Origin of the sequence: Pseudovibrio sp. Ad5, from assembly GCF_001623095.1 — a bacterium.
Lineage (GTDB): Bacteria > Pseudomonadota > Alphaproteobacteria > Rhizobiales > Stappiaceae > Pseudovibrio.
Window position 1 is genome coordinate 1 of the sequence record NZ_LMCH01000014.1, and the last position, 115,343, is coordinate 115,343.

At 51.8% G+C, this 115,343-nt stretch carries 108 protein-coding genes and 2 tRNA genes (1 of these 110 running past the window's edge); 52 read left to right on the forward strand and 58 right to left on the reverse strand.

The genetic code is table 11. From position 1 onward, the window contains the following. Both PsAD5_RS08210 and PsAD5_RS28740 read left to right on the forward strand, forming a co-directional pair. On the forward strand, nucleotides 1–494 hold a 494-nt coding region (locus tag PsAD5_RS08210; protein WP_193778144.1), incomplete at its 5' end, for an IS110 family transposase. A gap of 717 nt (nucleotides 495–1,211) precedes the next feature. After that, nucleotides 1,212–1,421, forward strand: a complete 210-nt coding sequence (locus PsAD5_RS28740; RefSeq protein ID WP_342585838.1) for a GNAT family N-acetyltransferase — start codon at nucleotides 1,212–1,214, stop codon at nucleotides 1,419–1,421. A gap of 99 nt (nucleotides 1,422–1,520) precedes the next feature. Here PsAD5_RS28740 and PsAD5_RS08220 read toward each other — a convergent pair whose 3' ends face one another. Then, entirely contained in the window at nucleotides 1,521–2,858 is a 1,338-nt protein-coding gene (locus tag PsAD5_RS08220; protein WP_063291750.1) for a serine hydroxymethyltransferase, read from the reverse strand. A gap of 98 nt (nucleotides 2,859–2,956) precedes the next feature. On the opposite strand from PsAD5_RS08220, the gene PsAD5_RS08225 reads away from it, so the two are divergent. The 5 genes from PsAD5_RS08225 (at nucleotide 2,957) to PsAD5_RS08245 (ending at nucleotide 10,294) form a co-directional block, all read left to right on the forward strand. Beyond that, nucleotides 2,957–3,835 (forward strand): LysR family transcriptional regulator, encoded by an 879-nt coding sequence (locus PsAD5_RS08225; protein WP_063291751.1) that lies wholly within the window; start codon nucleotides 2,957–2,959, stop codon nucleotides 3,833–3,835. Between the two features lie 270 nt (nucleotides 3,836–4,105). Beyond that, nucleotides 4,106–6,331: a heavy metal translocating P-type ATPase gene (locus PsAD5_RS08230; protein WP_063291752.1), complete on the forward strand. Its 2,226-nt coding sequence runs from the start codon at nucleotides 4,106–4,108 to the stop codon at nucleotides 6,329–6,331. Nucleotides 6,332–6,666: 335 nt separating this feature from the next. Beyond that, nucleotides 6,667–7,650: a TRAP transporter substrate-binding protein gene (locus PsAD5_RS08235; RefSeq protein WP_063291753.1), complete on the forward strand. Its 984-nt coding sequence runs from the start codon at nucleotides 6,667–6,669 to the stop codon at nucleotides 7,648–7,650. Nucleotides 7,651–7,796: 146 nt separating this feature from the next. Beyond that, nucleotides 7,797–8,543, forward strand: coding sequence for an FCD domain-containing protein (locus PsAD5_RS08240; RefSeq protein WP_057461877.1), 747 nt, complete (start codon nucleotides 7,797–7,799; stop codon nucleotides 8,541–8,543). Nucleotides 8,544–8,740: 197 nt separating this feature from the next. Further along, nucleotides 8,741–10,294 carry a CYTH and CHAD domain-containing protein gene (locus PsAD5_RS08245; RefSeq protein ID WP_063291754.1) on the forward strand — a complete coding sequence of 518 codons (1,554 nt, stop codon included), beginning with the start codon at nucleotides 8,741–8,743 and terminating at the stop codon, nucleotides 10,292–10,294. Nucleotides 10,295–10,302: 8 nt separating this feature from the next. On the opposite strand, the gene phnF is transcribed toward PsAD5_RS08245, so the two are convergent. Next, nucleotides 10,303–11,055, reverse strand: coding sequence for a phosphonate metabolism transcriptional regulator PhnF (gene phnF, locus PsAD5_RS08250; protein ID WP_063291829.1), 753 nt, complete (start codon nucleotides 11,053–11,055; stop codon nucleotides 10,303–10,305). A 184-nt stretch (nucleotides 11,056–11,239) separates the two neighbouring features. Between phnF and phnG the strand changes: the two genes are divergently transcribed. The 10 genes from phnG to phnN are packed head-to-tail and all read left to right on the forward strand — an operon-like array spanning nucleotide 11,240 to nucleotide 19,113. After that, entirely contained in the window at nucleotides 11,240–11,710 is a 471-nt protein-coding gene (gene phnG, locus PsAD5_RS08255; protein WP_063291830.1) for a phosphonate C-P lyase system protein PhnG, read from the forward strand. A 1-nt stretch (nucleotide 11,711) separates the two neighbouring features. Beyond that, nucleotides 11,712–12,344, forward strand: coding sequence for a phosphonate C-P lyase system protein PhnH (phnH, locus tag PsAD5_RS08260; protein WP_063291755.1), 633 nt, complete (start codon nucleotides 11,712–11,714; stop codon nucleotides 12,342–12,344). A 3-nt stretch (nucleotides 12,345–12,347) separates the two neighbouring features. Continuing rightward, nucleotides 12,348–13,463 carry a carbon-phosphorus lyase complex subunit PhnI gene (locus PsAD5_RS08265; RefSeq protein ID WP_063291756.1) on the forward strand — a complete coding sequence of 372 codons (1,116 nt, stop codon included), beginning with the start codon at nucleotides 12,348–12,350 and terminating at the stop codon, nucleotides 13,461–13,463. Further along, complete coding sequence (locus PsAD5_RS08270; RefSeq protein WP_063291757.1) at nucleotides 13,460–14,371, forward strand: alpha-D-ribose 1-methylphosphonate 5-phosphate C-P-lyase PhnJ; 912 nt, start codon at nucleotides 13,460–13,462, stop codon at nucleotides 14,369–14,371. The genes PsAD5_RS08265 and PsAD5_RS08270 overlap by 4 nt, the downstream gene beginning before the upstream one ends. Continuing rightward, the gene (gene phnK / locus PsAD5_RS08275) at nucleotides 14,371–15,168 is read left to right on the forward strand and encodes a phosphonate C-P lyase system protein PhnK (protein ID WP_063291758.1); all 798 of its coding nucleotides are present in this window, start codon (nucleotides 14,371–14,373) and stop codon (nucleotides 15,166–15,168) included. Before PsAD5_RS08270 ends, phnK begins: the two co-directional genes overlap by 1 nt. A 10-nt stretch (nucleotides 15,169–15,178) precedes the next feature. Then, complete coding sequence (gene phnL / locus PsAD5_RS08280; protein WP_063291759.1) at nucleotides 15,179–15,889, forward strand: phosphonate C-P lyase system protein PhnL; 711 nt, start codon at nucleotides 15,179–15,181, stop codon at nucleotides 15,887–15,889. A gap of 32 nt (nucleotides 15,890–15,921) precedes the next feature. Next, nucleotides 15,922–16,545, forward strand: coding sequence for a DapH/DapD/GlmU-related protein (locus tag PsAD5_RS08285; protein WP_063291760.1), 624 nt, complete (start codon nucleotides 15,922–15,924; stop codon nucleotides 16,543–16,545). Nucleotides 16,546–16,603: 58 nt separating this feature from the next. Then, the gene (locus tag PsAD5_RS08290) at nucleotides 16,604–17,302 is read left to right on the forward strand and encodes a DUF1045 domain-containing protein (protein ID WP_063291761.1); all 699 of its coding nucleotides are present in this window, start codon (nucleotides 16,604–16,606) and stop codon (nucleotides 17,300–17,302) included. A gap of 41 nt (nucleotides 17,303–17,343) precedes the next feature. After that, nucleotides 17,344–18,492 carry an alpha-D-ribose 1-methylphosphonate 5-triphosphate diphosphatase gene (locus PsAD5_RS08295; protein ID WP_063291762.1) on the forward strand — a complete coding sequence of 383 codons (1,149 nt, stop codon included), beginning with the start codon at nucleotides 17,344–17,346 and terminating at the stop codon, nucleotides 18,490–18,492. A gap of 27 nt (nucleotides 18,493–18,519) precedes the next feature. Next, nucleotides 18,520–19,113: a phosphonate metabolism protein/1,5-bisphosphokinase (PRPP-forming) PhnN gene (phnN, locus tag PsAD5_RS08300; RefSeq protein ID WP_063291763.1), complete on the forward strand. Its 594-nt coding sequence runs from the start codon at nucleotides 18,520–18,522 to the stop codon at nucleotides 19,111–19,113. On the opposite strand, the gene PsAD5_RS08305 is transcribed toward phnN, so the two are convergent. Next, a complete protein-coding gene (locus tag PsAD5_RS08305; RefSeq protein ID WP_208982059.1) occupies nucleotides 19,103–19,795 on the reverse strand; it encodes a TetR/AcrR family transcriptional regulator in 693 nt (230 codons plus the stop codon). The genes phnN and PsAD5_RS08305 overlap by 11 nt on opposite strands. 100 nt (nucleotides 19,796–19,895) lie before the next feature. Between PsAD5_RS08305 and PsAD5_RS08310 the strand changes: the two genes are divergently transcribed. Beyond that, entirely contained in the window at nucleotides 19,896–20,360 is a 465-nt protein-coding gene (locus PsAD5_RS08310; RefSeq protein WP_082827038.1) for a (2Fe-2S)-binding protein, read from the forward strand. Nucleotides 20,361–20,362: 2 nt separating this feature from the next. Then, complete coding sequence (locus PsAD5_RS08315) at nucleotides 20,363–22,645, forward strand: xanthine dehydrogenase family protein molybdopterin-binding subunit (RefSeq protein ID WP_063291765.1); 2,283 nt, start codon at nucleotides 20,363–20,365, stop codon at nucleotides 22,643–22,645. Nucleotides 22,646–22,754: 109 nt separating this feature from the next. Here PsAD5_RS08315 and PsAD5_RS08320 read toward each other — a convergent pair whose 3' ends face one another. Then, nucleotides 22,755–25,739: an AsmA family protein gene (locus tag PsAD5_RS08320; protein ID WP_063291766.1), complete on the reverse strand. Its 2,985-nt coding sequence runs from the start codon at nucleotides 25,737–25,739 to the stop codon at nucleotides 22,755–22,757. 366 nt (nucleotides 25,740–26,105) lie between these two features. On the opposite strand from PsAD5_RS08320, the gene PsAD5_RS08325 reads away from it, so the two are divergent. Next, a complete protein-coding gene (locus PsAD5_RS08325) occupies nucleotides 26,106–26,585 on the forward strand; it encodes a tellurite resistance TerB family protein (RefSeq protein WP_063290330.1) in 480 nt (159 codons plus the stop codon). Between the two features lie 15 nt (nucleotides 26,586–26,600). Beyond that, nucleotides 26,601–27,350: a glutamine amidotransferase gene (locus tag PsAD5_RS08330; RefSeq protein ID WP_063291767.1), complete on the forward strand. Its 750-nt coding sequence runs from the start codon at nucleotides 26,601–26,603 to the stop codon at nucleotides 27,348–27,350. A gap of 50 nt (nucleotides 27,351–27,400) precedes the next feature. Here the strand turns inward: PsAD5_RS08330 and PsAD5_RS08335 are convergent, their stop codons facing one another. From PsAD5_RS08335 to PsAD5_RS08345, 3 genes are all read right to left on the reverse strand, one after another. Then, nucleotides 27,401–28,006: an acetate uptake transporter gene (locus tag PsAD5_RS08335; protein WP_063290331.1), complete on the reverse strand. Its 606-nt coding sequence runs from the start codon at nucleotides 28,004–28,006 to the stop codon at nucleotides 27,401–27,403. Between the two features lie 300 nt (nucleotides 28,007–28,306). Continuing rightward, entirely contained in the window at nucleotides 28,307–31,753 is a 3,447-nt protein-coding gene (pyc, locus tag PsAD5_RS08340; RefSeq protein WP_063291768.1) for a pyruvate carboxylase, read from the reverse strand. 341 nt (nucleotides 31,754–32,094) lie between these two features. Next, entirely contained in the window at nucleotides 32,095–32,814 is a 720-nt protein-coding gene (locus PsAD5_RS08345) for a LuxR family transcriptional regulator (RefSeq protein WP_057461895.1), read from the reverse strand. Between the two features lie 959 nt (nucleotides 32,815–33,773). On the opposite strand from PsAD5_RS08345, the gene PsAD5_RS08350 reads away from it, so the two are divergent. From PsAD5_RS08350 to PsAD5_RS08370, 5 genes are all read left to right on the forward strand, one after another. Next, nucleotides 33,774–36,719, forward strand: a complete 2,946-nt coding sequence (locus PsAD5_RS08350; protein WP_063291769.1) for a helicase-related protein — start codon at nucleotides 33,774–33,776, stop codon at nucleotides 36,717–36,719. Between the two features lie 22 nt (nucleotides 36,720–36,741). Further along, nucleotides 36,742–37,143 carry an RNA-binding S4 domain-containing protein gene (locus PsAD5_RS08355; RefSeq protein WP_063290334.1) on the forward strand — a complete coding sequence of 134 codons (402 nt, stop codon included), beginning with the start codon at nucleotides 36,742–36,744 and terminating at the stop codon, nucleotides 37,141–37,143. Between the two features lie 186 nt (nucleotides 37,144–37,329). Continuing rightward, nucleotides 37,330–37,668, forward strand: a complete 339-nt coding sequence (gene fdxA / locus PsAD5_RS08360) for a ferredoxin FdxA (RefSeq protein ID WP_057461898.1) — start codon at nucleotides 37,330–37,332, stop codon at nucleotides 37,666–37,668. A 412-nt stretch (nucleotides 37,669–38,080) separates the two neighbouring features. Beyond that, a complete protein-coding gene (locus PsAD5_RS08365) occupies nucleotides 38,081–38,665 on the forward strand; it encodes a CarD family transcriptional regulator (RefSeq protein ID WP_057461899.1) in 585 nt (194 codons plus the stop codon). A 121-nt stretch (nucleotides 38,666–38,786) separates the two neighbouring features. Next, a complete protein-coding gene (locus PsAD5_RS08370; RefSeq protein WP_063291770.1) occupies nucleotides 38,787–39,656 on the forward strand; it encodes an RNA polymerase factor sigma-32 in 870 nt (289 codons plus the stop codon). A gap of 25 nt (nucleotides 39,657–39,681) precedes the next feature. On the opposite strand, the gene PsAD5_RS08375 is transcribed toward PsAD5_RS08370, so the two are convergent. Then, entirely contained in the window at nucleotides 39,682–41,088 is a 1,407-nt protein-coding gene (locus tag PsAD5_RS08375) for a M48 family metalloprotease (RefSeq protein WP_082827061.1), read from the reverse strand. 84 nt (nucleotides 41,089–41,172) lie between these two features. After that, a complete protein-coding gene (locus tag PsAD5_RS08380) occupies nucleotides 41,173–41,925 on the reverse strand; it encodes a thermonuclease family protein (protein WP_063291772.1) in 753 nt (250 codons plus the stop codon). 261 nt (nucleotides 41,926–42,186) lie between these two features. On the opposite strand from PsAD5_RS08380, the gene PsAD5_RS08385 reads away from it, so the two are divergent. The 3 genes from PsAD5_RS08385 to PsAD5_RS08395 all read left to right on the forward strand — a co-directional run bounded on the left by PsAD5_RS08385 (nucleotide 42,187) and on the right by PsAD5_RS08395 (nucleotide 45,288). After that, nucleotides 42,187–42,263: transfer RNA gene (locus tag PsAD5_RS08385), tRNA-Arg, on the forward strand. 201 nt (nucleotides 42,264–42,464) lie between these two features. Beyond that, nucleotides 42,465–43,301, forward strand: a complete 837-nt coding sequence (locus PsAD5_RS08390; protein WP_063291773.1) for an RDD family protein — start codon at nucleotides 42,465–42,467, stop codon at nucleotides 43,299–43,301. 832 nt (nucleotides 43,302–44,133) lie between these two features. Further along, nucleotides 44,134–45,288, forward strand: coding sequence for an alpha-hydroxy acid oxidase (locus tag PsAD5_RS08395; RefSeq protein ID WP_063291774.1), 1,155 nt, complete (start codon nucleotides 44,134–44,136; stop codon nucleotides 45,286–45,288). A 117-nt stretch (nucleotides 45,289–45,405) separates the two neighbouring features. Here the strand turns inward: PsAD5_RS08395 and PsAD5_RS08400 are convergent, their stop codons facing one another. From PsAD5_RS08400 to hemC, 7 genes are all read right to left on the reverse strand, one after another. Continuing rightward, nucleotides 45,406–46,410 (reverse strand): Gfo/Idh/MocA family protein, encoded by a 1,005-nt coding sequence (locus tag PsAD5_RS08400; protein ID WP_063290339.1) that lies wholly within the window; start codon nucleotides 46,408–46,410, stop codon nucleotides 45,406–45,408. A gap of 32 nt (nucleotides 46,411–46,442) precedes the next feature. After that, nucleotides 46,443–47,642, reverse strand: a complete 1,200-nt coding sequence (locus PsAD5_RS08405) for an AGE family epimerase/isomerase (RefSeq protein ID WP_063291775.1) — start codon at nucleotides 47,640–47,642, stop codon at nucleotides 46,443–46,445. 193 nt (nucleotides 47,643–47,835) lie between these two features. Beyond that, nucleotides 47,836–47,911: transfer RNA gene (locus tag PsAD5_RS08410), tRNA-Thr, on the reverse strand. A 262-nt stretch (nucleotides 47,912–48,173) separates the two neighbouring features. Further along, the gene (locus PsAD5_RS08415; protein ID WP_063291776.1) at nucleotides 48,174–49,982 is read right to left on the reverse strand and encodes a heme biosynthesis HemY N-terminal domain-containing protein; all 1,809 of its coding nucleotides are present in this window, start codon (nucleotides 49,980–49,982) and stop codon (nucleotides 48,174–48,176) included. Nucleotides 49,983–50,003: 21 nt separating this feature from the next. Next, on the reverse strand, nucleotides 50,004–51,917 hold the full coding sequence (locus PsAD5_RS08420) for a COG4223 family protein (protein WP_063291777.1): 1,914 nt from the start codon (nucleotides 51,915–51,917) through the stop codon (nucleotides 50,004–50,006). Between the two features lie 202 nt (nucleotides 51,918–52,119). Beyond that, on the reverse strand, nucleotides 52,120–52,830 hold the full coding sequence (locus PsAD5_RS08425) for a uroporphyrinogen-III synthase (RefSeq protein WP_063291778.1): 711 nt from the start codon (nucleotides 52,828–52,830) through the stop codon (nucleotides 52,120–52,122). Continuing rightward, nucleotides 52,830–53,753 (reverse strand): hydroxymethylbilane synthase, encoded by a 924-nt coding sequence (gene hemC, locus PsAD5_RS08430; protein ID WP_063291779.1) that lies wholly within the window; start codon nucleotides 53,751–53,753, stop codon nucleotides 52,830–52,832. The genes PsAD5_RS08425 and hemC overlap by 1 nt, the downstream gene beginning before the upstream one ends. A gap of 127 nt (nucleotides 53,754–53,880) precedes the next feature. Here hemC and tsaD point away from each other — a divergent pair, with 127 nt between their 5' ends. From tsaD to PsAD5_RS08460, 6 genes are all read left to right on the forward strand, one after another. Beyond that, nucleotides 53,881–54,993 (forward strand): tRNA (adenosine(37)-N6)-threonylcarbamoyltransferase complex transferase subunit TsaD, encoded by a 1,113-nt coding sequence (gene tsaD, locus PsAD5_RS08435; RefSeq protein WP_057461922.1) that lies wholly within the window; start codon nucleotides 53,881–53,883, stop codon nucleotides 54,991–54,993. 640 nt (nucleotides 54,994–55,633) lie between these two features. Beyond that, nucleotides 55,634–56,116, forward strand: a complete 483-nt coding sequence (locus PsAD5_RS08440) for an NUDIX hydrolase (protein WP_244271790.1) — start codon at nucleotides 55,634–55,636, stop codon at nucleotides 56,114–56,116. Between the two features lie 10 nt (nucleotides 56,117–56,126). Continuing rightward, nucleotides 56,127–57,137, forward strand: coding sequence for an NAD(P)H-dependent glycerol-3-phosphate dehydrogenase (locus PsAD5_RS08445; RefSeq protein ID WP_063291780.1), 1,011 nt, complete (start codon nucleotides 56,127–56,129; stop codon nucleotides 57,135–57,137). 85 nt (nucleotides 57,138–57,222) lie between these two features. Next, the gene (locus tag PsAD5_RS08450) at nucleotides 57,223–57,513 is read left to right on the forward strand and encodes a YciI family protein (protein WP_057461912.1); all 291 of its coding nucleotides are present in this window, start codon (nucleotides 57,223–57,225) and stop codon (nucleotides 57,511–57,513) included. An 83-nt stretch (nucleotides 57,514–57,596) separates the two neighbouring features. Beyond that, nucleotides 57,597–58,025: an EVE domain-containing protein gene (locus PsAD5_RS08455; RefSeq protein WP_057461924.1), complete on the forward strand. Its 429-nt coding sequence runs from the start codon at nucleotides 57,597–57,599 to the stop codon at nucleotides 58,023–58,025. A gap of 7 nt (nucleotides 58,026–58,032) precedes the next feature. Further along, nucleotides 58,033–58,686 carry a class I SAM-dependent methyltransferase gene (locus PsAD5_RS08460; protein ID WP_063291781.1) on the forward strand — a complete coding sequence of 218 codons (654 nt, stop codon included), beginning with the start codon at nucleotides 58,033–58,035 and terminating at the stop codon, nucleotides 58,684–58,686. A 15-nt stretch (nucleotides 58,687–58,701) separates the two neighbouring features. Here PsAD5_RS08460 and PsAD5_RS08465 read toward each other — a convergent pair whose 3' ends face one another. Further along, nucleotides 58,702–59,067, reverse strand: coding sequence for a hypothetical protein (locus PsAD5_RS08465; RefSeq protein ID WP_063290347.1), 366 nt, complete (start codon nucleotides 59,065–59,067; stop codon nucleotides 58,702–58,704). A gap of 239 nt (nucleotides 59,068–59,306) precedes the next feature. Between PsAD5_RS08465 and PsAD5_RS08470 the strand changes: the two genes are divergently transcribed. Further along, entirely contained in the window at nucleotides 59,307–60,479 is a 1,173-nt protein-coding gene (locus PsAD5_RS08470) for a M20 aminoacylase family protein (protein WP_063290348.1), read from the forward strand. 74 nt (nucleotides 60,480–60,553) lie between these two features. Then, the gene (locus PsAD5_RS08475) at nucleotides 60,554–61,504 is read left to right on the forward strand and encodes a threonine/serine dehydratase (protein WP_063290349.1); all 951 of its coding nucleotides are present in this window, start codon (nucleotides 60,554–60,556) and stop codon (nucleotides 61,502–61,504) included. A 45-nt stretch (nucleotides 61,505–61,549) separates the two neighbouring features. Here PsAD5_RS08475 and PsAD5_RS08480 read toward each other — a convergent pair whose 3' ends face one another. The 8 genes from PsAD5_RS08480 to PsAD5_RS08510 form a co-directional block, all read right to left on the reverse strand. Then, complete coding sequence (locus PsAD5_RS08480; RefSeq protein WP_063290350.1) at nucleotides 61,550–62,281, reverse strand: amino acid ABC transporter ATP-binding protein; 732 nt, start codon at nucleotides 62,279–62,281, stop codon at nucleotides 61,550–61,552. Then, nucleotides 62,278–62,952, reverse strand: a complete 675-nt coding sequence (locus PsAD5_RS08485; RefSeq protein WP_057465115.1) for an amino acid ABC transporter permease — start codon at nucleotides 62,950–62,952, stop codon at nucleotides 62,278–62,280. The genes PsAD5_RS08480 and PsAD5_RS08485 overlap by 4 nt, the downstream gene beginning before the upstream one ends. A gap of 128 nt (nucleotides 62,953–63,080) precedes the next feature. Then, complete coding sequence (locus PsAD5_RS08490) at nucleotides 63,081–63,827, reverse strand: amino acid ABC transporter substrate-binding protein (protein ID WP_057465114.1); 747 nt, start codon at nucleotides 63,825–63,827, stop codon at nucleotides 63,081–63,083. A gap of 371 nt (nucleotides 63,828–64,198) precedes the next feature. After that, nucleotides 64,199–64,891 (reverse strand): TenA family protein, encoded by a 693-nt coding sequence (locus tag PsAD5_RS08495; RefSeq protein ID WP_063290351.1) that lies wholly within the window; start codon nucleotides 64,889–64,891, stop codon nucleotides 64,199–64,201. Nucleotides 64,892–65,166: 275 nt separating this feature from the next. Next, complete coding sequence (locus PsAD5_RS08500) at nucleotides 65,167–65,616, reverse strand: GNAT family N-acetyltransferase (RefSeq protein ID WP_208988545.1); 450 nt, start codon at nucleotides 65,614–65,616, stop codon at nucleotides 65,167–65,169. Nucleotides 65,617–66,295: 679 nt separating this feature from the next. Continuing rightward, nucleotides 66,296–67,333 (reverse strand): aspartate-semialdehyde dehydrogenase, encoded by a 1,038-nt coding sequence (locus PsAD5_RS08505; protein ID WP_063291782.1) that lies wholly within the window; start codon nucleotides 67,331–67,333, stop codon nucleotides 66,296–66,298. A 96-nt stretch (nucleotides 67,334–67,429) separates the two neighbouring features. Continuing rightward, entirely contained in the window at nucleotides 67,430–67,564 is a 135-nt protein-coding gene (locus PsAD5_RS28660) for a hypothetical protein (protein ID WP_275078115.1), read from the reverse strand. Between the two features lie 160 nt (nucleotides 67,565–67,724). Beyond that, nucleotides 67,725–68,492 carry a 2-phosphosulfolactate phosphatase gene (locus PsAD5_RS08510; RefSeq protein ID WP_063291783.1) on the reverse strand — a complete coding sequence of 256 codons (768 nt, stop codon included), beginning with the start codon at nucleotides 68,490–68,492 and terminating at the stop codon, nucleotides 67,725–67,727. Between the two features lie 119 nt (nucleotides 68,493–68,611). Between PsAD5_RS08510 and PsAD5_RS08515 the strand changes: the two genes are divergently transcribed. After that, a complete protein-coding gene (locus PsAD5_RS08515; protein WP_208988547.1) occupies nucleotides 68,612–69,109 on the forward strand; it encodes a hypothetical protein in 498 nt (165 codons plus the stop codon). A 70-nt stretch (nucleotides 69,110–69,179) separates the two neighbouring features. Further along, nucleotides 69,180–69,689: a GNAT family N-acetyltransferase gene (locus tag PsAD5_RS08520; protein WP_063291785.1), complete on the forward strand. Its 510-nt coding sequence runs from the start codon at nucleotides 69,180–69,182 to the stop codon at nucleotides 69,687–69,689. Nucleotides 69,690–69,707: 18 nt separating this feature from the next. On the opposite strand, the gene PsAD5_RS08525 is transcribed toward PsAD5_RS08520, so the two are convergent. Both PsAD5_RS08525 and PsAD5_RS08530 read right to left on the reverse strand, forming a co-directional pair. After that, nucleotides 69,708–70,202: a hypothetical protein gene (locus PsAD5_RS08525; RefSeq protein ID WP_063291786.1), complete on the reverse strand. Its 495-nt coding sequence runs from the start codon at nucleotides 70,200–70,202 to the stop codon at nucleotides 69,708–69,710. A 73-nt stretch (nucleotides 70,203–70,275) separates the two neighbouring features. After that, nucleotides 70,276–70,692, reverse strand: coding sequence for a hypothetical protein (locus PsAD5_RS08530; RefSeq protein ID WP_063290359.1), 417 nt, complete (start codon nucleotides 70,690–70,692; stop codon nucleotides 70,276–70,278). A gap of 217 nt (nucleotides 70,693–70,909) precedes the next feature. Here PsAD5_RS08530 and PsAD5_RS08535 point away from each other — a divergent pair, with 217 nt between their 5' ends. Further along, nucleotides 70,910–72,034 (forward strand): linear amide C-N hydrolase, encoded by a 1,125-nt coding sequence (locus PsAD5_RS08535; protein WP_063291787.1) that lies wholly within the window; start codon nucleotides 70,910–70,912, stop codon nucleotides 72,032–72,034. 62 nt (nucleotides 72,035–72,096) lie between these two features. Here the strand turns inward: PsAD5_RS08535 and leuB are convergent, their stop codons facing one another. Continuing rightward, nucleotides 72,097–73,218 (reverse strand): 3-isopropylmalate dehydrogenase, encoded by a 1,122-nt coding sequence (leuB, locus tag PsAD5_RS08540; protein WP_063291788.1) that lies wholly within the window; start codon nucleotides 73,216–73,218, stop codon nucleotides 72,097–72,099. Between the two features lie 189 nt (nucleotides 73,219–73,407). On the opposite strand from leuB, the gene PsAD5_RS08545 reads away from it, so the two are divergent. Then, on the forward strand, nucleotides 73,408–74,331 hold the full coding sequence (locus PsAD5_RS08545) for an NAD-dependent epimerase/dehydratase family protein (RefSeq protein WP_082830687.1): 924 nt from the start codon (nucleotides 73,408–73,410) through the stop codon (nucleotides 74,329–74,331). Between the two features lie 12 nt (nucleotides 74,332–74,343). On the opposite strand, the gene PsAD5_RS08550 is transcribed toward PsAD5_RS08545, so the two are convergent. After that, nucleotides 74,344–74,739, reverse strand: coding sequence for a VOC family protein (locus PsAD5_RS08550; RefSeq protein WP_057465103.1), 396 nt, complete (start codon nucleotides 74,737–74,739; stop codon nucleotides 74,344–74,346). A gap of 305 nt (nucleotides 74,740–75,044) precedes the next feature. Here PsAD5_RS08550 and PsAD5_RS08555 point away from each other — a divergent pair, with 305 nt between their 5' ends. The 3 genes from PsAD5_RS08555 (at nucleotide 75,045) to PsAD5_RS08565 (ending at nucleotide 78,919) form a co-directional block, all read left to right on the forward strand. Beyond that, nucleotides 75,045–76,424, forward strand: a complete 1,380-nt coding sequence (locus PsAD5_RS08555) for an MATE family efflux transporter (protein WP_063291789.1) — start codon at nucleotides 75,045–75,047, stop codon at nucleotides 76,422–76,424. A gap of 201 nt (nucleotides 76,425–76,625) precedes the next feature. Beyond that, nucleotides 76,626–77,105, forward strand: coding sequence for a CesT family type III secretion system chaperone (locus PsAD5_RS08560; RefSeq protein ID WP_063291790.1), 480 nt, complete (start codon nucleotides 76,626–76,628; stop codon nucleotides 77,103–77,105). After that, the gene (locus PsAD5_RS08565) at nucleotides 77,102–78,919 is read left to right on the forward strand and encodes a hypothetical protein (RefSeq protein ID WP_063291791.1); all 1,818 of its coding nucleotides are present in this window, start codon (nucleotides 77,102–77,104) and stop codon (nucleotides 78,917–78,919) included. The genes PsAD5_RS08560 and PsAD5_RS08565 overlap by 4 nt, the downstream gene beginning before the upstream one ends. 47 nt (nucleotides 78,920–78,966) lie before the next feature. Here PsAD5_RS08565 and PsAD5_RS08570 read toward each other — a convergent pair whose 3' ends face one another. After that, a complete protein-coding gene (locus tag PsAD5_RS08570) occupies nucleotides 78,967–79,857 on the reverse strand; it encodes a DMT family transporter (RefSeq protein WP_063290365.1) in 891 nt (296 codons plus the stop codon). An 82-nt stretch (nucleotides 79,858–79,939) separates the two neighbouring features. Between PsAD5_RS08570 and PsAD5_RS08575 the strand changes: the two genes are divergently transcribed. The 4 genes from PsAD5_RS08575 (at nucleotide 79,940) to PsAD5_RS08590 (ending at nucleotide 83,602) form a co-directional block, all read left to right on the forward strand. Continuing rightward, nucleotides 79,940–80,281: a winged helix-turn-helix transcriptional regulator gene (locus PsAD5_RS08575; protein WP_063291792.1), complete on the forward strand. Its 342-nt coding sequence runs from the start codon at nucleotides 79,940–79,942 to the stop codon at nucleotides 80,279–80,281. Beyond that, the gene (locus PsAD5_RS08580) at nucleotides 80,278–80,613 is read left to right on the forward strand and encodes a VOC family protein (protein ID WP_063291793.1); all 336 of its coding nucleotides are present in this window, start codon (nucleotides 80,278–80,280) and stop codon (nucleotides 80,611–80,613) included. Before PsAD5_RS08575 ends, PsAD5_RS08580 begins: the two co-directional genes overlap by 4 nt. A gap of 119 nt (nucleotides 80,614–80,732) precedes the next feature. After that, nucleotides 80,733–82,163: an amino acid permease gene (locus tag PsAD5_RS08585; protein WP_063291794.1), complete on the forward strand. Its 1,431-nt coding sequence runs from the start codon at nucleotides 80,733–80,735 to the stop codon at nucleotides 82,161–82,163. Beyond that, the gene (locus tag PsAD5_RS08590; protein ID WP_063291795.1) at nucleotides 82,163–83,602 is read left to right on the forward strand and encodes an APC family permease; all 1,440 of its coding nucleotides are present in this window, start codon (nucleotides 82,163–82,165) and stop codon (nucleotides 83,600–83,602) included. The genes PsAD5_RS08585 and PsAD5_RS08590 overlap by 1 nt, the downstream gene beginning before the upstream one ends. A 63-nt stretch (nucleotides 83,603–83,665) precedes the next feature. Here the strand turns inward: PsAD5_RS08590 and PsAD5_RS08595 are convergent, their stop codons facing one another. The 3 genes from PsAD5_RS08595 to PsAD5_RS08605 all read right to left on the reverse strand — a co-directional run bounded on the left by PsAD5_RS08595 (nucleotide 83,666) and on the right by PsAD5_RS08605 (nucleotide 85,188). Next, nucleotides 83,666–84,343, reverse strand: a complete 678-nt coding sequence (locus PsAD5_RS08595; protein WP_063290370.1) for a carbonic anhydrase — start codon at nucleotides 84,341–84,343, stop codon at nucleotides 83,666–83,668. Nucleotides 84,344–84,503: 160 nt separating this feature from the next. After that, nucleotides 84,504–84,887, reverse strand: a complete 384-nt coding sequence (locus PsAD5_RS08600) for a RidA family protein (RefSeq protein ID WP_063291796.1) — start codon at nucleotides 84,885–84,887, stop codon at nucleotides 84,504–84,506. A gap of 109 nt (nucleotides 84,888–84,996) precedes the next feature. Further along, nucleotides 84,997–85,188, reverse strand: a complete 192-nt coding sequence (locus tag PsAD5_RS08605; protein WP_057460807.1) for a hypothetical protein — start codon at nucleotides 85,186–85,188, stop codon at nucleotides 84,997–84,999. A gap of 532 nt (nucleotides 85,189–85,720) precedes the next feature. Here PsAD5_RS08605 and PsAD5_RS08610 point away from each other — a divergent pair. Beyond that, nucleotides 85,721–86,803 (forward strand): MaoC family dehydratase, encoded by a 1,083-nt coding sequence (locus PsAD5_RS08610; RefSeq protein WP_063291797.1) that lies wholly within the window; start codon nucleotides 85,721–85,723, stop codon nucleotides 86,801–86,803. A 141-nt stretch (nucleotides 86,804–86,944) separates the two neighbouring features. On the opposite strand, the gene PsAD5_RS08615 is transcribed toward PsAD5_RS08610, so the two are convergent. The 14 genes from PsAD5_RS08615 to PsAD5_RS08680 all read right to left on the reverse strand — a co-directional run bounded on the left by PsAD5_RS08615 (nucleotide 86,945) and on the right by PsAD5_RS08680 (nucleotide 104,169). Continuing rightward, nucleotides 86,945–88,324, reverse strand: coding sequence for a methyl-accepting chemotaxis protein (locus PsAD5_RS08615; RefSeq protein ID WP_063291798.1), 1,380 nt, complete (start codon nucleotides 88,322–88,324; stop codon nucleotides 86,945–86,947). Between the two features lie 347 nt (nucleotides 88,325–88,671). Next, nucleotides 88,672–90,318 (reverse strand): U32 family peptidase C-terminal domain-containing protein, encoded by a 1,647-nt coding sequence (locus PsAD5_RS08620; RefSeq protein WP_057460812.1) that lies wholly within the window; start codon nucleotides 90,316–90,318, stop codon nucleotides 88,672–88,674. Nucleotides 90,319–90,650: 332 nt separating this feature from the next. After that, nucleotides 90,651–91,583: a LysR substrate-binding domain-containing protein gene (locus PsAD5_RS08625; protein WP_063291799.1), complete on the reverse strand. Its 933-nt coding sequence runs from the start codon at nucleotides 91,581–91,583 to the stop codon at nucleotides 90,651–90,653. A gap of 346 nt (nucleotides 91,584–91,929) precedes the next feature. After that, complete coding sequence (locus PsAD5_RS08630; protein WP_063291800.1) at nucleotides 91,930–93,114, reverse strand: citrate/2-methylcitrate synthase; 1,185 nt, start codon at nucleotides 93,112–93,114, stop codon at nucleotides 91,930–91,932. Nucleotides 93,115–93,196: 82 nt separating this feature from the next. Continuing rightward, nucleotides 93,197–94,210: a DctP family TRAP transporter solute-binding subunit gene (locus PsAD5_RS08635; protein ID WP_063291801.1), complete on the reverse strand. Its 1,014-nt coding sequence runs from the start codon at nucleotides 94,208–94,210 to the stop codon at nucleotides 93,197–93,199. Between the two features lie 152 nt (nucleotides 94,211–94,362). Continuing rightward, nucleotides 94,363–95,763 (reverse strand): TRAP transporter large permease, encoded by a 1,401-nt coding sequence (locus PsAD5_RS08640; protein ID WP_063291802.1) that lies wholly within the window; start codon nucleotides 95,761–95,763, stop codon nucleotides 94,363–94,365. A 5-nt stretch (nucleotides 95,764–95,768) separates the two neighbouring features. Next, nucleotides 95,769–96,401, reverse strand: a complete 633-nt coding sequence (locus tag PsAD5_RS08645) for a TRAP transporter small permease (RefSeq protein WP_063290431.1) — start codon at nucleotides 96,399–96,401, stop codon at nucleotides 95,769–95,771. A gap of 121 nt (nucleotides 96,402–96,522) precedes the next feature. Continuing rightward, on the reverse strand, nucleotides 96,523–97,524 hold the full coding sequence (locus PsAD5_RS08650; RefSeq protein ID WP_063290380.1) for a DctP family TRAP transporter solute-binding subunit: 1,002 nt from the start codon (nucleotides 97,522–97,524) through the stop codon (nucleotides 96,523–96,525). A 179-nt stretch (nucleotides 97,525–97,703) separates the two neighbouring features. Next, nucleotides 97,704–99,071 (reverse strand): sigma-54-dependent transcriptional regulator, encoded by a 1,368-nt coding sequence (locus tag PsAD5_RS08655; RefSeq protein WP_063291803.1) that lies wholly within the window; start codon nucleotides 99,069–99,071, stop codon nucleotides 97,704–97,706. Between the two features lies 1 nt (nucleotide 99,072). Next, a complete protein-coding gene (locus PsAD5_RS08660) occupies nucleotides 99,073–100,902 on the reverse strand; it encodes a sensor histidine kinase (protein WP_063291804.1) in 1,830 nt (609 codons plus the stop codon). Between the two features lie 88 nt (nucleotides 100,903–100,990). Next, nucleotides 100,991–102,058, reverse strand: a complete 1,068-nt coding sequence (gene modC, locus PsAD5_RS08665) for a molybdenum ABC transporter ATP-binding protein (RefSeq protein WP_063291805.1) — start codon at nucleotides 102,056–102,058, stop codon at nucleotides 100,991–100,993. Then, nucleotides 102,051–102,755, reverse strand: coding sequence for a molybdate ABC transporter permease subunit (gene modB / locus PsAD5_RS08670; RefSeq protein WP_063291806.1), 705 nt, complete (start codon nucleotides 102,753–102,755; stop codon nucleotides 102,051–102,053). The genes modC and modB overlap by 8 nt, the downstream gene beginning before the upstream one ends. Further along, entirely contained in the window at nucleotides 102,752–103,537 is a 786-nt protein-coding gene (modA, locus tag PsAD5_RS08675) for a molybdate ABC transporter substrate-binding protein (protein ID WP_063291807.1), read from the reverse strand. The genes modB and modA overlap by 4 nt, the downstream gene beginning before the upstream one ends. Nucleotides 103,538–103,704: 167 nt before the next feature. Beyond that, nucleotides 103,705–104,169, reverse strand: coding sequence for an SRPBCC family protein (locus tag PsAD5_RS08680; protein ID WP_208982062.1), 465 nt, complete (start codon nucleotides 104,167–104,169; stop codon nucleotides 103,705–103,707). A 104-nt stretch (nucleotides 104,170–104,273) separates the two neighbouring features. On the opposite strand from PsAD5_RS08680, the gene PsAD5_RS08685 reads away from it, so the two are divergent. Next, complete coding sequence (locus PsAD5_RS08685) at nucleotides 104,274–104,960, forward strand: helix-turn-helix transcriptional regulator (RefSeq protein ID WP_063291809.1); 687 nt, start codon at nucleotides 104,274–104,276, stop codon at nucleotides 104,958–104,960. A gap of 7 nt (nucleotides 104,961–104,967) precedes the next feature. Here the strand turns inward: PsAD5_RS08685 and PsAD5_RS08690 are convergent, their stop codons facing one another. Beyond that, on the reverse strand, nucleotides 104,968–105,864 hold the full coding sequence (locus PsAD5_RS08690; protein WP_063291810.1) for an NAD(P)/FAD-dependent oxidoreductase: 897 nt from the start codon (nucleotides 105,862–105,864) through the stop codon (nucleotides 104,968–104,970). A gap of 168 nt (nucleotides 105,865–106,032) precedes the next feature. Then, nucleotides 106,033–106,521 carry a RidA family protein gene (locus tag PsAD5_RS08695; protein WP_063291831.1) on the reverse strand — a complete coding sequence of 163 codons (489 nt, stop codon included), beginning with the start codon at nucleotides 106,519–106,521 and terminating at the stop codon, nucleotides 106,033–106,035. Nucleotides 106,522–106,665: 144 nt separating this feature from the next. On the opposite strand from PsAD5_RS08695, the gene PsAD5_RS08700 reads away from it, so the two are divergent. Beyond that, a complete protein-coding gene (locus tag PsAD5_RS08700; RefSeq protein ID WP_084405928.1) occupies nucleotides 106,666–107,352 on the forward strand; it encodes a helix-turn-helix transcriptional regulator in 687 nt (228 codons plus the stop codon). A 171-nt stretch (nucleotides 107,353–107,523) separates the two neighbouring features. Here the strand turns inward: PsAD5_RS08700 and PsAD5_RS08705 are convergent, their stop codons facing one another. The 5 genes from PsAD5_RS08705 to PsAD5_RS08725 all read right to left on the reverse strand — a co-directional run bounded on the left by PsAD5_RS08705 (nucleotide 107,524) and on the right by PsAD5_RS08725 (nucleotide 111,650). Then, a complete protein-coding gene (locus PsAD5_RS08705) occupies nucleotides 107,524–107,967 on the reverse strand; it encodes a hypothetical protein (RefSeq protein WP_063291811.1) in 444 nt (147 codons plus the stop codon). 51 nt (nucleotides 107,968–108,018) lie between these two features. Further along, entirely contained in the window at nucleotides 108,019–109,629 is a 1,611-nt protein-coding gene (locus PsAD5_RS08710; RefSeq protein WP_063291812.1) for a GMC family oxidoreductase, read from the reverse strand. Nucleotides 109,630–109,712: 83 nt separating this feature from the next. Next, a complete protein-coding gene (locus tag PsAD5_RS08715) occupies nucleotides 109,713–110,180 on the reverse strand; it encodes a DUF1203 domain-containing protein (RefSeq protein WP_063291813.1) in 468 nt (155 codons plus the stop codon). An 85-nt stretch (nucleotides 110,181–110,265) separates the two neighbouring features. Next, the gene (locus PsAD5_RS08720; protein WP_063291814.1) at nucleotides 110,266–111,048 is read right to left on the reverse strand and encodes a tellurite resistance TerB family protein; all 783 of its coding nucleotides are present in this window, start codon (nucleotides 111,046–111,048) and stop codon (nucleotides 110,266–110,268) included. Between the two features lie 137 nt (nucleotides 111,049–111,185). Then, entirely contained in the window at nucleotides 111,186–111,650 is a 465-nt protein-coding gene (locus PsAD5_RS08725; RefSeq protein WP_063291815.1) for an Lrp/AsnC family transcriptional regulator, read from the reverse strand. Nucleotides 111,651–111,883: 233 nt separating this feature from the next. Here PsAD5_RS08725 and hppD point away from each other — a divergent pair, with 233 nt between their 5' ends. Beyond that, nucleotides 111,884–112,996: a 4-hydroxyphenylpyruvate dioxygenase gene (gene hppD, locus PsAD5_RS08730; protein ID WP_063291816.1), complete on the forward strand. Its 1,113-nt coding sequence runs from the start codon at nucleotides 111,884–111,886 to the stop codon at nucleotides 112,994–112,996. Nucleotides 112,997–113,071: 75 nt separating this feature from the next. Here the strand turns inward: hppD and PsAD5_RS08735 are convergent, their stop codons facing one another. The 4 genes from PsAD5_RS08735 to PsAD5_RS08745 all read right to left on the reverse strand — a co-directional run. After that, a complete protein-coding gene (locus PsAD5_RS08735; RefSeq protein WP_063291817.1) occupies nucleotides 113,072–113,485 on the reverse strand; it encodes a hypothetical protein in 414 nt (137 codons plus the stop codon). Nucleotides 113,486–113,554: 69 nt separating this feature from the next. Continuing rightward, nucleotides 113,555–114,151 carry a hypothetical protein gene (locus tag PsAD5_RS08740; RefSeq protein WP_063291818.1) on the reverse strand — a complete coding sequence of 199 codons (597 nt, stop codon included), beginning with the start codon at nucleotides 114,149–114,151 and terminating at the stop codon, nucleotides 113,555–113,557. A 30-nt stretch (nucleotides 114,152–114,181) separates the two neighbouring features. After that, on the reverse strand, nucleotides 114,182–114,319 hold the full coding sequence (locus PsAD5_RS28010) for a hypothetical protein (protein WP_193757803.1): 138 nt from the start codon (nucleotides 114,317–114,319) through the stop codon (nucleotides 114,182–114,184). Nucleotides 114,320–114,534: 215 nt separating this feature from the next. After that, on the reverse strand, nucleotides 114,535–115,343 hold the 3' portion of the coding sequence (locus PsAD5_RS08745) for an SLC13 family permease (protein ID WP_063291819.1). Its footprint extends 460 nt past the window's final position; 809 of the gene's 1,269 nt are visible here — the last part of the coding sequence; its start codon lies off the right edge, out of view; it ends in the stop codon at nucleotides 114,535–114,537.

Below are 115,343 nucleotides of genomic sequence, written 5' to 3' on the forward strand. Positions count from 1 at the left end.
GGCTGTGGCTAGACGAACGCATCGATGCGACCAGTACCGAGATCGAACAGATCAGCAAATATGACGTTGGCTGCCAACTGCTGATGAGTATCCCCGGCATCGGACCCATCATCTCCACCGCGCTGGTGGCCGCCATCGGTAACGGATCTGCTTTTGAACGCGGACGAGACCTTGGCGCTTGGTTGGGCCTGGTCCCCCGGCAGTACAGCACAGGAGACAAGCCCATCCTCGGCAAAATATCGAAAACCGGAAATCGCTATTTACGCATGTTGTTGGTGCAAGCGGCACACGTTTTGATGATGCGACCGAAACTTTGGCAGAACTTGAGCTTCGGAGACTGGCTGGAACGGGCATCCAAGCGAATGCATAAGAATAAACTGGCCGTCGCCCTGGCCAATAAGCTGGCAAGGATCGCCTGGAGCGTATTGTATAATTGCACGGAGTTTGACAACCATACAGCTGATATGGAGGCGATCCAACCAGAACCTCCTTAAAGTTCGCGACAGAGCATAAGCATGGAACGGAAGAAAGAACGCACTCAAAGTCAGAGGGCCATAATGGTTCTAAGTAACCTGTCCGGTAATTAGACTGTAGGTACGTGCGTATTACCATCAAGGCCACGGCCCGCGTGCCGATAAACAGGTCGGATACATAGTAGCGACTTCAAGGTTCCAAGTAAAAACTCTCTTGCGAAATGCAGGCGGTCCATACATATGGCCCGCACGACTTGAAAGCACTCATCTTCAGCTTGCTGCCAATATTTGATCTTCATAAGATGTAAGAGCGGTTGCATTCCAAATGGGGATATTGAAATGAGCAAAATACGAAGAGCTGGTCCCCATGATTTGGAAGGACTCTACCGTATTTCGGTTCAAACAGGCCATTTGGGTGATGATGCCAGCCACTTGTATGCCGATCATCGAATGATGGGGCACATATATTCAGCCCCCTACCTAAAGTACTCACCTCAATTCGCTTACGTGATTGAGAGTCAAAACCAAGTCGTAGGTTATTGTGTAGGCACACATAATACCGTTGAATTTGAGGAGGTCCTAGAATCTCAATGGTGGCCGAGCTTAAGACGAAGGTACCCAAAACCTGACCAAGGAATGCGATCAGCTTGGACAGCGGAAGAACGCAGATGCCAGATGATACATCTTCCGGAGAGAACACCAGAACAGATTTCTACATGCTTTCCTGCACATCTACACATGAACCTTCTCCCAGTTATTCAAGGACAAGGCATGGGTGCCCTTCTTCTTAAGGAATGGATGCGAGACGCGAAACGACATGGGGTAACAGCTGTACATGTTGGTGCGAATGCAAAGAACGCTAGAGCCATTCGCTTTTGGCAGAAGTATGGGTTTAGCGAGCTTGATGCTCCAGCTTCAAGAACAGTCTGGATGGGTCGCGTTGTGTGATGTCCCTGATGCCCACCGCCTAAATCTAAGCAACTAAGAAGAACACAACCCAGTAAACGCGACCTCATCATTGAACGCTTTGTTATGCCGTAACAGCTGTTAGGCTGACACCGGCTCTTCGGCTATCACATAATGCAGTTTCTTGAACTGCTGACGCCATGCAGAAATCTGAGGCAGATACTGCGCGGGCTGGTCCGAGCGCAAAGCAGCTGCAATCAATCGCGCCATCTCATTCGCATGGCTGGTACCAATACCCCAGCGCACCAGCTCAGGCGCCCCGATACGCAGCCCGTTCATGTCTCCCTCAACCTCAGCAATCGGCAAACCAATGCCACAGGCAAGGAACCCAGCCTTGCGGAGTTTCTTGGAAGCCGCCTGCCCTCCGCCAAACGAAGCTGCTTCAACAGCAAACTGATGTGACTGCGTAAAGCCCTGCGCCTTGGCAAACACGGGAATGCCCTGCGCATCGAGCGCCTGCGCCAGTGCTTTTGAAAGGGCAATCATCTCAGCAGCATACGCTTGCCCATAGTCCCGCCAATCCAGCATGGTCACCGCCAGCGCAGCAGACTTCGCCGCATCAAAGTTGGCAGTCATCCCCGGAAACGCGATGGCATCCATCCGCTCGATTAACTCAGCATCATTGGAGACAATCAGACCGCCCGCAGGCCCGCCAAGGCTCTTGTAGGTGCTCATGGTCATAAAATGAGCACCCTCTTCCAACGGATTCGCCCAGGCTCTGCCAGCAATGATCCCGCATTGATGCGCCGCATCAAACATCACCTTCGCACCCACCTCATCGGCGATCTCACGAATAGCGCGCACAGGATGCTCAAACAGGTTGAGGCTGGAACCCACAGTAATCAGCTTCGGCTTTTCCGCTTTAGCAAGCTCACGAAGCCCCTCCACATCAATGGTATAACCATCCGCATTCACCGGAGCAGGCACAGTGCGCAAACCATAAAGCCCGGCACAGCCTGCAATGTGGTGGGTCACATGCCCGCCAATGGAAGCAGGCGGCGCGATGATCGTATCACCCGGCTGACAGGTCGCCATAAACCCATAAAGATTAGCGACGGCTCCAGACGGTACACGGATCTCCGCATACTGCGCATCAAACACTTCCGCGCTCAACTCAGCCGCAATCACCTCAATCTCTTCAATAGCTTCCAGCCCCATCTCATACTTATCACCGGGGTAGCCAAGAGACGGACGAGAACCAATGCCAGAGGCTAGAAACGCCTCAGCCCTTGGGTTCATCACATTCGTTGCCGGGTTTAGATTGAAGCACTGCTCCTCATGAATTTCCCTGTTTTGAGCAGCCAGCGCATCCAGTCGCCCCAGAAGAGCCGCAGAACTCTGTGCTTGCGTACGCTGCGCAACCTCCTGCACCAGTGCTTCACAGTGAGCTGGAACCCAATTTCGTTTCGCTAAAACCATCACAACCTCCCAATTGTTGAGAGGAGTGTGCGGACAGAACGCTTGAGAGCGCAAACCAGAATATGTAATTATTGGCCTAGAAAAACTAAGGCTAAGCCATGTCAGTCTCTCCCTCCCGCCCCAAAGGGCCACCTCTCAACGCCCTTCGTGCATTCGAAGCCGCCGCCCGCCTCGGCGGTTTTGCCAATGCAGCAGAAGAACTGAGCGTCACCGCAGGCGCTGTCTCCCAGCACATCAAAGCATTGGAGGAATGGGTCGGCGCAGACCTGTTCGAGCGCCGCTCTCAAGGCGTCCACCTGACAGAGCTGGGACAGGACATCGCCCCGCACTTCTCTAAGGCCTTCGATGAACTGGGCAACGCGGTCCGGCAATTACGAGCCAAAACCAGCCGCAAAACCATTCACATTGCTGCCCTGCCAAGCGTCGCCCAACTCTGGCTCTCTCCGCGTCTACCGAAGATCAGAGCAGCCCTGCCAGATACCAACATCTCTGTCATCGCACTGGAAACGCCGCCCAATCTGGACCGCGAGATCTACGACCTCTCCATCTTCATCGGTAAACCCAAAGGCACGGCTCAAGAACGTATCATCGCAGAGGACCTCATCACCCCGGTCTGCTCACCAGCAACAGCAAAGGGCCTGAAAGAACCACAGGATCTTGAGACAGAAACCTTCCTCCACGATGTGATCTGGGCAGAGGACTGGCAGGTCTGGGCCAGCAAAAACGCACCAACTCTGAATGGTTTAAGCGACGGCCCAAACTATTCCCTCTATGCCATCGCAATGGAAGAAGCGAAAAACGGTGCAGGCATCCTCTTGGGTCACAAAGCCCTTGTCGAACCGTCTCTCAAGAAAGGTGACCTCAAAGCCCCTTTCACCCAATGGCAACCAACCGGAAAATCCCTCATCCTGGAATGCGCCAGCCTGCCAACCCCATCAAAAGAGATCACACAGATCATCTCTTTGCTGCTGGCATAGCCATTGAGCAGACACCGCTCGTTCCCATTACGTGACTATCCACAGAGCGCCTTTCCGTACCGAAGGGCCAAGGAGCGGTCAAACTTCGCAAAACCCTATGTGTTCCCTGCAAAAATGATCAGGCTGTGGTCTCGGCTTCGATCAGGATCACAACACGACTACATCACATCGGAGAGCTTGCGTATTTACCCTCTCTACAACCACTTGACCCGCCCTCACCAATGGTAATAAGTCCTGAGGGTCTGAACTCGGCAACCGAAGATAGCTCTGATGAACGCACCCTCAGCCTCTGCAGCCCAAACCGTCAAACTCGACATCACCGGAATGACATGTGCAGGTTGCGCATCTCGCTTGGAAAAGACTCTCCAGGCAACCGAAGGTGTGGTCAAAGCCACGGTCAATTTCGCACTTGAAATGGCAGAGGTGGAACACCTGCCTCAGGTCGCCGCAAATGATCTGGTGGATGTGGTCTCGACAGCTGGTTTTGAGGCCAGGGAGCGCCGGGACGAGGCAGAGGCAGCAAAGAAGGCTTTTGAGGAGCGCGAAGCACATAGCGACGCAGAAGAACGCAAAACCTTTCAACTTTTCGCGCTATCAACGCTCCTTGCGATTCCATTAGTCATTCCAATGGTTTTGATGGCGTTTGGCGTGCAATTCGAGCTCTCTGGCGTACTGCAGTTTGCATTAGCAACGCCAATCCAACTTTTCGTCGGTGCGCGATTCTACAAGGGTGCGTTTGCAGCGCTGCGTCATGGCGGCGCCAACATGGATGTCCTCGTCTCGCTCGGCACATCCGCCGCTTATCTGTACAGCGTTTATAACGTCTTCTTCGCCACACAGGCGCAGGCAACAGACCTCTATTTTGAAGCATCCGCCGTCATTCTCACCCTCATTCTGATGGGTAAGTATCTGGAAATACGGGCGAAACGCTCCACCTCAGCAGCAGTTCGCTCTCTGATCGCCCTGCGACCAACCACGGCCAACAAGATCGTCGGCGACAAGATTATCCCCGTTGGCATCTCAGATCTGCGCCTCGGCGATTACATAGTTATCAAACCGGGCGAGTGCGTTCCAACCGATGGCTTGATTGAAGAGGGTGAAAGCGAGCTGGATGAATCTATGCTCACCGGAGAGAACCTCCCCGTGCACAAAAACAAGGGTGATCAGGTAACTGGTGGAACAATCAACGGAGCAGGTGCAATTTTTGTCCGCACCACCGCCCTTGGTGAATCAACACGCTTAGCTCAGATTATCCGCCTTGTTGAAGGCGCACAGGCTTCCAAGGCACCGCTACAAAAATTAGTCGACAAAGTCGCAGCTATTTTTGTTCCCGTTATTGTGCTGATCGCCCTCGCAACCTTCGCTGGCTGGATGCTTTACTCCGGCGACGTCACAACAGCCGTCAGCGCATCCGTCGCCGTCCTCGTCATCGCCTGCCCTTGCGCACTGGGACTTGCTACCCCGACAGCACTTGTCGCAGGCACTGGCGCAGCCGCGAAGGCTGGCATACTTATCCGCGACATCGAAGCGCTGGAACGCGCCCACAAAGTCGATACGATCCTCTTTGACAAAACCGGCACGCTGACCGTCGGCAAGCCAGTTCTGACGGATGCTCAGGCCTTTGACCGCAATGACGACCGCCTGCTGACAATCGCAGCCAGCATCCAGCTGGGCAGCGAACACCCACTCGCCAGCGCACTTATCCGCGCAGCAGAAGAGCGCAACCTCAGGCTCACCCGCCCACGCTCCATCAAGGCTATCCCCGGCAAGGGCCTGATTGCAGAGCTCACTGGACAGCAGGTCTCCATCGGCAACGCAGCCCTGATGAAAGACCTGAATGTCGCCCCATCCATGATGGGTGATGGTCTTGTAAAGACTTACGAATCCTCAGGTAAAACCGCAGTTACAGTCGCTCTGGGTGACCGTGCAATCGGTGTTCTGGCCTTTGTTGATCAGGCACGGGACTCCGCCCGTGAAGCTGTAGAATCCCTTAAGAAACAAGGCATTCGCACAGTCATGATCACCGGCGACACGGAACTCGCCGCCAAAAACATCGCAGATCAGGTCGGCGTTGACGAATTTCAGGCACGCGTTCAGCCAGAAGGCAAGAACGAAGTCGTAAATGACTTGAAAGAACAAGGCTATAGAGTTGCAATGGTCGGCGACGGCATCAACGATGCCCCTGCTCTCGCAGCTGCAGACCTCGGCATTGCAATGGGCTCCGGCGCAGATGTTGCATTGGAAACCGCAGGCGTCACACTCATGCGTTCTGAGCCAAAGATGATCCCGGCAGCACTGGACATCTCCAAAGCAACCCTCAGAAAAATCAGACAAAATCTGTTCTGGGCCTTCATCTACAACATCATCGGCATTCCGCTGGCAGCGCTGGGATTGCTCTCCCCTGTCATTGCAGGAGCCGCCATGGCCATGAGTTCCGTCTCCGTGGTTACCAACGCCATGTTGCTGCGGCGCTGGAAACCGAAGAACATGAACTGACATCATCAATCCAGCCCCTGAAAGACAAACTCAGGGGCTTTTTTGCATCTTCTCGCCCTTCGGTTGACCAATACCGTTCTTTCTTAGAAGAACTCCGACCAATCATAAGAGCGCTAACTAGAAGAATAATGCTTCATCACATCTATCAGGCTGATGCAGTAGAAATAATTCAGTTAGACGGAAAACAAATAAGCTCTTCATAAGGTCAACCAATATATAAAATGGTTTGACAACTCCTCGAATCCATCCAATTCTTTCTATTACATATCGCAGCCTCAGCATTCTATAGTTTCATCTCACGAATACATTCGCTGCGATCATCCGGGGGGAAGCATATGTTTACGAGAAAGATTGCCAAAGCCACAGTTCTGTGCGCAGCTCTGCTTGCAACAACTTCATTCGGCTACGCGAAGACATTGAAACTCAGTCACAATCAGGGACCAGAGCACCCTCTGCACATTTCCATGCAGCACATGGCAGATAAAGTTGCAGAAGCCACCGACGACTCTCTCAAAATCCGCATCTACGGCAATGGCGCACTGGGAACACAAAGAGAATCCATGGAGTTAGTGCAAGAAGGCACCCTCGCAATGGCCAAAACCAACGCCAGCGAACTGGAAGCCTTTGAAGAGTCATACTCAGCGCTGAACCTGCCTTACATCTTCGTAGATGAGAACCATTATTTCGATGTTCTCAGCGGCCCAATCGGCGACGACATCCTTGCAGCATCAGCAGACAAAGGTTTTATTGGTCTGACCTTTTACGTGGAAGGTGCCCGCTCCTTCTACGCCAACAAGGAAATCCATTCACCAGCTGATCTCAAAGGCATGAAAATCCGCGTCCAACCATCCCCCTCAGCAATCCGCATGGTAGAACTGCTCGGCGGCAGCCCAACGCCAATATCCTGGGGCGAATTGTACAGCGCACTTCAGCAGGGCGTGGTCGATGGTGCAGAGAATAACCCGCTGGCGCTGACCACAGCCCGTCATGGTGAAGTCTCCAAGGTTTATTCCGATGACGGCCACACAATGATCCCGTCTATCGTTGTCATTTCAACCACGGTCTGGAATTCGTTAAACACAGACGAACAAACAGCAATTCGTGATGCTGCCAAGTCCTCTATGCACCTCCACCGTGCCCAGTGGAATGAGATGACAAAGAAACACATCGAGCAGGCAAAATCCGAGCTTAATGTGAAGTTCATTGAGGTGGATAAAGCACCATTCATCGAAGCTGTTTTGCCAATGCATGCAGAAGCTGCGGAAAAATCTGAGAGAGTTGGCTCCTTGATCACACGCATCAAAGCATTGACCCAATAAGCCTTCTAATGGAATAAGAAAGGCCAGAGTAACAAGGCAAATCTCTGGCCTTTTGTCTCGCTTGCAAATCTGCTTTATTTAGTATCTTAAGCGTGCAGCAATCATGAAAATCCGCCAAACCGCGCAGGCATGGGAGAATAAGCGAAATGGATGGTCAGCGTCGCCGCTATCAGGAAGTAGCTGAAGTCTTGCGCAAAGAGTTAGGCAACGGAACGTTCAAGGTTGGAGATCGCCTGCGCCCAGAGCGCCAGATTGCTGAAGAAATGAACGTCAGCCGCTCGCTTCTGCGCGAAGCTATGATCATGCTTGAGATCGAAGGCTTGATTGATGTGCGCAAAGGATCAGGCACTTACGTTGTACGCCTGCCGGATGCGGAGCAAGTTACTCCCACTTCAAATCTGGAAGACATCGGCCCGTTTGAGCTCCTTCAGGCACGCCAGCTTATGGAAAGCAACATCGCAGCCTTCGCAGCCTCCATGGTCACCAAAGCCGACATCCTGCGCATGCGCGATGCTTTGGAGCGTGAGCGCGAAGACCTTGCAAAAGGCTCCGGCGGATATGAGGCGGACGAGGAATTCCACCTGCTCATAGCAGAAGCCACCCAGAACTCAGTACTGGTCGATATGGTCAGAAACCTCTGGCAACAGCGCACCCGTTCCAGAATGTGGGATAAGCTGCACGAACGCATCTTCGACAACACATACCGCGAAGAGTGGCTCAACGACCATCAGGATATCCTCGACGCTCTGAAGCGAAGAGACCCGCAAGCAGCAAAACAAGCGATGTGGCAACACCTTGAGAACGTCAAGAAACGCCTGATGGATTTATCAGACGTAGACGATCCAGCCTTTGATGCATACCTGTTCCAGCAGGATCCGCTAACGCCCGCATAACCCACCAACGGGCATTAATAGAGCACAATTCATAGTACCGTTGCCAAATGGGGATTATATCTTTGATAAATTCCCATAGACGTTTTGCACCCTTTACAGGCGGATGCGTTCGCGAGATGTTTACTACGTAAAATCAACAAGAGTGGGATGGAACAAGCTTCCACTTCGCACGCTGTGCATAGGGTGGCCCGGCAATCATGCACGAGATTGAGCTTAAGCTTTCTGTAGACGAAACAACTCTGGAGCAACTGGCCAAAGCAAAACCACCAAAAGGCTTTGCGGTCAGTGAGCAATCCGTGAAACGTCTCCGTTCCGTGTATTACGACACGCCGGACCACACACTCAAAAAAGCCCGTATCTCGCTGCGCACGCGCCACAACGGCACCAACTGGCTACAAACCATCAAGCAAGGCGGCGGCATGCAGTCCGGGCTCTCCAAACGGATTGAGCTGGAATTGCCCATAGCCGGAATTGAGCCAGACTTCCATGTGATTTCTGATAATGAAATCAAGCAGAAGCTCTTATCTCTGCTTGAGGGCAAGCAATGGGGAATCCTGTTCGAGACCGCCATCACGCGCACTTTGACCTACTATACAGATAAAGCAGGTGCGAAGATTGAAGTGGCTCTGGATTCCGGCATAGCCAAAACAGCCACTAAAGAGCATCCGATCCATGAAGTAGAGCTGGAGCTGATGGAAGGCCCGGTCGAAAGCCTGTACAAACTGGCAGGCGCACTCATGAAAGATCGACCAATTCTGTTTTCCAGCAGCAACAAGGCAGGCATTGGCTATCGATTAGCAAGTGGTGAACCACCTGAGCTGCCCTCAGAAGCACTTCACTCCAACTACATAGAGTTGGAACCAGGAGACAACGCAGGCTCAGCCTTCCAAAAAATCCTAAGCGAATGCCTCAACCAGATTGTTGCCAACCGTTCTTGCGTCCTTCAGCAAAACATCTCTGAAGGCCCACATCAACTACGTGTCGGACTGCGTAGATTACGAAGTGCGTTCAATATCTACAAAGCAGCTTTCCCGGGCAACGAAACCATCGCAGCGCTGGATATCTCCGCGAAGCAACTGGCAACAACTGCAGGAAATCAAAGAGATATCGATGTGCTGGTGGAAGATATCATCACACCGGTTATCCCGTTACTGCCAGACACGCACTCAGTCGAACCGCTCTTTGAAGCCATTCAACTAGCACATGTGGAAGCTCAGGTTGAACTGAGACAGGAGCTGATCGATCCAAAGCTCAACGGCTTCCTACTCCAACTGGGAGAACTCGCACACAGCTCAGCTTGGAAAGAGAACCTGGGACTAAGCGAGTTCAGGAAACTGGACCTACCAATTCAAACCTTCGCCCAAAATGCACTATCCAAGCGCTGGAAGGCCTGCGAAAAACGGTCGGAGAACCTGCAAGATCTTACCATCGAGCAGCGCCACGACCTCCGCAAATCGCTCAAAAAAATGCGTTATACGGTTGAGTTCTTCCGCTCTCTCTATGAGCCAGAAGATCTGCGTATCTTCCTTAAGTGTCTGAAACGACTTCAAAATACCTTCGGCTACCTCAACGATGTAGCCATGGCCGACCGTCTGGTCGCAATGAAGCTTCCGCAATCCTTGCAAAACAACGAAGTTTCAACGGTTATCGGTTTCGTCGCAGGTTGGCATCAGGCCAGAGCAGACAATGCATGGCTGGAAGCGCAGGAACGTTGGAACGCCGCCGTAGAAGCACCCAAGTACTGGCTCTAAACAAAAGCCTAGTCATTTCTGACGGTTAGGTGCATCCGGTCAGCAGCCACATAGGCACGACCAATTTGTATAGGCGCCCCACTCGCAATCACATTGATAGATTCCATCACGAGCACAGGCGATCCCTCGGAGATCTTAAGCAACTCCGCATTATGCGCACTACAAAGCGCTGCTGTAATCCGGGTTTCCTGACGCCGATAATCACCGAAACCATACTTCTCCATGATCTTGGTGATCGAGTTGGTCTCATTCAAATCTGAAGGCAGATTGGGAAAGCGAGACACTTCAAACCAGCGCGTTCCTGCGATAATTGGCGTGCCATCTGCGTAACTCACAGACTCGCATTTAAACAGTGCAGTGCCCGGTTCAATCTCCAACAGTTCGGATGTGTAAGCATCTGCAATCACTTCAGTCGTGCGGAAGATATCCCCATAAACCTCCTGCGCCTGACCCGACAAGTTCTCCGAAAAGCGCGTGCGCGGACCGATGGGATAGACCAGCGGAGCCTTGGCAACAAAGGTTCCCCGCCCCTGATCTGAACGTAAAAAACCCTCTTCGATCAGCGTGGAGATCGCACGCCGTACAGTATGGCGATTAACCTCAAAGCTATGTGCAAGCTCTTGTTCTGTCGGGATTTTCTCCCCCTCAGAAACCTCAGCTCGCGAAAGCTCAGAGCGCAGCACTTCAGCAATCTGCTTCCACATGGCAACGCCCGCACGTCGCTCAACAGGAGAGAAATCAAATTTCATCGCATTCGTCATGCCTTCGTCATGAAACAACACTAATCAGTTGGCGAGCAAAATATTTGTCTATATAACTAGACAACATTAGTTCTAGCTTAGCAACCGAATTCAGACGCGCGGATCCAATCTTTCGACAAACCCGTAAGGCGTCACCACACAATGCCAGAGAACCAGCGTGTTCCTGAAAGTTAAAGGGGCTGAAATGACGGCAAGTTCGCTCAAAGAGCAATCACCGGAAATTGCAGCTAGGCAGAATGCCATGGGCATTCTGGCAAAGGCCTCAGCGCAAGACCTTGCAAAAGCTTGGAAAAACCTCGGTTTAGAGCCGAGTTATACCGTTATCCGCCCAGCAGAAGTCGGGCTCGTGATGGTCCGTGGCCGCGCGGGTGGCACCGGCGCTCCCTTCAACATGTGCGAAGCAACCGTCACTCGCTGCGTCATAGCTTTAGACGACGGGACCACCGGTTTCGGTCAAGCCCTTGGCCGCGAAAAACAAAAAGTTCTGCTGGCAGCTCTGATTGACGCTCTTTGGCAACAACCAGAACACCGGGATCTCGTTAAGACAAAGGTTCTTCAGCCATTGGCCGCCGCTCAAGAACAAGCAGAAAACGAAACACGCGCTGAAGTCGCAGCCACCAAAGTTGATTTCTTCACCATGGTTCGGGGAGAATAATATGAGCACGCAAACAGCCTCCTCAATCTTCGCCAAGGCGCCTGCTCCGGGTCTGGCTGATCCAGTCCACGACGCCCAGTCCGTCTTCCGCTCCGCCATGAACGCACTGGCTCAACCGGGCACTGTGCAACAGCTGGGCAATCTCACACTCAGCCCTCCTGCTCCACTGTCTGTAGCCGCAATAGCACTCGTGCTGACACTTTGCGATTATGACACACCGCTCTGGCTGGATCCTGCACTGGCAACCAATGAAACCGTCAAGAATTACATCCGCTTCCACACGGCAGCACCTTTCGTTGAAAGCCCTGCAGAAGCCGCTTTTGCACTGGTCTCGGATGCAAAACTGCTCCCTGCGATTGCAAGCTTTGCTGCTGGCAATGCGGAATATCCAGACCGCTCAACCACGATCGTTTTGATGGTCGATGAGCTCACCGAAGACGACGGTATCACGCTGAAAGGTCCGGGCATCAAAACTGAGAAACAGTTCAGCATTGCTCCCGCACCAGCAATGTTCTGGCAGCAGATGCAAGACAACAGCACACTCTACCCACTCGGCATCGACATCATTTTTGCTGGAACCAATCAGGTCGCAGGCCTGCCTCGCTCCACTAAAATCACCGGTTTGGAGGCTTAACTCATGTATGTTGCTGTGAAAGGTGGCGAGAAAGCCATCCGAAACGCTCACAAGCTCATGGCACGGGATCGCCGCGGCGATACCAACGTGCCATCCCTGAGCCTCAAGCAAATCTCTGAGCAGCTTTACCTCGCTGTCTCCCGCGTGATGGCAGAAGGTTCTCTGTATGATGCAGAACTGGCAGCACTCGGCATCAAGCAATCTCGCGGCGATCTCATAGAAGCTGCCTTCCTGATGCGCGCTTACAGAACAACCCTGCCACGCTTTGGGTACTCCAAGCCAATCGACACCGCTAAGATGCTGATCCGTCGCCGTATTTCCGCAACTTACAAGGACCTTCCAGGCGGACAGCTACTCGGTCCAACCTTCGATTACACCCAGCGCCTGCTCGATTTCAAACTGGCGACAGATGGCGAAGCTCCAGTACCAGAAGTGCAGGAGTTCGAGAAGGAAGAGGTCGTCCCACGCGTGACAGACCTCCTCAATGATGAAGGCCTGATTGAGCCGGATGAGCCAATCGCACCGGATGCTCCAGTTGGCGACATCACCCGCGAACCTCTCACTTTCCCAGCAGATCGTGATCTGCGCTTGCAGAATCTGGCACGTGGCGACGAAGGCTTTCTGCTGGCACTTGGTTACTCCACCCAGCGTGGTTTTGGCAGAACCCATCCCTTTGCAGGAGAAATCCGTCTTGGAGAGGTCGAAGTTGACTTCTTCATGGAAGAGCTCGGCTTCGAAGTTCCTCTTGGCACCATGACAGTCACCGAATGTCAGATGATCAACCAGTTCCAGGGCTCCGCATCCGCACCACCACAATTCACTCGCGGCTACGGTTTGGTTCCCGGACAGGGCGAGCGCAAGGTCATGGCAATGGCGCTCGTAGATCGCTCTTTGCGGGCTGAAGAGTTGGGGGAAGAAATCGACTCCCCGACGCAAGATCAGGAGTTCGTCCTGTCTCACTCCGACAACGTGCAGGCCACCGGCTTCGTTGAGCACCTCAAACTGCCCCACTACGTCGACTTCCAGTCAGAACTGGAGCTCATCCGCAAGGTGCGCAGAGAGTGGCAAGAAAAACGCGAAGCAGCTGAACAGGAACTCGTAGCGGAGGCAGCACAATGACCGAGCGCGTTGAAACACAAGGCATCTCCGGCGAGCACTACAACTTCGCTTATCTGGATGAGCAAACCAAACGCATGATCCGCCGCGCGATCCTCAAAGGCATTGCGGTCCCCGGCTATCAGGTTCCCTTCGCCGCCCGCGAAATGCCAATGCCATACGGCTGGGGCACAGGCGGGGTGCAGGTAACAGCTGCAGTCATCGGCAAGCACGATTGCCTGAAGATGATCGATCAGGGGTCAGACGACACCACAAACGCCGTCGCCCTGCGCAACTTCTTTGTGGAAACCACTGGTGTAGACACCACCACAAAGACAAAAGACGCCAGCATCATCCAGACCCGACACCGCATCCCGGAAGAAACGCTGACAAAGGATCAGGTGCTCGTCTATCAGGTTCCGATTCCAGAGCCACTCCGCTTTCTGGAACCACGCGAAACCGAGACCCGCAAGATGCATGCGCTGGAAGAATACGGCCTTATGCATGTGAAGCTCTACGAGGACATCGCAAAGTTGGGTCATATCGCAACGGCTTACGCCTACCCGGTCATGGTGCAGGACCGCTACGTGATGGACCCATCCCCGACGCCAAAGTTCGACAATCCAAAGATGGACCAGATGGAAGCGCTCCAGCTGTTTGGCGCAGGCCGCGAAAAACGCATCTATGCTATCCCACCACATACCAAAGTGGTGAGTTTGGATTTTGAAGATCATCCATTTGAAGTGACCCGGTTCGACCAGCCTTGCGCCATCTGCGGTGCAGAAGAGGTCTATCTGGACGAGGTCATTCTGGATGACGACGGCAACCGCATGTTCGTGTGCTCTGACAGTGATTTCTGCGAGGAACGCCGCGAGGCCGGCCATGTCGGACACCTTGGAACCAATCCTCTGGAAGCAGAAGGAAACGACTAATGTCTCTGGATATTCAAAGCTCTGAAGACCTTCCGCTGCTTCAGGTCAGCAACACCACGAAACTTTATGGCGGCCGCATCGGCTGTAAAGACGTCAGCTTCGACCTCTATCCGGGTGAGGTGCTTGCAATTGTAGGCGAGAGTGGCTCGGGCAAAACAACGCTGCTCAACAGCCTTGCAACGCGCCTCACCCCGACCTCAGGTTCGGTCAACTATCGCAACCGCATGGGCCAGATGCGCAACCTCTATGAAATGAGCGAAGCCGAGAGACGCATGCTCATGCGCACCGATTGGGGTTTTGTCCACCAGCATCCAGCAGACGGCCTGCGCATGACTGTCTCTGCAGGGGCCAATGTGGGCGAACGCCTCATGGCAGTTGGTGCTCGGCACTACGGTAACATCCGTGAAACTGCCACCGATTGGCTCGGCCGCGTTGAGATAGCAGAAGACCGCATTGACGATGACCCACGCGCATTCTCCGGCGGAATGCGCCAACGTCTCCAGATCGCCCGCAACCTCGTCACCGCCCCGCGGCTGGTCTTCATGGACGAACCAACTGGCGGCTTGGATGTGTCTGTTCAGGCACGCTTGCTGGACCTCCTGCGCGGTCTTGTTGCTGACCTTGGCCTCTCCGTGATCATCGTGACCCATGATCTGGCAGTGGCCCGCCTCCTCTCACACCGTATTCTGGTGATGCGCCACGGTCATGTCATCGAAAGCGGACTGACAGATCAGGTACTGGACGACCCGCAAGAGAGTTACACCCAGCTCCTCGTCTCCTCCATCTTGCAGCCATAAGGACAAGACAATGACAAACACTCCTAAAACCAAGGTGCTTGTTTCTGACCTTGCCAAGTCCTTCAAGATGCACTTGCGAGATGGCTTGGAAATCCCGGTCGTCTCCGGTGTAAACTTCTCCGTTTCAGCAGGAGAATGTGTGGTTCTTGGCGGTCCGTCAGGTTCGGGTAAAAGCTCAATTCTGAAAATGATCTACGCCAACTACCGTTGCCAGAAAGGGCAGATCCTGATCACGGATGGCGACGAGATCGTCAATGTCGCCGATGCAACACCGCGCCGCATTATCCGCCTGCGCGAAACCACAATCGGTTACGTCTCACAGTTCCTGCGCGCCATCCCACGCGTCCCTGCTCTCACGCTGGTTGCCGAACCTCTCATGGCGCAAGGCGTTGCAGAAGACGAAGCTTTTGAGCGTGCTGGCAACTTGCTCTCACGCCTCAATGTGCCAGAGCGTCTCTGGCAGTTGCCACCAGCAACCTTCTCGGGTGGTGAACAGCAACGCGTTAACATCGCAAGAGGCTTCATCGCACATTACCCGATCCTTCTTCTCGACGAGCCAACAGCCTCACTCGATGCTGCAAACCGAGCCGTTGTTGTGGAGCTGGTGGAAGAGAAGAAAACGCAAGGTGTAGCAATGGTAGGCATTCTTCACGATCATGACGTTCGCGATGCCATTGCAGACCGGATCATCGATGTAACAACCTTCGCAACGGCCGCTTAACGCACTATGCGTGAAAAAGGGAAACTCACTCCATGACAAAGCCCCCCAAAATTGCGGAGACGGTCATCGAGTCAACCGTCACCCATCGAGAAGCTGCGGTTGGCAAGCAATGCGAAGTGCTTGGCCCAACCTATCTGGAATATTGTGAGATCGGCGACTACTCCTACATTGGCCCGAACTCGACGGTTGCGGACACAACAATCGGCAAGTTCACGGCCATTGCATCCAATGTTCGCCTTGGCCCTCCCAATCATCCCCTGGAGCGGGTTTCCCAACATCGCTTTACCTACACCCCCGAATACTACCGCGAAGATAAAGAACGGGATCACCAGTTCTTTGCTGACCGCAGAGCCGCGCGTATCATTATCGGCAATGACGTTTGGATCGGACATGGCGTAACCGTACTACCCGGCGTAACGATTGGCGACGGCGCGGTCCTCGCAGCAGGCGCTGTGGTGGCAAAAAACGTGGAGCCCTACACCATCGTAGGCGGCGTCCCGGCAAAGCCGATCAAGAGACGCTTTTCCAAGGAAGCTGCTGACCGGCTGATCCAACTCAAATGGTGGGATTGGCCTGAGGACAAAATAATCGAGCGACTCCCTCTGTTTCAATCGATGACTGTGGAAAGGTTTCTGGAACACTTCGAACCAGCCTGAGGTGTCATAGGACTGACACCGTTTGCCCGATACTTCGAAGCCCAAGGATATTCTGGATATGCGTTACTCAATCTATTTCACACACCCACAGTCAGCCACGCTCACGGAGTTGGGAAGCCAATGGCTCGGGCGCTCAGCCTTTTCCAATGACAGTCTCGCACACCCGCACCTGAACGAGTTTGAGCCCGGGCACCTGCACTCAATCACCGAAGACGCACGTCGCTATGGCTTCCACGCCACCATGAAACCACCATTCCATCTGGCGGAAGGTAAATCGCAGGAAGATGCAAAAGCGGCTTTCAGCACGTTCGCCAACCAAACATCTGCCTTCACCATCGAAGGACTTGCGCCAAACTTCCTCGGCAAGTTTCTCGCCCTGACACCGACGCAGCCGTCAGAACAGCTCAACGGACTGGCAGCGCAATGCATCAAACAGCTCGATCATCTTCGCGCACCTTTGAGCGAACAAGACATCGAACGACGCCGCAAAGCGAACCTGACACCACAGCAGGATGCCTACATGCTGGAATGGGGCTACCCCTACATTTTCAAGCATTTCCATTTTCATATGACCCTGTCAAAACGACTTGAAGACGAGAACGAGCGCAAAGCCCTCAAAGCTGCCGCAGAAGACCACTTCAAGCCTGTCATTCATCAACCAATCTCCATTTCGCACCTTGCGCTCTGCGTTGAACCAGAGGCTGGGGCGCCATTTCAAGTCATTGAAATAAGACCATTGGAAGGACAAATAGCATGAGCGATGTATTAGTCGGCGTAGCGCCACATCAGACATCAACAATGGTCGAGCCACACACACCAATGACCTTCACCAATGCAAAACTGATCCTCCCGGACCAGACGCTGGAAGGCACACTGGCAGTCGAAAATGGCATGATCAGCGACTTAAGTGACGGCAACACGTCCAACGCACTGGACTGTGAAGGCGACTATCTCATTCCCGGTCTTGTCGAGCTGCATACCGATCATCTCGAAAACCACTACAAGCCACGCCCCGGCGTCACATGGAACGCAGTCTCCGCCGTTCAGGCTCACGATGCACAGATCGCCTGCTCCGGCATCACCACCGTGTTCGATGCCCTGCGCGTTGGCATGGAAGACGATGCAGACCTGACTGCACAAGACATGCGGGCTATGGCCGATGCAATCGAGATCGGTCAACAAGAAGGCCGCCTGCGTGCTGATCACTACATCCACCTGCGCTGTGAGGTTTCCGCCGACAACTGTGTTGAAGGCTTTGAGCTGTTCAATGACGATCCGCGCGTTCGTCTTGCATCCTTGATGGACCACACACCGGGGCAACGCCAGTTCACCTCTCTGGATCAGTTCGAGCTTTACTACAAAACCAAGAAGGGTTTTTCTGACGAACAGATGCAAGAGTTCATGTTGCAAATGCAGGCCCGTGCAAATCGCAACTCCGATAAGAACCGTCTTGCCATTGCAGACCGCGCCAAAGCTGCAGGCATGATGTTGGCCAGCCATGACGACGCAACCCTCGCCCATGTTGAGGAAGCAAACAAGTTTGGCATCAATGTTGCTGAATTCCCAACCACCATGGAAGCTGCAAAGGCTTCACACGAAGCTGGCATGGCTGTGCTGGTGGGTGCTCCGAACGTGGTACGCGGCAAGTCCCACTCAGGCAACATTTCTGCACGCGAGTTGGCAGAAGCTGGTTATCTGGACGTTCTGTCTTCTGATTACGTCCCAGTCTCACTTCTGCAAGCCGCTTTCTTGCTGGCCCAGCAAATCGAGCGCATCTCCGTTCCTGAAGCCGTACAGAAGGTAACAAAGATCCCGGCAGAGGCTGTCGGCCTTGCTGACCGTGGTGCACTGGAAGTTGGCCGCCGCGCAGACCTTGTACAGGTGCGTATGGTTGGCGACGTCCCAATCGTCCGTGGTGTCTGGCGCGAAGGATATCGCGTCGCTTAGCACGGCGGATGAGAGGGGGGAACTATCGTGACAGTTTTGGATACAGCTCAGGAGCAAGCAAAAAAGCTTGGTCCCGGCGCACTGATCATGGTCGTAGGGCCAAGCGGCGCAGGCAAAGACACGCTGATTTACGGCTATAAAGAACTGTGCGAAGGCGACGAGAACATCATGTTTGCCCGTCGCCTGATCACCCGTCCGGCAGATGCCGGTTCAGAACCGCACGAAGCAGTCTGCCACAAGCAAATGTCAGAGCTTATCGATCAGGGCCGCGTGGCATTGTCGTGGCCAGCCCATGGGCTGACCTATGCCCTGCCAGTATGCATGGATCATCACATCACTAAGGGTGGGATTGCTGTCGCAAATGGCTCTCGAAAAGCCTTGGCAGACGCTGTCGGCAAGTATGAGAAACTGCTGGTCGTACATATTACGGCACCAATCCACGTGCTCGCACAACGCCTCTCCATGAGAGGCCGCGAAACCGCAGAGGATATCGAGCAACGGTTAAGGCGCGCAGACCTGTCCCTGCCGAAACTACCGCATCTGGTGGAGATACAAAACACAAACGACCCTCAGGTCGGCATCAAGCAGCTGCAACAAGCAATCGCGACATTTATGCGCTGAGCTTTTTCATCGCCTCCAGGCCAAGCAGATGCGCAGTGATCATGCCAAACAATGCCGGAGCAAATTCGTACTTGAGTGGAGCAAATTCTGGCTCCTCGTAGAGTGTCACCAGAACTGGTGGTGGATTGGTCACAGGCCACAGTCCGGCAACAAACACATGAATGCTGAAGAAGACACTCATCGCCTCTTCCGCATCAAGCCACGGCAACCCTTTTTGCAACGCACTCGTTGCTCGGGCAGCTTCCACCAGCAAGGCGCGCTTGAAATCACGTACACAATCAATGGAGATATTCTTCTCCATTGTCGGAGCAATTTCACTCATCAGCTCACATAGCACCTGACGCGACGCGAACATTTCAGCAAGAAGCTTCGCCATATCAGCGGGAGCCATCTCACCGGGGATTTCCTGCTCCAGATCCTCAATCAGCTTGACAAAATCACGTAGCAGCAACTCAACCAGAATGGCTTCCCGCGTTTCAAAATACCGATAAATGTTGGATTTCACGATACCTGCACGGCTGGCAATTGCCTGCAAGGTCAGTCCATCTACGCCGTCCTGCTCAAGCACGCAGGTCGCGGCACGTATAAGATCATTATGGCGCTGTGCCTTCGCTTCGGCAGATCTGGCGCGCTGAAAACTCTGGTTGGTCATAGTTTGGTGATAGGTCTCATTCCAATCCATGTCAATTAAACTTGGCAAGGTCCATTGACAAACATCTGTCAGATCATAAGTTAAGAGAACAAAAGTCTCCTAACTATAAATTTACGGGATCGCCAGACAAATGTACCCGAAAATACCTCTGACCGTGAATGGTCAAAAACAAGAGATAGAAGCCGACCCGGAAATGCCACTTCTGTGGGCGCTTCGGGACATTATGGATATCAAAGGCCCCAAATTCGGATGCGGTATTGCAGCCTGCGGCGCATGCACCGTTTTGATTGATGGGGAGGCCGTGCGTTCCTGCTCACAGCCGGTTGGAGAAGTCGAAGGTGAGATCACCACCATCGAAGGCATCTCCCAAGGCGATGAACTGCATGCCGTTCAGCAAGCGTGGATGAAACACTCCGTTCCTCAATGCGGTTACTGCCAGTCCGGCCAGATCATGGCTGCAGTCGCTCTGCTGGAAGAAAATCCGGACCCGACCGATGAAGACATCAGCGATGCCATGACCAATCTGTGTCGCTGTGGCACCTACCCAAAAATCAAAGCCGCGATCAAAGACGCAGCACAAACGCTGGGAGCTTGAAGATGAGCCGATTGGGAAAATACACCCGCCGCGCCTTTCTCGGCCTTGGCGTTGCAGCTGCCGGCGGTCTTGCCGTGGGCTTCTATTTTTACCAGAAGCCCTATGCAAACCCATTGGATGCTAAGAAGGCTGAAGGTGAAACACCGTTCAATCCCTATGTGATGATTGATCAAGACAACACCATCACCATCATCACTCCACGTGCTGAGATGGGTCAGGGCGTCCACACAACACTGGCAGCTCTGGTCGCCGAAGAGCTGGAAGTTCCACTTGAGCAGGTGGTTGTGGAACATGGTCCATCCAGCCCGGCTTACTTCAATGCTGCAATGCTGGAGGAATCCACCCCCTTCCCGTTTTATGATGAAAGTGTCTTGGCAGAACTTGCTCGCGGCTCGATGAAAATCGTCGCCAAGTTCCTCGGTCTGAACATGACCGGTGGCTCCTCTTCCACCACCGACGCCTTTGTGAAGATGCGCGAAGCCGGATATGCTGCAAAGTTCGTCCTTCTAAAAGCAGCAGCAGAACACTTCGGCACCTCAGAAGATAATCTCACACTTGCAGATGGTACCATCACAGATACAGCCTCTGGCAAGTCTGTCACTTATGGAGAGCTGGCAAGCAAAGCCGCTGCGGTCTCACCTCCAAGCGAGATGAAGCTTAAGAAAGCCAGTGACTGGAAGATCCTCGGCAAATCGCAAAAACGTGTTGAGCTGAAAGACAAAGTCACCGGAGGCCGCATTTTCGGCATCGACGTACAACTGCCAAACATGCTTTACGGCACCGTAAGAATGGCCCCGCGCAAAGGTGTCAGCCTCAAGAGCTACGACAAGACCGCAACACTCGCCATTCCTGGCGTCAAAGATGTCGTCGAAATCAGAACAATCACGGGTGAAGGCCTGGGCGTTGTTGCTGACAACACCTGGGCAGCGTTCAAAGGTGCTGAAGCCTTAGAGATCGAGTGGGACGATCCACTCTCCCTTCAAAACTCCGATCAGATGTGGTCCGCCCTTGAAGACGCACTGACGCAAGAAGCCACATTCGAGTTGGGTGGCACGGGGTCTGATGCAGAGGTCTTTACATCTATTCCGGAAAGTGAAGCCGTATCAGCGCAATACCGTGTCCCATTCCTGGCCCACGCCACCATGGAGCCAATGAACGCGACAGCCCAGCACGACGAAAACACGATCCGTGTCTGGACTGGAACACAGGCCCCCGGCCTCATTCAGTCTGTTGTCTCCAGTCACTTCGACATGGACAGCGCCGACATTGACGTTACCACTACCCGTCTCGGTGGAGGCTTTGGACGTCGTCTGGAAGTCGACTTTGCGCTCTATGCTGCCGTCATCGCTAAAGCAACTGCACCAAATCCAGTAAAAGTGACTTGGACGCGCGAAGAAGACACGCAGCACGACACCTACCGTCCAATGGCGATTGGCCAGTTCAAAGGTCAGGTGACACCGGATGGCAGGTTAAAGACCATGGACATGCAGGTGGCTTCCCCATCCATCATCCAGAGCGTAATGCCACGGATCTTCCCGGGTATCAGCCCCGCAGGTCCAGACAACACTGTACTCGATGGTGCCTTCAATCAGCCGCTGGATGTTGAAAACATCCGCTGTCAGGCTCACGTGGCAGATCTTCAGGTGCCTATTGGTTTCTGGCGCTCAGTCGGTAATTCAGTCAACGGTTTCTTCCATGAGAGCTTTATGGATGAGGCCGCACACAAAGCTGGTAAAGATCCACTTGAGTTCCGCTTAGCTCATCTAACCAGCGATGAATTCCGGCCAGCACGGGAAGCCCTGAAGCGCGTCGCAGAAATGTCCGGCTGGGGTACCCCGTTACCCGCTGGCAAAGGCCGCGGCATCGCCCACGTTCTCTCCTTCGGTACGTGGACCGCACAAGTGGTTCAGGTTGATGTCACCGACAACACTGTCACCATTGAGGAAGTCTGGGCCGTTGCCGATCCGGGCATCGTTCTTGATCCGGGTATATTCAAGGATCAAATCATGTCCGGTATCAACTTCGGGCTCAGTCAGGCGCTGGGACAGGAAATCACATGGGTTGATGGCGAGATCGAACAAGCAAACTTCGACACGTTCGATGCCATGCGCATGTATCAAGCTCCCAAGATCACCATTGAGTTGCTGGAGAATTCTCCACGAATGGGTGGTGCAGGCGAACCTGGTACACCACCATCAACGCCAGCATTGGCAAATGCGATCTTCGCAGCAACGGGCAAACGTATCAGACAGATGCCACTCAGCAACGAGATCGACTTTATCTAGAGAGCGTTCCGTTTGATTGCATTCAATCAAACGACAAGAATTCGCTCAAAGCAAAAAAAGCCCGGAGCATTCACCGCTCCGGGCTTTTCATTTCTGTATGGAGGCTTGATCAATCGGAGAGGAAGCCAGCTGGCATTCCAAACGCTTCTTCCAAAGAGCTCAGTGTCGCATCCGGATCCGCTGTACCATCGGCAACCGCTTCCACATTCACATTCCCCGGCCCACGCGGCACCACATCACGGCGCTTCAAGTCCCGTTTCGGAGCTGCGATCACCCGTGATTTCTTCGGTGTTGTAGCTGCAACCGCAGGCGTTGACGCCTCTCCCGGCTTGGCTACAGGCATAACAACCTTAGAGGTATCAGTGTTCGCAACGGCTCCTTCGGCAAGAGGAGGCAGATCACCATCCCCAACCGAGGCTGTAGTCACATCATTATCTTCCACTGATGGCTGAGCAAGCACGGCTGGTTCAGCTGCCACATCCTTAGCAGCTTCAGGTGACGCAACAGCCGCATCTCTTGCAGCAGCAGCCCGCAAACGCTGCGCCTCTGCAACTGTCTTTGCAGTATCAAGATCCTTCGCCAGCTTTTCAGAAAGCTTTTGTGTCTGCTTCACATCACCAAAAGACGCGCTTGCATACTCCTGAACATCGACGGGCTCAAAGCTCGGAAGGTTGATCGATCCACGGATCTTCAGCGGTGTCATATCCGCAGTCTGCGTCGTTGCAGCTCCCTCATCATCCAGCTTGGACTGATCGAGCAGGCTTGGCTGCAAATACCACAAGACCTCACCATCTTTGATGTTGATCGCACCGCGTCCTTCAACCAATGCAGTCTTGCTTTGCAACGTCAGTGCCTGAAATTCTGCAGTACCCTGATCAAAGATCACATCAGCACCCCAGCTGGAAAATTCAGTCTGATCATTGTCCGTAAACGGCCAACCTGTAATGCCTTTGCCTCCGACAGAAGCAACCAGCCGGTCCACATCCAATTCATGCAATATGCCGTTGCCAAGCTGAAAGCTGAGCGCTCCACCCATATTGACCCAGAGGTCACTCGGTGTCTTACCGGAGGTGTTCACATCCATTTCAGCATACAGATTACCATCAACCCGCGGCATATCACTGAGCGATGCAAGGAATGGAGCCGCATCAATACCTTTTAGCGAGAACTCAGCAGAGATACCCGGTTTAACCGTTGCGCCGTTCAGAAGAAGCTTGCCAGCGCCCTCACCTTGATAAAGGCCAACACGGGCAACATCCAAAGCCAGTCGACCATCAGACAGCGCTGCTTTCAGCTCTGCATTCCGTCCACGAAGCGCACCGAGCTTCAGGTCCTGAATGGAAAGCGCCAGGTCCAGATCAAAGCTGCGCAGGACGGAGAAGTCATAAGCGCCCTCGCCCTTGGCATTCTTCTCATCACTGCGAGAGAACATCTTATCGAAAGACGCATGCGCAACTTCCAATTCACCACTGAGCTTTGGAACTTCACCTGTATCCAGACGGCCAGTTCCTTTGAGGCTTGTGTCATCCAGAACAAACCGCGCATTCTCAAAGGCGACACCGCTATCATCAGCTTCAAACTGACCAGAAAGCTCCAGCTTCTGACCGCGTAGATAGCGAGGGAGCGGTCGACCATACCAACGGGCAAAATTGTTGAAGTCATCTGTCTGGAAAGCAAAGATCCCATCAAAGCCATCACGCAATGAGTACGGACCCGTCAAACTCCCGGAAAACATCTCACTGGAGAACGCGAGATCAATATTCGCATCAGAACGCAGACCACCCTGCAAAACAATCGGCTCACCATGCCAGCGCGCGGTGCCTTGCAGCTGTAGTGGCTGAGACAGGCCTGAGAAGACAAAAGTCAGATCCATGTCATCAAGAGCTTCGTCGCGCCCTTCAACCGCCAGCATATTTGGCAGGTGAATGTCAGCGACACGCCCCTTCCGCAGGATCGCACCACCATCAACTTCCAGCGCAGCAACCAACTCATCGTAGGATTGGCCAACGCCGTAGAAAGACGCATCCACATTGGCAAAGCCGGATGCAGGGGCGTCTAGCCCTACCAGGCGAAGCAGTTGCTCAAAATTCAAGGACTGCCCGCTGACCTGCCCCTTTAATTCATAGCCATCTTCAAGGTAGTTCAGCGCAATGTTGCCGCCAAAGCCAACAGAGCCAGCGGTAATGGAAAGGTCTTTTGTGCGAACCCCACGTTGACGGAACTGCAGCTCACTTGTCAGTGCACCACTGCCAACCCCTTCTGGAAAGGCCGCATCATGTTGCGCAGCAACGGCAGCAAGGCTCGGCAACTCAACAGAAACTTGCAATGTGCCAACAGGCCGTGCACCAAAGGCAAGCTGGCCATTAAAACGAACTTTCTCTTGAGCAGGTCCAGTTACATGAGCCTCAACAGACGTCGCGCGAGCCTCGCTCAGCGCGGTAACTGATCCAACACGCCCACCAACAACATAACGCTCGTCACTCTGATTAAACGCACCTTCTGCTGTCAGGCCATCACCGTCATGCTCAAAATTAAGCACGAGATCGATCTCAGAAAGAACTATCGGTGCTTCTTGCTCAGGTTCACTGTAAGAAACGACACCTTTTTGAATGCTGACGGTGTCCAAGTCCAACTGCTGCATAAAGGAAGCAACGCGGCCTGCAATATTTGCAGCAACCAGAGAGGCTTCCCCTTCTTCACCCTCAGAAAGCTGCGGCTGCCAGGACGCGCCGCCTTTCTGATCAAATTCAAGCGTCCACTTTGGCTCAACAAGCTCAATGTTGCGGATGATGTTGCCACCAGTCAGCAAACGCAGAGAGTTCAGCTCGAACCGGGCTTTCTCAACCCGCGCAAACTCAATCCCGTCAGCTCGCGCAACACCTGCAACGCCAACATTATCAACTTCAATCGCCAGTGTCGGAAACAGATCCACACTCGTACGCCCATCAAGACGCAGCTTCCATCCGGTTGCTGTCTCAAAGGACTCTGCAATTTGGGCCTTCAGCTGTTTCTGCGGAACGAGAAGTGGCGCAAGCACCAGACCACAAACCACAAGAGCGGCAAGAGCTCCAAAAATAAGAAGAGAGCGTTTCATTTAGTCTTAGTATCCTAGTGGACGGTTTCGTGAGGCCCGAAAAAGGACTCTCATGTAAGCAGCTTGTACTCAACAAATACAGGGCAAAAAGCCCGTAGAAAACGTCTAAATTATGATTGGTTAAAGCCTTTCAAGACCCAGAACAAAAGCACAACCTATCCTGAACCACTGCGTTCTATCATATTTGCTCCCAATTGTCGCAGTATCACGTGGCTTCAAATTGGCGTATTTCTGTCCTTTTCCTTGGCTTTTGTAATTGTTTTTGCGTATCAATAGTATTCCATTCGGATCTGAAACATCTTTAAGCACAACAGAAAAGCACTATTTTAAAGTGCAAGAAAACCAATAGTTGCACGGAGCACATGAATGCTGGACGCCCTGAAAAAGTTCTTCAAAGACCTGTCAAACGAGCAGGAAGAAGCAGGCCGCTTTTCCGAAGACGATGAACGGCTGGCGGTCGCAGCGCTCATGTTCCATATCATCGCTGTAGATGGCGAGATTGAGCAGCAGGAGCTGGACCAGTTAAAACGCGTCTTACAGCAACAGTATGAGCTGAATGAGGAAGACACAAAAGAGCTGATGGACCTCGCCAAAGTACGTGATGAGGATGCAGTTGATCTTTATGGCTTCACATCAGTCCTCAAGCGCAAGCTGGAGCCGGAGCAACGCCTGACAGTCATCGAGGCACTCTGGGAAATGGTCTACGCAGATGGGTCCGTCCATGAATTTGAAGACAACACAATTTGGCGCGTTGCCGAGCTATTAGGCGTGTCCTCCAGAGACCGCATGAAGCTTAAGCAAAAAGTAGCCAAACGACAGAGTGGCAATAGCCCTTCTTCGACCTGAAGGTTTTGATTTACAATGTTAGAGCGGAATAATCAGCACCCTGCCAAAGTTCTGGTGGTGCTGCATCAGGAAACATCAAACCCCGGTCGCGTCGGGCAGCAATTGGTCAAGCGCGGGTTCGAGTTGGATATTCGCCGCCCTCGTTTTGGCGACCAACTGCCAGACACACTTGCTGACCACGCGGGCTCTGTCATTTTTGGCGGTCCAATGAGCGCCAATGACACCGATGACTTCGTGAAGCAAGAGATCGACTGGATCAGCGTTCCGCTCAAAGAAAACAAACCCTTCCTGGGCATCTGCCTTGGTGCACAAATGCTTTCTAAAAACCTTGGTGGCCAAGTCACAGGCCATGATGATGGATTGGTTGAGATCGGCTATTATCCGCTGGAAGCAACTCAGTCTGGCACTGACCTAATGGAATGGCCACAGCAGGTTTATCAATGGCACCGGGAAGGTTTCTCTCTTCCCATGGGTGCAGAGCTCCTGGCTTCAAGCCCGACCTACAAAAATCAAGCTATCCGCGTAGGCGATAATGCATTCGGCATCCAGTTTCACCCGGAACTCACATACGCCATGATGAGCCGCTGGACCACTCGCGCTGCAAGTCGTCTGGTGTTGCCCGGAGCCAAAAAGCGCGGCGAGCACTTCCGCGAGCGCTTTGTGTACGACCCAGCAGTTCTACATTGGCTGGAAAACTTCATGGACAACTGGATCGGCTACGCATCCGAACCCGCCAGTCACTGGTCATCTCACTCAGCTAAATAGCAAAAAGGCCCGGTCATTGCCGGGCCTTTTCATATAGGTTTGCACTTTAGTTATTCAGCTGCAACAGCCTCTGCACCAGACATCTTTTCTCCCGGCTGCAGGATTGGAGAACCAACTGGCAAAACATCACGACCACAAACATCCTTATAGATAATGTGCGCCATCACATACCATGCGCAGAAAGAACACAGGATCAGCACGTAACCGGCAATCACATTAAAGACCGCTGGACCGAAATGCCCCAGAACCAGCAGGATGAAACCGAGCAGCAGGCTGCCGAAGATGGAAGCTTCTGCAGTGTGAATGTGCAGCGCGCCGTAGAACATAATGCCGGTATAGATGGTGAATGGCAGCAAGAAGAAGCCGATGTCAGAATGGGAAGATGTATAAAAGCCCAGTTTGTTGCCAACAAGAATGCCTGCAAACGCCAGCCAGAATGCACCATAAATGGTGAAAGCGCTGTAACCGAAGTTATTGCCAGTCTTTCCTGTCTGGAAACCAGCGACCAACTGCGCAAGACCACCAACAAAAACGCCAAGCCAGAGCACTGGGCCCATGTTTTCCAGAAGACCAATGTTCACCATTTGCAGAACAAAAGTCGTCATACCAAATCCAGCAAGGCCGATAACTGCTGGGTTTCCTGTTTTAGTTTGCACGGTTGCACCCTCAATAAAAAACCCAACTCTGGCCTGGTAGGAAGGCAGTTCCTAAAGATCAGAAATTGGGAAACACATTGTTGAATTGGTTGGAGCGCTGAGTACAGAAGGACACAGACAGGAACAACCGCACTACTACGGAACGTAGCAATACCTAACGTCACGTGCTGCAGATAAAAACGAGTAACATATTGATAATTATATATATTTAAAACATTAAAACAAAAAAACCAGCAATGCATAGTGCTCATGCACCAAACGCATTGCTGGTTAATCCAGATTAGCAAATACCTTCAGGACTTATCCCTTAAAGGTAACAATCAGATCTTTCGCATCAAGCTGATCACCTGGAGCCACACAGACTTCGTTGATCTCACCATCACGCTCCGCATGAACAGATGTTTCCATCTTCATTGCCTCAATGGAAACAAGCAGATCACCAGCTTTCACAGCCTGACCAGCTTTCACAGCGAGCGTAGAGATAACGCCCGGTACTGGCGCACCAACCTGAAGCTCATTGTCGTCATCAACTTTACGACGCGCAGGTGTGTTTGCAGCACTGTGAGTGCGGTCGATAATACGGATGTTCCGAGGCTGACCGTTCAGTTCAAAGAACACACGCTTTTCACCGTGCTCATCAGTTTCACCAATCGCAAGACAAGAGATAACCATTGTCTTACCCGGCTCTAGCTCAGCCATAATCTCATCACCAACCTTCAAACCATAGAAGTAGGTTGGCGTTGGAAGTACGCTGGTCGGGCCATACTTGTCCTGAGCCTTGGCAAATTCAGTGTAAACCTTCGGATACATGAGCATAGAAGACAGCTCTTGCTCAGAACCTTTACGACCCAGAACACCTGTCAGCTCATTACGCTTGGCATCCATGTCCTCAGCTTCAAGCAAAGACCCAGGACGAACCGTAATCGGCTCTTGCCCCTTCAGAACTTTCTTCTGCAGTTCAACAGGCCAGCCACCCGGAGGAATACCAAGGTCACCGTGCATCATGTTGACGACGGATTCCGGGAAGGAGACTTCCTTGTTCGGATCGATAACATCTTCCGGCGTAATGCCCTGAGACACCATCATCACCGCCATGTCACCAACAACTTTGGAACTTGGCGTCACCTTCACAATGTCACCAAACATCATGTTCACGTCCGCATAGGCTTTCGCCACTTCGTGCCAACGCATCTCAAGACCAAGCGAACGCGCCTGTTCTTTCAGGTTGGTGAACTGGCCACCAGGCATCTCATGCAGATAAACCTCAGAAGCCCCAAAGCGTAGATCGCTCTCAAACGCACGGTACTGTGTACGAACAGCTTCCCAGTAGAAGGAAATCTGCTGGATACGATCTGTGTCCAGACCGCTATCGCGAGAAGTTCCTTTCAGAGCTTCAACAACGGAACCCATACATGGCTGAGAGGTCAGACCTGATAGGGAATCCATCGCCAAATCAACAATGTCAGCACCACTCTCAACAGCCGCCAGAACAGTAGAGGCCGCAATACCGGAGGTGTCATGGGTGTGGAAGTGGATCGGAATATCGATCTCATCTTTCAGCGCCTTGATCAGAACTTTCGCAGCCTGCGGCTTCAACAGACCGCCCATATCCTTAATACCAAGAATATGCGCACCTGCAGTTTCAAGCTCTTTCGCCAGATTGACGTAGTACTTCAGATCATACTTCGGACGCGCGCTGTTCAAAATGTCGCCAGTATAGCAAAGCGCTGCTTCACACAGCTTGCCTTGCTCCTGAACAGCATCCAGGGACACACGCATGTTCTCAACCCAGTTGAGGCAGTCAAACACACGGAACACATCAACACCAGATTCAGCAGCCTGACGCACGAAGTGCTGAACAACGTTATCTGGATAGTTCGCGTAACCCACACCGTTGGAACCGCGAAGCAACATCTGAATCAGCAGGTTAGGCGCTTTATCGCGTACGAGACGCAGACGCTCCCAAGGATCTTCAGTCAGGAAGCGCATGGACACATCAAAGGTCGCGCCGCCCCAGCATTCCAAAGAGAACAGCTCAGGCAAACCCTGGGCATAGCTATCAGCAACCTGCGCCAAATCGTAGGTACGCATGCGTGTCGCAAGCAAAGATTGGTGCGCATCACGCATCGTCGTGTCGGTAACAAGCACTTGCGGCTGAGCTTTTACCCACTTGGCAAATTCTTTCGGACCAAGCTGCTCCAGCTTCTGACGAGTCCCGTCCATTACTGGCAGCTTGAACTTCGGTGCCACAGGTGCCGGTGCATCAGCTGGTGGTTTCGGGCGTCCCTTTGTTTCAGGGTGGCCGTTTACAGTGACATCAGCAATGTAGTTCAGCAGCTTCGTCGCACGGTCAGCTGTTTTAATGTTCTCAAACAGCTCAGGCGTGTCATCAATAAAGCGCGTTGTGTAAGAGTTGTCCTGGAAGGACGCATGCCCAATAATCCGCTCAAGGAAAATCAGGTTGGTCGCAACGCCGCGAATACGGAATTCGCGCAGCGCACGATCCATACGCGCACATACTTCCTCAGGTGTTGGGGCCCAGGCGGTCACTTTCTCAAGCAGAGGATCGTAGAAACGGGTGATCACCGCGCCGGCATAAGCCGTGCCACCATCAAGACGGATACCAAACCCGGTCGCACCGCGATAAGCGCTCAGGCGGCCATAATCTGGAATGAAGTTGTGCTCAGGATCTTCCGTCGTAATACGACATTGAAGCGCATGACCATTCAACTCAATCGCGTTCTGCTCAGGAACACCGGTGACCGTTTTATCGCCAATACGACCACCTTCCGCAATGCGGATCTGCGCGCGAACCACATCAATGCCAGTGACTTCTTCAGTAACGGTATGCTCCACCTGAATACGCGGGTTCACTTCAATGAAGTAAACCTTGCCAGTATCCGCATCCATCAGGAACTCAACAGTACCCGCGCCGCAGTAATCCACTTCGCGGCCAATCTTCAGGCCATACTCGCAAAGCTCACGGCGTTTTTCTTCATCAAGATATGGTGCAGGCGCACGCTCAACCACTTTCTGGTGACGGCGCTGAATAGAACAATCGCGCTCAAACAGATGTACGAGATTGCCATGCTGATCACCAAGGATCTGAACTTCAACGTGACGGGCGCGCTCAACAAGCTTCTCGAGGTAAACCTCGTCCTTGCCGAACGCTGCTCTCGCTTCACGTTTCGCTTCAACAACTTCGCGAAGAAGCGTCTCTTCATCACGGATCACACGCATGCCGCGGCCACCACCGCCCCATGACGCCTTGAGCATCACCGGATAGCCGATCTGCAAAGCAAGACGCTTCACTTCTTCCATGTCTTCAGGAAGCGGATCCGTCGCAGGCATAACAGGAACGCCAGCTTTAATCGCCAGTTCACGTGCTGCTACTTTGTTACCCAGGCGGCGCATTGTATCAGGCGATGGGCCGATAAAGATAATGCCGTTCTCACCGCATGCCTCAGCAAACTCTGGACTCTCGGAAAGGAAGCCATAACCCGGATGAATTGCATCAACGCATTGCTCTTTCGCGACGCGGATAATCTCGTCGATAGACAAGTAGGCCTCGATTGGACCCAGGCCTTTACCCACCTGATAAGCTTCATCAGCCTTAAAACGGTGTAAAGCCAGCTTGTCTTCTTCAGCAAAGACAGCAACTGTCTGGAGACCAAGTTCGTTTGCAGCTCGAAAAACTCGAATTGCAATCTCTGAGCGGTTAGCAACCAATATTCGTTGAATAGCCAAAGTTAGGTCCCCCAGTCTCTATGTATTTTGGGGCTTTATAGTCGAGCAAATCCCTCTATGGAAAGATTAATTTATAGTCACATGAGCCATTACTACATTTACCGGGTCACAAAACATTAAGAAAACGGGGAAATTCTAAGGAATTTATCGTACAATTGAGAAAAACTAAACACGTAAAAATATATACACAAACACCGTAAATTTTGACTTCTCTAATATATCTCACGAAAAATTTTCTACTTTTACGACTAAAGGTGCAACTTTTATCCGATCGCTCATGTGCAAACAGCAGGATTCGCGATGCGAACCCTGCCGAGAGCATAGGTAGGTGTCATTTTGGCTTAACGAATTAAGCCCAGCCGGAAACCCTCGGCCACAGCATGTGTTCTGTTTGCAGCGTGCAGTTTTCTGGCAGCGGAAGCCAGATACCAATCTGCTGTATGCTGAGAGATACTCAGGATCTGACTAATCTCCCAACTTGTCTTCCCTGCAGCAGACCATTTCAAGCATTCAAGTTCACGAGGTGTAAGGCGATGGCGGGGCCGACTGGTATTAGCACCAATCAATTCGCGCACCTTATTGCTCGAGTAAATGCCAACAAGATGAAGAACACTGATTTCGCGCTCATTCAGACGTACTTCCGGCCCACCAAAGATCAACATGCCTTGATAGCCTTGAAGGCCATGCACTGGCACGCAGACGCCGTCGTACATTCCGTAATCGCGCGCTTCTGACAGAACTTGCTGTGCAGCGGCAGTAATATTGCGATCACGAGCAACGCTTGACCATAAGAATGGACGGCTTGCGGTGCGCGCCTTCGCAACAATCGGATCGTTTTGTACGTAATCACGGTCGAGATAACGTTGTTGCCATTCAGGGCGCCAACCACTCAACATAATTGACCCATCAAAAGATGCGCCAGCTTCGGGGATCGCAGCGAGACAGAAGCTTGTAAAGCCAAAAGACTGGCCAAGTTCAGCAATACGCTTAGAAACACCTTCGGATGTTTCTTCATTATTAATAGATTCAACAAATTCTAGTGCAGCAGTCAACGGATTCATTTTATACACCCCTACATATTATGCCTCCAACAACCTTACTCTACGCAATATCCACTCAATATAGAAGGTGTATCTATCACCCATCTTCTATTCGAGGCTCATTGTTTTCATATTGGGAAAGAAATCTATTCAATTTAACTTCTATACCAATAGAATTACGTCCATATATATTGACATTGTTAAATTGCACTATGTCTTTTTCGAAAAGCTCAGAAGGAAAAACTTTAAACTTAAAGATCGAATTAGTATTTCTTTGGAAAAAGCTATTGTTAGGAGCAGGTTAATAAAACGTTAACCTTAGATTGCACACCCACCAATACGGATGCGTATGTAATATAGGAAAAATATTCCAGCAATTAGCAAGGTATCGCAGTTAGATTCCGTGTTTCTTTTCATTCTGCATAGATGCAAAAAACTTAACGATACGGCTGAGGGGAAAGCGGGGATAACTCCTCCCCGATGAAACTCACTGGTTAAAACAGAAGTGGCAACAAGCCTCATCTAACACTTATCCGCGGCATGTCTGGGGGCAATTAGAATTGGCAAAATTTATGCTAATACAAGACATTTACTAATGAAATCGGTTAGTAACAACGGCGAATGTGTTACACATAACCCGCAAAACTTCAGGCTTCTTGTAACCATTTAACACGATGTAACCTACCCAAAACGGCATATACTGCACGTTATAGTCATGCATCTTATTCAGCGAAAGCAGCAGGCGAACAATAACGTATACGCAAAAAACCCTTTTATGCCGGTATGAAACTGAAACTTCATTCCAGCACTCATCATCAGCATTTTTCGTCTTTATTCATTCCAGAGCTTTACAGCGATTTTCTCTGCCATATAAATGCCACTTCATTGGGTGAGGCACCGCACGGGCATTTTCAGTATCCCAGCCGAAGAATTGGGTACCGAGATACGTTTGGCCATAGACTACGGAATTGCACTTCTAGATGAACAAGAACACGCTGCACCGAACAACAAGATCACGGTCTGTCACTGCGATTTTGGGGCCAACGAACACTGGTAAGACGCATCTGGCTATCGAGCGGATGAGCGCATACTCGTCTGGCCTTATCGGATTACCACTCCGTCTGCTGGCCAGAGAAGTCTACGGGCGTCTTGTAGAGAAGAAGGGACCGGATCTTGTCGCGCTGATTACAGGCGAAGAAAAGATCATCCCGAAGAACCCACGCTTCTGGGTCTCTACTGTAGAGGCAATGCCAAAAGATCTCGACGTAGACTTCGTCGCCATTGATGAAGTGCAGCTGGCTGGCGATCTGGAACGTGGCCATGTCTTCACCGACCGCATCCTGCATTTGCGTGGCAGAGAGGAAACTCTGCTGCTTGGCTCTTCGACAATACGCCCCTTGCTCGAAAAGCTGATGCCGGGTCTGAATGTGATCACGCGACCGCGCATGTCCATTTTGACATACGCAGGTTCTAAAAAGATCACGCGCCTCCCGCGTCGCTCTGCAATCGTCGCCTTCTCTTCCGATGAAGTGTACGCGATCGCAGAACTCATCCGCCGTCAGCGCGGCGGTGCAGCAGTTGTCCTCGGCTCTCTTTCTCCCAGAACGCGCAACGCTCAGGTTGACCTGTTCCAGAACGGCGACGTTGACTGGCTCATTGCCACCGACGCTGTAGGTATGGGTTTGAACCTGGATGTAGACCACATCGCGTTCGCCGGGCACCGCAAGTTTGATGGCTATCAGTACCGCCAGTTAACCCCGTCGGAGACCGGCCAGATCGCCGGACGAGCAGGTCGACACCTGCGAGATGGTACTTTTGGTGTAACGGGCCGGGTACCCGGTTTTGACGACGAACTTGTCTATCAACTCGAATCTCACGAGTTTGAGCCCCTCAAAGTGCTGCAATGGCGCAACCCAAATCTCGATTTTTCCTCGATTCGCGCACTTTTGCGCAGTTTGGAGCATTCTCCGCGAGAAGAGGGCTTGACCAAAGCCCCTCCGGCGGAGGATATCGGTGTTCTCGAACTTGCTAATCGTGACAGGGACATTCTTTCCCTCGCGACGACGCAAGAAAGAGTTTCATTACTGTGGGATACCTGTCAGGTTCCAGACTATCGCAAGATAGCTCCGGCAAACCATGCAGATCTCGTAACAGGGATTTATTCCCATCTGATCCGGGATGGAGCCATTCCGGATGATTGGTTTAACAGTCAGATAAAACTGGCAGACAAAACCGATGGGGATATAGACACACTGGCGAACCGGATAGCACATATCCGTACGTGGACCTTTGTGGCAAACCGTGCCGACTGGCTGAACGATCCTGCTCATTGGCAGGAAGTGACGCGCGGCATAGAAGATCGATTATCAGATGCCCTTCACGAACGGCTTACACAGCGGTTTGTGGATCGGCGAACCAGCGTATTGATGCGACGTCTGAGAGAGAACAAAATGCTCGAAGCGGAGATCACCGCAACCGGAGATGTCCTTGTAGAAGGACAGCACATTGGCCAGCTTCACGGCTTCCGCTTTGCTCCGGATGCAACGGCAGAAGGACAGGAAGAAAAAGCTGTCCGTGCTGCGGCCCAAAAAGCACTAGCTAGCGAGATTGAAAACCGTGCAGAACGGTTATCCCGCGCGCCCAACGAAGAGTTCATCCTCTCCGCAGACGGCACATTAAGATGGCAGGGTGAATCCATCGCCCGCCTGATAGCTGGTGAACAGACCCTGCGCCCATCCTTGATCATTCTTGCTGATGAGCAGTTGACGGGACCTGCACGCGATATGGTGCAGGAGCGCCTTGATCTATGGATCAAGACACACATCGAAACACTCCTGAAGCCGCTTTTCGACCTGGAACAGGGCGAAGAGATCGAAGGCATCGCTCGTGGCGTGGCATACCGCCTGACCGAGAGCCTTGGTATCCTTGAGCGTCAGGAAATTTCTGATGACATCCGTCAGCTCGACCAGCAGATGCGCGGTTCACTCCGCAAGCTCGGTGTTCGCTTTGGCGCCTATCACATCTATGTCCCTGCTCTTCTGAAACCAGCACCAAGCCAGCTGCTCGCGCAGCTCTGGGCGCTGAAAGAAGGCAAAGGCGAGATCAAAGGCCTGACTGAACTTCCTCAGCTGTCCGCATCTGGCCGTACGTCCGTTCCAGTAGATCCGGAGATCGAAGGCGCGCTGTATCGCGTCGTAGGCTTCCGCGTTTGTGGTCCACGTGCTGTACGCGTCGATATTCTGGAGCGCCTGGCAGACATCATCCGTCCGCTGGTAGCCTGGAAACCCCTGGAAGAAGGCATTGAGCCGCCAGAAGGTGCACTGACAGAAGGCGGCGCATTCACCGTTACTGTTTCCATGACCTCCCTGCTCGGCTGTGCAGGCGAAGACTTCACAAACATCCTGAAGTCTCTCGGTTACCGTCTGGAAACACGCGAAGAACAGCGCCCTGTCGCCAAAAAGCCTGAAGCTCCAATTGAAGCACCTGAAGGTGTGGAAGCAGAACAAGTTGAAGGCGAAGCTGCAGCACCGGTAGCGGAAGAACCTGCAACCGAAGAGACCCCAGCTGAACCAGTAGAAGAAGCAGCACCTGCTGAAGCTTCTGAGGAAGAAGCTGGCGAGCCAGAGATGGAAACAGTTACTGTTGAAATCTGGCGCCCGGGTCGTTTCGGTGGACGTCGCAACAACAACGAACGTCAGCGCAATACACGCAGTGGCAACGAACGTCGTGGCGGTCCTCGCAGCAACAACGCTCAGCAGCGTCGCAATCCTGGTAAGCCTGGCGGTAAAGGCCGTGGCTTTAGCAAAGACCAGAACCGCGGCCAGCAAGGCAAGCCTGCTCCACGCAAAGACAAGCCGTTGGATCCGGATTCTCCGTTTGCAGCACTGATGTCCTTGAAACAGAACTTGGAAAAGGGCGACAAATAGTCGCCCCTTCGGGCTAACTGATATGGCAATACCAGAAGCACAAGAGTCTCTTCGCATCGACAAATGGCTCTGGTATGCCCGCATTACAAAATCTCGGACACTGGCACAAAAACTGGCAGTGTCCGGGCATGTTAGATTGAACAAAGATAAGATTGCGGCCGCCAAAACAGCTGTAAAGCCCGGTGATGTACTGACCATCACAATGCCGCGACGCCTTTTGATCCTTAAGGTTTTAAAACTTGGCACCCGGCGCGGTCCAGCCCCTGAAGCACAGCTGCTTTATGAGGACATGTCTCCCCCTCCACCACCCAAGGAAACACAGGTCCAGGTTGCCAAGCGCGAGGCCGGTGCAGGACGCCCAACGAAACGGGATCGACGCCAAATCGCCCGGATTCGGGGCTTCAACGAAATTGATCCTTTTTAGCGGCAACTTTACGCAAATTTTGCCCCAATATTGCAATCTCTTCGCCTATGACAGCGCTTGCACTACCCACTGAAAACCGGTAGCAAAGAGCACAAGTTTAAAGGACGAGAAAATCGTCAGGGCCACGAGAGCCCGTGCCGTTTGTCTTCAGACAAATTTGCAGCGCCAGAGACTAAGAGGATTGCGATGACATACGTCGTCACAGACAATTGCATCAAATGCAAATACACCGACTGTGTTGAAGTTTGCCCGGTCGATTGCTTTTACGAAGGCGAGAATATGCTCGTCATTCATCCAGACGAATGTATCGATTGCGGTGTGTGTGAACCGGAATGTCCAGCAGATGCAATTCTCCCAGATACTGAGCCTGGCTTGGAAAAGTGGGTTGAGCTTAATGCTGAGTACGCAGAAAAGTGGCCGAATCTGACTGTTAAGAAAGATCAGCTTCCAGAAGCTGCTGAGTTTGATGGTGTTGCAGAAAAACTCGAAAAGTATTTCTCTGATAAGCCGGGCACTGGTGATTAAGGTCCCAAAAGCTTAGAGCTACCAAATATTTATTATTTGCCAGACAGTATCCGCGGATGTCTTAATTCCTCTCTTGCTTGAGAGAGGTTGGAAATCCGTGGATAATGTGCTATACAGTTTTTTACAGTCATTTGGCTGTCTGGTTGCACCCTCCCCACTCGGAGGTTTTTTTATGGTCGCAGTTCAATTGAAGTGCGCACAATAATTTACTCCAGCATTCGCCGAAGTAGCCACAACATAGAATTCGACTGATCACATTTGAACGCGGAACCAATTGATGCGAGAAGTAGCTTTCCGCATACATTGGACTTTTCACGTTTTTCCAAAGAGAAAGATGCGGCGAACGCGCTGCATCTAGGTTGCTTGCGTCTCCCAGACAGCAAACAACCACTGCGCAGGAGAAGTATAGCGTATGGCCACACCCGCAAAAAAGACCGCGCAGCGTCAGGGGTTTAAAACAGGTGAGCACATCATTTATCCATCTCACGGCGTTGGATTGATTACTGCAATTGAAGAGCAGACCGTAGCTGGATACTCTCTTGAACTCCTCGTAATTGACTTCGAACAGGATAAGATGACGCTCCGTGTTCCAGTTGCAAAAATTGCTTCTGTAGGAATGCGTAAGCTGTCTGACGCATCTACCGTTAAGAAATCTCTTGAGACCATCGCAGGTAAACCTCGCGTGAAGCGTACCATGTGGAGTCGCCGCGCACAGGAATACGAAGCAAAGATCAACTCTGGCGATCTCATTTCAACCGCTGAAGTTGTTCGTGACCTTTATCGCTCTGATTCCCAGCCTGAACAGTCTTACTCCGAACGTCAGCTTTACGAAGCCGCATTAGACCGTATGGCACGTGAAATCGCAGCTGTTCAGAAACAGACTGACACAGAAGCAATCAGACAGATCGAAGGCGTTCTTTCCACGTCTCCAGGTCGTGCTGCCAAAGTTGCTCCAGCAACTGATGGTGAAGGCGGAGGTCAGGAAGAGGCAGCTTAATCAGCCTCTCCTAATCTAACTGATTAAAAGAAAGCCCTGCTCCAAGCGGGGCTTTCTTTTTTTGTCAAAAGATCCAAATGAACTTCAGCGCCGTATCTCAGTTTAATCGAGGGAGGCGTAAATGGCTCATTATGAAAGAGACCAAAGTCTCGGGCCTCTTGCCCGTCTGGCAAGAAAAGCCCCATATCTGTCAAAAGAAGAAGAATACAAGCTCTTGGAAGGCTGGATTGTCAGAGGCGATCACAGATCACTCGATAAGCTATCTCTGTCTCACTCCCGCTTGGTCATCGCTCAAGCACTTCGGTTCAAGTCCTATGGTGTCCCGCTCTCTGATCTAATTCAGGAGGGCCATATCGGCCTTATGGAAGCAGCCAACAGGTTCCAGCTCTCCAAAGACGTCCGTTTTGCCACCTATGCAACTTGGTGGATCAAATCATTCATTCAGGACTATGTGCTCCGCAACCAGTCGATTGTTCGCGGTGGAACCTCCTCTCGCCAGAAAATGTTGTTTTTCGGCTTCAAACGTTTGCGCGCAGAACTCTCAAGCAAACATCCTGACTTGAATGAAGAACAACTGCATCAGCAAATCTCAGAAAAGACAGGAGCAAAACTGAGGGATATAAGAATGATGTCTTCCAGATTAGGCCGGAAAGACACATCCCTCAATGCGAGCCTGAAAGGCAGCGAAACGAACCTGCAGCTTCAGGACACCCTCGCGGCTGAAGAACCTCTGCCAGACGAACTCGTCGAAGTGCACCTAGACCAGGAACGCGCAAAACGTCGTCTTTTCAATGCGATTAAAACGCTGCCACCACGCGAGCAGCGCGTCATTAAAGACCGCAAGCTAAAAGATGAAAGCGTTACACTGGAAGCCCTTGGCAAAAAACTGGGTGTTTCAAAGGAGCGTGTTCGGCAAATTGAGTCACGAGCAATGCAGAAATTGAAAGACGCTCTCACGCATTCGGATGGCTATGAAGCCAGCGGCTCATAACGCACTGCCTGAAAAACGAGCTTCTTTAGTCGGTAATGACCTTCAGGAGCTCACCTGGCTTGAAGCGTTGGTTCGCCTTAACCTGATTGAGGATCGTGAACAGCTCCAACCGACGCGATGGCTCAATGCCGCTCATGCCAACAGCAAGCTTACGAGCCGTCTCTCCACCCTTCGCTTGAATAATCTTAACTCGAAGTGGGTTAAGTCTGGCTTGTTCCGTCGGGCTTAGCTGTCGGAAGCTGCCAAGAGATTTTTCAAAATCACGAGTGAATACAGCAGTTGGCGAACGATTTGCGAAGATAAACCGATATCCGGTTAAGCCAATGCGTACGACACCGATGCGGAAAGACCAACCATCTGTAATTGCAGATCCAATAACGGCTGGCAAACCATTGATCGTGGTCGGGCGAACACTGTTATCAATCAAGCCATTGATCCAACCAGATAACATATAATCAGTTAAGCTGGCATATCCCGTCAGATCAGCACCATCAAAACGCATGGCAGTGCCGGAGTTATTACTCGCCAACACAGCCTCAGCAGAGTTCTCAAGCACAAAACCCTTTGGCACACTGAAGGAGATACCAAGGCCTTTGTGAAGGAACTGCCGCGCACGGACATACCCTTCCAGTGGATCGTCACCAAACAACATGCCATCCAAGCTGGTCAGATAGTCTTCACGACCATTCAGACCAATCCCCGGCGCACCGATCTGCCGTGCACTACGCACAGCGCGTTGAATACGATCAGGCGTGTTTGGATGAGAAGAAAGAAAATCTGGCGCTGAACTGCTTTGCCCACCAAGCTGCTGATAGCGTGCAAATTGCCCCATTGTGTTCAGGAAGCGCGCTGCGGCGTAAGGGTCATACCCAGCGCCAGCAAGTGTTCTCACACCCACATCATCAGCTTCAAGCTCCTGCTCCTGAGAAAAGCGCGCGAACTGCACCTGTTTCTCTTTGACTGCGGCATCAATGGTCTGCTGATCTTTGCCGATATTGGTCATCACTTTGGTGACGAACTCAGCCTCTTCAGCCTGACGTTGGCGTTTGATCGCATGACGCGCTGTCACGTGTGCCATTTCATGAGCAAGCACGGCAGCAAGCTCTGACGTATCATTGGCAAGCGCCAGCAACCCGCGCGTCACATAAAGATAACCACCTGGAAGAGCAAAGGCATTGACTGCAGGGCTGTTGAGCAAAGTAATGCGGTAGTGCGCTTCAGGGTCTTCCGAAGCTGCAACAAGACCACCAACAACACGTGCAATAGCTGCTTCAGCCTTACCATCCTTATAGACACCCCCATAAGTCGCGACGACACGCGGATGCTCTCTCGCCCCAACGTCACTCCCAAGCCCGGTTCGCAAGCTACCTGGTTTTTGAGCGCCTTGATTGGCAGAGCCGGTCAGCTGACACGCAACAAGAGCTACGGTCACTGCAGATATCACTAGCATTCTCAGGCTTGTCTGAAGTCCAGACAATGCACTACTCAAAGTCATTCGCGTTTCCGGCTCTTTGCCTTAGTCCAGAAGCTCCAACTGCGCTGGGTGCTTTAGCTCTATTAATGGTCCTTGGTTCAGTTGCATAACGCCCCTGAGGCGAACTCGCTTACCTTTCATCACTGAAAGATCATGCCCGAACTCCGAAAAATCCGCCAGCGTTCCCCTTTGAATAATCCCGGTTAAATCCTCTGTCCAGCGCTCACCAAAATTCAAGTATGTTTTGGATCGTGTTTGCCCAACAGAAATCAGCTTGGCTTCCACAATTCCATAAAGGCCGATTTGCTCGTAGCTAATTGACTTATAATCATTAATTACATTTTTAATGACCCATAATCCAACATTTTTCTCGCGAGCCATACTCTCCAAATTAATAAGGAATTTCAAGCAATTGAAAGCTCTTAATTGTGGCCTAACAATGGCCATTCCAGCTTTGACCAGCCTGACCGACAAATCACCCAATTCAGGATCAACCAGAATCGCAGGTCGGCGTCCCCACCGATCCTTTTGCTCAATCAACGCCTTTACCCTGACTTCCCGTTCCTCAAAAAAGTCATCAGCAAGCAGCAAATCCCGCTCTGGCATTGTCAAATCTGCGAGATAATAAAACTCACCATCGCTCGCGATAAATCTCAAAGGATTTGCGAGCACCTCCTCCATCATGATGGTCGGCAAGCTCTCATCAAGAACCGAACGCTCATCACACGGCGTCGCTAACACGGTTCCTATACAGCTCAGCAAAAAGCAGAAAAAAGCAACAAATCCCCGGAACACAACAACCCACCAACAAAGTCCTATTTGGGAATTATATCAGGTCGATGCAGTCGGAACGCCCCCGAGAACTCTCTGAGAGCAAACCTCAAAGACGCCGGTTGAACAAATTCTCTTGCTTGAACTGATACCTAGCTTGTTCACAGAGAAGCAATCTATCTCGCCTACAGCCAAATTTCATGATATTTGAAAACGCGCTGCATCCTCAACGGATGATAACATCTTAAGCGGATCGATCCGGTCACGGATCAAGACACGCCTAAAGGCCCCGTAGCTCAGCTGGATAGAGCGGCCGCCTCCTAAGCGGCAGGTCAGTGGTTCGAATCCACTCGGGGTCACCATTTATATGAAATTATAATGACCCGGCATGAGAAAATAATTACTACGGGAACAGGCCTCTTTCTCCCTTCTGCATACGATTAATTCTTTGATTTCCTTGAACCTAAGACTGTATATAGAAACAAAATTTTAATCAGTTTTTGCGGTATCTGCGATCACTCTTGTTCCTCAGGTACTTAGCATTAAATGCCGGTACATATCCAATGACTGCAAAGTACTTCTGGCGAAGAGCATTCGCGTATCTACTAGATCTGTTTATCCTCGGCTTTGTCATTACCGCTATTGTCGTCGCATATAACAGTGTTTTTTCTACACGATTTCTTGCGCCAGAACTTCTCAAGACAACTGCCTGTGCACCTCAATTTGACATGATCTCGCAAGAGCGTATGAATGAGATCTTACCGCTCGAACCAGGCCATCAACGCCAGCAAATTCTCTGCAAGCAAACAAACATGTTTGCAAGTAGCTTCCACATAACGGCTCTTCAGAAAATCTGGAAGGAAGGCAATGTCACACGTTCTGTCTCAGTGAGTTACTACTCTGATGAATACGGTAATCAAAGAACTTACCTCCCATCAGAGCCGTTCTTCTATTTGCTCGCCCCATTCGTATTTGCCTTGTTTCTTGCTAGAATGGGTCAGACCCCAGGAAAGCGTCTACTCAATTTGAATGTATATAATGCCTCTCTTCAGAAGCCTGATCTAAAGTCAGCATTAAAGCGTGAGTACTTTAAAGCGACAGTTCTCATCATCACAGCCTTGTTTGGGCTTTACTCACTCTATCAGATCATCATGTTAGATTTGGTAGAAGCAGGAAAACAAGCTCAGGAACTACTTCAAAACCTCGGACAAGGAAATTTCTGGCTTTGGATCGTAGGCGGGGTTGTTCTCAGTCTCGCTGCCTTCTGGTTCGAGTTTGGCTCATTCATACGATGGAGAGGCCGCACTTATTGGGATCAATTCGCAAATCTTACGACGAGTAAGACAGAAGACTTGGTAATGAGAAAAGCCGAAGCCGACAAGGTTATCGCTGATAAGTAAACCGCCAATTGGATGGTGAGCTCTCTTCGGCTCGCCATCCAAACTTAAATCTTGAGGCAGTTCTTTCATTTACATTTAGCTAATTGAGCCCACCATTGAGGCAGCCAAAACTGCACATGGAGGGTAAGCCATGAACTATATATCCAATGTGCTTAAACGGTGCGGAGATAATCTTCGGAACTGGTTTTACAATTGGATGGCCTGGATCAGCCGGCAGAAGAAATAAGAACACGAAGCCTCCCTGATCCTCCCATACAGATACTCACAATGGGAAGCAGCACCTCCGCTTCCCACCGGTCCAGCTGCGCAAAATCAGAAGAGCTCATCGCCCGGATTGCACAACGAGACGGCAAGACCAGCACTCACTGTATACGCCCTCTTTTGTAGCATCGCCTCTCTCATCTACGTTCGCTCTTACATGAAATTTCTGGCCCCCACCCCACCAACACGCCCTCACAAGCTACGTAATTTCACTCACCAATCTTAAACTTCGAGTATCTGCAAAGTAAGCTTATGTCGCTTTTTTGAGATATATTTCAGTTACATATCACAAATAGCACCCAGGCAAGATGAAGTCTCAACCAGACACTCACTAAACGTTTATGCAAACAAACAAAACAAGCAAATTCAGATAGTTATTTGACAGTTACGCTTTAGTCAGTACCGTCAATTCAAAGATATTTCAGAGTACTTACGGCATTCATAGATGAATGCGAATAACACTTTTCCCAATACTGGTAGACTGAAGTCGTATACATGTAATGTTGACATATCACCGATACGTGCAATCCCTCTATACATAAAAACTAATGTTTCGGGGGGAGGCCCGTACATGGCACCAATACTAGAAATCAGTGACCTCAAAGCGCGCGCTCGCAGACGCGTTCCAAAGATGTTCTTCGACTATGCCGACTCTGGTTCTTGGACTGAGAGCACCTATCAGGCAAACGAGAGCGACTTCGCGAAGATCAAGCTGCGTCAGCGCATCGCGGTCGACATGACAGACCGCACGCTTGCCACCAAGATGGTCGGACAGGATGTCTCCATGCCTGTCGCACTGGCACCAACCGGTCTGACCGGAATGCAGCACGCCAATGGCGAAATTCTCGCCGCACAGGCAGCTGAGGAATTCGGCGTACCTTTCACGCTTTCAACCATGAGCATCTGCTCTATTGAAGCTGTTGCAGCGAAGACCACGAAACCATTCTGGTTCCAGCTTTACGTGATGAAGGATCGGGACTTCATCAACGCCCTGATCGATCGCGCAAAGAACGCAGGCTGTTCTGCACTGGTTCTCACATTCGACCTGCAGATCCTGGGCCAGCGCCACAAAGATTTGCGCAACGGCTTGTCTGCCCCGCCAAAGTTTACGCCCAAACACATCTGGCAGATGGCAACACGCCCAATGTGGTGCATGAAAATGCTCACAACGCCAAACCGCACCTTTGGCAATATTGTCGGCCATGCAAAAGGTGTTGGCGATCTCTCCTCCCTGTCCTCATGGACAGCAGAGCAGTTTGACCCACGCCTGAGCTGGGATGACATTGAGTGGATCAAAAAACAGTGGGGCGGCCCGCTAATCCTCAAAGGCATTCTGGATAAGGAAGACGCACGCCACGCAGTCGATTCTGGCTGTGATGCGATCATCGTCTCCAACCACGGCGGACGTCAGCTCGACGGCGCACCATCCTCCATCGAGATCCTGCCGGAAATCGTGGACGAGGTCGGTGATAAGGTGGAGATCCACATCGATGGCGGCATTCGCTCAGGTCAGGATGTGCTGAAAGCCATCTGTCTCGGCGCCAAAGGCACCTACATCGGCAGACCGTTCCTGTACGGTTTGGGCGCAGGCGGTAAGCAAGGCGTGACACAGTCACTGGAGATCATCCAGAAGGAACTGGATACCACCATGGCACTGTGTGGTCGTCGCGATCTCAATACACTCAATCGCGACAACCTCTATTCCATCAGAGGCGAAAAAATCTAGAGCGCGTTCCGTTTGATTGTATTCAATCAAACGACAAGAATTCGCTCAAAATAAAGAAGTTAGGGCATGAGGCGTAAATGCAAACAAGCGCAACATGCTCTAACACCAGCAAAACACTCAGTCGGGAGACCCAACGGTCTCCCAGCTGTCATTGCGTTCAGAGCGGACAATCGCATCGATGATTTCCATGTTCTGGATTGCATCAGCAACACCGTAAGGCAGCTCTTCTTCACCTTTGACCACACGAGAGAACAACTCACCCTGCAGCGTATATTGATCACAGGCAGCAACGCGCTCCACTTCAATCGCACCATCCCCCGGCAAACTGCCAGAATCGAGACGCAAGATAGTCTCTTCACCAGCAGGTGCATTGAATGGGATGAGAATTTCCAGACGCTTGGCAGTCCCCACCAGATTGATACGCTGATACGGAGCAGACTGGGTTGAAACCGTAAATTGAGCCTGACGTCCTTCTCCAAAGTCCATCATCACAGATGTCAGACGGTCCGTGCCAAAGTTTCTGTCACGATCAACAAGGCTCACAACACGCTCAGGCTCAGCATCAAAGAAGTAACGTGACGCCACAATCGGATAGCAGCCAATATCCATCAGGCCGCCCCCGCCAAGCTCTGCTTTGTTGCGAATGTTCTGCGGGTCCTGATTGCTGTAACCAAAGAATGCCTGAATACTCTGCAGCTTGCCCAGCTCACCAGATTCTACAATCTCAAGCGCCCGCTGCCACTGCGGATGCGCCCGCACCATAAAGGCTTCCATTACGAAGCGGTTATCCGGCATTTCCAGCAGAAGACGCGCTTCATCTGCATCAAGCGCAATCGGCTTTTCACAGAGCACATGCTTTCCAGCTTTCACAGCCTCAATCGTCATCGGCACATGCATGTGGTTGGGAAGCGGATTGTAAATCACGTCAATATCAGGATCAGCCAACAGCGCCTCATAGGAACCATAGGCTTTCTCGATACCCAGTTCAGCAGCAGCTTTCTTGGCATTCTCCTCATTACGAGAAGCAATCGCGACAACCTCAACGCCCTTGGCTTTTTGAAGCGCAGGAATAACCTTTTCGCGGCCAATCCGTGCAGTCGAGAGCACACCCCATTTAACCATTGCAATTCTCCCAATCTATACTGCAGGAACCGTTATTTAGCGCGCTCAAAAGTAACCACTTTCTGCCCAACCTCAGTTTTAGAAAACCGGTCAAGTTCAGAAATGGCCGAAATGATGTGATAGAGTGAGCTTGCTGGCGCCGCTTCTTTCACAAAGCTACCATCCGGCAAAAACTTGTCTTTCCAGAGACCAGCAGGCACGCCCTCAAAGAACAATTCCAACGCCTTCAGAGCATCCTGCATAGATTGGCGAAACCGAGGCCACTCACTCTCAGGAGTGCACTCCAGCATGGCGATAGAGCCCTTAAGCCATTCAGCCTGAGACCACAGACGCGCCAGTGGGTCACGCATGGAAAAGTCATCATTGATGCCCATAACCGCAACACCGCGCTCACGATCTACGCCATGGACCTCCGCAATCTCAAAGAGACGCGCAGCAGCAGCCTTAGCGCGACCATCACCACGCAGCTTGTTCCAGCGGCTCAGCAACCATGCCCACTCAAAATGATGTCCCGGCTCGAGCGCCCTGCCCTCATCACCTGGCATCGGAGACCAATCCAGTGCAAAGAACTCACGCAAACCACCTGTTTTCTCGCAGATGAAATACTTCAGGCAAAGCTCACCAAGCTCATCTGCTAGCGCAGACCAAACGGCTTTCTGCTCAGTGCTCAGATTCTCAGAGCGTTCCCATTCAAGACACATTTCAAACAGATGCATATGCGGGTTGGCACCCAGTGGCGCACGCGCAGGCTCAGCTTCCTGAAAGCCCGCAACAGGATGCTTGAAGCGGCTCTTCAAAACATCAAGCAAAGCCCCGGCTTTCGCGCAGGCTTCCCCGCGCTGTTCACTGTTTACATCAGCAATGCTGGAAAGAGCCAGTAGCGCAAAGGCCTGATTGTAAAGGTCAAACGAAGTGTCGAGCAGCTCACCATCGGGCGTCGCAAGCGCACCGATATACCCATCAGCAGTGCCGTACACCCGCTCCACATAGGCTTGCGTGCGCAGCGCGACGTCCATCCACGGGCCATCCCAGCCCAGACGTCCTGCTTCGCAATACACAAACACCATACGAGGGTTGACGCGACCACGTCTGTTATCCGCACTACCTTCACAATCCAGTGTGATGGTCTCAGCAAAACCACCATTTGCAGCGTCTTCGCCAGCTTTCAACCAAAGCGGCAATGCATCTTCAAACAACCACGCGCGCAACTTATTCAGGTGATCGACAATCACTTCCGGTACTCCACACCATCATCAGCCCGCTCCCACGAACCCCCGATGGCCTCCATATGTGCAAATGAAATCAATGCGCTTAAAGGTTCGACTAAAGGACCAAAAAACACAAATCCGAACCTACGACGAGTAGGCGACAAGACAAAGCCAAATGAGCAAGTTTTTGGGGGATTATAAAGTATCAGAGAGTTAGTGGTGCCGCTGAAAGGACTCGAACCTTCGACCCCATCATTACGAATGACGTGCTCTACCATCTGAGCTACAGCGGCGTTCCAACAGGCACAAGGGGTGTGCCGGAAAGTGGAAGTTTGATACCCAAGCTCCCAATAAGATGCAAGTATGATTTGCAATGGCAGAGAATGCATCCACCATCAATCTACAAAGGCAGGAGACGCAACAAAGAGCACGTGTCCTGCCTGTGCAAGTCTCTTAGAGCACGTCGCGTTCATTAGCATTCATGCATCGTGCTCTAACATCTTTGGCCTAGCGAATTCTTCTCGTTTGATTGAACAAATCAAACGGAACACGCCCTTAGCGGAAGAACCTGAAACTCTGATCCTTTGGAGTTTTCGGATCTTCATCATCTGGTTCAGGTCCTGGGTCATCAGGAAGCTGAGAAAGCGGGAACTCCACCAGCTTCTCATCTTTCTTCTCAGGTTTATCATCCGGCGAGCTCGGAGCTTCCTTCTCAGTCTTGGAAGGGTCCTCTGCCTTGTCCGCAGCCTTTTCATTGGCTTTGGTCGGCGCCCAACTGGAAGATTCCACAGGTACGACAGTCGCACGAGGTTCTTCAGTCTTGGCTTGCTCATCTGGCTTTTTCTCAGCAGATGGCTCTTTAGCAGTCTCTGTCACAACAACAGGCTCAGCAACGTCAGCCTTTGCCGCCGGTGCCTCCACAGGCTCGTCCTTCACTGCAGCAGGCTTTTTTGCTTCCTGCGGTTTAGGCACAACGATATCCGCCTCGACCGGTTCCTTCAGAACCTGTACAGGAGCTGCCAGTTCAGGTGGCTCAAACAGCTTGTCATCGATGACTTCAATCAACTGCTCCTGATCCACAGCCCCTTCCGGTGCTGCCCACTCATAGGCATCCACACGGCCTGTCTTTGGAGAAACAGGCGCCCAATTGGCAGAGACAATGCCATCCGCAGTCCAGACTTTATCGCTTGGCGCACGTACAGCGCGGGACAACCACTCACGAATGCGGCCCTGATCACCATGCTCGCGCTCTTCAAGATCAGCCATTAGCAAGAACGCACGCTGCGTTGGCTCAGAGCGCAGAACGCGCTTGAGCTGGTCACGTGCTTCATCAAACTTCTTGGCTTCAATCGCAGCAACAGCAATCGCAATCGCGCCCTCAGAAGAGTAAGCACGCATGCTCGCCAATGTTCTGACGCGGCTCAGACGATCCGTGACAGAATCGCCAGGACGAACATGAGCATAAGCGTCAGCAAGATCTGGGTGCGGGCTCAACTTCCAGGTCGCTTCAAGGATCTTACTTGCTTTGCGCACCTCGCCTGAGCGTGTCCGCAAACGAGCTGCAACAATCGCAGCAGGTACCAGCGAAGGAGCAAGGCCATGCGCTTCAACAGCAAGCGTGCGTGCACGATCCGGATTCTCATTCTCCAGCTCAAGAGCACGTGCAGTCAGCAGAACAGCTTTCTGGCGACGAAGAGTTTTCTTATCCAGCATGCGAGCAGCATAGTTGCGCTCAAGCGTTGCAATGGCTTCTTCCCAGTCACCAGAAACGGCCTGATACCCAAGCACGGCATTGCCAGCCCAACGCAAACCCGGAACCAGATTAAAGGCTTCCTCGGCAAAATGGCGTGCGGCTGCAGGCTCACTTTCCCGTTCCGCTTCAATGTAAAGGCCGTGCAAACCCACAGCCATGGAGCGATCATCTTCCAGCATCGCCTCAAACCGGCGACGGCTTTCTGCATGATCACCATCCAGCTGAGAGGCCTGCGCCAGAAGCAGGCGAGCAGCAGGCTCGTTGCCATCCAGCAGTTTATCCGCCTTCAGACCAAACTTGCGCGCATGCAGCGTATCGCCAGATCCAAGGGCCATCAGCCCCTGAGACAGGGCATCATAGCCTTTGTCTTTCCGGCGGCTCTGCATGAAATGGGAAACCAGAGTTGGCGACTTCCAGATCAACCGGAAGAAGCCCCAAGCCACAATCGACGCCACGATGGAAGCACCAAACGCAACAACAGCTGTCAGCAAGCTTGCCTGAACAACATACCCCTGCCATTCAAGCGTAACGACGCCCGGACGGTCTGCCATCCAGGCTCCGCCGAGAGCCAGCAAAAATACAAACGCGAAAAAGATGAGAACGCGGACCATGTCCTTCGCTCCTTTCCGATACTACTTGTTTTCAGAAACAAGCGACTTCAAAACTTGAGCGGTGATTTTCTTCACCAATTCATCTGCTGCCAAACGGGCTTTCACCTGTTCGGCCCACGCTGCACCAACCTGTTGCATCGGTTCTGGCAAAGCATCGTAAGCCTTAATCGCTCCGGCAAGATCACCCGCAGAAACCCGGGATTCCATCGTGCCAAGTAACTCGCCGGAACTCGTGCCATCACTGTCTGTCGGCGTTCGAACAGAAACCAGTGACTTGGCGCTGGAGAACAGACGATCAACCACATCATCATTCTCACTCGTCAGCGACACCGCACTCATATCACGCGCGACCTTACCAAATCCGGCAATCAACGCAGCGGAGGACGGAATACCACTCGCGGCACTTGCCTTCAGTGGCGCCAACTCAGCAGCATCACCCGGAAGTACAGCTTCAACGGCAGCCAGTTCCGCCTCATAGGTATCACCAGAATCCACAGCATTGCGCAAAGAGGCAATCGCGATTGCACGCGCCGCACGCTCCTGCGCACTTGCAGTACCAAGAGCCTTCTCCAACCGGTCAACACGTGCAGTAATCTGCTGTGTTGTCTCGGCATTCGCCTGCGTCAGCGCTTCAATCTTGCCTTCAAGAACTTTCTGCTCAGCCGTCAACTTGCCAATCTGCGCAAGCGCTTCATCCACCTTGGAACCAGTTACAGCCAACTGTGAACCAAGATCCTTCAGTTGTGTCGGCGCTTCTTTCAATGCCTGAAACTGCTTTTGCAAATCTGTCAGACTGCCTTGCATGCCTTTCAGAACCTGCTCAGCATTCTTTCGGGACGCTGCGGTCAGATCAGCAACCTGCTTAGTCAGCTGATCCTGTGTCTTCTTCATGCTGGCAACAGCAACAGCATCACCGGCTGCACCGTTGGAAATCAATTCGTTCAGCTCTTTAATCTCAGCACCAAGCGTCGAAACCTGCTCTTGCACCTTCGCGGTCACACCTGCAGTCGCATCACTCAATTTACTGCTGGTTTCTTTCTGGATCGCATCCAGCTGATCAGTCAGGTTCTGAATGGTTTCCTTAGCCGCAAAACTACCCGCCGCATGATCTTTCAGCGCCGTAATTTCCTGGCTCAGCTGCGAATAGCGGTTCTTGGAGCTTTCCAGAAGAGCCTGAACCTCGGTCGCATTCTGACCAGAGCCGGCGCCAATCATCTGAAGCATGCCAACCTGATGCAGACCAACGCCAGCACCTGCAACAATCAGCGCACCAATAACGCCAGCAGCAAGCATCGCGCCAAATCCAGCACCTTGCTTAGGCGGATGCGGAGGCTTATCAGCAGGCCCGCCGGGGCCTTTACCGGAAGGAGGCGGTGGTGGAGGCGTATCCTTGCCACCCGAGCCAGCCTTATCGTCCTTGCCCTTCACAGGCTCTTTCGCAGCAGAAGCGGTGGAGGTTTTGCTCGCGGCAGCAGTTTTGCTGGCGCCTGTCGTCTTCGTAGCAGAAGGCTTTACTGTGCTGGATGCAGCAGCGTCCTTCTTCTCATCAACTGCGGCCTTTGCGCTTGCAGCAGCAGTCGGCTTGGCTGTTGTTGAGGCAGAAGGTGCCCCCGCAGCTGGTTTAGCGCCCGCTGCAGGCTTCGCAGCAGCAGCTTTCATCGCTTCAGTATTTTCAGTCTTCACGGATGATTGTGATTGTTGTTTGCCAGTTGGCGGCACAGAGCCCGCCTTGGTAGAAGTCGCCTTGCTCGCAGCAGGCTTGGCCGCAGGACCAGCGCTCGCGGCAGGCTTATCAGTCTTGGAAACGTCTTTCGCAGGCAGGTCAATCGTGACAGGCTTTCGGGATCCACTGGAGAGCGGAGATTTCCGTGATGATGTTCCACCACCCGAGCCTGCCCCGGTGGACGCCCCACCTTTTTTGTCATCAGCAGCCATCAAAACCTCCTAGAATGGCGCGTTTCAAGCAGTTTCCAGCCGCGCCAATTTTCATAGTCACGCAATCTCGACAAGGCCTCTTAAGAGGCCTCTTTCTTAACATAAGCATCCCTTTAGCAAACTGCTATCAGGGAGAATTAGCACCTTGCCAAACAAACTGCGACTTCTCCATAGGGCTCAGAGAAGTGCAAATCACTTCCTCTCAACTTATCGAACCATTGAGAAGTTCAAACAAGCTATCCTCACGCGGCGTTTTCGCAGTAAAAACCTCGCCAAACGCTCCAGCCTGCTCTGCAACCCGCTTTGAAACACATAATGCTTTCATAGAGTTAAGAAACACTATGGTTTTTTCAAGATTTGAAAGGCTGAGAAAAATTTGAATTGTTCGCGGAGAATAAAACAACACACAATCCAGCATCCCTGCTTCAATCAGTTCACGGGTTTTCTCAGAAAAGCCAGTCGCAGCAGCCATTTGGTAGACCTCCACCATACGGCAGGCAATGCCCTGCAGCTCAAGCTGTCCGGCCAGGTCACCACTGCGGTCAATCGCTGCAGGGTAAAAGACAGGCCCCACCTGCTTGCTGTCCGCAATCAGTCCGCCAAGGGAATCAACATCCCCATCCGCACATATGATTTCTTGGAAACCGGAAGCCTCTGCAGTTCTGGCTGTCGCCTCACCCACAGAATAGAGAGGAAGGTGCTGTAGCTGTGAAACAAGACCATTGAAGACAAGGGCTTCAATGGCATTCGCGCTCGTCACAGCAATCGCTTTGGCGTCCCCAGCCACATCACCGTCAACGGTCAGCGGCTGGAAACTCAGCATCGGCTCAACAATCACATCGTGTCCCATAGCAATCAGCTTCTGTGCAGTTTTATCCGCTTGAGGCTGAGGACGGGTCACGAGTATTTTCATTAGAGCTCCAGAAAGTTTGGACCAGACTTCGCCTTCAGCTCTTTGCCAAGCTCGCGGCCAATCTCTTCAGCATCGCTTAACGGGCCTTCACCTTCAACTGTGTGCGTCTGGCTGCCATCCGGTTTGATCACCTCACCCCGGAAACGGATACGATCCCCTTCCACATGGGAGAGACCAGCAATCGGCGTACGGCAAGAACCATCCATCTCAGCCAGATAAGCACGCTCCAGCAAAAGGCGGCTTTCAGTCTCTGCGTGATGGATCGGCGCAAGAATGCGCGCAGTCTCTTCATCACCAAGACGCGCCTCAATACCAATCGCGCCCTGCCCGACAGCAGGAAGGAAGTGCTCCACATCCATCAAAGACGTAACCAGGTCACCTTGTCCCAGACGACGCAGACCAGCGTAAGCAAGGAAGGTTGCGTCAACCACACCTTCACCAAGTTTGCGCAAACGGGTCTGGAGGTTACCGCGATACATCACCACATCAAGATCAGGACGCAGACGCTTAATCTGTGCCTGACGACGCAAACTGGAAGACCCGACCACAGCACCCTGTGGAAGATCTGTCAGTTTTTCTACCTTTGGAGAAATGAAAGCATCGCGCACATCTTCACGTGGAAGGTAAGCGGTCATGCCCAGACCATCCGGCAGCACTGTCGGCATATCCTTGGAAGAATGAACTGCCAGATCAATGGACTTATCCAGCAAAGCTTCCTCAATTTCCTTAGTGAACAAGCCCTTGCCGCCTGCTTCGGAAAGAGGCCTATCTTGAATTTGGTCTCCCGTTGTTTTTATAACAACAATCTCGAAGTCATCATCGGTTAACCCGTGTGCCTTCGCGAGACGAGCGCGTGTTTCATACGCCTGGGCCAGTGCCAGGGCGCTTCCACGTGTACCAATTCTTATAGGTTTTGTTTGCAAGGATCACATTCCCAATGCTAGGGGCTCATGTTAGATGAGCGACATAAAATCATCGGCCCGCGAAATCAACCATGCTTTGCGCATGAGAGAACGACAAAAACCAAGCGGCCAAAGGAGACCAAACGTGCTGACCATCCTCGGCATAGAAACGAGTTGTGACGAAACTGCCGCTGCTGTCCTTGAGATTGATCAAGATGGCAAATGCGTAATTTTGTCCAACGTGGTGCATTCTCAAATCGATGAGCACACACCGTTCGGCGGTGTTGTACCAGAGATTGCGGCGCGCGCCCACATTCAGTTGCTGGATGGTATCGTAGATCAGGCGATGAAAACAGCAAATGTGAAGTACTCTAATCTATCCGCAGTTGCTGCAACCGCTGGCCCCGGCCTCATTGGCGGCGTCATCGTGGGCTTGATGACAGCAAAATCTATCGCCATGGCAATCAATAAGCCATTGATTGCAGTGAACCATTTGGAAGGGCACGCCCTCACCGCACGCATGACGGATCAGGTTGAATTTCCATTCCTGCTGCTCCTCGTCTCCGGCGGACATACCCAGTATCTCCTCGTAAAAGCTCTTGGGGAATACGAAAGATTGGGCACAACCATTGATGATGCGATTGGTGAAGCGTTTGACAAAACAGCCAAACTGCTCGGCCTGCCTTATCCCGGCGGTCCGGCTGTAGAAAAAGCTGCAAAACTTGGTGATCCAACCGTCTACAAACTGCCACGCCCACTTTTGGACCGCCCCGGCCTCGACATGTCTTTTGCCGGGTTGAAGACAGCAGTGCGCACCGCCGCCTTAAAAGAAGAGCCTGTCAGCGAGCAAACCGTCAACAATCTGTGCGCTTCCTTCCAGGAAGCTGTCGCGGATGTTCTCGGAAAACGCAGTGCAAGAGCCTTCGAATTATTTAAAGATCGCTATCCGGATACGCCTGTCAAAATGGTTATTGCGGGCGGTGTTGCAGCAAACGAAGCAATTAGGATTCGTCTAAACGAGGTTGCCGCGGAACATAGTGCAGAATTAATCGCACCACCGCACAAACTGTGCACAGACAACGCCGCCATGATTGCATGGGCTGGAGCTGAGCGTCTGAGAAAACTCGTTGCCGAAGACCCATCTATTCTGGAACAAAACGGTAAGGGCGACGACATGAACGAAGCCCCACGCCCACGCTGGCCCCTCGACAAAATCTCCGAAAGCGTCGTCGGCTTCGGTCGCAAAGGCGCGAAGGTTTAGCGACGACCACACAGCACAAACATACTTCCAAAATCCCGCCTCGCCTGCGGGATTTTTCAGTTCTGAAGCGCTAAAAACTTATCCCCCTGCCCTCAACCGCGCTTATTCTCAGTGTTGTGCTCACGTATTCGGGCAGCTGGTGGACCGTCCATCAGTGCGGCGTGGGCTGGGCGGGGCTACCGGGTGAAGTAACGCATCATCTGGCGGGTTCGTTGAAACACCCCTTGAAAGTCTTTAGTGCAGGGACCAAGCGGAAGCTGGTCACCCGATGGGCGTCTACACTGGCAGGCGTTTAGCTATCACTGACACTCACGTTTGCCTCTGGCTGGTGTGTTTGTTGCTGATGGTGCCTGCTCCCAATGCCTTTCGGAGGAGATCTTGTTTCATACAAAAACGCCCGGGCAAGGCGAGCAGCCAATGCCGAAGAAACTAATTTACTTACAATGCGCAGGCACTGCCTGCTCGCCTTGCTCACACCCGAACTTTCGGGGCATTCCGTTCCACGCTGCAGGTAAAACCATGCGGCGCTAAAGCGCGTGTCATGCTGCTTATTATGTGCAAACTGCTATAACGCCTTGCTTGCAACAAACTCCTGCAAATAACATCTGCCAAATTCAAACAACATTGATTTGATTGATTCATGGTGGAAACGACATTGCAGCCTCGGCACAAAGCTTACGTCTATATGACCTGCGGCACACATCTTCTCGTTTTTGACGAACCGGAAACCGACATCGCAGGCACATTGCAGGTGCCAGGTGGAACACTGGACCCGGGCGAAAGCTATCTGCAAGCAGCCAAACGCGAGTTTGAAGAGGAAACCGGCCTGAGTGTTTCCGGCGCACTTGAGCAATTCACTGGCCATGACTTCCTGTATGACGATGCCCTCACCTCAGGTCCAGAGCTACACCGCCGCAAATTTTTCCATCTCAAAATTCAGGAAAAAGCAAAGCAGACTTGGGATCATTACGAAATGAGCCCAAATGACGGTGGAGATCCTATCCTCTTTCGCTTCTTCTGGGTTGATTTGGCAGACAACGAAACTAAGTCCAAGCTAACAATGCACGGAGGGTTCGATATCCCTCTTGAGCAACTGTGTGAACGACTGAACATCACCCAATAAGGAAAACAACATGACCACTGCTCTAAACAAGATCGCTGTAATTGGCGGAGGATCTTGGGGAACTGCGCTCGCCTTGGCAGCCGCAAGAGCAGGTCGGGAAGTCTCCTTATGGGCCCGCGATGCGGAAACCATCGCCGCAATAAACGCCAGCAAACAGAACCCGAAATACCTGCCCGGCATCGAGTGGACAGAGCAAATCACCGCAACCGGCATCCTTAAGCATGCTGTGAGCGGTGCCGACGCGCTTCTGCTCGTCACCCCAGCGCAAACAACGCGGGCGATGACAGAAGCGATCAAGCCGTTCTTAAAGCCAGCAACACCAATCGTTCTCTGCGCAAAAGGCATCGAGCAATCAACCGGCCAGCTCCTGTCTGAGGTGATCAAGTCCGTGGCGCCTGATGCCATCCCGGCAGCGCTGTCCGGTCCAAGCTTCGCACATGACGTGGCAAAGGGCTTGCCAACAGCCGTCACAATCGCCGCTGAAGACGGTGGAGTTGCAGACCAGCTTTCCGCAGCTCTCGCCTCAAAAAGCTTCCGCCTCTACGCAACTGATGACCTTATCGGCGTACAAATTGGCGGAGCCCTCAAAAACGTTCTTGCAATCGCATGCGGCGCAGCGGTCGGCTATGGCCTTGGCGCTAGTGCACAGGCAGCTTTGACGGCCCGTGGCTTCGCAGAACTGACCCGCCTCGGCATGGCACTCAATGCCAGAAGCGAAACGCTCACAGGTCTGTCTGGTCTTGGCGACCTGGTCCTCACATGTTCCTCAACCCAATCACGAAATTTTGCCTTCGGCTTAAAGATCGGACAGGGTAGAACACCGCAGGAATTGGTCGCACCGGGACAAAAGCTTGCAGAAGGCGCTCACTCCGCTAATATCGCGGTCGCCTTGGCAGCCGAACATGGTGTCGACATGCCAATTGCAAACACCGTGTCACAAATCGTAGCTGGGAAAATCGACGTCGCACAGGCTTTGAGCGACTTAATGACGCGCCCCCTCAAACGAGAGACACACCCCTAGTAGAATCCTTTTAAGCTAGGAATTGCCTGGTTGTATATCAGGGATCAAATGGTTAGGTTGAAAACCTGCTACTGGAGTATCCAATATGCTGTACGCTCTCATCTGCACTGATAAGGCGCATTCTGAAGACCTTCGCCAGAAAACACGACAAGACCATCTCGATTTTCTCAAGGGTCTTGGTGATCGCTTGAAGGCAGCTGGTCCTTTTATGTGTGATGACCTCGTATCTCCGACGGGTTCGCTGGTCTTGGTAGAAGCTGCGAACAGGGACGAGGCATTGGCAGTAGCTAATGAAGATCCTTATTCACTCGCAGGCCTCTTTGAATCTGTTGAGATCCGTCCTTGGAACTGGGTAATTAAGAACCCAGAAGCCTAATTTTGTTGTAAGTATTACAACACGTCAATTCTGGAGCACCAGTCTCTCATTGTAGGCAGGTGCTCTTTTTAATGGAGGCAAAGTTGCAATACTGGCTGTTCAAATCCGAACCTAACAAGTGGTCTTGGGATCATCAAAAAGCCAAGGGCGAAGAAGGCGAAGAGTGGGACGGCGTACGCAACTATCAGGCCCGCAACTTCATGCGCGACATGAAGATCGGAGACCGGGGCTTCTTCTACCATTCCAACATCGGCAAAGAAGTTGTCGGCATCGTAGAGGTCTGCGCGCTCGCACACCCGGATTCCACAACCGATGACCCACGCTGGGAATGCGTAGACATCAAAGCCGTCAAAGACCTTCCGCAGACAGTAACACTGGCGCAAGTGAAGGCCGAAGAACGCCTCTCCGATATGGCCCTAGTGACTTCCATGCGCCTTTCTGTTCAGCCGGTAAAACCGGAAGAATGGGCCGTGGTTCTGGAAATGGCAGGAATGGACCCATCTGAGGTCTAATCTCACGATGAAAATTACGGACCGGCGCGCTTTTATTTTGGAACAGACACGGCAACACCCTGTTCCTCATGCGCCGTCCATATTCCTTCACCTGGCAGACGAAAGCGTCGATCTCTGGCGCATGGGTGAAGAGGAGCTTGAAGAGCGCGGAGTCCCCTCACCATTCTGGGCATTTGCATGGGCAGGCGGACAAGCACTGGCACGCTACGTTCTCGACAATCCCGAGACTGTTAAGGACAAACACATCCTCGACTTCGCCAGCGGCTCAGGCCTCGTCGCTATCGCCGCAATGAAAGCCGGAGCAGCCTCAGCTATCGCAGCAGACATCGATCTCTTCGCTGCAGATGCCGCACTTATCAACGCAAACCTGAATCAGGTTACAATTCAAGTCAGCACTAAAGACCTTCTGGGAAGCTCTCTTGGTAATTACGACCTGATTTGCTGCGGCGATGTCTTTTACGACCCGGATATGACCACAAGGGTTCTTAGTTGGCTAGACACCAGTCCTAAGGAAAAACCAATTCCGGTTTTGGTAGGAGACCCTCGACGCTCCTATTTCCCAACCTCACGTCTCACCCACCTGCAAACCTATGAAATTCCAGTACAGCGAGAGCTGGAAGACAACGAGACAAAAAAGACACCCGTCTACGCGTTTTCTTGACTCTCTGAGTATCAATTACCGGCTAGGTCGGCTCATTTCCTCAAAGAACCGGGCAAGCGATTCCACATTCGCATCGGTTTTATAGGGGGATGTCAAAGCACACTCGACAATCACATTCCGCTTATCAATCTGAAGCGAGAAATCACTGGTCAGCGGCCACATACTCCAACTGTCCCGCAAGGAGTTGTAACGCAAAGAAGTCCCGAACAGACCACCATTCACGAGAAGATTGATCGAGACATTGCGTCGAAAATCAAAAGGACCAGTTTCAAACTCGGCTTTGGCAGGCAAAAGGCTGGTGTATCGATTGGCTTTGTTGAGAAACATCCATTGCTGTTTCTCCTCTGTGACATTCCGAAAAACACTCCGATAGATCGCCATACTGCCTCACCGCTGTTGAAGTTGAACAAACTGCAATATGTGACCTGACGTCAGCGATAACTTAGCGTGATTAAGCTGTCCTTGGGTTAGTTAAGGAGCCACATTGGCAGTTCATTTAATTTTACTCAACTGACCCTTTTGCGATTGATTTGCTCTTGCAATATTTCACTGCACTGGGCCAAAGTGAGGTTCATTTTCTAATCTCAATAAGAATCCGAAGTATTTGAGGGAGCACTCCGATGCCAACCATTAATCGTCTTGCAGAAATGCACGATGAAATCACCGCTTGGCGCCGTGATTTTCATGAACATCCTGAAGTTCTTTATGAGACACACCGGACATCAGCAAAAGTAGCCGAAATTCTGAAAGAGATCGGTGTTGATGAAGTCACCACAGGTGTTGGCCGCACAGGCGTAGTTGGTGTTATCAAAGGCCGCAACGGCGGCGCTGGCAAATCCATCGCCCTTCGCGCTGACATGGATGCCCTTCCAATGGCCGAAGAAACCGGCAAGGAATACGCATCCAAAAACGAAGGCGCAATGCACGCATGTGGTCACGATGGCCACACCGCAATGCTGTTGGGTACAGCGAAATATCTTGCCGAGACCCGCAACTTCGACGGCACAGTCATTCTCGTATTCCAACCAGCTGAAGAAGGCGGCGCTGGCGCAAAAGCAATGATGGACGACGGCTTGTTTACCCGTTGGAACGTTGACGAGATCTACGGCCTGCATAACCAGCCAGGCACTCCGATTGACCACTTCGCAACCCGCTCTGGCCCACTGATGGCATCCACCGATGAGTTCACCATCACAGTCAAAGGCGTCGGCGGCCACGCAGCATACCCACACAACACAATCGATCCTGTGGTGGTTGGCTCACAGATCGTCTCTGCGCTGCAGTCCATCGCATCCCGCAATGTTGGACCACTGCAGTCTATCGTAATCTCTGTGACTTTCTTCCAGGCTGGCACTGCATACAATATCATTCCAGACACAGCGAAACTGGGTGGTACCATCCGCACATTGGATCAGGATGTCCGCAAGCAAGCTGCTCAACGCGTGAAGCAAGTTGTTGAAGGCGTTTGTGCCGCAAACGGCGCTGGCGTGGACTACGATTTTGCAGATGGCTACCCATCCACATCAAACCATCCGGATCAGACCAAATTCGCAACCCAGATCGCTGCTGAAATTGCTGGCAGCGCAGACAAAGTTGATGAAAACATCGACCCAACCATGGGCGGCGAGGACTTTGCTTACTACCTGGAAGAAAAGCCGGGTGCTTTCATCTTCCTTGGAAACGGAGAGTCTGCTGGACTGCACCATCCGAAATATGACTTCAACGATGAAGCTATTCCATATGGCTGTTCCTATTTCATTAAATTGATTGAAACTGCAATGCCAGCAACCTAAAGTGCACATTGCAATTTTCGAAGCCTCGGATTTTTCCGGGGCTTCTCTATATATTAAATATTCAGGCCATTACCGTGCAGATATCAAAGCAAGCCATTGAAGTCGCTCATAAACGAATTCAAAAATACATTCGCAAAACTCCGTCTATTGTGAGCGGTAACGGCACTTTTGGCCTGAAGTACTCCATTTCTTTGAAACTGGAACACCTGCAGCATTCAGGTTCCTTCAAAGCCCGTGGAGCATTCAACTCATTACTAAACAACTCAATCCCGGAAGCTGGCATAGCAGCAGCCTCAGGTGGCAATCACGGTGCTGCCGTTGCCTGTGCAGCTCATGCACTTGGCAAGAAAGCCAAGATCTTTGTCCCTGAGATCTCCAATCCAGCGAAGATCGATAAGATCCGCAGCTTCGGCGCGGACGTCCATGTCGAAGGTGCCGCCTATGCGGATGCTGCAGCACTCTGCACCCGCTACCAGCAGCAAACCGGCGCAATTGATATTCATCCATTCGACGCCATAGATACAATCAACGGTCAGGGCACCGTAGCATTAGAATGGGCAGAACAAAGCTCAGACCTGGATACCATCCTTGTGGCTGTCGGCGGCGGAGGCCTCGCAGCAGGTGTTGCAAGCTACTATGCAAACAGCCCCACCAAAGTCATTGCCATAGAGCCATTTGGTTCCTGCTCCATGAACGCAGCGCTTAAAGCCGGCGAGCCAGTTGATGTCGAACTGGACAGCATCGCAGCCAACGCACTTGGTGCAAAGCGATGCGGCACCTTCCCGTTTGAGGTCGCAAGAAACCACATCGCAGAATCCATCCTTGTCGAGGATGACGCCATTCTCGCCGCGCAACGCCGGCTCTGGAGAGAGATGCAGCTCGTCGTCGAACCAGGCGGCGCAACGGCACTGGCAGCTCTGATCTCCGGTGCATACAAGCCAGAAGAAGGCGAGCGCATCGGTGTCTTATTGTGTGGTGGTAACGCTGAACTCATTCAGGTCAACAACACCCTGTCCGGTCGATAAAAGAAAAGCGGTACATCCATAAGAAGGTACCGCTCTCGAAACTCTCTAAAGAACTTTCCGCAAGAAACTGCGCGTTCTTGGATCATCTGGGCTCGTGAAGATCTTCTCAGGTGGGCCCTGCTCAACAATGCGCCCGCCTTCCATAAACAGAACACGATCAGCGATCTCTTTTGCAAATGCCATCTCATGGGTCACGATCAACATCGTCTGATGAGCCTGCGCAACGCGGGTAAGCAGCTGCAGCACTTCATCAACCCACTCAGGATCAAGCGCAGAGGTTGGCTCATCAACCAGCATCAGCTCTGAGTTGCTCGCCATCGCCCGGCCAATACCAACACGCTGCTGTTGACCACCAGAAAGAGACGCAGGATAAGCATCTGTTTTATCTGCCAGACCGATGTCCCGTAGAATTTCATCCGCCCGCTCAAACGCAGTCTCTTTGGCTTCACCACGAACGGTGATCAAGCCTTCAGCAATATTCTCACGTGCTGTCTTGTTGGCAAACAGAGCATAGTTCTGGAACACAAAAGCTGTCCTCAAACGCATCTCTTTGATCTGCGCGGAATTCGCCTTTTGAACATCAATGCTTTTGCCATCAAGAACATACTCACCCTGCTCTGGTGTCTCAAGGAAGTTGAGACAACGCAGCAAAGTGGATTTACCAGTCCCGGACGGACCAATAATGGCGATGCGTTCGCCTTTTTTGATATCCAGGTCGATCCCGTTCAACACAGGGACACCATTATAGATTTTTGTGAGCCCGCGGATCTGGATCATCTGGAAACAGCCTTTGAAAGTCGATTTTCAATCTGGGTCTGAACGAAAGCAAGGCTCTCAACCACAGCCCAATAAATAACGGCAACGACAATAAACGTCTCGAAGTACAGGAAGCTTCCTGCTGCTTCTTTCTGCGCAGCACCCATCAATTCAGTCACACCAAGCGTAAAGGCCAGACTGGTGCTTTTGATCAGATCGATGAAGTAGTTAATCAGCGTTGGCGCAGCAACACGCGCGGCTTGCGGTAGAATAATCCGGCGCATCATCTGACCAGTAGACATACCAATCGACTTTGCTGCTTCCCATTGGCTACGGTCTACACCCAGGATCGCTGCACGGATACTCTCAGCCATATAAGCGGAGAAGTGCAGAGTCAGACCGATAATCGCAGCTGAAACCCCATCAATCGCAGTGAGGAACGAAAACAGCTGCGGCAAACCGTAGTAGAACAAAAACAGCTGCACCAGCAGCGGCGTTCCACGAAAGAAGCTGATAAAGAGCCGCGTGATTGCATCCAAGACAGGAAAGCGCACCACGCGGATAATTGCAAACAGCGATGCAAGTATAAGCGCCAAAATCATGGACACACTTGCCATACCCAAGGTTAGGGGTAAGTACTTTAAAAGGATCGGCAAAAGGCCGAGCATGTAGTCCAGATCTAAGGCGCGCATAATCAGTTCTTATTATTAGAGCATGCCCTCGAACGACGGGAGTAAATTCCCGAAGGCATGAAAAAGGAAAAGCAGTTCCACCAAAGATTCTTAGATGCGAACTGCTTTACTAATTCTGAACGGACAGCTTAGTCAGCTTTGGTGATGTCCGCTCCAAACCACTTGTCGGAGATCTCAGCCAGCTTGCCTGAAGCCTTCAGTTCGTCGATTGCAACATCTACCTTAGCAGCCAAAGCTTTACCATCTTCATCAGTACGGAACGGCATTGCGTTGCGAATTTCAGAGAATGGAGCACCAGCCAGCGCCAGTGGCAACGGAGTTTCTTTGATCACCTGAGTTGCACTGATGCGGTCATGAATAAACGCATCAACACGGCCAAGTGCGGTATCCTGGGCCAGATTGCTTTCATAGGTGCGGATGTCAATTTCATCAGCAAACGGCAAACCGCGCAGAAGCTCTTCAAAGTTGGAACCAAGGTTTACAGCAACGCTTTTGCCTTTGAGGTCTTCAACGCCACCGATTTCTTCGTTGCCAGCTTTCACAACAACCTGCGCACCGTCATAAACGTATGGCTGGGAGAAGGTGAACTTGGCTTCACGCTCAGGTGTAATGGTGATCTGGTTTGCAATAGTATCAATGCGACCAGCTTCCAAAGCGCCAATCAGACCGGAGAAGCTCATGGTAACGAATTCAACTTCATCACCAGTCTGCTTAGCAATCGCACGAGCAACGTCAACTTCAAAGCCCTGCAGAACATCTTGCTTAACAAATGTGAATGGGAAATACCCACCAGACATGCCCACACGGATTGTTTCAGCCTGAGCAGGAACAGCCACGAGAAGGGCAAGTGCAGCAACAGTAGAACGAGAGAACATAATCTATTCCTGATTACTATTATTTTGTTGAGCTCGTTCTATCAGAATGAGGAAAATTTTCTACAATTAGCGAAGCTGTGAGCTTATTTAAATCAAATAAACTACCAATACTGGAATTTATTAGAATTAGATGCCACAGAATCTCACTTGCATAAAAAATACTTCCTATAAGGCGTACCGAGACAAAATCTCATTTGAGAACACCTTGTCATTTTCTGCAATTTTCCAGCAATATCACGGAGATGTTACAGGTAAAACGTGCAATTACCCCTAGTTTTTAGCCAATACGTATAACTAGGGACCTCCCCCTTTGAAAAAAAATGCTCCCCGTAAAACAGAGAGCATTTCTGGTCCAGATCTGAAGCCTTTTGTCAGTTCACCATATCGAAGAACTCTGCTTCAAGCTCACACATATGAGTAAAGCTCTCTGAGATCTCGCTTTGGCGCTTCACGCGTTCCTCTTCGCCAATCGAGTTCACTTCCCGCTTAATCCACTCAATGAACTCTCCAAACTCATCGGTCGCCAGAAACGCAACCCACTCAGCAAGGTAGAACCGCTCAGGTCGTGGCTTGGCAGCTTCCCGATGGCCCCATTCGCGATAGATCCACTCCGAAGCCAGCAATGTTGCCATGCCATCAACGTAGTGACCTTTGCCAGCTGTCGACAACAGCGTTGCGCCAATTGCCCGGGTAATCGTATTGGGCTTTGCAGCCTCATAAACCTCAGGCGCGATGCCCAGTTCTTTAAAGGTGCGCTGAAAATAGCCCAGTTCATTAGAAGTCAGTTGCTGTGCAAAGCCAGACAACCGTGCTTTAGCAGCCATTGTCGGCGCCTTGGCAATCAGGAATCCAAGCGCAGACGCTAAGTCCTGAATGTAGTGGTAATCCTCCAACAAGTAACGGGTGAACACCTCGGCACTCACTGTGTCGTTGCCAACAGCACTGGTAAACGGGTGATTGATCGCCTTATTCCAAGCAGGTCCTGCAGATTTCACAAGCCAATCCGTAAAGGTCTCATCCGTATGAGTGATCTTGTAGTTGGCATAACTTGCAGTGTTCAGCATTCTCGTGTGCCTCCCAACACATTGTCCTGAAGCGCATCCTCCTAAAAGTGGTTCGGATATTCCCAAAAAGGACACGCATGGCAAAAACGCTAAGAGCAGGAAGCGTCAATCTTGAGAAACGCAAAGTGCTCTGGCTTACATCTACTTCGAACAATGCCACTCAGAGTTACGCTGCACTAGACGGAAATCACCGTATATGCCCCCTGCAATTTTAGGGGTATCATCTCGGGCCCGTCGTACTGCACCACACTGCACCCTCTACTTTGGCGGGAAACCTAAGCCTTCCACTCATACAAAATATCTGGTGCACCTTCTTCATTCTCTGAACCGCTTGTCCGCTTCACTTCCTTAAACCCATGCACTTCGTAAAATGCTCTCGCATCCACATTCTCAACAAAGCACATAAGCTTCAGATTTCCGGAAGAGTGAGCTTTTGCTTGGTCTAAGAGCTTTGTACCAACGCCCTTCCGCAGGTGCCGCGGATCCAGATAAAGCTGTTCTACCCAGTCATCTTTGGTGGCCATCATACCTATGATTTGCTCATCTCCCATGACTATTGTCAGTTCATTCTCTTTAAAAACAATATTCTGAAAGAACCAAAGATCTTCTTCTGGCGTGTGCAGTCTAGGTATAAATGAAAGGCATCGGTCTCGCGAATACCGGTACATGCGAGCGACCTCAGGCAACTCTTCATACTGCGCTGCTCTAATTTCAAGTGTCTGCATATTCCCCCCATAATTTGCGAAAAACCTAGCATAACCTCTACGTAAAGTATTCCCGCAAACACCAATAGCACCACATGGCATCCCATGCAGTGTTGAACCAGAATTCCCGGAAGTCGGGATGAGCAAGGCGGCAGGCAACACCTGCGCTATTTATTAGTAATGAGTCTTCGGCATTGGCTACACGCCTTGCCCGGGCTTTCTTTGAATGAACAACGTCGCCTCTTTTGCCTATAAGGCACGATAGCCGGTTTCCCGGAAAGAAAGTGGCTTATCCAGACACGTTTCCATGCCCAAACAGTTCCTCCGTCTTTGACAAACACCTCTGCAAAAGCAGGTTTTACTGCCGGTGCTCTTGTATCCGTCGCCGCGTGATACCCTATAGTCCTGGGCCCTTCCCCTCAAACCATGCGGTCACGTTTGAAGTTCGGTTCACCGGACCACTGAAAGGTGCGTTACGTCTCCCAACAGCCCAACCCAACCTACGACAAACTGACGGTCGCTCCGCCAGCAGCCCGTTACGTAGGCATAGGTTCAGAATATGGGAGGATTTTAGGAGGGGGATAAGTTTTTAACCAGAGCATTCTCATTCTCTCCGAATGAAGCAGTAATCCTCTTTCACCTCTAACAAAAAAGGGCACCTAAAAGGTGCCCTTCCTAATCTCAGCAATTGCTGAAAAGATTATGCAACAGCTTCTGCTTTTGGCTTAATCAGGCCGCGGTTCACCAGAACCTCAGCAATCTGAACTGTGTTCAGCGCAGCACCTTTACGCAGGTTATCGGAAACAACCCACATGTTCAGGCCGTTCTCAACGGTCGCATCTTCACGAATACGGGAAACGTAAGTCGCATCTTCGCCTGCACACTCGTAAGGAGTGACATAGCCGCCGTCTTCACGCTTATCGACAACCAGAATGCCCGGCGCTTCACGCAGCAGGTCCTGAGCTTCTTCAGGAGAAAGTGGACTGTCCAGTTCCATGTTTACGGACTCGGCATGACCAACAAACACAGGCACGCGAACAGCTGTACAAGTCACTTTAATGGTTGGGTCGAGCATCTTCTTGGTCTCAGCGAGAACCTTCCACTCTTCCTTGGTGTAACCATCTTCCATGAATTCATCGATGTGCGGGATCACATTAAACGCAATGCGTTTGGTGAACTGCTGAGGCTCAATCGGATCGTTTACGAAAACAGCGCGGGTCTGGTTGAACAATTCGTCCATTGCATCTTTACCACCACCAGAAACGGACTGGTAAGTGGAGACAACGAGGCGCTTGATGCCAGCTTTTTCGTGAATTGGCTTAAGAGCAACAACCAGCTGTGCAGTGGAGCAATTCGGGTTCGCGATGATGTTCTTCTTTTTGAAGTCAACAATATCATCAGCATTCACTTCAGGCACGATCAGCGGAACATCCTGATCATAACGCCATGCAGAAGAGTTATCGATGACAACACAGCCCTTGGCAGCAATCTTCGGAGCCCACTCTTTCGCGATGGTACCGCCAGCAGACATGAGGCAGATGTCAACATCGGAGAAATCAAAATTCTCCATCGCTTTAACTTTTAGCGTCTTGTCACCAAAGGAGATTTCTTTGCCCTGAGAGCGGCGAGATGCCAATGCAATCACTTCATCAGCTGGGAAACCGCGCTCTGCCAGAATATCCAGCATTTCCGCACCCACATTGCCGGTAGCACCTGCAATCGCAATCTTATAACCCATTGGTTTTGTCCTCTTCGTCTCCCCCGCTGGCTTCCGGAGGCTGACTGCGCCCGGTGAGCCCTCTGGCGCCCTCCGTCCCGGGGAGAGAGAGGCACCTTAGACGGTGGTCTTTGTCGTTTTCATGGTGATTGTCTTGGTAGTAGTCGCGGTCACTTTTGCAGCCGACATCATGCCCGCGGTTTTCGCCGCAGTGCGCATGAATTTTGTTGTGTCGGTCTTGCGAAGGAACATTCCGCGTAACTCTTTCCCAATAAATAGATCGCGGGTTTCATGCCTTCACACGAAAGATTTGTCAACAGTCTTTGCTATGGCAGAGCTTCAACATCACTCAAGCGTGACACGCACGCACCAGCAAAACCGCCGAAAAACAGGGTTTTACCAATGAGAATCTTCATTCAGGCAAAATAAACCCTGATGTAAGCTCAACTTTTGAACGACCATGACTTGCACGCGAAACGTCAATAAACGCATTCACCACCTTCCCGCCAAGCTCAACTTGCCGCAGTTCAGGCACACAGTTTTCCGAATCCAGGTCAGCTGCCCACTCCACATCAACTGTGTAACCACGGTGTGTCAGTTCCTGCCCACTCGCGCAGCCCTTTAGCGCACCGAGCAAATCATCGGCACACGAAAGATAACCCGCCCGAGCAATCGAGGCTTCTGGCGACATCGCGCAGTCCAGCATATGTGCAAGTGCACCGCAGGCCAGTTGATCCTCGAAGGCAGGCCGCAAACTGCCATCCGGCCACTTCTCACCCGCAGCAACCAGTAAGACTTTGCCGGAAATCACCTTAAGATAAGCCGCCACCGCTACTGCATTCCGAAGTGCAGCAGCAAACACCCGCCCTTCTCTCGGCAAAGCAGAAAGCGTCGCACCGTTGGGGCTGGGCAACACCAACACATCGCTAGCCGAGAGCCCCATGAGCGTTGGTGGAGACAATGAATAACCGCCCTCCCGGCGCTTCCCGGCACAAACTCCGCCAATCTCAACAGCCAGCGCTTTCCCCTCATCACGGTCAGCAACGGGCACCACCCTCGCCCCCCTGCCACACGCAACAGAAGTCGCTGTCGAGAAGCTCAGGCAATCAACAATCACAGCCACAGCAAAGCCATCGCTGCTTGCGTTCCGTCCCCATTCCAAATGCACAAAGTCAGCCATAAACAACCTCAAAATGATAAAACCGTGGGCACCGGAAAAAGTGTGCCAATCAATCCTTGCATGGTATCGCGTCTGCACTCAGTTTGAACAGAGCGATCAAAAGTCACAACGGAATAATGATGGACCTCTTTTCTCAATTGCAAGCACTTGCTGTCGATCTCGAACGCTCTCAGCTGCCAGAGGTCTTCAAGTATGCATGGTGGGTCTATCCGGCAATCAACACAGGCCACATCGTCGGGTTAGCCATGCTATTCGGTTCCCTCGTCCCGCTTGACCTGCGTATGATGGGCATGTGGCGGTCCGTACCATTGTACGACCTTGCACGCCCCCTCACCCGCATTGCCCTTCTGGGCGGCCTGATCGCGATCACGACTGGCATCTTCCTGCTTTCAGTCAAAGCGCAAGTATACGTCAACGCACCCATATTCTGGGCTAAGTCAGGCTTTTTCACACTCGCCCTGCTCAACGCATTGTTCCTGCGCTTTAACAAACCATGGCGCTATCTGGCACAAGTCGACTCCCGCGGAACCATCCCCCGCTTCAAATCCGCTGGCTTCATCTCGCTGTTCAGCTGGCTCGGAGTCCTGATCTGCGGGAGAATGTTCGGGTACCTCTAGTCCGATAAATCAGTAAGCTTTCCTATTCTTCGTGGCACAGAAGCTAAGCTAAACAGAACGGACAAAACCGATGATCATCCGCACAGAGCTACCATCTGACGTCGAAGCAATCCGCAATCTCGTTTATGCAGCATTCGAAAACCACCCACACCATGAAGCCGGCGCAAAGCCAACAGAGCACCTGATCATCGACCAGTTGCGTGCCAACGGTGAGCTGACACTGTCACTCATCGGAGGGCAAGCTGGAGGTATGGTAGGTCATATCGCTTTCTCTCCTGTAACAATCGATGGTGAGGACAAAGGTTGGTATGGCCTTGGCCCAGTGGCCATTGCTCCGAAACTTCAAGGCAAGGGCTTTGGCTCAGCCCTAATCATGGAGGGAATGCAGCAAATCAAGCAGATTGGTGCCAAAGGTGTCGTTTTGCTTGAGGAGCCGGACTATTACAGCCGCTTCGGCTTTCAACAAACAAAAGACCTCGTCTTCCCCGGCGTGCCAGCGCAGTACTTTATGCAGCACACCTTTGAGGGAGAGACACCAACAGGCACCCTCGCTTATTCCGCAGCCTTCGCAGCAAGCTAATATGATGAAGAATTACGGCTACTCGTCACATTTGTCGGGCAGGGCCTGGCTCAAAGGCTTATCCGTTGGCTTCAACTCAGCGTTGTTAATCGCAATGGGTGAGTAAGGCGGATCGGTAATCGTACCCGGCACAACCATATGTAAAACATAGCAGCCCGCATAAACCTGCGAAGTGCCGTCGGAAAGGTGCGTTTCAATCGCTACCGGAAGCGGCCAATAGAGCTGGCTCATACCTGCATCTGGCTGGGTTGGCCCATAGCGCAGCTGCACGGACTCCGTTGTTCGAAACCCTTCTTTCCACTCCTCAAAGTTCTTAGGTGGGGTGTTGAAGTAGCTATACGCCTGCACATACTCTTTGCGGTTGATAGCATTATAATAGCTTTCAATCACCGCTTGGGGTGTGCTGCGATCATCCATGTAAGGAATGCCATCAAACACCAAGGCATTAGCGCTCGACGCACCACAAACCGCCAGTATTGCGCAGGCTCCGGCGAGCCTGTTTCGATTGAACATGGTTGTGTCCTGTTACGTTTTTAAATCACACAACCAAGTTCAACAAAGACAAGCTAATGCAGGTTTAAACCACTCACTGTGCTCTCATATAGACCGCTTCGTTGGTAAACGAACCGGCATCCAACAGGTGTACAGTTTGATAAACCGTGAGCTGAGAGCCGTCTTCATTCAGCTCACGCTTGGCAACCATAATGCTCAGGCCGCCGCGCTTTGCTTCAGAAACCAGATCACCATCCGTGTTCAAAGAGAGGGAAAGCGTATCCGCAAACGGGTTTTGCGGCATAGGGCGATCTTCCCCATCAGGAATGCCTGAGAAGTTGGCCTCAACGGTCTCGCCCTCGCCTTCAACGGTTTTCATGAAGAAACCGATCTCGCCATTCTTCTCGACAATTTTCAAACTGCCACCCCAAGGCACAGAACCCTGCTCATAGTTTGAGGCATCAGGATCCAGAATCCAGGTTCCGAGGAAGGGTCTTAAACGTTCATCCATGCTCTGTCTTTCAGCAATGCTTCTCAAAATTTGTCTTGGCTCAGGCTTATGCCGCACAGGGGTTTTTCGCGCAACCAAATCACACGGCTAACTCCCGTGATTAACATCCAGTCGCCAAACTTCCAAAAAACCAATCTTAAAGCAGCAGGCACATCTAACGGAACTTTTGTGCTCTTCGCTGACAATCACAAGCAAAAGAACTCACTCCGGAGGCCTCATGCTCAAGCGCTTTGCCAGCAAACTAATTGCTTTGTTCAAGATCAGCTTAGCCCTACTCGCTTTTGTTCTTCAGCCCATAGCCGCAAATGCCTGCACCAGCTTCGTCCTGTCCACCGTCGACAACATCAAAATGTATGGCCGCACGATGGAGTTCGGCAAGCAGATCCCCACTAAAATTGGGCTCATCCCACGCGGTTACAAGTTCCAATCTCAAATCAATGATGAAGCGGGCCACAGCTGGACTGGCAAAATTGCTGTGATTGGCGCCAGCATCTTCGACAGCCCCGCCTTGGTTGATGGCATGAATGAATACGGTCTGTCCGGTGGCGCCCTCTACTTCCCCGGCTCTGCAGCCTACAAAAACCCGTCAGATGATGAAGCGCAGCGCGCTAAGGAAATCAATCAGGTAGACTTCCTCGTCTGGATGCTTTCAACCTTCAAAACAGTCGAAGAAATCAAAGTCAATCTGGATCAGGTCACATTAGTCGGAACCTTCTACGAGAGCATGGATGAGATCCCGCCGCTTCACTACACCCTGCATGATGCAGCTGGCTTTTCCATCGTCATCGAGCCCATAAATGGCGAGTTGAAAGTCTACGACAATCCTTACACCGTGCTCACCAACTCGCCAGACTTCGAGTGGCATGTCCAGAACATCCGCAACTACCTGTTCCTCTCTCCATTCAACATTGGCTCTACTGAGATCATGGGACAGGAACTAACCCCCTTCGGTCAGGGGTCTGGCTTGCTTGGCATTCCGGGTGACCCAACTCCACCTTCCCGGTTTATCCGCGCTCTGGGTTTAATCTCCACCATTGATGCCGCTGAGCTAAACAAGAACCGGCTTGTCACTATGGAGCACGTGCTCAACAACTTCGACATTCCAAAAGGGTTTGTAAGGCCTGCAATTTCACCAGTCGAGCAGGAACAGGAAGCCAACGATTACACCCAGTGGTCGACCATTGCTGACATTGAAAACAGAAAGTACTTCATCAAAACCTACGAGAACCCAACGCTGCATGGCGTGAGTTTTGAAGACTTCGACGTCACAGGGGCACAGATACTGTACGTGAATCTGCCAAGTCCCAAACCCACACAGCCGCTGCTGCCACCCATGCAATAAAAAACAGGGCTCCCGAACCAACGGAAGCCCTGTTTCAAATCTCTAAACTCTGAACTGCCAGCTTATGCTGAAACACCAGCAAGAGCGGTCAGCTCTGCAACAATGGCATCACCCATCTGTGCGGTGGTGATGGTGGCTTCACCATCCTTCGCGATGTCTTTTGTGCGCAGACCTTTGTCCAGTGCGTTGGAGATTGCTTTTTCAACCATGTCGGCCTCAGCAATCTTCTGGAAGGAGTAGCGCAGCGCCATTGCAAAACTTGCGATCATTGCAATTGGGTTAGCAGCACCTGTGCCAGAGATGTCAGGAGCAGAACCGTGCACTGGCTCATAAAGGGCTTTGCGCTTACCGGTTGCGTCATCAGGCGCACCCAGAGAAGCAGACGGCAGCATACCCAAAGAACCAGTCAGCATCGCCGCAACATCAGACAGCATGTCACCAAACAGGTTGTCGGTTACAATAACGTCAAACTGCTTTGGCCAACGCACCAGCTGCATGCCACCAGCATCTGCCAACATGTGGTCCAGCTCAACATCCGCGTAATTTGCTTTGTGTGTGGCAGTCACCACTTCGTTCCAAAGCACGCCGGATTTCATCACATTGCGCTTTTCCATGGAACAAACTTTGTTGTCACGGGTGCGCGCAAGATCAAATGCAACGCCAGCAATACGCTCAATTTCGTAGCTGTCGTAAACCTGCGTGTCGATACCGCGCTTCTGGCCGTTGTCCAGATCGATGATCTCTTTCGGCTCACCGAAGTAAACACCACCGGTCAGTTCGCGAACGATCAGAATATCCAATCCTTCAATGACGTCCGGCTTCAAAGAAGACGCATCAGCCAGCGCTGGATAGCAAATCGCAGGGCGAAGGTTCGCAAACAAACCAAGGTCTTTACGAAGACGCAGCAGACCAGCTTCCGGGCGAACCTCATAAGGAACGTCATCCCATTTAGGACCGCCAACAGCACCGAAAATAACAGCATCAGCTGCCTGTGCTTTCGCCATATCTTCTTCAGAGATGGAAACGCCGTGTGCATCGTAGGCACTGCCACCAACAAGGCCTTCGTCATACTCGTAAGTATCTTCACCCTGCTCGTTGAGCCAGGCGATAACCTTTTTCACCTCCTCCATGATTTCAGGACCAATTCCATCACCAGGAAGAAGCAGGAGCTTGTTGGATGCCATGGGTCAATATCCCCGTTTTCTGCAAATTGAAGTTGACCATTTGTGCCGCCTCGCCTCACTCATTGCAAGGTTCAATATTTCAACGAAAATGGATGGGTCCTCAACTATTGCCACACAGACAGGTTTCTTTAATCCCACTATGCTAGATTTTTCAAACTGAGAGTGGACAGTTCTAAGGCACTGCAAAATATGCATAACTTGTTAGTCATAGGTGGATCGGGCTTTGTGGGTGCATCTCTCATCCCGGCCTTACTTTCGAAGGGATATAATGTAACCCTGCTCAACAGAGGCACACGCCCGGTTCCGGGAACCAAGCAGTTGGTTGCAGACAGAAACGATCCTTTTGCCATGCAGCAGATCACCGATAAATTCGAAGCGGTAATCGATACAAGCGCTTATACGCGAGAGCAGTCGAGGATTGCATTCAACACCTTCGGCATCCATGCCAAAAAGTGGATTCACCTCTCCAGCGCAGCGGTTTACAAAGAAACCAAAGGGCACTTACCGAGCGAGAAAGACCCGATCGGCGGAGCGTCCGTGTGGGGCGTTTATGGCAGAGATAAATCTGAAGCAGACCACTTCCTGCTAAATCAGGAACACACACCAGCCGTCGCCATCCGCCCGCCTTATCTATATGGCCCCAACAATGATATCGACCGCGAGCAATTTGTCTGGGCGCGTGCTTTAACAGAACGCCCGATCATCCTGCCCGGTGATGGCCAGACCAAACTGCAGTTTTTGCACGAAGAAGATCTCGCAAGCTTCATCCTCTATCTGCTGGCGATGCATGCCATGCCGACTGAAGCTATCAATCTGGCTGACCCGCACATCCTCACCATCGAAAAATGGGTGAAGATGCTCTGCGATATTGCAGAGGTCGAACCAGAAATTCTCTACGGCAATGACATGGCGCCCAGCATCCCAGCCCGTGAGTATTTCCCGTTCCGCGATTACGATTGCGCACTCGATGTGACCAGATATCTGGAGAACTTCGACTGGCAACCGCAGTACAAACTACGTGATGGCTTCACCCACACCTTCAAAAGCCACAGCAAAGAGGAGCTCGCCAAAAGCTCCCCTCCTACACTGGCTGAAAAGGCGATCGAGTACTAAGTTGGGAAGCGGCTATTGGTATCGCCCGTGCCGCTCCAACATCTCGATTCGATATCCATCGGGATCAGTCACAAAGAAGAACCGTGCCAGCAACTTGCCTTCCACGAAGAACTCTTTGATGTCCTCCGGCGCAAGCCCTTCCTCCTGAAAACGCTTATGTTCAGCAGCCAACCCATCCACGCAGAACGCGATGTGCCCGTACCCGTCACCTAATGAGTATGGCTCGCTGCGGTCTTTGTTGACTGTAAGCTCAACCTCAAAATCATTCTCCGCATTCCGTAGATAAACCAGCGTAAAGCTGTCAAAATCCAGACGCTCGGCAACTTCCAGACCAAACGCCCTACGATAAAACGCAAGCGAACGCTCTTCATCCAGAACCCGGATCATCATGTGAATTGCTTTTGCCATGGAAGAACCTCTCAGCAGAATTGACTGCAAAAGGAGTAGGTCGCACAAGCCACCGTCGTCAACCGCAACATGACACATATCCGAACTGCCCTTTACCAGTTCACAAATCTTGCTCAATTGAGCTGGGCCACTTGCAGTAACAATGCACGCCACCTATGATCGCAGCGTGGTTCGGACACCCGCCGCTCGCAAGCATACCGCTCTGGTGAAGCTCCATCTTTTCTACATCAAACCGCATAATTTCAGCGGTTTACTGGCAACGCGAGCTCCAGCACTTTCCCGCTTCTGAATTGAAAGCAGTTTTGATGTCTGACGTTTCTTCTTCCAAACCGGACAATATTTTTCTGTCCGGCTCCATACCTATTCTCTTTGCAAAAACCGCAATACCCCTCAGCCTTGTCATGATGGTCAATGGCTTACACACCGTCGTCGACGCCTATTTTCTGGGAACCTATGTGGGTACACAAGCGCTGACTGGCGTCACCCTCATGTTCCCTCTCTTCATGATTCTGGTTTCCCTGTTCACGCTCGTGTCCAACGGCTTCGCCAGCATCTATGCAAGGGCCTTTGGCGCCAACAACCACCGCATCGCAAAGAAGATCATCGACAGCGCAATCGCCCTCGCCCTGATCGTCTGCGGCATCCTCATTCTTGGGTTTCTGGTAGCAGGATTTCAACTTGCCCTGTTCCTGACCAACGGCTCTGACGAGCTAGCTGGAATTGGCTATCAATACATGGCGATCCTCATTTTGGGTTCGCCGCTGGGGTTTGTTTTATCCATCAACATCGACAGGCTGCGTTGTGAGGGGTTACTGCCTCTCATGACAGTCATCACGCTGAGTTCTGCATTCCTGAACATCTTCTTCGATTGGCTTTATGTGGTGCAGTTCGGCTGGGACGTGGCAGGCTCTGCTTATGGAACATTGACAGCACAGCTGATCTCATTGGTGGCGCTGGTGGTCTATTACACATCCAAGCGCAAAGAACTTTCCTTCCTGAACTGGCGGCCAGTGAGCTTCCAATGGAAGTCTCTCATCGCCCTTGGAGTTCCCCAAAGCCTTGGCTACACGGGCGTCTCGCTGGCAGCTGCCGTCACTTTGTTTGCAATTCAGCTTTGGGCCGGAAGCAACTATGAAGTCACCGCAGGTGCCTATGGCATCATCACCAGAATGATGACCTTCACATTCCTGCCTCTGCTAGGTCTCAGCATGGCGCTACAATCCATCTCAGGAAACAACTACGGCGCCCAAAAGCACGACAGAACAGCACAAACCTTGAAGATAGCGATCATAATCTCGCTCATCTACTGCAGCGGTGTTCAGGCAATCTACTTCCTGTTCAGCTCCCAGCTGGGCGCTATCTTTGTCGATGACGCAGCCACAATCGCAGACGTAGAGCGCATCATACCAATCGTGTCCATGATGTTCTTCCTCTCTGGTCCGTTGATGATGGTGGGCACGTTCTTTCAGGCGATCGGCGATGCCGCCCGCGCAGGTATTCTGATGCTGGCCAAAACCTACCTGTTCGCAGTCCCGCTTACCCTCATCCTGCCCTATGCAATGGGAGAAGCCGGTATTTGGTACGCCAGCGTGTTCTCAGAAGTTCTGCTGCTGGGCCTCACCTTTGTCGTCGTGCTGGCTCATAAACGAGCAGCGACTCCGGCCACAGTTCTCGCAAACACATAACCAACACCCCCTCGCACACTCTTCACGGTATGCGAGGGGCACAAGTTTGTTGGCAACCTGTACCAAACAAGACAGCAGCCTCTCCTCACCTCCACTAAATCTAGTCTCATGGATGCATCCCCTTGCAACAGACGAACCGTCTTTATTGCAAGAAACAGCATCAACGGCATACACGTTCTATGGTGAGGCGCGCGAGACTGCATGACTGATTTGGTAAACGCACTGCTGATCGAACTCGGCAACAGAATTGGCTTTGACAACTTCTCCCTGAACGAAGACGACCAGATTTTCCTCGGTCTTGATCAGGACCTCGCCATGAGCATCGTCTGGCGAGATGAAAGCCAGACCCTCCTTTTCAATGCAGTTGTCAGCAAGCGCGACACCAACAACCCGCAAGTCCTTCAGGCTTTGATGCAGGCCAATTGCGTGTTTGCAGACAGTCATGCCATGGCGTTTAACATCAGCCCAAAAGCAAGTTGCGTAAACCTCTCCATGGTGGTGACGATCTCCGACAGGTCCTCCTTCGCTTTGCACAACAAGCTGGACATGTTCATTCGCACAGCCGCGTCCTGGCACGAGCGCCTCAAAAATCCTGAAGGTCTTAGTCCGAACTGGGATAACCCAAACCACATCAACCCCTGCCAGACCGATAATTTCGCAGATTTTGGAGCAAGAGTATGAGCACCGTTGAACTCTCCAGTTTTGTAACTGCAGCCCAACTCGACAACGGTCTGGACAAACTGCACACTACGCAAGAGGCCGTTACACAACGCACCTCTCATACATCGGTTGGCGGAAAAGTGCTTTCCTGGGCCAAACTCCATATCACTGGAGATAGCCAGAAATCTGCAGATCAGACCCGTTTTCAGGAAGCATTAAAAACAGAATTCGGCAAAGACGTCGGTGAAGCCGCTTACAAGGCTTTCGCACCAAGTGATGGCAAATCCCACAGCCTGACCAAAGCACAGGTACTGGACACAGTTGAGTTAGCACTCACAACTCAGGAAAATAAAGCCGCAGAGCTCAATGTAACTACACAAACGGCTATCCTCACAAGCGTCACCAAAACGCATGGTGCAGAGGTAGCAGCCAATGTCACCAAACTGCTGGAAGACTCCAGTGAGTTTACAAAGGCTGGCGAAAATCCTGAGCAAATAAAAACAATTGTCTCACAGATTGCAGAGGATGTTGCGAAGAATCTGGCAGCAATAAACGCCAGCATCGCTCAGCACATCGAGAAACTAGGCGACCGTGAACACCTGGCAGCTGCTGCTTCAGAGGCTGGCATCCAGATCGACTGGGACAATGTCTCCCCTGAGCAGATCACAAAACTGCAGGAGAACACGAAATTCAAACTGGAAGAGCAGTCCAGACCAGACAAATCAAACTCATCTATTCGCGGCAGTTTGAAAGGTGAACAGGTACAACAGGCAGTAAGTAATCAGCTGCGCGCCATCGAAGCGCTGCAGTCAATAAGCGCAGGCGGAGCTGCACTAGAAAGCGTCTTCTCAGAGTTGGGCCTGCCAGCAGAGAAGGTGAGCGCAGCGGCATTTGGTGAAATCGCAACCGTATTGAATGGCGTCTTCAACACGGTTTCCGGTCCTGAAGGCACGAACGACATTACAGATCAAATCGATGATATTCTTCAGAAAAGCATCATCAACAGCGCTGTTCAGGACGTGTTGAAATCGACACTGAGAGAAGCAGCCCAAACAGATGAGTTCAGCTCCCAGATTGCCCCGTTTATTCCTGAAGGAACCCCAAAAGAAATAAGAGCCGCGCAGAAATGGTTACCTGATCTGGCTGCCAAAGAAATTGTACGCTCAATAAAAGACGACAATGACTTTCAGGAACAAGGCGGCATCATCAACGCAGCAAAGGCTGAGCTTGGCAAGCAGATAGAGACGGCTCAAAGCGCCAATGAAATCATCAAGGGCTTTGTAGAACACCTGACGGCTGATGAAATCAATCCAGAACTGCTGACCGAGTTCATAGCAAAGCACTCCAACAACGCGGATGGTTTGGGCGGTGACGACAACAAGTTCGCCGCAGAGCGCCACTTCACGAAGATTTTCAAGGAACATCCGGAGATCCAGCAACAGCTGAACGACGCTTTCCGTTCCGAGAAACTTGAGGAAAATTCGCAAATTGTGAGTGAGGCTATCGAGCTCATCACGAAAAAGGTCGAGGATCAACTGGTCAACCGTCTTCAGCAGGCTGGGAAACACCCAACAGAAGCTTATGCAACCGCTTCAGTGATCTCATCCACACTGAAAGGCCCATTCGTTCAGTTGTTTGCACCTTTACTGGACTCGCTAGATTTCCCTGATGAAAACACGGTCTCAGAAGGCGAATTCCTGGAGCAAAAGCAGGCCGTAACAGATGCCTTCTTCTTTCCGAGTGATCCGTCGGAAGAAGCAGCTGAAATTGCAAACGGTCTTGTAAAGAGCTTCCATAATCTCTTTGAGAAGCACAACCTTCAGCTCAGCTTCTGATCTAGCAAAGCGTGCCAGCAGCAACATAACTGCTGGCACCGGTCCTGTTACAGCAAAATCACTGCTGTTCCGCCAAGCGATAGCAGCGCACCACCCCAGGCCAGAGGTCTTGGCATGTTTCCTGTTCGCATCCAGAGCAATGGCAGAATAAAGACAGGCGACAGAGAGCCAAGAATGCTGGCAACAGCTGCATCATAATGAGCGTAGGCATAGAGCAGCAGCGAAACAGATATGCCATATCCAATAAACCCGGGCAGCACCACGCGAAACAACAGCATCCAGCTCATCTCTGTTGAGGCCTGAACCGCCGAGACAGGCATCAATCCAACCAGCGCCACAATAAACGCAGCGCCGGTAACCCGCACAGCTGAAGCTGCCAGAGGCTCGGTCCCAGCAACAAGCAATGGTTTCAGGACAAGCATTCCAATCCCTTGCGAAGCAGCTGCAACAAGCGCCAGCAACACAATCACAACCAACCCGCCACTGCGGCGAGTAGCTTCTGTTTCCTGATCAGAACTTCCAAACAAAATCGCCAGGCAAATGCCGAACAGAGCGATTGCGATGCCAACAATTTCGGTAAAGCTCAGCTCCTCACCAAGAAACGCGAAGGCAAGCACAGCAACGATCGGCGTTTTGAGAGAGAGCAACAACTCTGTTTGCCGCGGCCCAGCTCGGCGCAAACACGCCATCAAAGCCAGGTTTCCAATAATCACGCTGACAACAACGCTCACCACGAAGGAAGGCCATTGGCTCCAATCAACTGTTTGCCAGTACCCCAACACAGAGCAAAGCACACACAGGATAGCGCCGGATGTTAGCAGTTGAATGCGCGTAAATTCAAAAACGCCAACACGTTGTAGCGGTCGGTGGGCCAACATTGATCCACATGCCCACCCTAATGATGCCGCCAGAGCAGACGACACCGCGAAAACAACCATAGCAAAACTCTCCAAACATGCTACAATATCTGTAGCAATACATCGCTATAACAAACCTAGCAAAAAGGAAAGCCCTATATCTGTGAAAATACCTAAGGCAGGAACCCCGGTTCGTGGCTCAAAATCCGGTAAGCCAATCATGGTTCTCTTTGATTTGCTTGGCAGACGATGGGCTCTTGGCATCATCTGGAACCTTTCAACCGGCCCGCAAACCTTCCGCGCCCTCCAGTCCAACTGCGACTCTGTTTCACCGACTGTGCTCAATACGCGCTTGAAAGAACTACGAGAATGCGGGATCGTCATGAATGGAGAAAGCGGCTACGAACTGACAGCAGAAGGCGAAGACCTGTTCACCTACCTGCAACCCTTAGGCCACTGGTCTCAAACATGGTCCCATGCAGCCAAACTGAAAGATGACCAATGAAATTTAACCATATCGGCATTCCAACCAAAGGATACTTCGAGGAAGAGATTCCGCTGCCTCACCTGCACATGACCGTCAGCGACCACAAAAACAATCCCTTCGGCATCCAGTGGCAGCGCTATGATGAAGGTGCGCCCTACCCCGAGATCGTGAAGACAGTGGCACACGTGGCCTTTGAAGTTGACGATTTGGAAGAGGCGCTGAAAGACCAGAAGGTTATCATAGAACCCAACTCTCCCATCGACGGACTAACCGTGGCCTTTATCGAAGTAAATGGAGCACCTGTTGAGCTGATGGAAATTGATCGCACCATCTGCAAGGAAGACATCTAGCCCAGCGCTCACACCTAACAGCAACTTAATGCCACCAAAGCGCTTCCCACCTGCACTCTCAGTCTTTTTTCAGGCCCTCAATTTAAAGTTTAGAGCATCAAAGACTATGCCGGTGGCCCATGCAGCAGGAAAAACCGCCCAGCGCTGAACACAAAATCGCATTCATCCCTTTGGTGCTGATCACCACAGCACTGTTTATGACCCTGCGAAACATGCCAATGATGGCAGAGACCGGTATGCAAATGGTCCTGCTCAACGCCATCACCGTGTTTGCTTTCCTCATTCCAACAGCATTAATCTCAGCAGAACTTGCAACAGGCTGGCCGCAAAATGGTGTGTTCCATTGGGTCGAAGCTGCTTTCGGCACGCCCGTCGGCTTCGTGGCAGTGTTCCTGCAATGGATACAGTCCATCTTCGGCGTCACATCAATCGTCGCCTATGCCACAGCTACACTCACATATGCCTTTGATCCGGAGTTGGGCTCAAATCGCTACTACATCACCTTCTCGGTGCTCGCCCTCTATTGGGCTGCAACACTGATCAATTTCAGAGGAACAGAAACCTCGGAGAAGATCTCAGGTTACGCTGTCTCCATCGGCGTCTTCTTTCCCTCAGCCCTGCTGATCCTTTTTAGCATCTACTATCTGTTTGATGGTGAAACCATTGCACTCGACACCTCAGCAACACTCTCAAACTGGGTTCCATCACTTTCCGACACCACCAGCTTCGTCTTCTTCATGAGCTTCGTGTTCGGCTTTGTCGGCATCGAAGTCTCCGCCTGCCATGCAAACGAAGTAGAAAACCCGCAAAAGAATTATCCGCATGCAATTTTCACAGCAGCAATCGCAGGCTTTGTCATCACCCTTGCGGGTGGACTTGCCGTCTCACTCATCCTCGAAAAAGGCAATATCTCCAACATCAACGGCGCCCTTCAGGCTTTCTCCGCTTATCTGAATGCCTACGGCCTTTCCATTCTAACACCCTTCATCGCACTGCTGGTCGCAGTCGGGGCAGCCGGTCAGGTCAGCACCTGGATAGTTGGTCCGGTAAAAGGCATGTGGGCCGCCAGCAGAAAGGGATTACTGCCAGCACACTTTGCTAAAGCCAATAAAAACAACGTTCCCACAGCACTTCTGATCCTGCAGGCATCTCTCATTTCATTCATTGCCCTGAGCTTCATCCTCTTCGAGAACGTCAATCTGGTGTTCCTCGTCCTCACCTCAACAGCAGTACTGCTTTACTCATTGATGTACCTGCTGATGTTCGTAGCAGCCATTCGCCTGCGTTACACTCATCCGCATATCCCGCGCCCTTACAGAGTGCCCGGCGGCAATTGGGGCATCTGGCTACTCGGTATCATCGGTATGTTGACTGCCATAAGCTGCTTTGCGATCGGCTTCATTCCCCCACCATCCCTGCCATTCTCAATAAAGAGCTTTGAAGGCCTCATGGTTGTGGCTGTTATTCTCGCCCTGCTGGTTCCACTCAGCATATGGTTCCTGCGCCGCAAGAAAATCTCGCACGCCTCGAAAAGTAGAGGACAAGAGTGATGGGCAAAACACCACGCAAACAGCCAAAGCACCACATAACCCTTTGGCACTTGGTGTTTATGACCACAGCGCTTTTCATGACCATGCTGAATATGCCGCTCATGGCAAAAACCGGCATGAAGATCCTGTTCTTCAACACAGCAGTGATCCTCTGCTATATCCTGCCAGTCGCCCTCATTTCAGCAGAATTGGCAACAGGTTGGCCCAAGCATGGTGTCTACACCTGGGTGCAGGAAGCCTTCGGCGCCCCATTCGGGTTCATGGCAATCTTCCTGCAGTGGTTTCAGGCCATTTTCGCCATGGTCGCAACCGTTGCCTACACCACCGCAGCCCTCGCATTTGTGTTTGACCGTCCACTTGATGAAAACCCATGGCTCATGTTCACGGGTGTCATCATCATCTACTGGGGCGCAACCTTCGCAAACTTCAAAGGTACTCGCATCACAAAACGTATTGCTGGCATTTGCCTGCTGGCGGGAACCATCTTTCCATCCCTCACCATGATCACACTGGGCCTACTCTTCGTGACTGGACCAGCACAACCCGCCATTGATATCAGCCTCACCACAGCCAATATCATCCCATCCCTCTCTCAAACCTCAACCTTGTTCCTCTTCCTCAGTTTCCTCTTTGGTTTTATTGGAATGGAAGTTTCAGCAGGCCACGCGACAGAAGTTCAGAACGTTCGGCGCACCTACCCAATCGCAATCCTCATCGCAGCATTCATCGGCTTTTCCATTTCTCTTCTGGGTGGTTTGACCATTGCTATGATCATCCCGGTAACAGAGATCTCGAACACCCTTGGCGTCCTGCAAACCTTCACAATACTGCTGGATCACTATGGTGTGCCAAACATCTTACCCATTGCGGCCATGTTCATCGCTGTTGGCGCCGCCGGACAAGTCAGCACTTGGATTGCAGGACCAGTGAAAAGCCTCGCAGTCGCAGGACGGGATGGCATGCTTCCCAAATTCCTGCATGGTTCAAACACTCACGATATGCCAGTGCCACTCATGTTGGTGCAGGCCACCATCGCCACACTCATAGCAACCGCTTTCCTGCTTCACGTGAAGACCAACGAGGTGTTTTTGTACCTCACCTCAACAGCCGTCCTGCTTTACTCCGTCATGTATTTGCTGCTCTACAGCACTGCAATCCGGCTCCGATACAAATGCCCCAATGTTCCGCGGACCTATAAGGTCCCGTTCGGTAACTGGGGCATCTGGGTGTTGGGCAGCATAGGCTTCAGTATCTCGCTCATTGCCTTCATGATCGGCTTCCGACCTCCCGACGAACCCGACTTTCCGGCAACAACTTACCTGGCAATCATCATCCCCGGCGTGTTCCTCACACTCAGTATTCCGTTCATTCTCTGGAAGGTACGCCACCCCAATTGGAAAGCCAGCAAACAAACAAAAAAGCCGCGCCCTACACCATAGAACGCGACCCTCCAAAACTCTATCAAACCAACACTCAGATTGGCTCTCTTACCCTACAAAGGCTTAGTCCTCTGTTTCCTGCTCTTTCAAACGCGCACGCAGATCCTGTGCGTCTTCAAAGATTTCGGTTTCCTTATTCATAACCCGCAAAGAACCCGAGCCAATATCAAACCACGCACCGTGAATGTCCAGGTTCCCCTGTGTGACAAGCTTTTCAATAAACGGGAACGTCATCAGGTTCTTCAAGCTCTGGCGAATGCCAGCATATTCCAACGCAAGTTGCGGATCTTCGTGTTTATCGACAGGGGTACAAGCCAGCGTGATCGCAGCTGGTTCCAACATCTTGATCCACGGTCCAACAAACTGACCAGTCTTGCTGAGTTTGCCATTACTTTCGCGGAAAGCCTGAACACCACCACACTTGCAATGGCCCAGCACAACAAGATGCTTCACCTTCAGGCCAGTCACTGCATACTCAAGCGCTGCACTGGTACCGTGCGTGCCACCGCCTTGGATAAATGGAGGCACCAAGTTTGCCACGTTACGAACTACAAAAAGTTCACCCGGCTGCGCATGGAAGATACCTTCAGGTGTAACCCGGCTATCACAGCAGGAAATCACCATCACTTCAGGTTCTTGGCCATAGATGGCAAGGTTTTGATATTCCTCTTCAAACTGGCGATAAATCCGCTCTTTATAAAGGCCGTATCCAGTCAGCAGTTCTTTCGGAAAATCAGTCATGCGTCGCCATCTCGTTAGTGTCGGTATTGTCTGCCTATATAGCTAAGGCAAACGATCTTTCAACTGGCGAAAAGACCAGAAACTTAAAAGTCTCTCAGCATATACGCCCACAATATACCTTGCCAGTTTCTCGAAAGCCAACAGAAAGCCAAAAGCCCGATTAGCTCCTTCGAGCCATGACTTCTATTTCGACCTTCATCTCTTCCTTGATGAGAGCGCAAATAACCGTGGTTGCCGCAGGCCGGATTTCACCAAAATACTCACCAAGTACGGCAAAAACTGCCTCAACGTTACTCCGGTCAGTCACATAATAGCGCGCACGAACCACATCCTTAAGCGAACAACCAGCTTCGCCAAGCGCACTTTTGATCGTTTCCAGCGCATTAACGGCCTGTGCGCCCACATCCTCTGGCATTTGCATCGTCGAATAGTCATATCCGGTCGTGCCAGAAACATGGACGAAGTCACCATCTACAACTGCACGAGAATATCCAGCGGTCTTTTCAAAGGGTGATCCTGAAGAAATTAAGGTTCTCTCCGACATAACAACCTCCCTCGACTACAACTCAACGTGCTGCGGCAGAACCACCAACAGCATTTAGTGTTTGTAGGATACAACCGGGACAGCTCAGATCAATTGAGAAATTGGCGCCTTATTCCTGACGACTTGATGAGAAAAAGCAGCTCAGCCCAAGTGCGGTCCATAAAGCGATGCCAATCCAGTACATCAGCGGGTCTTCTGTCCGGTAGATGACATCATAAAGAAGCGTGTATCCCGCATAGAGATCCCACGCGACCCACGCCAGCAAAACAACACCTACAATCCGCCAGAAAAAGCTCACCATGGGCGAAAACCTCCTACCACTCATAGTAACGCTTTGATCTTGAAGAAAAACCTACGGTTTTAGGGGGCCAAACAGTGAACAACTCAGCACACTCACTCAAAGTGAATCAGTCAAGATTTGCTAACATTTTTACTGATTCGCTTGCACAATCCTACAATTTCAACGTCAAGATGTAGGTTTAGCTAAAAACAAGACATAATTACCTAATCATAATCTACATTTAATTTGCTCATTCCTACTGATTCTGAGATATAAAGGGTCTCAAACGGACAGAAAGCTTGCTTGTTTCTCTCGAGTATTTTTGTCGATCATCTGAAGCACGGATTGCGGCAACCACCACATTATCCGTCAACCTATTGAATTTGTTCAATTAAACAAGTCAATTGGACAACCAAGGAAAATACAAGGGCACAAGAAAAAAGATCAAAAGCGACATATACTATGCGAAGTGTCAACCTTCTAAGGTGTTGCTTGATAACTAAAAATACTTCTTATTCAATGCCTGCCGTGTTGTTGTTGGGGGACTACATACATGACGTTAACTGCGGTTAAGACAAAGACGTCTTGCGGTAACTTTTTTGAAGATTTTCACGTGGGCCAGGTCATAAGACATGGAACACCAAAGACAATAAACGAAGGAGATACAGCTCTTTATACTGCATTATACGGATCTCGATTTGCGGTACAGTCGGGAACTGCTTTTGCAGAAACCATTGGATACCCGTATTACCCGTTGGACGACCTTCTAGTCTTCCACGTGGTCTTCGGTAAAACAGTGGGAGATATCTCACTGAACGCCGTCGCAAACCTGGGGTATTCCGACTGCCGTTTCCTGATGCCTGTCTATGCCGGAGATACAGTCTCTGCTACGTCAGAAGTCATCGGGCTGAAAGAAAATTCAAACGGCAAAACCGGTGTTGTTTACGTGCGCTCTACTGGCTATCGCCACAAAGAGCCAGGGAATCCTGAAAAGGTTCTGGAATACACCCGCTGGGTCATGGTGAAGAAGCGCGATGAAAATGCGTCTGCACCAGAAACCACCCTGCCGGATCTACCAGACGGAATTTCCGAGGACTGCCTGGGGCAAGCCGTTCCAGAGCTTTCAATCGATGATTGGGACTTTGACCTGTCCGGTTCACCATTCCGCTTCGATGACTACGAAGTGGGTGAAAAGATCGATCACGTCGACGGTATGACCGTGGAAGAAGCTGAACACCAGCTCGCAACACGTCTTTACCAGAACACAGCGAAAGTCCACTTCAATCATCATAGCGAGAAAAACAGCCGCTTTGGCAAACGCCTGATCTATGGTGGCCATGTCATCTCGCTTGCGCGTGCTTTGTCTTTCAACGGACTAGGCAATGCTTTCCATATCACAGGCATCAATGCAGGACGACACGTTGCACCGCTCTTTGCAGGTGACACCGTTTACGCATGGTCTGAGGTTCTGGATAAAAAACGGATTGAAGGAAGAAGCGATATCGCAGCACTACGCCTGCGCCTCGTTGCAACAAAAGATCTTATTTGCGGAGATTTCCCATACAAGAATGAAGACGGGAAATACCAAGACAGCGTGATCCTTGATCTGGATTACTGGGTCGTCATTCCGGTTTGATCTTCACCGTATCCTTGAGAAGCCAAAACCTCTCAAGAACGGATACGGCCAAACGACAAAAAATAAAACAACACAAAAAGAAAGCCCGGCGCATCACCTGCCCGGGCTTTTCTGATTTTCAATCAGTTCCAGGAATTCACCTCACCGCTTGGTCAACAACTCGTCCAGATAGCGCAGTACCTCAGTAGAAGCGTCTTCCATGCGTTTGTAAGCAGCATCTGCACCTGCATGATCTGCTATTCCCAGAAGGCGTGCGCATTCCTTGCCTTGTTCGTGAACTTCAGCATGAACAGGCAACAGTTTCTTAAACGCCAGACTATCGCGAACACGAGAATCATCTACCTTGTCATACCACTTACCAAGACGGCACTGATGATGATCTGAAAGCTCACTCACCTGCAAATGACTGAGGCCAACTGACATTTCGGCAAGGTGCTTCTTCCAGATTATGTGATCAGCCTTAGCACGATGCAGAATGAAGTTCGGTACGCCTCGCTTATCAAACTCAGTAAACTGCTCTTCCACGATGGATTCAGATTGAGCAACCGTCTCGATCACATGTTCAATCCGCTCATTCACATCGCGTGCATGCCCTGCAATTGCATGCACACCGCGATTGATTTCGCTGGTTGCCTCTTCCTGCTGCGTCAGCTGGCGTGCAATTTCACGCATCTGCGTACTCGCAACTCCTACATCGCGCAGCACTTCAGAGATCAAACTCTCGGCATTCTGTGAGTTATCAATACTCTTGCTGACCAGAGATTGCGCATCATTCACAGCTGAGTTCACATCGTTCACGTGAGCCTGCAAGGTCTCAATCCGGCAACGAATATCATCTGTTGCCTGCTGTGTTTGACCGGAGAGATCCTTCACCTCGGAAGCCACAACAGCAAAGCCCTTGCCTGCCTCACCAGCACGCGCGGCTTCAATCGTCGCGTTCAGGGCCAGCAGATTTGTTTGCTTGGCCAGTCCTTCAATCGTACCAACAAAGGTCCCAATCTGAACAGCGGCAGTTGTCAGCTCATTTGCAGCAGCAGTCATACTTTCAAAGAACCGGCCAATATGCTGGCTTGCATCTGCAGATTCTCGAGTTGCTGTTTCTCCCTGCTGCATGGCCTCATTTGCAGATTCCACCGCATCCGCAGCTCCCTGAGCGCTGGAGGCAATTTCAGAAAACGAAACGTTCAGCTCTTCAACACCGGTCGCAATTGTCTGCGCACCTTCATCCGTTTTGCGAATATGCCATGTGATTTGGGAGATCGCGGCCATCGATTCACTGGCTTGCAGGGAGTACTCTACCGTTTGACCAAGGGTACGCTCGTCTTGATCATCAAGCTTCTGCTTCAGCGATTCAAAGCGCTCATAAAGATCTGCTGGAACTCCTTCCACTTCGGGAAGTGGACGATCTTCCATCAAAGCCAACAGAAGTGCATCAATTCCTTCACGATTGATGCCGCCCACATCTGCCTGATGTGATCCCTGAGCTTTAGGTGCGCTCTTCAACATTCCGGACCAGTTCATCTTGAATTACCTTCCAAACTGCACATTCAGTGCAGATAATTCCCTAGCCGCCAATCTCTCATCACCACAACCCAGCCAAGTCACCAGAGACTAAGCAAGTAAGATCAGCGTATTTACGTACCCACAACAGGTCATTCAAGACAACAAGTGCAACTATCCCAACGTCAAACTCATGAGCTTGAAAGACTCATGCTTAAAACATACATAAATTATTACTAATAATAGCTTACTGGCCTAATAAGCATGTTTTTAGCTTTGAGATTCAATGGGTTCTCATAAGGGTCAGACAAAATAAAAGCCCCGATCTTTCGGACCGGGGCTTTGAATGCATCAATCTAACTAAGCTATCAGCTCACTTCGTGCTTCAACGCATTACGCGCCAGCATCACACCCTGCTTTTTGGTCTTCAGGATCTCGCGAGCCTTCTCAAACTTCGGATCTTCCCAGAAGATCATGCAACCGTTACAGCCACGCCCACAACAGCCTTCCAAACCAAGACGAGGGGACTTCGGTTTACGATCCTGGCTGCCTTCAGCAATCGCATCAATCAGTCGGTCGCGCTGGCTTTCATACTTGTTCTGCTGCGCATTCGTCGCTTCACCACGCGCTTCAATACGCTCTGCTGTCCGGTCCAGCTTCAGGCGACTCCACTGCTCAGGTGTCAACGGACGCTCTTTACGCACCACAGTGTTCACCGGGAAGCGATCCTTAAAGTCAGCTGCATCGTCTTTGTCGAACAGCGAGAACGGGATACGCACCAGCGGCTGCTTGCCAGCGTGCACTTCCTCTGTAATCTCACCAGACTTTGCATTTTCAAACTCATAGATACGCAGCAAGACGCTGTCGTCGGACAGAGGTTGCAGAAACTCCAGCACTTCCCCGGCAACAATCTTGTTCTTCACTTTCATGTAGAACGCTTCGTCAGTCACCTTCTCAACAATACCAGCGAATTCCCACTCACCGATAGAGTGTGTGTCCTCATAATTGTGGGCGTAGTTGTTCAAACGACCTTCATGGAACGCAGTTGTGTAGCCACGGTTGGCAACACTGTACATCTCATCCATGTACTTCTGAGGATTCCAGTTCTCAGGATCACGATAGTAATCATCAATCGCCATGCGGTAAGCGCGTGCAACAACCGCCACGTAGTACATGGACTTGCCACGGCCTTCGATCTTCAGCGAATCCACACCGATGCGCAGGAAGTCATTGAGCTTCGGCATCAGGCACAGGTCTTTGGAGTTAAGAATATAAGAACCACGGCCATCTTCCAGAATTGGCATCAACTCGCCGGGGCGGCATCCCTCTTCCAGCAAGAACTCAAACATGTCCATGTTATCTTCGTTCAGCTCAAGCTCATTGATTGTGCCGTCTTTCATGCGCATGCGCACTTTGTAGTTCCAACGACAGGAGTTTGCACAATTCCCCTGGTTCGCGCCACGCTCTGCCATAAAGTTGGAAAGCAGGCAGCGACCGGAGTAGGTCATACACATCGCGCCATGAACAAATGCTTCCAGACGAATGTCCGGGCACTTCTCACGAATTTCAGAAAGCTCCGGAAAAGACACTTCACGGGCCAACACAACCAGATCCGCACCTTGCTCTTTCCAGAAATCAACGGAAAGCCAGGAGCAAACGTTCGCCTGCGTGGAAATATGCAGCGGCACGTTCGGCAGCTCTTTGCGCATAAACTGGAACACACCCGGATCAGCGATGATCAAACCATCCGGATTAATATCGCGAATAGTCTCGGCATATTCCTTCAGCTTGGGAACGTCCTTATTATGAGAAAACAGGTTCAGCGTCAGATAAACACGCTTGCCATGCTTATGCGCAAATTCAATCCCCTCAACAACCTGCTCAAGCGTAAACTCTGCCTTCGTACGCAAGGACATATCTGGCGTACCAAGGTAGATCGCATCTGCTCCATAAAGCACAGCAATCTTTAGCTTCTGAAGGTTGCCCGCAGGCATCAGGAGTTCTGAAGTTCTCATAGTGGCGACCAAATTCTCTGGTGTTTTCTAAAGCTCTGTTGTCGAGCTATTGACCAGCGCCTCGGCAGTGTCTTTGGGAAACAGCAAAAGGGCGCGTATTTAGGGGTGCTTCTAAGGGATTTCATCAAGGATGAACAGAACAATTTTGTCTCACCCAGTTTGATGGGTTCTAGTTACTCTATCTGTTCAGCAGAAGCCCATTCCAACAAATCCGAAAAGCTGTGCTTAAAAAGAAATGGGCGGATACCGAAGTACCCACCCACATCATAAGAACACTCATGTAAGCTGACGGTTAATTGCCCCCGCCGTCAGCTACAAACAGCAAGGCTTGTTTAATCGACGAGCGCAGCCACTGGTTCATAAGCTTCTTCATCTACAAAATCGTAGCGCAACTGATTTTCAAACCAATCACGGAAGCTGCGAATTTTTGGCTCAGCTCCACGCTTCTCACGCCACATCAGCTTATGTTCACGACCGTCCCGCTGATATTCAGGGAAGATCGGCACAAGACGTCCGGCGGTCTCAGCTTCGGCACTTAAAAGATTGGACTCAAGAACAATGCCGAACCCCTTTTCGGCAGCGTCAAGAGAAAGCGCTGCATTCTCAAACACCATCATCTCATTGACGATCGGGTTTGGAACACCAGCTTCAGACAGCCATGTCTCCCAGGAAACCGTGGCACCTTCGCTGCGAATAATCGGCAGTTTCAGCAGCTCATTCGGCTTCTTAGGGTAGCCAAGATTATCCAGCAGTTCAGGTGAAATCAGCGGACGAAACTTCTCGCGCCCTAAGGAGATTTCCTGAAACTCTTCTGGAGTATTGGACTGACGTGTGAAGACAAGGTCATACAGCCCGCCTTCAATATTCTGATCAGAGCCACTGCTGGAAACAGTCACCGTGATCTCTGAGTTATGCGCAGTAAACGAACGAAGACGGCGCAGCAACCAATTGCTGGCGAAGCTTGAAGAACAATGGATACTCAAAGTATCCCTGTTCCCGACGGCTTCGATAGTGCGCGTCGCAGTTGAGATTCTGTCAAATGCCTCGGCAATCTCCGAGGCATATCGATAGGCCGCTGCAGTCGGGAAAACCGCTCTGGAACGGCGCTCAAACAGCTCCAGTCCCAGGTGATCCTCCAGCGCTTTGAGCCGGTGACTGACCGCACTAGCGGTAATTGCTAGCTTTTGGGCCGCCGAAACCAAACTCCCAGTTTCCATAACTGCACGAAACGCGACCAAAGCATTCAAAGGGGGCAAACGATTCATGAAATGCCTTATTCTTGATAGAGTGAGAGATACAACCAATATTCCGATTAATGATGTAGACGTAACATAGCGCCTCCCCAATTTGAACACCCTCAAATCAACTAGGTCACGTCAAAAGTTATGTAAAAGAGCACATTTCCACAATAGATAACACCACACATGAACTACTCAATTATTGATAATCTACGGAATACTTTCTGATATTCAGTAAAAATAATCGATATAAAATTCATTACAGAGAAAGAACATAACAATATCAATTTTACGCTAGGATATCATAGAATAGGGTCGGGATACACGCCTAGGTTAAAGATCAAAAAAATTAACTATTCAACTGACGCCTGCTTTAGGTCGGACGAATACCAACATATGCAGCACGCGGACGTATTTGTTCTTGCATTTGATATTGTTCGAGCGCCTGAGCGATCCAGCCGCTAATTCTTGAAATACAAAACAAAATTCCGGCAGAATTTTTTGGTAAGCCCAAAATCTGCTCCAAAAGTGCTAGTGGAAAATCCACATTCATGTGCTTTCCGAAAAGCTCCTGAGATCTTTCCCGTAATGGTGGAATCAGTGCAACAAGCGGGTGATCCAGCTCACTTTGCATGAGTTTGCCTAATAGAAATTCGCCCCTTGGATCAGGCCCGCCGTATACAGAATGCCCAAGTCCCGGCAGATATTCTCCGTTCATACATCGCTCTTGCAACACGTTCTCTATATCGTCAGCTACATGAATATGCTTCAGCCAACTCAGCACGCGCTCTGCGTTTGTTCCATGTCTGGGGCCCATAAACGCTCCAAGCCCCGAAACAAGAACAGCATGCAGCGGCGCCCGTGTCGAAGCCGCACATCTCACCGCATATGCGCTGGTATTGAGCTCATGGTCAGCACACAAAACAAGCGTCGCACGGATCAGATCGATAGCCTTTTCATTCTTCACGCCCCAGGCTTGAGCAATCTGCCGGTGCATCGGGTCAGTGCTCGGCGCTTGCATCAGTAGCGCACTGGCTGCAAGGCGAATGAGGCTCGCCCCTTTTCGCTTGAGCAGCTCCTGAGACAGCGTGTAGGCCGCGCTGTCTTGTTCCGGCCAGGAACAGAGCGCCACAATCGCCCGATGAGCGGGCCTCTGGTGCCCGCTCATCACCTCGACGGCATGAGGCGCAGACTGAGCAAACGGGTCATTCTCACAATCCCACAGCAGCGTGGCGACACTTTCAAGCGTACCAGCCTTTGCAAGTTCCAGTGCAGACTGACCGCGGTAGTAATGCCCCTCATCTGTCAAAAGCGTCAGCTTGGTCTCAAGCACTCCCTTTGCAGCAGCACTCCGGGACTGCCCATCCCGTTCCTCAGAGCCTTCTCCAGCCCGACGACTTCGCAGGAAGCGGATATCTGAAGCATCATAGAGCCGCGTCCTTCCCGGCCCTTGAACCGAGCGAACTAACCCACGGCTCACATAGGCATACAACGTGGCCGGCCGCACCCCCAACTCATTGGCAGCTTCTTTGGCGGAAAGATAAATAACTTCAGACATGGCGCACCTATTACATGATCAACGTTGATCATACGAATAAGACAGGCACACGCAATACTATAGATGTTCAATCAGAAGACTGTCAGTTGCCCTTGGTCGCATTAGAAGCCTCAGCAGCAGCAATCAGATCCTTGCCGACCTCATCTTCAAACTCACCCCAAACAGGTCGCATCACATCCGCCCATTGCTGGCGCTGTTCTGGCGTCAACTCACGCACAGTGTAACCAGCATCGACAATCCGTTGCCGGTTCTCGTCGCTCGTCTGCGCAGCTTGCGCATTGGCCTTGGCCAGCGTTTCTTGGAAGATCGTCAAAAACTGCTCCCGCACATCAGGCTTCAGGCTTTCCAACCACTCCTTAGGCGCAAACACAACATAAGCCAGCAATTGATGGTTGGTCTCAGTAATCCCGTCCTGAACCTCAAAGAACCGCGAGGTGAAGATGTTGGACCAGCTGTTTTCCTGACCATCAACAACCCCCAACTGCAAAGCCCCATAGACCTCTTTAAACGCCAATTTCTGCGCACTCGCTCCCATCGCCTCAATCATCGCAACGGCCACATCAGAATTCTGCACCCGAAACTTCAGCCCTGCCCCGTCAGAAGGCACGAGCAACGGCTTATCGGCAGAAAAGTGCTTTAATCCATCATAAAGATACCCAAGTCCAACAACCCCGAAATCAGACATGACATCAAGCAGTTCCTGCCCCTTCTCGCTGGCAGTAAAACGCTGTACTGCATCCATGTCCTCAAACAGGAAAGGCAGATCAAAGAGTCGGAACTTGTTGGTGTAAACTTCCAGTTTTGAAAGAGAGGGCGCCGCCAGCTGCACATCACCCAGTATCAGGGCCTCCATCACCTTCTCATCATCATAAAGCTGGGAAAAGGGAAACACCTGCATGCAGGCCACACCGTCCATCTCGGTGTTCACCCGCTCCGCCAGCATCCGCGCAAAGTCACCCTTAGGATGACCTCTCGGCGGCACAACATGGCTGAACTTGATAACAACTTCGCCAGGCTTACAGTCAATCTGGGCGAACGCAGGTGTGGCGAAAACAACGCCCAGAGCAAGAATTAAAGCGGTGAACGCTCTCCTCATCAGCTCCTCACGGCAACATTATGGGACCTGCCTATTATCGCAGTTTCCCCCCAAAATCCGCCTAAGCTATTGCTCTGCATTTGCCTCGAATAAGCAGCAACAAAAAAGCCGGAGCAAATGCCCCGGCCTTTCAAAACATATCTTGGTTCCAGCTACCTGACGATAACCTCTGGCCCCATCATATAGGTTGGCAGCGCCGTGGAGAGCCATGGCAAGTACGTGACCAATACCAGGAACACCAGCAGAACCATCACAAACGGTGCAGCGGCACGCACCACCTGCACCAGACTCATACCCGTTATGCCCGAGGTCACAAACAGATTGAGCCCGATAGGCGGTGTGATCATGCCGATCTCCATGTTCACCACCATGATGATGCCCAGGTGAATTGGATCAACACCCAGCTCCACAGCAATCGGGAACACCACAGGTGCCACAATCAACAGCAGACCGGATGGTTCCATGAACTGACCACCAATCAGCAGGATAATATTGACGGCAATCAGGAAGGTGAACCAGTTGAAACCTGCACCTAACATCCAGTCGGTAATGACCTGCGGGATACGCTCAGCAGTGAGTGTGTGAGCAAAGAGCAGCGCATTCACGATGATGAACATCAGCATGATCGTGGTCTTACTACTCTCAACCAGCACCTTGCGGGTATCCCGGTGGAAGAAGGCAGGGAAGAAGTAAAGAACACTCAATCCAATGTTACGGACAATTGCCTCAAGCAGTCCTTCACCAGACTTACGCCATTTCTTGTCCTTCAGCGGCCCCATGTCACGATAGATGAACAGAGCAATTAGGCACGCATACACAGCTGCCACAGCCGCAGCTTCTGTTGGTGTAAACACACCTGCATAAATACCGCCAAGGATGATCACAATCAGGAACATACCAAACGCAGCTTCAACAAACGTGGACCACAGCACCCTGATGCTTGGGAACGGTTGCGCAGGCAGGTTTTTCTTGCGGGCGATAATGTAGATCGTCACCATCAGCATCAGACCAGCCACAATGCCCGGAATAACACCCGCCAGGAACATACGCCCAACAGAAACGTTGGTTGCAGCCGCATAAACAACCATCACGATGGACGGCGGGATCAGAATTCCCAGCGTACCGGCATTGGCGATGATGCCTGCAGCAAATTCCTTGGAGTAACCAGCCTGACGCATCGCAGCAATCGCGATGGTACCAATCGCAACCACAGTCGCTGGAGACGAACCAGAAAGCGCAGCAAAGATCATACAGGCCAGCACGCCAGCCATAGCCAGACCACCACGCACCCAGCCAACAGTTGCCACAGCAAAGTTCACGATACGACGGGCAACCCCACCAGTGGACATGAAGCTGGAAGCCAGAATGAAGAACGGGATCGCGAGCAGTGTAAAGTTCTGCGACGCATTGAACATCTGAATGGTCACAGAGCTCATAGAGTCATGAGAGAACAGCGCGATGTAGAGAACGGAAGACAAGCCAAGCGCAATCGCGATTGGTGCCCCGATAAGAAGCAGCCCAAAGAGCAGCAAAAAGAGAACAGCGGTTTCCATTGGGCTTAGTCCTTCAGCACGTCTTTGTTTTCTTCAACGAGCTCTTCAGCTTCGTGCGCGGCGATCATCGTGTCGCGTTGGCCAGTCAGAATGAACCAGCACATTTGCAGCGACCGGAAAGCCAGAAGGGCAAGACCGATTGGCAGGATGACATAGCCCCACCACCGTGGAACACGCTCTTTCACGCCAAACATCTCCTGATACCACTCAGGAAACTTCAGATCCTCCATGCCAATTGGAAGCTTGTAGTACTTGGCAACGTAATCAAACGCACCGCCGGATGACCCGCGGTTATCAAGCCCAAGCAACCAGCCAAACCAGTCTGCATCAAACAGCAGCGCCGCATACAGCAACGTCACCAGCGCACCAATCAGCCCGAAGGTGCGGAAGACCGGTTTCGGAAACAGGCGGATGAAAGCATCAACACCAAGGTGCGAGCCAATTTTCAGGCCATAGCTCATGCCGAAAAGAATAAGCCATGCAAACAGCACGCGGGTGAACTGTAGCGCGCCACCCCAACCCGAGTTAAAGCCGTACCGCATGACGACCTGCCAGAAGGTGACCAACGTCATCACCGCAAGGATTGTGGCGATAAAGCCTTCTTCGAAAGCATCTATTATTTTATTTAGTCGAGACAAAGCGCCCTCCCCCAACAGCACTCTCATTTCTCAGTGTGTTGCGGCACGGAGAAAGAAACCATTGTGGTTTTTCAGGGTCTGCCCGACCAATAGCCGGACAGACCTATCAAGATGTATTGGATTAGTTGTTTGCTGCGACGGCAGCGTCGATCACATCCTGACCGATGTCATCAGCAAACTTGCCCCATACAGGCTTCATCACGTCAACCCACTGCTGACGCTGCTCCGGTGTCAAACTGCGAACTTCTACACCAGATTCAATGATCTTCTGCTTGTTCGCTTCGTTGATAGCGGAAGAGCGAGCGTTCGCATCGTTGGTCACTTCAGTGAAGATAGTGATGAACTGGTCGCGAACTTCTGGATCAAGGCTATCAAGCCATTCCTGAGAGGTCACAGCAAGGTAAGACAGCAGCTGGTGGCTGGTTTCTGTAATACCGTCCTGAACTTCAAAGAACTTCTTGGTGTAGATGTTGGACCAGGTGTTTTCCTGACCATCAACAACGCCGGTCTGCAGCGCGCCATATACTTCTTTAAACGCAAGCTTCTGCGCGTTTGCTTCCATTGCTTCAATCATCGCAACAGCAACGTCAGAGGTCTGAACGCGGAACTTCAGGCCAGCAGCATCAGCAGGTGTCTGCAAAGGCTTGTTGGCGGAGAAGTGCTTGATGCCGTTGTAAACGTAACCGAGACCAACAAAGCCGATGTCAGACATCGCGCCCAGCAGTTCCTGACCTTTTTCACCCTGTGTGAAGTTGTTCACTGCATCCATGTCGGAGAACAGGAACGGAAGGTCAAACACACGGTACTTGAGTGTGTAAGCTTCGAACTTAGCAAGAGAAGGCGCAGCGATCTGAACATCGCCGAGCAGCAGAGCTTCCATCACTTTGTCATCATCAAACAGCTGGGAGCTTGGGAAAACCTGCATACAGGCCTTACCATTCATCTCAGTGTTGATACGCTCTGCCAATGCAGTTGCAAAGTCACCCTTTGGGTGGCCGGTCGCAGACACAACGTGACTGAACTTGATAACAACTTCACCCGGATCACACGCTTCAGCAGCAACGGCTTGAGTAGCGGTGAACATGCCAGCTGCAACTGTGGCAGCAGTAACCAATTTCTTCATAGTATCCTCCCAGATGGAACGGAGCGAAGCTCCTCGCGATACCAAAAGCAATCTGCGTGCCAGTTTTAATACTATTAGTATTTTCAGCTACTTACGGATATTTACCTAATTATTCGATTTACATTTGTTACGAATAAGTAACATTGACTACTCAAAGATGTGTCGAATTCGACACATTTCTATTCACCAATCTCATCCTTCCCAAGCCCATACTTCTTCATCTTTTCATAAAGCGCCTTGCGGGATACGGACAGCGCTTCATATGTCGGCTTAATCTTGCCGTCGTTCTTCTCAAGCTCGGCAGCAATAATATCGCGTTCATAGGTACTCACGCGCTCAGCAAGCGTACCACTCTGCGGGCCCGCAACAGCCGCCGCCGCACCAGCGGCTTTCGGCTGCCCTTCCAGCCCCAGCACAAACCGGTCTGCCACGTTGCGCAGTTCGCGCACATTGCCTGGCCATTCCCGCTGCATCAGTTCACCGAGAAACTCCCTCGAAATCTCCGGCACTTCTTTCCGGTAACGTGCACGAGCCCCACGGGTGAGGTAATGGAACAGCACCGGAATATCCTCCAGCCGTTCTCGCAGCGGCGGAATAGCCAGTGTGATCACGTTAAGGCGGTAAAACAAATCCTTCCGGAACCGCCCTTGGTTGGAGGCCGCCTCCAGATCTTCTTTGGTCGCTGCCACAAAACGCAGGTCCAGCGGAATGGATTTGTTCGACCCAAGACGCTCAATCGTCCGTGTCTCAAAAACTCGCAGCAGTTTCACCTGCAAGTCCAGTGGCATGGACTCAATCTCATCCAGAAACACCGTCCCGCCATGCGCATGCTCCAGCTTGCCAATGCGCAGGCCACTTGCACCAGTAAAGGCGCCTTTCTCATGCCCAAACAGCTCGCTCTCGATGATATCAGCAGGCAGGGCGCCACAGTTCAGCGCCACAAATGGCCCGTCTTTGCGCAGGCCTTCTTCATGCAACGCACGAGCAACGACCTCTTTACCAGAACCTGTCTCACCCAGAATAAGCACATCCGCATCCGTGCCAGACAGCGCGGTAATAGTACTCCGCAGCTCTTCCATGGACGGGGACTTGCCAACAATGCGCTCTTCCAGACCTGAGAGCTTGCCCAGCTCCTCACGCAGCACGCGGTTTTCCAGCGTCAAACGGCGCTTTTCCAGCCCACGCTCAACAACGGCAACCAGCCCACTAACCGGAAACGGCTTCTCTTTGAAATCATAGGCCCCGGCCCGCATAGCTTCCACCGCCAGCGGCACATCACCATGGCCGGTGATCAACACCACAGGCAAAGCACTGTCGATCTCGAAGGCAGCTTTCATCAGATCAAAGCCGCCCATCTTGGGCATACGGATATCGCTGACCAGAACTCCATAGAACTCATGCGTGATGTGCTCCAACGCTTCTTCAGCGCGAGAAAACGACACCACGTGATAGCCGGCCAGTTCCAGCCCTTCCACCAGCGCTTCACGCATATCTTCGTCGTCATCGACCAGAAGAATGGTGGCTTTATCGATTGCCCATACGTCCATACTAAACTTCTTCTTCCTCAAGATCGCCGGAAGTCTCCGAGGCATCCTTCAGCACAATCACAAAGCATGCGCCGCCAAGCTCAGACTGCTCATAGCGCAACTGCCCTTCCAGATCCTCGATTATCTTATAGGCAATGGAAAGGCCAAGCCCCAATCCTTCACCCACATCCTTTGTGGTGAAGAACGGATCAAAAATGCTAGCAACAACATCCTCTGGCACGCCGGGTCCGTTGTCCTCAAAGCGAATGATCACCTGCTGCTCATGATGAGAAACCGAAATTCGGATGCATGGTTCATCCTGCGCTTTCATGGCATCCAGTGCATTGCTCATCAGGTTCATCAGCACCTGCGCAAGACGAACCTGCCCAGCCAGAACCTCAATGGATTTGTCGTCCTGCACCACCTCAGTGTGCACGCCCATCTGCTTGCAGCGTGGCCCCGTCAGCATCAACACTTCACCAACAACGGCAGAAACCTTCACCGGAACAAGGTCACGTCCCGCTTTGCGGGTGAACCCTTTCAGGATCTGACTGATCGCCGCCATCCGCTCCACCATGGCAACAATCTTGCCTAGGCTCTTCAGTGCGCGGTCTGACTTACCCGTCTCAATCAACACCTGCGCGTTTTCAGAGTGCGTGCGGATCGCACCCAGCGGCTGGTTGAACTCATGAGAAAGCGCAGCAGACATTTCGCCCAGTGTTGCCAATTTGGCAGACTGCACCAGACTGGCCTGCGCCTGTTGCAAGCCTTTTTCTGCGGCCTCACGTTCTTTCACTTCCTGTGCCAGCAAAGCATTCATGGTGGAAAGCTCACGGGTACGCTCATGCACGCGCTCTTCCAGCCGCGCCGCATAAACCTTGTCCTGCCGGATACGTTCCAGCAAACGCCGCCGCCGCTCACCCGCCATCCAGAACAGACCACCACTCACAACACACAGCAGCAAAGCCACCAGCGCCGCCCAGATGGACTGTTGCCGAACCTGAGAGGTATCGGCAAACAACACCACCTTCCAGTTCAGCACAGGCAGCTCCTGCTCAATCATCTGGAAGTTGGGTTTGTTGAAAGGCGGGCTTAATCGCACAAGTTGGAAGTCCAGATCATACCAACGCTGCTCAATCACCCCATTGAGAGTAGCAGATACACGTCCGCGTCGCGTCGTGCGCTGTGCAAACAACCGCTCTCCGCGCCAACTGGATTGGTTGGTAGCGACCACAATGCCGTTTTGATCAACAGCAACAAGACGATCCTTTGAAAGCGCCCAGGATTGCTCAACCCCTTCAAGACTTACACGAACCGCAATAAAGCCGTAGTCCTGCTCCCCCTGCCGAACCGGAGCGATGAACACATAGCTGGCAGGCCCACCACTGCGGGAAAGAACCAGTTGCCGCCCAAGACGCCCCTGCCGCGCAGCTTGCAACGCATCCGCATAAGAGGACATGCCCTGTTCCGCCATACTGGCGTTGTCGATCAGGTTGGACGCAACAATTTGGCCGTCAGGCTTCTGGAACCAGACCTCCTGCGCGCCAGACATCCCTGCAATTACCTTGGCAACATTCTGCCCGCGCTCATGTTCATCATTGGCAAGGATCTGTACGATGTCAGAGCGCCGCGCCAACAACGGTGGCAGCAAGCGATATTTATCGAGGTATTTCTCAAGCCCTGCCGCCTGCACAGACAGGGTCGCCTGCCCACGCGTTTGCAAGTCTGCCAGATAAAACTGGCTGCTCAACTGCATCGCGACCCAGGCAACCACAAGCGCAAACACAGCAAATGTCACCAGTGCAACACTGGAGACCCGCTGCCATCGCTCAGATCTGCTTGTCCTGTTCACGTCGCTTGTCCGGTTTTGAATATAGTCGTGATGCCTCCCGAGACATCACCAAATGCGCTTAATCACTTACGGTGTAACCCGTGTTCGTTCACTGGTCTAGCGCAACACTTTTGATCAAAGCAAATACCTGTTGTCCGGCAGCTAGTTGCAACTCATGCACAGAATGGCGTGTCAGCCGCGCCCGCAAATGCTGCTCTCCAACACGGCAATCCACCTCGGCATATGGGCCGGAGGTCTCCGTAATGCCTTCAATCACGACAGAAAGTACATTGCGGATGGAAGCTTCATCTGGCGCTTTACGCGCAAGAGCAACATCCTTGGCCTTGATGCGAACACGCACATCCTGCCCCACGTTCCCCAACTGCCCCGGAAGCTGCAATGTCTGTCCTTCCAAACCAAATTCAGTGATCTGCCATTGCTCATCATAATGGTTCAGCGTGGCAAACAGCAGCGAGCCCGCGTCCGGCCCGCTCGCCAACTGCGGCAGTTCCAAATTGCTCAGCATCTGCGCAATCGGTCCATGCGCAACCACATTGCCAGCGTCCAGCAGCACCAGCGTATCCGCCAGCTGCTCAATCTCACCAAGGCTATGGCTCACATAGAGCATCGGAATGCCGAACTCGTTCTTCAGCTTAAGAAGATACGGCAGGATCTCCGCTTTACGCGAAGCATCCAGCGAGGCCAGCGGCTCATCCAGCACAAGCAGCTGCGGTTTGGACAACAACGCCCGCCCAATCGCCACACGCTGCTTTTCGCCGCCGGAAAGCCCATGAGGCCGGCGCTTCAGCAAGTGAGAGATCCCCAGCAGCTCTGCAACTTCACCCAGACCAACAGCAGATTTCCGCCCCGCTGCCCACTGGCTATAAAGCAGGTTCCGTTCCACATTCATATGCGGAAACAGGCGGGAATCCTGAAACACCATGCCCACACCGCGCTGCTGAATTGGCATGTTGATGGAAGCTGCCCGATCAAACACAACACGCTCGCCCAGTGCAATGCGTCCATGATCCGGCGCGCTCAAGCCCGCAATCATGCGGATCAACGAGGACTTGCCAGCACCGGACTTGCCGAAGATTGCCGTTATCCCGCTGTTCACCGCAAACTTGGCGGAAAGCGAGAAGTCACCCAACCGGCTGGCAACATCAACCTCAATCATGCTGACCTCCCAACTTGCGGGAAAGCCGCCGCGAGATTACCTCGGAGAACACCAAAGCACCAATGGAAACCACAACTGCAATCACAGTCAGACGGATCGCTCCCGCATCACCGGAAAGGCTCTGCATCTCGGTATAAAGCGCAAGCGATAACGTCCGCGTCTCTCCGGGAATGTTGGAAACAAACGTGATCGTCGCTCCAAATTCACCCATAGCCTTGGCAAACCCAAGGATCGCACCGCTCAGGATACCCGGCAGTGCCAGCGGCAGCGTAATCAGCAGAAAGGTTTTGAGCCGAGACGTACCCAGCGAATGCGCCGCTTCTTTCAGCTGGCCATCTGACAGCTCAAAGGAAAGCTTCACAGGCCGAATGATCAGCGGAAACGCCATGATCCCAGCGGCGAGAGCAGCGCCCGTCCAGCGGAAGGCAAACACAATGCCAAACACATCCGCAAAAAAGCTGCCCAACATGCCTTGCCGCCCAAACAGCACCAGCAGCACATAACCTGTCACCACAGGCGGCAGCACAATCGGCAAATGCACCAAGGCATTCACCAGCGTATAACCAGGAAACTTCCAGCGGGCGAGAGCATAGCCGAGCAGAACCGCAGGCGGCAGCGCAATCGCAATTGCAAGGCTCGCAACCTGCAGCGACAGCTGGATAGCTGCCCATTCTGCATCCGTCAGATAAAAGCTCAATAGCCGCTCACTTTGAAACCATGAGCCTGAAAGATCTTGCGCCCCTCAGCACTCTTCAAAAATGCCATGAACTCTCCGCTACTCTTGGAGTGCGTTAAGGTCAAGGCTCCCGGAATCACAATAGCACGATGACTGTCCTGCGGTATTTCCGCAAGCACCCGCACACCTTGCTCCACTTTCGCGTCAGAAGAATACACCAGCGCCATCGGCACCTCACCTCGCGCAGCAGCGGCCAGAGCAATACGTACATTCTCCATCGGCGCCACACGCTGAGCAACACTCTCCCACAAACCGAGATTAATCAGCGCCTCTTTGCCATAGCGCCCGGCAGGCACCGTCTCCGGCTCCCCCATCGCCAAACGCCCATCCGCCAAAGCAGCTTGCAACGCTTCCGGCTTCAGCTCAACCTCTTCAGCGCCCAGCGCTTCAGAGCCAACCAGCACAAGCCCGTTGGAGGCCAGCTCCACAACACTGCCCTCCACCAGCACGCCATTCTTCACGGCATACGCCATCCACTCATCATCCGCTGTCACCAGCAAATCAGCAGGCGCACCGGCAACAACATGGCGGGTGATGGTCTGCGAACCACCAAAGGAAAATTCGGTCTTGGTGTTGTGGGTTTGATCAAACTGAGCACCGGCATCTTCCAGCACATCCTTCAGGCTGGAGGCTGCAAACACCAGAATACGCTCCGGCTCCTGCGCAAACGATACAGCCCCACCGCCAACAACCAGCGCGAGGCTTACAACAGCAGCAGAAAGAAAACGCCAGAAACCAGTCACAGCCAGAATACTCCATTTCGCGAGTCCGGCTTGAACTATAAGGACCTAACCCACCCGAACCACTGACTCATATCAAGGCCCACGTGGGTTTCGTCAAGCATCTTTCTTTCTGAAGCGTATCCCGAGAAACTGAAATCCGGTTTCCAAAATAAGATACGCTCAATACTTTACGCCGCGATTGCACGGGGGGATTTCACCTTCTCGGCAAGTCCTTTCAGGTTGCCATCAATAACCTTACCCGTCCCACTTTTCACGAGCGTTTGGCCCAACAACCACCCCAACGGCCCGTACTTCATACGATACTCCAGATACCAGATGATCTGGGATTTCCCACCGGCATAAGACTTGATGCAAATTTCCGCTTGCGCTTCTTTCAGCGGTAAAGCCTCCATAGAAGAGAGACGCACCCGCATTCTGTGATTAGGCTCCCATTCCATCACTTCCTCATCAATGAAGGTGCCATTCTCAAAGTGGCAACGCCGCGCAGAACCAACACCATCAGCTCCTTCGGTCAACGCCTCAACAGACTTCACAAGAGGGGCAAACTCATCAAGGTCCATGTACCGGCCAATCACATTCCAGATTGCTTCCGGACTGGCATCAATCACCATCGTTCTTTCGCAGCGTATCATCGGTTTCTCCTCAATCATCTCAAACATCTTGCTTGGTGCTGAACCATTGATACAGTGGCGCTGCTGACACCGTTATGGCAGCAGCATGACAGCAGGAGCCCACAATGCGTCGTACGGACCGCCTTTTCCACATCATCCAGATTTTGCGGTCAAGCCGGTCTCCTGTGACAGGACGTGCTCTTGCAGACGAACTCGAAATCTCTCTACGCACGTTGTACCGTGACATGGCAGAGCTCATGGCCCAGCGGGTGCCCATCACCGGAGAAGCCGGAACCGGCTATGTGCTGGATGATGGCTACGACATGCCACCTTTGATGCTGACCGCAGATGAGTTGGAAGCAGCCGCTCTTGGAGCCGCATGGGTCGCAACACAAGCAGACCCGGCCCTTGCGCGCTCTGCAAGAGATTTAGTGGCCAAATTGTCTGCTGCCGTACCACCAGAGCTGCGCCCGATTATTTTGGATGCTGGCCTCAAACCCATCGCAACAACACCAGCCCCTGATGAGCGGTTCGAAGGTGTCATCCTGCGGCGTGCTATTCGAGACCGCACCAAGCTGCAACTCACCTATAAGGACGGCAGCGATAAACCAACCACGCGCATCATCTGGCCTCTGCTCATCGCCTACCTGAACAAAGCCCGTTACATCGTAGCCTGGTGCGAAACCAGAGAAGATTACAGGCATTTCCGAACAGACAGGGTTCACTCTATGGAAGTTCAGCACGACAGATACCCCGGACGCCGCAAGGCTCTCATCAAGGGCTGGGAAGACGCAATGACGTCAAAACACTAAGCTTCACTCATACGCCCGACATCTGCGGATCGATCAAAGACCGGTGCACCTGCATTCCGGCCCAAACGCCATCCCCAACAGCAAATGAAACGGAATGCGGCACACGGGCGACGTCGCCACAGGCAAAAACACCGCGCACAGTCGTCTCCTTGAACTCAGAGGTCACAAGCTGTTGCCCCATGGAATGGTCCTCCAACGCACAGCCAGCAGACTGAGCAAGCGAGTTGGACGGATACGTATTGGAGACAACGAAAATGGCAGAGAACTCAAGTTTACGGCCATCCTCAAGCACAATGTCGGCAGTGCCCTCAATACGACTGATCTCAGTATCGTTGAGAGTAACGCCTCTACGAAGCAGATGTGCGCGTTGCTCATCTTCCAGTGAAGACGCACCATTCGTGAAGAAGGTCGTCGCCCCCCATTCCGGCATAATCTCAGCTTGATGCAGTGAGACGGGATTAAAGGCAATCACAGCGATTGGCTCATTGTTCAACTCGTAACCATGGCAATACGGGCAATGCAAAACCGACTTGCCCCAACGCTCTGCCAAACCCGGAATATCGGGCAGTTCATCACGAACTCCCGTTGCAAGCAAAATACGATGTGCGGTGAAATCCTCGCCTTTGTCCGTGCGCACGCAAAACGCACCAATCTCACCAGAGAACTCCTGAACCGTTCCGTGATGCCAGCTCAGATTAGGATAAGCCTCAAGCTGCTGCTGCGCCTGTCTCCAAATCTCATCAGGCGGCACACCATCTTGCCCAAGAAAGCCATAGGCATGCTCGGCAAATCGATTTCGCCTCTCACCAGCATCAATCACCAGAACAGACCTGCGCGCCCGCACCAGCTGCAAAGCAGCCGCCATTCCGGCATAACTCCCCCCAACCACAATCACATCATGCATGCTCAGAGACCTTTACTGCTGGCGTTCGGTTCCTCGGCTCCGGCAATGATGCCTCAACTTCTGCAAAGGCATCATTAAACGCTTCAGTTAGGGACTGCTCTGAGAGGAATAAGAGAGCTTCATCGCAGCTGCTCACGCATCCCAGAGGAAACGCGTGCCTGGCAAAAACTATGGAAGAATAACAACCGCTTCCACTTCAAACAGCATCGGGTCAATTGCCAGCTTAGGAACAGGAACCAGCGTTTGTGCCGGCAGCGTTTCTCCAAACATCTCCATGACATTCTGAGTCAGCACACCAAGTTTCGATGGATCATGGTCCACCACATAAACGGTGAGCTTGGCAACTTGAGCTGGTGTGGCATCAAGCGCATCAAGCACCTTTTTCAAATTGGCATAAGCCTGTTTAACCTGTACCGAAAACTCTGGCGAATAAGCGCCTTTATCGTCGGCCCCACCTTGCCCGGAAACATAAGCAACCCGCGCACCAGCTGGCGCAACCACGGATACGCTGTAGCCATGGGCAGACGGATCATAAAGGCTCTGGGGATTGACGATACTAAGTTTATCCGCAGTTTCAGCGACTGAAGTGCTGGTTGAAAAACTAGTAGACATTGCGAGGATTCCTCCAATTACAAAAATATTCTTTAGGTGTGACATGCCCGTCTCCATGGCCAGTTTCCTGGAACTTGATGTGTTAGCTCTGTGCTGCACCTAAATACGAAAGAGCTCCTGACAATTCTTGTCAGCATGGTTATACTTAAACTCAATCATGCGTAGACATGTTGAAACTGGAGACTGTTCGTGAGCCGCTCTGACCGCCTAATTCGCCTGATGCAAGTCTTGCGGCGATTGCCCTCACCAGTGACGGCATCAAGGCTGGCTTTGGAAATGGAAGTCTCCCAGCGCAGCATCTACCGAGACATTCAAAGCCTTCGGTCCTCCGGCGCAATCATCGATGGGGAGGCAGGCTTTGGCTTTACGCTGACAGAAGACCCCTCCTTGCCACCAATGCATTTTGAAGCCGACGAGGTGGAAGCGCTGGCTCTTGGCCTGCATACCGTCGCCAAACTCGGCAACATGGAATTCACGTATGCAGCACAAAATGCTTTGGTGAAGTTGGAAGCAAGCCTTCCGCAAAGCATGCGCCAGCGATTGCGGCATGCAACCGTCGGCAGCCACATCTTGCGCAACACGCCCACATCCGAGGCAGACTTCCCCGGTCTTCGCGAAGCAATCTGGAATGAACAGGTGGTGTCTCTGAATTATCTGGACCTGAAAGACCGCCTGTCAAAACGCAAAGTCTGGCCGCTCACCATCTACTTCTTCAGCGAAGTGCAGGCTCTGATCTCCTGGTGTTGTTTACGAGAAGATTTCCGCATGTTCCGGCTGGACCGGATCCAGTCAGTCGATTTCCTGGAAGAATCCTTCCGCCCCAAACGAGTAGGCTTGCTGCGCGATTACTTCGAGCGCGAAAAAGAATGCGAGTAACCGAAGTCGCCCTCAACTTTGCTATCAAAGCACTCAATCATACAAGTGAACCCATCTCCTCCGAAGGAGCCTTAAAACTCAGTCAATGAAAAGGCAATGCTAATACCTCTCATTGAACTCCGATTCAGGATGCTTCAGAACTATGGCTTGATTGTTAGCACTGCTTCTTACCTATGGAAATCTTATCCCATAAGCTAAAAGCTTCTCACGAGCAGCATCAACTGCCGCTTGGGAGAACTTGTCAGCAAACTCCAAAACAACATATTCACCCGTAAACCGTGCTGCTCCGCCTTCCACGAGAGCCATAAAACCCGGAGTAACCTTGTTGTCGAGCGCCCAGTCGGTCAGAGTCTGTATAGCTCCCTTCGATGCTATCTTGCGTCTCGTATAGCTTGCTTTTTGCTTTCGTCCATGCTTTTCCCGCAGCGTCTCTTCATAGGCTGCAACCGCTTGCCACAAACGTCGCTCAATTGGATCGTCGTGGTCTATGCCTTCTAGCTCATACAATCGTTCACGACAGGCATCTGCGATATCATCACGGTTTAGCCTTTTGGCATTTTCAAGAAGCACGCGAAGTGAAACAGGATCTGTCATAGTCCTTGGATCAGCTGGCATCTTAGGTAACCCCTCCCCGATTTCATTGAAATAAACGAATCCAATCCCCTCCTAAGCCACCACCACCGCGTTTTTCCGGTCCTCGCGGATCATATCCGATGCCTTCTCCGCAATCATAATTGTCGGAGAATTGGTGTTGCCGGAGACGATGCGAGGCATGATGGAAGCGTCAACAACGCGCAGGCCCTCAACGCCTTTCACCTTCAGACGCTCATCAACCACCGTGCCCATGGAGCAGGTGCCGACTGGGTGGAAGATGGTGGTGCCGATGTCCCCCGCTGCAATAGCAAGGTCTTCATCACTGACGACATGCGCACCCGGTAGATACTCCTCCGGCAAAAACTCGGCCATCGCCCTGGTTTCCATGATTGTCCGTGTCAGGCGCAAACTGTCAGCTGCCACACGTCGGTCACTCTCGGCAGAAAGATAGTTTGGCTGGATCTTTGGATGTGCAATTGCATTGCCGGACCCGATATGAACACTGCCGCGAGACTCTGGCCGCAAATTACAAACACTCGCTGTAATCGCCGGAAATTCGTGCAGCGGATCGCCAAACTTATCCAGCGACAACGGCTGAATGTGATACTCAATGTTTGGCGTCTCATAAGAGTTGTCAGAGCGCGTAAACACCCCAAGTTGACTTGGAGCCATGGACATTGGACCAGACCGGCTCAGCGCATACTCAGCCGCTATCTTCGCCTTGCCAATCAACGAGTTGGCTCGCTGGTTCAGCGTAACAGTGTTTTGAACCTTATAGATGCTGCGGATCTGCAGATGGTCCTGCAGGTTCTCGCCAACCTGAGGCTGATCCAGCACCATGTCGATGCCATACTGGGTCAAACGCTCTCCAGACCCAATACCGGACAATTCCAGAATTTGCGGCGATCCAATGGCCCCTGCACTCAGGATAATCTCTCCTGTACAGGCAGCAGAAGTCATTTCCCCGTTCACCATCATGCAAACACCAGTCGCGCGGCGCCCGCCAAACACGAGCGCAGTCGCCTGTGCATTGGTCAGAACCTTCAGGTTTCCCCTGTTCTCAGCAGGCTTCAAAAACCCCTTGGACGTACTCCAACGCACGCCCTTGCGCTGGTTCACCTGAAAATAGGAGGAGCCGAAGTTGTCACCGCCGTTGAAGTCGTCAATTTTCGGAATACCCACTTCCTCGCAAGCATCACGAAAACGGTCAAGGATCGGCCACGACAAACGTTGCTCTTCAACGCGCCATTCCCCACCTTCCCCATGCACCTTGGAAGATCCGGCATAATGGTCCTCTGACTTCAGGAAGTACGGCAGCACATCATCCCAGCCCCAGCCAGTCAGACCCAACTGGCGCCAGTTGTCATAATCCTGCGCCTGTCCGCGCAGATACAGCATGCCGTTGATGGAAGAGCACCCGCCCAGCAGTTTGCCACGCGGATAGTTCAGCTTGCGCCCGTTCAGCCCCGGTTCGGCCTCGGTCTGGAAACCCCAGTCCATACGCGGATTGCCCATGCAGTACAGATAGCCAACGGGGATATGCACCCAGGGATGTTTATCGTTCCCACCAGCTTCCAACAGCAGCACCTTCACATCCGGGTCCTGAGAAAGTCGGTTCGCAACAACACAGCCCGCTGAGCCAGCCCCAACCACGATGTAATCCCAGGTTCCCAATGCGCGCATGCCGGCCCTCTCAAGCCCTAAGTCTCGATGCGGCCTAGGATAGAAACTGAGCGGGAGGTTTGCACTAGTAAGATATGTTTAGATCACCCACGATGAGCCACCGCTGCAAAGCACCCACGCCGTGCATAATGCATTTGAATATAAGAGACATCCGGGTTCTCAAAGAAGCCCTCCAGCATCGGTTTGATGTCAGCCCCTTGCGCGATATCCGCTTCAATCATCATGTGGTTTGCATCAAACCCGCGCAGTGACAACAACCGGGAAGACAGCGACACCGGAACCTCATTCTCATAGGGCATTGCATCCGCTGCATTCTCGCGCACAAAAATCGCATGGGACGCTTTGTAGGGTGTGTCATTGGGCTGGTAGGCATAGTTCAGCAAAAACACCCGCTCCCCAACCTCGGCATCATCCAGTGTGACACGGCACGGAAAGCCCGGCTTCTCATCAGCCACATAAACAACCACATTGCACTCTGCCAGCTGCTCTTCGCTCTGGCCGTTCAGCGCTTCAAACTCGTTGGATTTCAATCCGGAAATAAAAAAAGCCATAGGTCACTCCTCAAGTTGGGAGCAACCTATGGCCTTCCGCAAACCGTAACCACCCGATTTGCGAGCAATTCAAATATCAGCGCATTCAGGCCTGCGCTTGAGCCGCCGCAATCGCCTTGTCCAACTCCGTAACCAAACCACTATCCAGTTCCAGCCGTGCGGCCAGCATCATCAGATAGGCCTGCTCGGCAGGTAGGTTCGGGTCAATGGCAAGGCGTGATGCGGTGTAAATCTCAGCAGCCGTTTCCGGACAGGTCGCAAATGCCACCACACGGTCAATGTCCAGCGGCGCACGCATCTCATCCAACACGAACGCTTTTTCTTCAGCACCCAGACCCAGCTCATCCAGCTTTTCAAAGATGCGCTGCATCTCATCACCGTCCACAGTGCCATCCGCTTTGGCCGCCTGGATCATCGCAACGATCAGCGCCATAGCAAACTCTTTGGCATCACCATTCCCTACATCCGGGTCAAACGCAGTGCCAGTCGGGTCCGGCAGGGCGAGCGGCTCTGGCACCGGTACAACAGTTGCGGGAGCCGCCTGCGCCTGAGCTTGCGTCTGCGCAGAACCATGAGGCGCAGCTGCACCGCCGCCGCCATTGTTCTTACCGTCTTGCCATGTCTGGAATGCTTTGTAGGCAAGGCCGCCAACCAGCGCCATACCGCCGTATTTCACGGCCTTTTTGCCAAGCTTCTTGCCCTTCTTGCTGCCAAGAAGGTATCCGGCCAAGCCACCAGCAACGGCACCGCCAGCAAGTCCGCCGGCATTGTTTTTGATGTACGACTGCCCTTTGTCCAAAGCACCACGGGCCTGATTGCCACCGTTGGAACCCAAGAACTGATCAAGAAGTGCCTTGCTGTCGAACATCTGTAAACCTATCCCTTTGCTTTTGGACGTTACCCGTCAAATCTCTATGGAGATGGGAACCCGAAGTTTTCACTTCAAGATGCCCTATCCCGCAAAAACACAACCTGACAAAATTGTAATGTTTGAGAGCCTGTCTACTACCCAAGCGGCAAATGATTGTCGTCCCTTAGCGTATCCATCGCGATGGAGCTGCGTACGTTCTGCACCGCCTCATGAGGCAGCAGATCATTGTTGATCACCTCACTCAAGGCCTTCAGATCTTTCACCCGGATCTTGAGCATGTAATCCATGTCCCCCGTCATGGCGTAGGCTTCCTGCACGCTGGGAATGGTGCGCACCAGATCACGAAACAACCTGGCGTTCTCCTTGTTGTGCGTAGCCAGCGCCACTCCAACAAACGCCATCACATCCAGCCCCAGATACTCCGGTGAAAGATCAGCCTTATAGCGACGGATCACCCGCTCCTGCTCCAACCGTGTCCGCCGCCGCGAAACCTGCGAGGCAGAAAGGTGAATCACCTCCCCCAACTCCTGATTGGTCTGGCTGGCATCTTCCTGCAGCGCTGCAAGTAACTTAAGGTCAAACTGGTCTAGCTCAATCATCATTCGCACCAAATCAATATATGACGCACAATTTGTGCATATACTGCGTGATTTTACGTAAGAATGCAAACCTGTCGCGCCACAGATATTTCAGAATGGCTCTAAATTGCAGTGTATCGCCGAAAAGTGGGAACCGGTTTTCGGACAAAGATACGCAGAACGAATAGGAAGGCAGTTTTCATCGTATCAAACGATGACAAACAGCCTTCATCGCCTTGTTTGAGGAGGAACAAATGGGCCCATTTCCGCACGATGCAGGACCAGCTGAGATTACAGCAGAAAACCCTGCTGGCACCGACGGCTTCGAGTTCGTTGAATTTGCCCACCCAGAGCCGGAAAAGCTGGACGTCCTCTTCCGCCGCATGGGCTTTGCACCTGTTGCAAAGCATAAGAGCAAGAACATCACGCTCTATCGTCAGGGTGATGTGAACTACATCCTCAATGCAGAGCCAAACAGCTTCGCCTCCCGCTTCATTGACGAGCACGGCCCATGTGCCCCGTCTATGGCATGGCGCGTTGTGGATGCACAGCAGACCTTTGAGCATGCCATCAACCGCGGGGCAGAAGCCTACACCGGCTCCGACAAAACCCTTGATGCACCCGCAATCAAAGGCATCGGCGGCTCCCTGCTTTACTTCATCGATAAGTACGGCGACAAAGGCTCTGCGTACTCAGAAGAGTTCGACTGGCTGGGCGAAGCAGACCCCAAACCAGCGGGCAAGAGCTTCTATTACCTCGACCACCTGACCCACAACGTCTATCGCGGCAACATGGACAAGTGGTGGACGTTCTACCGCGAGCTCTTCAACTTCAAGCAGATCCACTTCTTCGACATTGATGGCCGCATCACCGGCCTCGTCAGCCGCGCGATCACATCCCCATGTGGCAAAATCCGCATTCCGCTGAACGAGTCCAAGGACGACACCAGCCAGATCGAAGAGTACCTGAAGAAGTACAAAGGCGAAGGCATCCAGCACATCGCTGTGGGCACCGACGACATCTATGAAGCCACCGACAAACTGGCAGAAGACGGCCTCAAGTTCATGCCCGGCCCACCACAGACCTATTACGACCGCAGTACCGAGCGTGTACACGGCCACACCGAGCCGCTCGACCGCATAGCCAAACACGGCATCCTCATTGATGGCGAAGGCGTCATTGGCGGCGGCATGACAAAGATCCTGCTACAGATCTTCTCCAAAACTGTCATCGGCCCAATCTTCTTCGAATTCATCCAACGCAAAGGCGACGAAGGCTTCGGCGAAGGCAACTTCCGTGCCCTTTTTGAGAGCATAGAAGAAGACCAAATCCAACGCGGCGTCATAAAACACGACGCAGCCGAATAACTAGCAGTACACCTGCTAGAAAAAAGACCGAAAGCGACGGGGGCGCTTTCGGTCTTTTTTGTGTAGGATTGATAATCAAATCCCGTCTCGACAGTTCCCCGTAAAAGTAAGACCTTTTGAGAAGTTTATCGCAATTTCTTTGCTAGCTTCACGATACCCCCCGATCATCCCTGCTCGATAAGAATCTGTAATTTCAAACAATCGCAGCGGTTCTCGTCCGATAGTTTTTACTTCAGAAAAGTATGAAGATAATGGGAATTGGGCCGTTTCTACTCTAACATTTCCATCTGCTTCAGCCCACAAAATCCAAGGGCGATAAAATTCAAAGGCAGCAAACAGAGTTTCACCTTTGCCAGACTGCAGCCATTTTCCTTTGCAGGTAAGATTCATGGCATCTGTGGAATGATTTACAAGAATGTAAAATGTAATTCCGGAAACAATAGTTATTGCTAGAACACTTCTGACGAGGATTTTAACCAACTGAAGCATAGTCCCTCAAACACGAACCTCAACGACATCAACTTACGCTCAATCCAGAGATAGAAATTAGCAAAACACTTATTGCGGAACAAAATGAAACTTAGTTTTCTCTTGGATTGGCCAGCCGTCTTCATCTTCCTGCTGTTTAAGGGTGAAATCAGCAATCTTAGGAAAGAAAGGTGCAATCATCTCTCGAGCCTCAATCTCTGAGTTGGGTTTAGGGAAAAAACTGTTCCGCATGAGTGATATCCCGGAACAAGGGAGTTTCACTGTACCTGCGATTTCAATATCTTGACATGGATCATCGTCCCATCCGGGGGAGTCGACAACTACTGAGAATGAGATCTCAAAAGCGCGATACTCGTCTACTGGTTCCAACGTAAGAGTTCCCGACTTCGCAGCGATGTGCTGATAAATGAAGTACCATGAGCACTCCACGCCATCGATATTCTGGTCAGATATCTCAAAGGATGTTTTCTCTGAGGGCAATACCAGCCACTCAAAACTTAAGATCGTTTTCCAGTCTTCTCCAAAATAAGTGAATCGGGATAACTCAATACAAGCAGACCAATAAAGATTCCGCCGAACGCTAACCCGTGGGTTCTCGAACAAAACACCTGAGACATCACCACGCTCGTTTACGCGATAATCAATTAACTTTAAGGGATGGGTCATCTTTCGATGCTTTCTGCAAAGAGTAAAAATCTATTCGCGTAGGAATTGCGTCAACCATGCGAAACCAACAGCGAACGGAATAACAATCGGCCAGAGCATACCGAAACCACTTAACTCAATCAGGGTAAACCCGACGACGCTGTAAACAACAGCGTAAAGTATTCTCATGCCAGTTTCTATTTTACCCAATCTTTCAAAATTTTCTGGCGGTCATCCGGCTTAACAAATTTGCTGGAAACAAGCTGAACTATCTTCGTCAGCGAACTACGTTTAAAGCAATGTACCCTCAACAAACTAGGGCTAATTAGTAGCAATATAAGTACAGATGTCAGACTATTGGAGACTACATTAAATCACAATCTTAAGCTGTAAGTCTCCAAAACTCACCCCGCACCCAACCACGTCAGCCCCACAATCCACCCATAGCTAAGCACCACGCAGAACACCGTAATCGGGAGCATCCACCAGCAGAATTGCCAGAAGGTGAAGGGGGTGGCACCAAATTTCTCAGCTTGTTGGACGACGATGACGTTGCTGGCAGCAGAGATGATGAAGAGGTTTCCGGCCACGGTGGAGATGGTGGAGAGCATCATGAAGGTGGCGGTTTCGCCGCCATCCAGCAGTTTCAGGTAAAGCTCCACCACAGGCACGTTGGAAAACAGCTGGCTGGCCCAGAAGCTTACCAATGCAGTCACGGTCAGATCCCCCAGTTCCCCCTGCAAGGAACCAAGCAGATACTGCAAAGAGCCGGACTGGTAGAGCGCCCCGGTCACAATAAACATGGCCACGAAAAAGATCAGCGTTGCCCAGTCCACTTCCTTGAACACCCGCAGTCGCTCATCTCCTGCCAGATAGATCGGCAGGCAGGACAACAGCCCAACCCAGCCAAACGGCAGCGGGCCAAGGTGAAAGTACGTCCGGCCCAAACTATCGCCGGTGATGATACCCACCAGCAGCACAACAGAAACCATCGCAGGCCATTGCCGAGGGCTCACTTCAACCGCTTCTGCCTGCGTTTCTACGTCTTCAGAGACCAACGCACTCTCATCCGATCCATTCTTCTTCACCAGCCGGTGGAAGCGGAAGAACACAGCCACAAGGCAGACCACACCGGGCACCAGAGCCCACACAATGAACGTCGCCAGCATATTCTGAAAATTGGCGGCATTCACCACCAGAATGTTCTGCGGGT

Excerpts from the sequence above, each read along its gene's own strand:
- PsAD5_RS08695 (WP_063291831.1), bottom strand. The coding sequence starts at position 106,521 with ATGTCACACCTAAAGAATATTTTTGTAATTGGAGGAATCCTCGCAATG.
- PsAD5_RS08570 (WP_063290365.1), bottom strand. The coding sequence starts at position 79,857 with ATGGTTGTTTTCGCGGTGTCGTCTGCTCTGGCGGCATCATTAGGGTGG.
- PsAD5_RS08425 (WP_063291778.1), bottom strand. The coding sequence starts at position 52,830 with ATGAAAATACTCGTGACCCGTCCTCAGCCTCAAGCGGATAAAACTGCA.
- PsAD5_RS08400 (WP_063290339.1), bottom strand. The coding sequence starts at position 46,410 with ATGGTTAAATGGGGTGTGCTCTCGACTGCACGGATTGGCCGCGAAAAG.
- PsAD5_RS08590 (WP_063291795.1), top strand. The coding sequence starts at position 82,163 with ATGGGCAAAACACCACGCAAACAGCCAAAGCACCACATAACCCTTTGG.
- PsAD5_RS08315 (WP_063291765.1), top strand. The coding sequence starts at position 20,363 with ATGAGCCGATTGGGAAAATACACCCGCCGCGCCTTTCTCGGCCTTGGC.
- fdxA (WP_057461898.1), top strand. The coding sequence starts at position 37,330 with ATGACATACGTCGTCACAGACAATTGCATCAAATGCAAATACACCGAC.
- PsAD5_RS08610 (WP_063291797.1), top strand. The coding sequence starts at position 85,721 with ATGACGTTAACTGCGGTTAAGACAAAGACGTCTTGCGGTAACTTTTTT.
- PsAD5_RS08305 (WP_208982059.1), bottom strand. The coding sequence starts at position 19,795 with ATGGATTGGAATGAGACCTATCACCAAACTATGACCAACCAGAGTTTT.
- PsAD5_RS08225 (WP_063291751.1), top strand. The coding sequence starts at position 2,957 with ATGTCAGTCTCTCCCTCCCGCCCCAAAGGGCCACCTCTCAACGCCCTT.
- PsAD5_RS08240 (WP_057461877.1), top strand. The coding sequence starts at position 7,797 with ATGGATGGTCAGCGTCGCCGCTATCAGGAAGTAGCTGAAGTCTTGCGC.
- PsAD5_RS08245 (WP_063291754.1), top strand. The coding sequence starts at position 8,741 with ATGCACGAGATTGAGCTTAAGCTTTCTGTAGACGAAACAACTCTGGAG.
- PsAD5_RS08635 (WP_063291801.1), bottom strand. The coding sequence starts at position 94,210 with ATGAGGAGAGCGTTCACCGCTTTAATTCTTGCTCTGGGCGTTGTTTTC.
- PsAD5_RS08320 (WP_063291766.1), bottom strand. The coding sequence starts at position 25,739 with ATGAAACGCTCTCTTCTTATTTTTGGAGCTCTTGCCGCTCTTGTGGTT.
- PsAD5_RS08600 (WP_063291796.1), bottom strand. The coding sequence starts at position 84,887 with ATGTCGGAGAGAACCTTAATTTCTTCAGGATCACCCTTTGAAAAGACC.
- PsAD5_RS08345 (WP_057461895.1), bottom strand. The coding sequence starts at position 32,814 with ATGAATCCGTTGACTGCTGCACTAGAATTTGTTGAATCTATTAATAAT.
- PsAD5_RS08705 (WP_063291811.1), bottom strand. The coding sequence starts at position 107,967 with ATGCCAGCTGATCCAAGGACTATGACAGATCCTGTTTCACTTCGCGTG.
- PsAD5_RS08550 (WP_057465103.1), bottom strand. The coding sequence starts at position 74,739 with ATGGCAAAAGCAATTCACATGATGATCCGGGTTCTGGATGAAGAGCGT.
- PsAD5_RS08535 (WP_063291787.1), top strand. The coding sequence starts at position 70,910 with ATGCTCAAGCGCTTTGCCAGCAAACTAATTGCTTTGTTCAAGATCAGC.
- PsAD5_RS08230 (WP_063291752.1), top strand. The coding sequence starts at position 4,106 with ATGAACGCACCCTCAGCCTCTGCAGCCCAAACCGTCAAACTCGACATC.
- PsAD5_RS08415 (WP_063291776.1), bottom strand. The coding sequence starts at position 49,982 with ATGGTCCGCGTTCTCATCTTTTTCGCGTTTGTATTTTTGCTGGCTCTC.
- PsAD5_RS08485 (WP_057465115.1), bottom strand. The coding sequence starts at position 62,952 with ATGCGCGCCTTAGATCTGGACTACATGCTCGGCCTTTTGCCGATCCTT.
- PsAD5_RS08495 (WP_063290351.1), bottom strand. The coding sequence starts at position 64,891 with ATGCTGAACACTGCAAGTTATGCCAACTACAAGATCACTCATACGGAT.
- PsAD5_RS08490 (WP_057465114.1), bottom strand. The coding sequence starts at position 63,827 with ATGTTCTCTCGTTCTACTGTTGCTGCACTTGCCCTTCTCGTGGCTGTT.
- PsAD5_RS08555 (WP_063291789.1), top strand. The coding sequence starts at position 75,045 with ATGTCTGACGTTTCTTCTTCCAAACCGGACAATATTTTTCTGTCCGGC.
- PsAD5_RS08680 (WP_208982062.1), bottom strand. The coding sequence starts at position 104,169 with ATGATACGCTGCGAAAGAACGATGGTGATTGATGCCAGTCCGGAAGCA.
- PsAD5_RS08310 (WP_082827038.1), top strand. The coding sequence starts at position 19,896 with ATGTACCCGAAAATACCTCTGACCGTGAATGGTCAAAAACAAGAGATA.
- PsAD5_RS08560 (WP_063291790.1), top strand. The coding sequence starts at position 76,626 with ATGACTGATTTGGTAAACGCACTGCTGATCGAACTCGGCAACAGAATT.
- PsAD5_RS08725 (WP_063291815.1), bottom strand. The coding sequence starts at position 111,650 with ATGATTGAGCTAGACCAGTTTGACCTTAAGTTACTTGCAGCGCTGCAG.
- PsAD5_RS08740 (WP_063291818.1), bottom strand. The coding sequence starts at position 114,151 with ATGACCCATCCCTTAAAGTTAATTGATTATCGCGTAAACGAGCGTGGT.
- PsAD5_RS08465 (WP_063290347.1), bottom strand. The coding sequence starts at position 59,067 with ATGGCGATCTATCGGAGTGTTTTTCGGAATGTCACAGAGGAGAAACAG.
- PsAD5_RS28740 (WP_342585838.1), top strand. The coding sequence starts at position 1,212 with ATGAACCTTCTCCCAGTTATTCAAGGACAAGGCATGGGTGCCCTTCTT.
- hppD (WP_063291816.1), top strand. The coding sequence starts at position 111,884 with ATGGGCCCATTTCCGCACGATGCAGGACCAGCTGAGATTACAGCAGAA.
- PsAD5_RS08265 (WP_063291756.1), top strand. The coding sequence starts at position 12,348 with ATGTATGTTGCTGTGAAAGGTGGCGAGAAAGCCATCCGAAACGCTCAC.
- PsAD5_RS08390 (WP_063291773.1), top strand. The coding sequence starts at position 42,465 with ATGACTGCAAAGTACTTCTGGCGAAGAGCATTCGCGTATCTACTAGAT.
- PsAD5_RS08355 (WP_063290334.1), top strand. The coding sequence starts at position 36,742 with ATGGCAATACCAGAAGCACAAGAGTCTCTTCGCATCGACAAATGGCTC.
- PsAD5_RS08685 (WP_063291809.1), top strand. The coding sequence starts at position 104,274 with ATGCGTCGTACGGACCGCCTTTTCCACATCATCCAGATTTTGCGGTCA.
- phnF (WP_063291829.1), bottom strand. The coding sequence starts at position 11,055 with ATGACGAATGCGATGAAATTTGATTTCTCTCCTGTTGAGCGACGTGCG.
- modC (WP_063291805.1), bottom strand. The coding sequence starts at position 102,058 with ATGATTGAGGTTGATGTTGCCAGCCGGTTGGGTGACTTCTCGCTTTCC.
- PsAD5_RS08505 (WP_063291782.1), bottom strand. The coding sequence starts at position 67,333 with ATGGGTTATAAGATTGCGATTGCAGGTGCTACCGGCAATGTGGGTGCG.
- PsAD5_RS08325 (WP_063290330.1), top strand. The coding sequence starts at position 26,106 with ATGCTGGACGCCCTGAAAAAGTTCTTCAAAGACCTGTCAAACGAGCAG.
- PsAD5_RS28660 (WP_275078115.1), bottom strand. The coding sequence starts at position 67,564 with ATGTTCCTTCGCAAGACCGACACAACAAAATTCATGCGCACTGCGGCG.
- PsAD5_RS08585 (WP_063291794.1), top strand. The coding sequence starts at position 80,733 with ATGCAGCAGGAAAAACCGCCCAGCGCTGAACACAAAATCGCATTCATC.
- PsAD5_RS08220 (WP_063291750.1), bottom strand. The coding sequence starts at position 2,858 with ATGGTTTTAGCGAAACGAAATTGGGTTCCAGCTCACTGTGAAGCACTG.
- PsAD5_RS08655 (WP_063291803.1), bottom strand. The coding sequence starts at position 99,071 with ATGGACGTATGGGCAATCGATAAAGCCACCATTCTTCTGGTCGATGAC.
- PsAD5_RS08420 (WP_063291777.1), bottom strand. The coding sequence starts at position 51,917 with ATGGCTGCTGATGACAAAAAAGGTGGGGCGTCCACCGGGGCAGGCTCG.
- PsAD5_RS08395 (WP_063291774.1), top strand. The coding sequence starts at position 44,134 with ATGGCACCAATACTAGAAATCAGTGACCTCAAAGCGCGCGCTCGCAGA.
- PsAD5_RS08720 (WP_063291814.1), bottom strand. The coding sequence starts at position 111,048 with ATGTTCGACAGCAAGGCACTTCTTGATCAGTTCTTGGGTTCCAACGGT.
- PsAD5_RS08710 (WP_063291812.1), bottom strand. The coding sequence starts at position 109,629 with ATGCGCGCATTGGGAACCTGGGATTACATCGTGGTTGGGGCTGGCTCA.
- PsAD5_RS08595 (WP_063290370.1), bottom strand. The coding sequence starts at position 84,343 with ATGACTGATTTTCCGAAAGAACTGCTGACTGGATACGGCCTTTATAAA.
- PsAD5_RS08525 (WP_063291786.1), bottom strand. The coding sequence starts at position 70,202 with ATGTTCAATCGAAACAGGCTCGCCGGAGCCTGCGCAATACTGGCGGTT.
- PsAD5_RS08735 (WP_063291817.1), bottom strand. The coding sequence starts at position 113,485 with ATGCTTCAGTTGGTTAAAATCCTCGTCAGAAGTGTTCTAGCAATAACT.
- phnL (WP_063291759.1), top strand. The coding sequence starts at position 15,179 with ATGACAAACACTCCTAAAACCAAGGTGCTTGTTTCTGACCTTGCCAAG.
- PsAD5_RS08545 (WP_082830687.1), top strand. The coding sequence starts at position 73,408 with ATGCATAACTTGTTAGTCATAGGTGGATCGGGCTTTGTGGGTGCATCT.
- PsAD5_RS08500 (WP_208988545.1), bottom strand. The coding sequence starts at position 65,616 with ATGCAGACACTTGAAATTAGAGCAGCGCAGTATGAAGAGTTGCCTGAG.
- PsAD5_RS08650 (WP_063290380.1), bottom strand. The coding sequence starts at position 97,524 with ATGAAGAAATTGGTTACTGCTGCCACAGTTGCAGCTGGCATGTTCACC.
- PsAD5_RS08365 (WP_057461899.1), top strand. The coding sequence starts at position 38,081 with ATGGCCACACCCGCAAAAAAGACCGCGCAGCGTCAGGGGTTTAAAACA.
- PsAD5_RS08565 (WP_063291791.1), top strand. The coding sequence starts at position 77,102 with ATGAGCACCGTTGAACTCTCCAGTTTTGTAACTGCAGCCCAACTCGAC.
- PsAD5_RS08440 (WP_244271790.1), top strand. The coding sequence starts at position 55,634 with ATGGTGGAAACGACATTGCAGCCTCGGCACAAAGCTTACGTCTATATG.
- PsAD5_RS08295 (WP_063291762.1), top strand. The coding sequence starts at position 17,344 with ATGGTCGAGCCACACACACCAATGACCTTCACCAATGCAAAACTGATC.
- phnH (WP_063291755.1), top strand. The coding sequence starts at position 11,712 with ATGAGCACGCAAACAGCCTCCTCAATCTTCGCCAAGGCGCCTGCTCCG.
- PsAD5_RS08235 (WP_063291753.1), top strand. The coding sequence starts at position 6,667 with ATGTTTACGAGAAAGATTGCCAAAGCCACAGTTCTGTGCGCAGCTCTG.
- leuB (WP_063291788.1), bottom strand. The coding sequence starts at position 73,218 with ATGGCATCCAACAAGCTCCTGCTTCTTCCTGGTGATGGAATTGGTCCT.
- PsAD5_RS08285 (WP_063291760.1), top strand. The coding sequence starts at position 15,922 with ATGACAAAGCCCCCCAAAATTGCGGAGACGGTCATCGAGTCAACCGTC.
- PsAD5_RS08480 (WP_063290350.1), bottom strand. The coding sequence starts at position 62,281 with ATGATCCAGATCCGCGGGCTCACAAAAATCTATAATGGTGTCCCTGTG.
- PsAD5_RS08690 (WP_063291810.1), bottom strand. The coding sequence starts at position 105,864 with ATGCATGATGTGATTGTGGTTGGGGGGAGTTATGCCGGAATGGCGGCT.
- PsAD5_RS08640 (WP_063291802.1), bottom strand. The coding sequence starts at position 95,763 with ATGGAAACCGCTGTTCTCTTTTTGCTGCTCTTTGGGCTGCTTCTTATC.
- PsAD5_RS08520 (WP_063291785.1), top strand. The coding sequence starts at position 69,180 with ATGATCATCCGCACAGAGCTACCATCTGACGTCGAAGCAATCCGCAAT.
- PsAD5_RS08630 (WP_063291800.1), bottom strand. The coding sequence starts at position 93,114 with ATGTCTGAAGTTATTTATCTTTCCGCCAAAGAAGCTGCCAATGAGTTG.
- PsAD5_RS28010 (WP_193757803.1), bottom strand. The coding sequence starts at position 114,319 with ATGAGAATACTTTACGCTGTTGTTTACAGCGTCGTCGGGTTTACCCTG.
- PsAD5_RS08615 (WP_063291798.1), bottom strand. The coding sequence starts at position 88,324 with ATGAACTGGTCCGGAATGTTGAAGAGCGCACCTAAAGCTCAGGGATCA.
- PsAD5_RS08580 (WP_063291793.1), top strand. The coding sequence starts at position 80,278 with ATGAAATTTAACCATATCGGCATTCCAACCAAAGGATACTTCGAGGAA.
- PsAD5_RS08510 (WP_063291783.1), bottom strand. The coding sequence starts at position 68,492 with ATGGCTGACTTTGTGCATTTGGAATGGGGACGGAACGCAAGCAGCGAT.
- PsAD5_RS08270 (WP_063291757.1), top strand. The coding sequence starts at position 13,460 with ATGACCGAGCGCGTTGAAACACAAGGCATCTCCGGCGAGCACTACAAC.
- PsAD5_RS08515 (WP_208988547.1), top strand. The coding sequence starts at position 68,612 with ATGGACCTCTTTTCTCAATTGCAAGCACTTGCTGTCGATCTCGAACGC.
- PsAD5_RS08370 (WP_063291770.1), top strand. The coding sequence starts at position 38,787 with ATGGCTCATTATGAAAGAGACCAAAGTCTCGGGCCTCTTGCCCGTCTG.
- phnG (WP_063291830.1), top strand. The coding sequence starts at position 11,240 with ATGACGGCAAGTTCGCTCAAAGAGCAATCACCGGAAATTGCAGCTAGG.
- PsAD5_RS08445 (WP_063291780.1), top strand. The coding sequence starts at position 56,127 with ATGACCACTGCTCTAAACAAGATCGCTGTAATTGGCGGAGGATCTTGG.
- PsAD5_RS08530 (WP_063290359.1), bottom strand. The coding sequence starts at position 70,692 with ATGGATGAACGTTTAAGACCCTTCCTCGGAACCTGGATTCTGGATCCT.
- PsAD5_RS08470 (WP_063290348.1), top strand. The coding sequence starts at position 59,307 with ATGCCAACCATTAATCGTCTTGCAGAAATGCACGATGAAATCACCGCT.
- PsAD5_RS08290 (WP_063291761.1), top strand. The coding sequence starts at position 16,604 with ATGCGTTACTCAATCTATTTCACACACCCACAGTCAGCCACGCTCACG.
- PsAD5_RS08460 (WP_063291781.1), top strand. The coding sequence starts at position 58,033 with ATGAAAATTACGGACCGGCGCGCTTTTATTTTGGAACAGACACGGCAA.
- PsAD5_RS08625 (WP_063291799.1), bottom strand. The coding sequence starts at position 91,583 with ATGAATCGTTTGCCCCCTTTGAATGCTTTGGTCGCGTTTCGTGCAGTT.
- PsAD5_RS08450 (WP_057461912.1), top strand. The coding sequence starts at position 57,223 with ATGCTGTACGCTCTCATCTGCACTGATAAGGCGCATTCTGAAGACCTT.
- PsAD5_RS08330 (WP_063291767.1), top strand. The coding sequence starts at position 26,601 with ATGTTAGAGCGGAATAATCAGCACCCTGCCAAAGTTCTGGTGGTGCTG.
- PsAD5_RS08350 (WP_063291769.1), top strand. The coding sequence starts at position 33,774 with ATGAACAAGAACACGCTGCACCGAACAACAAGATCACGGTCTGTCACT.
- PsAD5_RS08620 (WP_057460812.1), bottom strand. The coding sequence starts at position 90,318 with ATGAGAACTTCAGAACTCCTGATGCCTGCGGGCAACCTTCAGAAGCTA.
- PsAD5_RS08605 (WP_057460807.1), bottom strand. The coding sequence starts at position 85,188 with ATGGTGAGCTTTTTCTGGCGGATTGTAGGTGTTGTTTTGCTGGCGTGG.
- phnK (WP_063291758.1), top strand. The coding sequence starts at position 14,371 with ATGTCTCTGGATATTCAAAGCTCTGAAGACCTTCCGCTGCTTCAGGTC.
- PsAD5_RS08715 (WP_063291813.1), bottom strand. The coding sequence starts at position 110,180 with ATGGCTTTTTTTATTTCCGGATTGAAATCCAACGAGTTTGAAGCGCTG.